Annotated in this window: 109 protein-coding genes, 1 pseudogene and 1 other annotated feature (1 of these 111 running past the window's edge); of the genes and pseudogenes, 54 read left to right on the top strand and 56 right to left on the bottom strand. The window is 38.4% G+C overall.

Going from position 1 to position 115,343, the window contains the following annotated elements:
- Positions 1 to 330, top strand: the 3' portion of a protein-coding gene (locus tag AKG98_RS05085; protein WP_067042344.1) for a DUF882 domain-containing protein. 219 nt of this gene lie to the left of the window's left edge; only the last 330 of its 549 coding nucleotides appear in the window; the start codon falls outside the window, past its left edge; the stop codon is at positions 328 to 330.
- A 63-nt stretch (positions 331 to 393) separates the two neighbouring features.
- Here the strand turns inward: AKG98_RS05085 and AKG98_RS05080 are convergent, their stop codons facing one another.
- Positions 394 to 1,491: a right-handed parallel beta-helix repeat-containing protein gene (locus tag AKG98_RS05080; protein WP_067042341.1), complete on the bottom strand. Its 1,098-nt coding sequence runs from the start codon at positions 1,489 to 1,491 to the stop codon at positions 394 to 396.
- Positions 1,492 to 1,679: 188 nt separating this feature from the next.
- Between AKG98_RS05080 and AKG98_RS05075 the strand changes: the two genes are divergently transcribed.
- Positions 1,680 to 2,939, top strand: coding sequence for an O-antigen ligase (locus AKG98_RS05075; protein WP_067042338.1), 1,260 nt, complete (start codon positions 1,680 to 1,682; stop codon positions 2,937 to 2,939).
- 34 nt (positions 2,940 to 2,973) lie between these two features.
- Positions 2,974 to 4,422 carry an oligosaccharide flippase family protein gene (locus AKG98_RS05070; RefSeq protein ID WP_067042334.1) on the top strand — a complete coding sequence of 483 codons (1,449 nt, stop codon included), beginning with the start codon at positions 2,974 to 2,976 and terminating at the stop codon, positions 4,420 to 4,422.
- A 7-nt stretch (positions 4,423 to 4,429) separates the two neighbouring features.
- On the opposite strand, the gene AKG98_RS05065 is transcribed toward AKG98_RS05070, so the two are convergent.
- On the bottom strand, positions 4,430 to 5,446 hold the full coding sequence (locus tag AKG98_RS05065) for an acyltransferase (protein WP_067042331.1): 1,017 nt from the start codon (positions 5,444 to 5,446) through the stop codon (positions 4,430 to 4,432).
- 348 nt (positions 5,447 to 5,794) lie between these two features.
- Between AKG98_RS05065 and AKG98_RS05060 the strand changes: the two genes are divergently transcribed.
- From AKG98_RS05060 to AKG98_RS05040, 5 genes are all read left to right on the top strand, one after another.
- Positions 5,795 to 7,189, top strand: a complete 1,395-nt coding sequence (locus AKG98_RS05060) for an undecaprenyl-phosphate glucose phosphotransferase (RefSeq protein ID WP_067042328.1) — start codon at positions 5,795 to 5,797, stop codon at positions 7,187 to 7,189.
- Between the two features lie 60 nt (positions 7,190 to 7,249).
- Positions 7,250 to 8,446 (top strand): outer membrane beta-barrel protein, encoded by a 1,197-nt coding sequence (locus AKG98_RS05055; RefSeq protein WP_067042325.1) that lies wholly within the window; start codon positions 7,250 to 7,252, stop codon positions 8,444 to 8,446.
- Between the two features lie 11 nt (positions 8,447 to 8,457).
- Complete coding sequence (locus tag AKG98_RS05050) at positions 8,458 to 8,973, top strand: polysaccharide biosynthesis/export family protein (RefSeq protein ID WP_157534065.1); 516 nt, start codon at positions 8,458 to 8,460, stop codon at positions 8,971 to 8,973.
- Positions 8,973 to 11,270: a polysaccharide biosynthesis tyrosine autokinase gene (locus tag AKG98_RS05045; RefSeq protein ID WP_067042319.1), complete on the top strand. Its 2,298-nt coding sequence runs from the start codon at positions 8,973 to 8,975 to the stop codon at positions 11,268 to 11,270. The genes AKG98_RS05050 and AKG98_RS05045 overlap by 1 nt, the downstream gene beginning before the upstream one ends.
- A gap of 123 nt (positions 11,271 to 11,393) precedes the next feature.
- Positions 11,394 to 11,879 carry a DUF1499 domain-containing protein gene (locus AKG98_RS05040; protein WP_067042316.1) on the top strand — a complete coding sequence of 162 codons (486 nt, stop codon included), beginning with the start codon at positions 11,394 to 11,396 and terminating at the stop codon, positions 11,877 to 11,879.
- A gap of 86 nt (positions 11,880 to 11,965) precedes the next feature.
- Here the strand turns inward: AKG98_RS05040 and cydC are convergent, their stop codons facing one another.
- The 6 genes from cydC to AKG98_RS05010 all read right to left on the bottom strand — a co-directional run bounded on the left by cydC (position 11,966) and on the right by AKG98_RS05010 (position 19,061).
- On the bottom strand, positions 11,966 to 13,729 hold the full coding sequence (gene cydC / locus AKG98_RS05035; RefSeq protein ID WP_067042313.1) for a thiol reductant ABC exporter subunit CydC: 1,764 nt from the start codon (positions 13,727 to 13,729) through the stop codon (positions 11,966 to 11,968).
- Positions 13,726 to 15,477, bottom strand: a complete 1,752-nt coding sequence (cydD, locus tag AKG98_RS05030) for a thiol reductant ABC exporter subunit CydD (protein ID WP_067042309.1) — start codon at positions 15,475 to 15,477, stop codon at positions 13,726 to 13,728. Before cydD ends, cydC begins: the two co-directional genes overlap by 4 nt.
- Positions 15,478 to 15,600: 123 nt before the next feature.
- Positions 15,601 to 15,726: a cytochrome bd-I oxidase subunit CydX gene (gene cydX / locus AKG98_RS05025; RefSeq protein ID WP_067042306.1), complete on the bottom strand. Its 126-nt coding sequence runs from the start codon at positions 15,724 to 15,726 to the stop codon at positions 15,601 to 15,603.
- A gap of 10 nt (positions 15,727 to 15,736) precedes the next feature.
- On the bottom strand, positions 15,737 to 16,876 hold the full coding sequence (cydB, locus tag AKG98_RS05020; RefSeq protein ID WP_067042303.1) for a cytochrome d ubiquinol oxidase subunit II: 1,140 nt from the start codon (positions 16,874 to 16,876) through the stop codon (positions 15,737 to 15,739).
- An 11-nt stretch (positions 16,877 to 16,887) separates the two neighbouring features.
- Positions 16,888 to 18,477 (bottom strand): cytochrome ubiquinol oxidase subunit I, encoded by a 1,590-nt coding sequence (locus tag AKG98_RS05015; RefSeq protein ID WP_067042300.1) that lies wholly within the window; start codon positions 18,475 to 18,477, stop codon positions 16,888 to 16,890.
- 20 nt (positions 18,478 to 18,497) lie between these two features.
- The gene (locus AKG98_RS05010; RefSeq protein ID WP_067042296.1) at positions 18,498 to 19,061 is read right to left on the bottom strand and encodes a GbsR/MarR family transcriptional regulator; all 564 of its coding nucleotides are present in this window, start codon (positions 19,059 to 19,061) and stop codon (positions 18,498 to 18,500) included.
- Between the two features lie 349 nt (positions 19,062 to 19,410).
- Between AKG98_RS05010 and AKG98_RS05005 the strand changes: the two genes are divergently transcribed.
- Positions 19,411 to 20,058, top strand: a complete 648-nt coding sequence (locus AKG98_RS05005) for a lysophospholipid acyltransferase family protein (protein WP_067042293.1) — start codon at positions 19,411 to 19,413, stop codon at positions 20,056 to 20,058.
- A gap of 144 nt (positions 20,059 to 20,202) precedes the next feature.
- Here the strand turns inward: AKG98_RS05005 and hisIE are convergent, their stop codons facing one another.
- From hisIE to hisG, 7 genes are read right to left on the bottom strand one after another with little or no spacing between them, the layout of a single operon-like run.
- Positions 20,203 to 20,817 carry a bifunctional phosphoribosyl-AMP cyclohydrolase/phosphoribosyl-ATP diphosphatase HisIE gene (gene hisIE, locus AKG98_RS05000; protein ID WP_067042290.1) on the bottom strand — a complete coding sequence of 205 codons (615 nt, stop codon included), beginning with the start codon at positions 20,815 to 20,817 and terminating at the stop codon, positions 20,203 to 20,205.
- Positions 20,814 to 21,587 carry an imidazole glycerol phosphate synthase subunit HisF gene (gene hisF / locus AKG98_RS04995; protein ID WP_067042287.1) on the bottom strand — a complete coding sequence of 258 codons (774 nt, stop codon included), beginning with the start codon at positions 21,585 to 21,587 and terminating at the stop codon, positions 20,814 to 20,816. The genes hisIE and hisF overlap by 4 nt, the downstream gene beginning before the upstream one ends.
- A 1-nt stretch (position 21,588) precedes the next feature.
- On the bottom strand, positions 21,589 to 22,209 hold the full coding sequence (hisH, locus tag AKG98_RS04990) for an imidazole glycerol phosphate synthase subunit HisH (protein ID WP_067042284.1): 621 nt from the start codon (positions 22,207 to 22,209) through the stop codon (positions 21,589 to 21,591).
- On the bottom strand, positions 22,209 to 23,282 hold the full coding sequence (gene hisB, locus AKG98_RS04985) for a bifunctional histidinol-phosphatase/imidazoleglycerol-phosphate dehydratase HisB (protein ID WP_067042281.1): 1,074 nt from the start codon (positions 23,280 to 23,282) through the stop codon (positions 22,209 to 22,211). The genes hisH and hisB overlap by 1 nt, the downstream gene beginning before the upstream one ends.
- A 44-nt stretch (positions 23,283 to 23,326) precedes the next feature.
- Entirely contained in the window at positions 23,327 to 24,394 is a 1,068-nt protein-coding gene (gene hisC / locus AKG98_RS04980; protein ID WP_067042279.1) for a histidinol-phosphate transaminase, read from the bottom strand.
- A complete protein-coding gene (gene hisD, locus AKG98_RS04975; protein ID WP_067042276.1) occupies positions 24,391 to 25,686 on the bottom strand; it encodes a histidinol dehydrogenase in 1,296 nt (431 codons plus the stop codon). The genes hisC and hisD overlap by 4 nt, the downstream gene beginning before the upstream one ends.
- Before the next feature lie 39 nt (positions 25,687 to 25,725).
- Positions 25,726 to 26,637 (bottom strand): ATP phosphoribosyltransferase, encoded by a 912-nt coding sequence (hisG, locus tag AKG98_RS04970; RefSeq protein ID WP_067042273.1) that lies wholly within the window; start codon positions 26,635 to 26,637, stop codon positions 25,726 to 25,728.
- Between the two features lie 37 nt (positions 26,638 to 26,674).
- Positions 26,675 to 26,794 (bottom strand) — a sequence feature (His leader region).
- Between the two features lie 504 nt (positions 26,795 to 27,298).
- Here hisG and AKG98_RS04965 point away from each other — a divergent pair.
- The 5 genes from AKG98_RS04965 (at position 27,299) to AKG98_RS04945 (ending at position 30,425) form a co-directional block, all read left to right on the top strand.
- Positions 27,299 to 27,607 (top strand): DUF1272 domain-containing protein, encoded by a 309-nt coding sequence (locus tag AKG98_RS04965; RefSeq protein ID WP_067042270.1) that lies wholly within the window; start codon positions 27,299 to 27,301, stop codon positions 27,605 to 27,607.
- A gap of 65 nt (positions 27,608 to 27,672) precedes the next feature.
- Complete coding sequence (locus tag AKG98_RS04960; RefSeq protein WP_067042268.1) at positions 27,673 to 27,993, top strand: hypothetical protein; 321 nt, start codon at positions 27,673 to 27,675, stop codon at positions 27,991 to 27,993.
- A gap of 361 nt (positions 27,994 to 28,354) precedes the next feature.
- A complete protein-coding gene (locus tag AKG98_RS04955) occupies positions 28,355 to 29,056 on the top strand; it encodes an SDR family oxidoreductase (protein WP_067042265.1) in 702 nt (233 codons plus the stop codon).
- 40 nt (positions 29,057 to 29,096) lie between these two features.
- The gene (locus AKG98_RS04950; protein WP_198155420.1) at positions 29,097 to 29,534 is read left to right on the top strand and encodes an SRPBCC domain-containing protein; all 438 of its coding nucleotides are present in this window, start codon (positions 29,097 to 29,099) and stop codon (positions 29,532 to 29,534) included.
- Positions 29,535 to 29,573: 39 nt separating this feature from the next.
- Positions 29,574 to 30,425 carry a PhzF family phenazine biosynthesis protein gene (locus AKG98_RS04945; protein ID WP_067042262.1) on the top strand — a complete coding sequence of 284 codons (852 nt, stop codon included), beginning with the start codon at positions 29,574 to 29,576 and terminating at the stop codon, positions 30,423 to 30,425.
- A 223-nt stretch (positions 30,426 to 30,648) separates the two neighbouring features.
- Here the strand turns inward: AKG98_RS04945 and AKG98_RS04940 are convergent, their stop codons facing one another.
- Positions 30,649 to 30,879 carry a hypothetical protein gene (locus AKG98_RS04940; protein ID WP_067042258.1) on the bottom strand — a complete coding sequence of 77 codons (231 nt, stop codon included), beginning with the start codon at positions 30,877 to 30,879 and terminating at the stop codon, positions 30,649 to 30,651.
- Positions 30,880 to 31,009: 130 nt separating this feature from the next.
- Between AKG98_RS04940 and AKG98_RS04935 the strand changes: the two genes are divergently transcribed.
- The 9 genes from AKG98_RS04935 to AKG98_RS04895 all read left to right on the top strand — a co-directional run bounded on the left by AKG98_RS04935 (position 31,010) and on the right by AKG98_RS04895 (position 36,670).
- Positions 31,010 to 31,414: a GFA family protein gene (locus AKG98_RS04935; protein ID WP_067042255.1), complete on the top strand. Its 405-nt coding sequence runs from the start codon at positions 31,010 to 31,012 to the stop codon at positions 31,412 to 31,414.
- 104 nt (positions 31,415 to 31,518) lie between these two features.
- Entirely contained in the window at positions 31,519 to 31,740 is a 222-nt protein-coding gene (locus AKG98_RS04930; RefSeq protein WP_067042252.1) for a RidA family protein, read from the top strand.
- Positions 31,741 to 31,911: 171 nt separating this feature from the next.
- Positions 31,912 to 32,427, top strand: coding sequence for a GrpB family protein (locus tag AKG98_RS04925; protein ID WP_067042250.1), 516 nt, complete (start codon positions 31,912 to 31,914; stop codon positions 32,425 to 32,427).
- Positions 32,412 to 32,843: a GNAT family N-acetyltransferase gene (locus AKG98_RS04920; protein WP_067042247.1), complete on the top strand. Its 432-nt coding sequence runs from the start codon at positions 32,412 to 32,414 to the stop codon at positions 32,841 to 32,843. Before AKG98_RS04925 ends, AKG98_RS04920 begins: the two co-directional genes overlap by 16 nt.
- 46 nt (positions 32,844 to 32,889) lie before the next feature.
- Positions 32,890 to 33,330, top strand: a complete 441-nt coding sequence (locus AKG98_RS04915; protein ID WP_067042244.1) for an acetyltransferase — start codon at positions 32,890 to 32,892, stop codon at positions 33,328 to 33,330.
- 106 nt (positions 33,331 to 33,436) lie between these two features.
- Positions 33,437 to 33,967: a GNAT family N-acetyltransferase gene (locus AKG98_RS04910; protein WP_067042241.1), complete on the top strand. Its 531-nt coding sequence runs from the start codon at positions 33,437 to 33,439 to the stop codon at positions 33,965 to 33,967.
- 71 nt (positions 33,968 to 34,038) lie between these two features.
- Positions 34,039 to 35,430, top strand: a complete 1,392-nt coding sequence (locus tag AKG98_RS04905) for an ATP-grasp domain-containing protein (protein WP_067042238.1) — start codon at positions 34,039 to 34,041, stop codon at positions 35,428 to 35,430.
- Complete coding sequence (locus tag AKG98_RS04900) at positions 35,427 to 36,203, top strand: alpha/beta fold hydrolase (RefSeq protein ID WP_067042236.1); 777 nt, start codon at positions 35,427 to 35,429, stop codon at positions 36,201 to 36,203. Before AKG98_RS04905 ends, AKG98_RS04900 begins: the two co-directional genes overlap by 4 nt.
- 53 nt (positions 36,204 to 36,256) lie before the next feature.
- Positions 36,257 to 36,670: a GNAT family N-acetyltransferase gene (locus tag AKG98_RS04895; RefSeq protein ID WP_067042232.1), complete on the top strand. Its 414-nt coding sequence runs from the start codon at positions 36,257 to 36,259 to the stop codon at positions 36,668 to 36,670.
- A gap of 173 nt (positions 36,671 to 36,843) precedes the next feature.
- Here AKG98_RS04895 and fdxA read toward each other — a convergent pair whose 3' ends face one another.
- The gene (fdxA, locus tag AKG98_RS04890; RefSeq protein WP_067042229.1) at positions 36,844 to 37,167 is read right to left on the bottom strand and encodes a ferredoxin FdxA; all 324 of its coding nucleotides are present in this window, start codon (positions 37,165 to 37,167) and stop codon (positions 36,844 to 36,846) included.
- Between the two features lie 223 nt (positions 37,168 to 37,390).
- On the opposite strand from fdxA, the gene AKG98_RS04885 reads away from it, so the two are divergent.
- On the top strand, positions 37,391 to 39,007 hold the full coding sequence (locus AKG98_RS04885) for an NAD(P)/FAD-dependent oxidoreductase (RefSeq protein ID WP_067042226.1): 1,617 nt from the start codon (positions 37,391 to 37,393) through the stop codon (positions 39,005 to 39,007).
- Positions 39,008 to 39,126: 119 nt separating this feature from the next.
- Here AKG98_RS04885 and AKG98_RS04880 read toward each other — a convergent pair whose 3' ends face one another.
- Positions 39,127 to 40,230 carry a phosphoribosylaminoimidazolesuccinocarboxamide synthase gene (locus tag AKG98_RS04880; protein ID WP_067042223.1) on the bottom strand — a complete coding sequence of 368 codons (1,104 nt, stop codon included), beginning with the start codon at positions 40,228 to 40,230 and terminating at the stop codon, positions 39,127 to 39,129.
- 604 nt (positions 40,231 to 40,834) lie between these two features.
- Between AKG98_RS04880 and AKG98_RS04875 the strand changes: the two genes are divergently transcribed.
- From AKG98_RS04875 to rnd, 5 genes are all read left to right on the top strand, one after another.
- The gene (locus AKG98_RS04875; RefSeq protein WP_067042220.1) at positions 40,835 to 42,745 is read left to right on the top strand and encodes an ATP-dependent DNA helicase; all 1,911 of its coding nucleotides are present in this window, start codon (positions 40,835 to 40,837) and stop codon (positions 42,743 to 42,745) included.
- Between the two features lie 12 nt (positions 42,746 to 42,757).
- Positions 42,758 to 43,462 (top strand): tRNA (adenosine(37)-N6)-threonylcarbamoyltransferase complex dimerization subunit type 1 TsaB, encoded by a 705-nt coding sequence (gene tsaB / locus AKG98_RS04870; protein WP_067042217.1) that lies wholly within the window; start codon positions 42,758 to 42,760, stop codon positions 43,460 to 43,462.
- 6 nt (positions 43,463 to 43,468) lie between these two features.
- Positions 43,469 to 44,338 carry an alpha/beta fold hydrolase gene (locus tag AKG98_RS04865; protein WP_067042214.1) on the top strand — a complete coding sequence of 290 codons (870 nt, stop codon included), beginning with the start codon at positions 43,469 to 43,471 and terminating at the stop codon, positions 44,336 to 44,338.
- A 224-nt stretch (positions 44,339 to 44,562) separates the two neighbouring features.
- Positions 44,563 to 46,221: a long-chain-fatty-acid--CoA ligase FadD gene (gene fadD / locus AKG98_RS04860; protein WP_067042211.1), complete on the top strand. Its 1,659-nt coding sequence runs from the start codon at positions 44,563 to 44,565 to the stop codon at positions 46,219 to 46,221.
- Between the two features lie 108 nt (positions 46,222 to 46,329).
- The gene (rnd, locus tag AKG98_RS04855) at positions 46,330 to 47,460 is read left to right on the top strand and encodes a ribonuclease D (protein WP_067042208.1); all 1,131 of its coding nucleotides are present in this window, start codon (positions 46,330 to 46,332) and stop codon (positions 47,458 to 47,460) included.
- 52 nt (positions 47,461 to 47,512) lie between these two features.
- Here the strand turns inward: rnd and minE are convergent, their stop codons facing one another.
- Genes minE through minC form a run of 3 tightly spaced genes read right to left on the bottom strand, consistent with a single transcriptional unit; the run spans position 47,513 to position 49,324 of the window.
- Positions 47,513 to 47,779 (bottom strand): cell division topological specificity factor MinE, encoded by a 267-nt coding sequence (minE, locus tag AKG98_RS04850; protein ID WP_067042206.1) that lies wholly within the window; start codon positions 47,777 to 47,779, stop codon positions 47,513 to 47,515.
- Positions 47,780 to 48,589: a septum site-determining protein MinD gene (minD, locus tag AKG98_RS04845; RefSeq protein WP_067042200.1), complete on the bottom strand. Its 810-nt coding sequence runs from the start codon at positions 48,587 to 48,589 to the stop codon at positions 47,780 to 47,782.
- Positions 48,590 to 48,604: 15 nt separating this feature from the next.
- Positions 48,605 to 49,324, bottom strand: a complete 720-nt coding sequence (minC, locus tag AKG98_RS04840; RefSeq protein ID WP_228140206.1) for a septum site-determining protein MinC — start codon at positions 49,322 to 49,324, stop codon at positions 48,605 to 48,607.
- Between the two features lie 125 nt (positions 49,325 to 49,449).
- Here minC and AKG98_RS04835 point away from each other — a divergent pair, with 125 nt between their 5' ends.
- Genes AKG98_RS04835 through AKG98_RS04815 form a run of 5 tightly spaced genes read left to right on the top strand, consistent with a single transcriptional unit; the run spans position 49,450 to position 52,134 of the window.
- Positions 49,450 to 49,728, top strand: a complete 279-nt coding sequence (locus AKG98_RS04835; protein WP_067042196.1) for a YcgL domain-containing protein — start codon at positions 49,450 to 49,452, stop codon at positions 49,726 to 49,728.
- 33 nt (positions 49,729 to 49,761) lie between these two features.
- Positions 49,762 to 50,757, top strand: coding sequence for a lytic transglycosylase domain-containing protein (locus AKG98_RS04830; protein ID WP_067042190.1), 996 nt, complete (start codon positions 49,762 to 49,764; stop codon positions 50,755 to 50,757).
- Positions 50,758 to 50,759: 2 nt separating this feature from the next.
- Positions 50,760 to 51,431: a fumarylacetoacetate hydrolase family protein gene (locus AKG98_RS04825; RefSeq protein WP_067042186.1), complete on the top strand. Its 672-nt coding sequence runs from the start codon at positions 50,760 to 50,762 to the stop codon at positions 51,429 to 51,431.
- Positions 51,432 to 51,442: 11 nt separating this feature from the next.
- Positions 51,443 to 51,877 carry a YcgN family cysteine cluster protein gene (locus tag AKG98_RS04820; protein ID WP_067042183.1) on the top strand — a complete coding sequence of 145 codons (435 nt, stop codon included), beginning with the start codon at positions 51,443 to 51,445 and terminating at the stop codon, positions 51,875 to 51,877.
- 14 nt (positions 51,878 to 51,891) lie between these two features.
- Positions 51,892 to 52,134, top strand: a complete 243-nt coding sequence (locus tag AKG98_RS04815) for a DUF2492 family protein (RefSeq protein WP_067042180.1) — start codon at positions 51,892 to 51,894, stop codon at positions 52,132 to 52,134.
- A 190-nt stretch (positions 52,135 to 52,324) separates the two neighbouring features.
- On the opposite strand, the gene radA is transcribed toward AKG98_RS04815, so the two are convergent.
- Positions 52,325 to 53,719 carry a DNA repair protein RadA gene (gene radA, locus AKG98_RS04810; RefSeq protein WP_067042176.1) on the bottom strand — a complete coding sequence of 465 codons (1,395 nt, stop codon included), beginning with the start codon at positions 53,717 to 53,719 and terminating at the stop codon, positions 52,325 to 52,327.
- An 82-nt stretch (positions 53,720 to 53,801) separates the two neighbouring features.
- Positions 53,802 to 55,028 carry a threonine/serine exporter ThrE family protein gene (locus AKG98_RS04805; RefSeq protein WP_067042174.1) on the bottom strand — a complete coding sequence of 409 codons (1,227 nt, stop codon included), beginning with the start codon at positions 55,026 to 55,028 and terminating at the stop codon, positions 53,802 to 53,804.
- Between the two features lie 244 nt (positions 55,029 to 55,272).
- On the opposite strand from AKG98_RS04805, the gene AKG98_RS04800 reads away from it, so the two are divergent.
- Positions 55,273 to 56,010 (top strand): phasin family protein, encoded by a 738-nt coding sequence (locus tag AKG98_RS04800; RefSeq protein WP_067042172.1) that lies wholly within the window; start codon positions 55,273 to 55,275, stop codon positions 56,008 to 56,010.
- Between the two features lie 272 nt (positions 56,011 to 56,282).
- On the top strand, positions 56,283 to 57,008 hold the full coding sequence (locus tag AKG98_RS04795; RefSeq protein ID WP_067042170.1) for an NAD-dependent deacylase: 726 nt from the start codon (positions 56,283 to 56,285) through the stop codon (positions 57,006 to 57,008).
- A gap of 80 nt (positions 57,009 to 57,088) precedes the next feature.
- Here the strand turns inward: AKG98_RS04795 and AKG98_RS04790 are convergent, their stop codons facing one another.
- The 4 genes from AKG98_RS04790 to potA form a co-directional block, all read right to left on the bottom strand.
- Entirely contained in the window at positions 57,089 to 58,123 is a 1,035-nt protein-coding gene (locus tag AKG98_RS04790) for an extracellular solute-binding protein (RefSeq protein WP_067042168.1), read from the bottom strand.
- Between the two features lie 83 nt (positions 58,124 to 58,206).
- Positions 58,207 to 58,977 carry a spermidine/putrescine ABC transporter permease PotC gene (potC, locus tag AKG98_RS04785; protein WP_067042165.1) on the bottom strand — a complete coding sequence of 257 codons (771 nt, stop codon included), beginning with the start codon at positions 58,975 to 58,977 and terminating at the stop codon, positions 58,207 to 58,209.
- The gene (gene potB, locus AKG98_RS04780; protein WP_067042162.1) at positions 58,970 to 59,827 is read right to left on the bottom strand and encodes a spermidine/putrescine ABC transporter permease PotB; all 858 of its coding nucleotides are present in this window, start codon (positions 59,825 to 59,827) and stop codon (positions 58,970 to 58,972) included. The genes potC and potB overlap by 8 nt, the downstream gene beginning before the upstream one ends.
- Complete coding sequence (gene potA, locus AKG98_RS04775) at positions 59,820 to 60,923, bottom strand: spermidine/putrescine ABC transporter ATP-binding protein PotA (RefSeq protein WP_067042159.1); 1,104 nt, start codon at positions 60,921 to 60,923, stop codon at positions 59,820 to 59,822. Before potA ends, potB begins: the two co-directional genes overlap by 8 nt.
- Positions 60,924 to 61,187: 264 nt before the next feature.
- Here potA and AKG98_RS04770 point away from each other — a divergent pair, with 264 nt between their 5' ends.
- Positions 61,188 to 61,835, top strand: coding sequence for a DUF2987 domain-containing protein (locus AKG98_RS04770; RefSeq protein ID WP_067042156.1), 648 nt, complete (start codon positions 61,188 to 61,190; stop codon positions 61,833 to 61,835).
- 128 nt (positions 61,836 to 61,963) lie between these two features.
- Here AKG98_RS04770 and ttcA read toward each other — a convergent pair whose 3' ends face one another.
- The 12 genes from ttcA to pgm form a co-directional block, all read right to left on the bottom strand.
- Positions 61,964 to 62,893 (bottom strand): tRNA 2-thiocytidine(32) synthetase TtcA, encoded by a 930-nt coding sequence (ttcA, locus tag AKG98_RS04765; RefSeq protein WP_067042149.1) that lies wholly within the window; start codon positions 62,891 to 62,893, stop codon positions 61,964 to 61,966.
- A 118-nt stretch (positions 62,894 to 63,011) separates the two neighbouring features.
- Positions 63,012 to 63,923, bottom strand: a complete 912-nt coding sequence (gene uspE / locus AKG98_RS04760; RefSeq protein ID WP_067042148.1) for a universal stress protein UspE — start codon at positions 63,921 to 63,923, stop codon at positions 63,012 to 63,014.
- A gap of 163 nt (positions 63,924 to 64,086) precedes the next feature.
- A complete protein-coding gene (locus AKG98_RS04755) occupies positions 64,087 to 64,827 on the bottom strand; it encodes an FNR family transcription factor (protein ID WP_067042146.1) in 741 nt (246 codons plus the stop codon).
- A gap of 44 nt (positions 64,828 to 64,871) precedes the next feature.
- The gene (locus tag AKG98_RS04750; RefSeq protein WP_067042143.1) at positions 64,872 to 65,561 is read right to left on the bottom strand and encodes a sulfite exporter TauE/SafE family protein; all 690 of its coding nucleotides are present in this window, start codon (positions 65,559 to 65,561) and stop codon (positions 64,872 to 64,874) included.
- Positions 65,551 to 65,742 carry a cbb3-type cytochrome oxidase assembly protein CcoS gene (gene ccoS / locus AKG98_RS04745; protein WP_067042141.1) on the bottom strand — a complete coding sequence of 64 codons (192 nt, stop codon included), beginning with the start codon at positions 65,740 to 65,742 and terminating at the stop codon, positions 65,551 to 65,553. The genes AKG98_RS04750 and ccoS overlap by 11 nt, the downstream gene beginning before the upstream one ends.
- Positions 65,742 to 68,135, bottom strand: a complete 2,394-nt coding sequence (locus tag AKG98_RS04740) for a heavy metal translocating P-type ATPase (protein WP_067042138.1) — start codon at positions 68,133 to 68,135, stop codon at positions 65,742 to 65,744. The genes ccoS and AKG98_RS04740 overlap by 1 nt, the downstream gene beginning before the upstream one ends.
- Positions 68,135 to 68,626: a FixH family protein gene (locus AKG98_RS04735; RefSeq protein ID WP_067042135.1), complete on the bottom strand. Its 492-nt coding sequence runs from the start codon at positions 68,624 to 68,626 to the stop codon at positions 68,135 to 68,137. Before AKG98_RS04735 ends, AKG98_RS04740 begins: the two co-directional genes overlap by 1 nt.
- Before the next feature lie 96 nt (positions 68,627 to 68,722).
- The gene (ccoP, locus tag AKG98_RS04730) at positions 68,723 to 69,634 is read right to left on the bottom strand and encodes a cytochrome-c oxidase, cbb3-type subunit III (RefSeq protein ID WP_198155418.1); all 912 of its coding nucleotides are present in this window, start codon (positions 69,632 to 69,634) and stop codon (positions 68,723 to 68,725) included.
- A 12-nt stretch (positions 69,635 to 69,646) separates the two neighbouring features.
- On the bottom strand, positions 69,647 to 69,838 hold the full coding sequence (locus tag AKG98_RS04725) for a CcoQ/FixQ family Cbb3-type cytochrome c oxidase assembly chaperone (protein ID WP_045110443.1): 192 nt from the start codon (positions 69,836 to 69,838) through the stop codon (positions 69,647 to 69,649).
- 11 nt (positions 69,839 to 69,849) lie between these two features.
- Positions 69,850 to 70,452, bottom strand: a complete 603-nt coding sequence (gene ccoO, locus AKG98_RS04720) for a cytochrome-c oxidase, cbb3-type subunit II (protein WP_067042130.1) — start codon at positions 70,450 to 70,452, stop codon at positions 69,850 to 69,852.
- Positions 70,453 to 70,467: 15 nt separating this feature from the next.
- Complete coding sequence (gene ccoN, locus AKG98_RS04715) at positions 70,468 to 71,895, bottom strand: cytochrome-c oxidase, cbb3-type subunit I (protein WP_067042127.1); 1,428 nt, start codon at positions 71,893 to 71,895, stop codon at positions 70,468 to 70,470.
- A gap of 444 nt (positions 71,896 to 72,339) precedes the next feature.
- Positions 72,340 to 73,977, bottom strand: coding sequence for a phosphoglucomutase (alpha-D-glucose-1,6-bisphosphate-dependent) (pgm, locus tag AKG98_RS04710; RefSeq protein WP_067042124.1), 1,638 nt, complete (start codon positions 73,975 to 73,977; stop codon positions 72,340 to 72,342).
- Between the two features lie 239 nt (positions 73,978 to 74,216).
- On the opposite strand from pgm, the gene AKG98_RS04705 reads away from it, so the two are divergent.
- Positions 74,217 to 74,498, top strand: a complete 282-nt coding sequence (locus AKG98_RS04705; RefSeq protein ID WP_067042381.1) for a peptidylprolyl isomerase — start codon at positions 74,217 to 74,219, stop codon at positions 74,496 to 74,498.
- A 61-nt stretch (positions 74,499 to 74,559) separates the two neighbouring features.
- Here AKG98_RS04705 and AKG98_RS04700 read toward each other — a convergent pair whose 3' ends face one another.
- Both AKG98_RS04700 and AKG98_RS04695 read right to left on the bottom strand, forming a co-directional pair.
- Entirely contained in the window at positions 74,560 to 75,231 is a 672-nt protein-coding gene (locus AKG98_RS04700) for a thioredoxin domain-containing protein (protein WP_067042121.1), read from the bottom strand.
- 244 nt (positions 75,232 to 75,475) lie between these two features.
- Positions 75,476 to 76,594 carry a porin gene (locus AKG98_RS04695; protein WP_067042119.1) on the bottom strand — a complete coding sequence of 373 codons (1,119 nt, stop codon included), beginning with the start codon at positions 76,592 to 76,594 and terminating at the stop codon, positions 75,476 to 75,478.
- Between the two features lie 632 nt (positions 76,595 to 77,226).
- On the opposite strand from AKG98_RS04695, the gene AKG98_RS04690 reads away from it, so the two are divergent.
- Together AKG98_RS04690 and AKG98_RS04685 are read left to right on the top strand one after the other, a co-directional pair.
- The gene (locus AKG98_RS04690; protein ID WP_067042116.1) at positions 77,227 to 79,881 is read left to right on the top strand and encodes a beta-N-acetylhexosaminidase; all 2,655 of its coding nucleotides are present in this window, start codon (positions 77,227 to 77,229) and stop codon (positions 79,879 to 79,881) included.
- A 115-nt stretch (positions 79,882 to 79,996) separates the two neighbouring features.
- A complete protein-coding gene (locus AKG98_RS04685; protein WP_228140205.1) occupies positions 79,997 to 80,545 on the top strand; it encodes a hypothetical protein in 549 nt (182 codons plus the stop codon).
- Positions 80,546 to 80,579: 34 nt separating this feature from the next.
- Here AKG98_RS04685 and AKG98_RS04680 read toward each other — a convergent pair whose 3' ends face one another.
- From AKG98_RS04680 to AKG98_RS04670, 3 genes are all read right to left on the bottom strand, one after another.
- Positions 80,580 to 80,759, bottom strand: coding sequence for a hypothetical protein (locus tag AKG98_RS04680; protein ID WP_067042113.1), 180 nt, complete (start codon positions 80,757 to 80,759; stop codon positions 80,580 to 80,582).
- A 118-nt stretch (positions 80,760 to 80,877) separates the two neighbouring features.
- Positions 80,878 to 82,674 carry an ABC transporter transmembrane domain-containing protein gene (locus AKG98_RS04675; RefSeq protein ID WP_067042110.1) on the bottom strand — a complete coding sequence of 599 codons (1,797 nt, stop codon included), beginning with the start codon at positions 82,672 to 82,674 and terminating at the stop codon, positions 80,878 to 80,880.
- A gap of 16 nt (positions 82,675 to 82,690) precedes the next feature.
- Positions 82,691 to 84,472 (bottom strand): sensor domain-containing diguanylate cyclase, encoded by a 1,782-nt coding sequence (locus tag AKG98_RS04670; RefSeq protein WP_067042108.1) that lies wholly within the window; start codon positions 84,470 to 84,472, stop codon positions 82,691 to 82,693.
- A gap of 322 nt (positions 84,473 to 84,794) precedes the next feature.
- Between AKG98_RS04670 and AKG98_RS04665 the strand changes: the two genes are divergently transcribed.
- The 4 genes from AKG98_RS04665 to AKG98_RS04650 all read left to right on the top strand — a co-directional run bounded on the left by AKG98_RS04665 (position 84,795) and on the right by AKG98_RS04650 (position 88,372).
- Positions 84,795 to 85,250, top strand: coding sequence for a TerB family tellurite resistance protein (locus AKG98_RS04665; RefSeq protein WP_067042106.1), 456 nt, complete (start codon positions 84,795 to 84,797; stop codon positions 85,248 to 85,250).
- Between the two features lie 351 nt (positions 85,251 to 85,601).
- A complete protein-coding gene (gene dctP / locus AKG98_RS04660; RefSeq protein WP_067042104.1) occupies positions 85,602 to 86,588 on the top strand; it encodes a TRAP transporter substrate-binding protein DctP in 987 nt (328 codons plus the stop codon).
- A 54-nt stretch (positions 86,589 to 86,642) separates the two neighbouring features.
- Entirely contained in the window at positions 86,643 to 87,098 is a 456-nt protein-coding gene (locus AKG98_RS04655; RefSeq protein ID WP_198155416.1) for a TRAP transporter small permease, read from the top strand.
- Complete coding sequence (locus tag AKG98_RS04650) at positions 87,098 to 88,372, top strand: TRAP transporter large permease (protein ID WP_067042099.1); 1,275 nt, start codon at positions 87,098 to 87,100, stop codon at positions 88,370 to 88,372. The genes AKG98_RS04655 and AKG98_RS04650 overlap by 1 nt, the downstream gene beginning before the upstream one ends.
- On the opposite strand, the gene AKG98_RS04645 is transcribed toward AKG98_RS04650, so the two are convergent.
- Entirely contained in the window at positions 88,347 to 89,285 is a 939-nt protein-coding gene (locus AKG98_RS04645) for a bile acid:sodium symporter family protein (protein WP_067042096.1), read from the bottom strand. The genes AKG98_RS04650 and AKG98_RS04645 overlap by 26 nt on opposite strands.
- Positions 89,286 to 89,622: 337 nt before the next feature.
- On the opposite strand from AKG98_RS04645, the gene AKG98_RS04640 reads away from it, so the two are divergent.
- Positions 89,623 to 90,045 carry a hypothetical protein gene (locus AKG98_RS04640; RefSeq protein ID WP_067042093.1) on the top strand — a complete coding sequence of 141 codons (423 nt, stop codon included), beginning with the start codon at positions 89,623 to 89,625 and terminating at the stop codon, positions 90,043 to 90,045.
- Between the two features lie 385 nt (positions 90,046 to 90,430).
- The gene (locus AKG98_RS04635; protein ID WP_067042090.1) at positions 90,431 to 92,083 is read left to right on the top strand and encodes a chitinase; all 1,653 of its coding nucleotides are present in this window, start codon (positions 90,431 to 90,433) and stop codon (positions 92,081 to 92,083) included.
- A gap of 1,698 nt (positions 92,084 to 93,781) precedes the next feature.
- Here the strand turns inward: AKG98_RS04635 and AKG98_RS22835 are convergent.
- The gene (locus AKG98_RS22835) at positions 93,782 to 93,913 is read right to left on the bottom strand and encodes a hypothetical protein (protein ID WP_255358610.1); all 132 of its coding nucleotides are present in this window, start codon (positions 93,911 to 93,913) and stop codon (positions 93,782 to 93,784) included.
- 229 nt (positions 93,914 to 94,142) lie between these two features.
- On the opposite strand from AKG98_RS22835, the gene AKG98_RS04630 reads away from it, so the two are divergent.
- From AKG98_RS04630 to AKG98_RS04615, 4 genes and pseudogenes are all read left to right on the top strand, one after another.
- The gene (locus tag AKG98_RS04630; RefSeq protein WP_067042087.1) at positions 94,143 to 94,841 is read left to right on the top strand and encodes a hypothetical protein; all 699 of its coding nucleotides are present in this window, start codon (positions 94,143 to 94,145) and stop codon (positions 94,839 to 94,841) included.
- A gap of 337 nt (positions 94,842 to 95,178) precedes the next feature.
- Positions 95,179 to 95,679: a hypothetical protein gene (locus AKG98_RS04625; RefSeq protein WP_067042084.1), complete on the top strand. Its 501-nt coding sequence runs from the start codon at positions 95,179 to 95,181 to the stop codon at positions 95,677 to 95,679.
- A 377-nt stretch (positions 95,680 to 96,056) separates the two neighbouring features.
- Positions 96,057 to 96,194 (top strand): annotated as a pseudogene (locus tag AKG98_RS22970) (XRE family transcriptional regulator); the annotation flags it as partial.
- A 200-nt stretch (positions 96,195 to 96,394) separates the two neighbouring features.
- Positions 96,395 to 97,720, top strand: coding sequence for a type II toxin-antitoxin system HipA family toxin (locus AKG98_RS04615; protein ID WP_067042078.1), 1,326 nt, complete (start codon positions 96,395 to 96,397; stop codon positions 97,718 to 97,720).
- A gap of 49 nt (positions 97,721 to 97,769) precedes the next feature.
- On the opposite strand, the gene AKG98_RS04610 is transcribed toward AKG98_RS04615, so the two are convergent.
- The 5 genes from AKG98_RS04610 to AKG98_RS04595 form a co-directional block, all read right to left on the bottom strand.
- Positions 97,770 to 98,552 carry a phosphotransferase family protein gene (locus AKG98_RS04610; protein ID WP_067042076.1) on the bottom strand — a complete coding sequence of 261 codons (783 nt, stop codon included), beginning with the start codon at positions 98,550 to 98,552 and terminating at the stop codon, positions 97,770 to 97,772.
- A gap of 267 nt (positions 98,553 to 98,819) precedes the next feature.
- Positions 98,820 to 100,478: an ABC transporter ATP-binding protein gene (locus AKG98_RS04605; protein ID WP_067042074.1), complete on the bottom strand. Its 1,659-nt coding sequence runs from the start codon at positions 100,476 to 100,478 to the stop codon at positions 98,820 to 98,822.
- A complete protein-coding gene (locus AKG98_RS04600; RefSeq protein WP_067042072.1) occupies positions 100,475 to 102,085 on the bottom strand; it encodes an ABC transporter ATP-binding protein in 1,611 nt (536 codons plus the stop codon). Before AKG98_RS04600 ends, AKG98_RS04605 begins: the two co-directional genes overlap by 4 nt.
- A gap of 636 nt (positions 102,086 to 102,721) precedes the next feature.
- Positions 102,722 to 102,847, bottom strand: a complete 126-nt coding sequence (locus tag AKG98_RS22830; protein ID WP_255358609.1) for a hypothetical protein — start codon at positions 102,845 to 102,847, stop codon at positions 102,722 to 102,724.
- 169 nt (positions 102,848 to 103,016) lie between these two features.
- Positions 103,017 to 103,907, bottom strand: a complete 891-nt coding sequence (locus AKG98_RS04595; RefSeq protein ID WP_157534064.1) for an NmrA family NAD(P)-binding protein — start codon at positions 103,905 to 103,907, stop codon at positions 103,017 to 103,019.
- Positions 103,908 to 103,993: 86 nt separating this feature from the next.
- On the opposite strand from AKG98_RS04595, the gene AKG98_RS04590 reads away from it, so the two are divergent.
- Positions 103,994 to 104,923 (top strand): LysR family transcriptional regulator, encoded by a 930-nt coding sequence (locus tag AKG98_RS04590; protein ID WP_198155414.1) that lies wholly within the window; start codon positions 103,994 to 103,996, stop codon positions 104,921 to 104,923.
- A gap of 54 nt (positions 104,924 to 104,977) precedes the next feature.
- Here the strand turns inward: AKG98_RS04590 and AKG98_RS04585 are convergent, their stop codons facing one another.
- Positions 104,978 to 105,859, bottom strand: a complete 882-nt coding sequence (locus tag AKG98_RS04585) for a LysR family transcriptional regulator (RefSeq protein ID WP_067042068.1) — start codon at positions 105,857 to 105,859, stop codon at positions 104,978 to 104,980.
- Positions 105,860 to 106,032: 173 nt separating this feature from the next.
- On the opposite strand from AKG98_RS04585, the gene AKG98_RS04580 reads away from it, so the two are divergent.
- Positions 106,033 to 107,238: an MFS transporter gene (locus tag AKG98_RS04580; RefSeq protein ID WP_067042063.1), complete on the top strand. Its 1,206-nt coding sequence runs from the start codon at positions 106,033 to 106,035 to the stop codon at positions 107,236 to 107,238.
- Between the two features lie 341 nt (positions 107,239 to 107,579).
- Positions 107,580 to 109,316, top strand: a complete 1,737-nt coding sequence (locus AKG98_RS04575; protein WP_228140204.1) for a bifunctional UDP-sugar hydrolase/5'-nucleotidase — start codon at positions 107,580 to 107,582, stop codon at positions 109,314 to 109,316.
- A 143-nt stretch (positions 109,317 to 109,459) separates the two neighbouring features.
- Here AKG98_RS04575 and AKG98_RS04570 read toward each other — a convergent pair whose 3' ends face one another.
- The 3 genes from AKG98_RS04570 to AKG98_RS22965 all read right to left on the bottom strand — a co-directional run bounded on the left by AKG98_RS04570 (position 109,460) and on the right by AKG98_RS22965 (position 111,701).
- A complete protein-coding gene (locus AKG98_RS04570; protein ID WP_067042057.1) occupies positions 109,460 to 109,996 on the bottom strand; it encodes a nucleotidyltransferase family protein in 537 nt (178 codons plus the stop codon).
- Between the two features lie 105 nt (positions 109,997 to 110,101).
- A complete protein-coding gene (locus tag AKG98_RS04565; protein WP_067042052.1) occupies positions 110,102 to 110,983 on the bottom strand; it encodes an alpha/beta hydrolase in 882 nt (293 codons plus the stop codon).
- Between the two features lie 454 nt (positions 110,984 to 111,437).
- Entirely contained in the window at positions 111,438 to 111,701 is a 264-nt protein-coding gene (locus tag AKG98_RS22965; RefSeq protein WP_369814912.1) for a reverse transcriptase domain-containing protein, read from the bottom strand.
- Between the two features lie 385 nt (positions 111,702 to 112,086).
- On the opposite strand from AKG98_RS22965, the gene AKG98_RS04555 reads away from it, so the two are divergent.
- Positions 112,087 to 112,320 carry a ubiquitin-like protein gene (locus AKG98_RS04555; RefSeq protein ID WP_083543883.1) on the top strand — a complete coding sequence of 78 codons (234 nt, stop codon included), beginning with the start codon at positions 112,087 to 112,089 and terminating at the stop codon, positions 112,318 to 112,320.
- Positions 112,321 to 112,677: 357 nt separating this feature from the next.
- Here AKG98_RS04555 and AKG98_RS04550 read toward each other — a convergent pair.
- The coding region (locus AKG98_RS04550; RefSeq protein ID WP_067042046.1) for a carboxylesterase family protein at positions 112,678 to 115,343 on the bottom strand (2,666 nt) is incomplete at its 5' end.

Raw genomic sequence — 115,343 nt, 5'->3', positions numbered from 1 at the left:
CGCGATCATAGACAAAACTTGTCTGTACCGATGGACAATCGGCTATACGAGTTACTCTATAAACTAAATAGAACGCTGAACGTTTCAGAAGAATTTCATGTTATTTCTGGTTATCGTTCGCCTAAAACGAATCAGATGTTAGCGGGTAAGAGCAATGAAGTCGCAACCAATAGCTACCATATGCGAGGCATGGCTATTGATATTGCTATCCCGGACGTTAAATTACTTCATTTACGTGAAGCTGCTATCTCATTAAAATTAGGCGGAGTAGGTTATTACCCTAACTCGGGTTTTGTACATGTTGATACTGGCCCTGTTAGACTTTGGTAGTGGTGTTTTACAAATAGGTGTAACCGAATTAATCGTGAAAAGGAGTGTCGATAGGCAGTTGTTTTATTTGAATATGACGACTGCCTTCGCGTTATCATTTGTTCCGCCTCTACACCCTGCAGAGAACGGAGTACCCGCACCAATTAATTGATTATTCTCTAATGTTACTTTATTTAATTTTGGATTTAGAAATGTAGTAAACAGACACGTCGCAAGAAAATTATCATTATCATTATTATCGATAATCAAGTTGTCTTTAATTAGCGTATTACCGTGTCCGACCGCAATACCAATAGGGCGGTAACCAGAACGGTTAACGATATTTGTAATTACATTATCAATTATCTCATAGCCTCCTCGCTCAGCAAAGGATGACTCAGTTGCTATGGTGATCGCAGCGTTGAATTTTAAGTTTATATCGTTGATGGTATTACTGATTATTTTAACATTGTAGGCGTTTGCTTTTACATCAATAGCTTCGTTTCTAGTATGATGAATTATGTTGTTTTTTATTATAACGTCATCAACAGTGTACTGTATTTTCAATCTGCTCTTATCTTTAGTATACGAACCATCGCCAATATATAATCCTTCGCCATAGCGTGGGTTTAGCAGTCCGGTGTTAAAAATTACGTTATCTTTAATCAAATAGTGGCTACCACCATGATGGCGTGGTTTTATCGATATTGCTTGGTTACCCGTGTTAAATACCTTATTTGATAGAAGTGATATATTTGATGAATCTTGTACTAAAATTGCAGTTAAACCTCCTGTTATGATTAATCCTTCAATAATAATCCCTTGTGAGTTCTTTATCGTTATTCCTGTTCCTGTGTATTGCTTGCTTTGTATTATTGTGCCTAAATAATGCCATGGTCGTATAATTAACGGCATACTGCCACTATCAAAATTCTCAATGGTTATCGCCGGTTGGTAGCCATCGGCAAGACATATGACATCACTATCTACATAATTTTCTAAGGCATGATTGATATTTTTATACGTAGGGATAAGAACCGTTATTTTTTCATTTTCATTTAAGATTATTTTTGTGCACTCACGTGTCGCGGGATTTGATTCAGCTTTAGCAGTGTTGATGAATACAGCCATTATAAAAATAATGACGACATCATTTTGCTTATTGATAACGTTATATGTCATACAGAACCTTGTTTATGGGTAATGTAACTGTGTTAATAATAGTGTATTAGCTGCACATTGGCATTTAGTTTGGTGCCAAAATCATACCTAACGTCTAATATCATATTTATGCTGAAATAATTGATATCTGTCTCCTTAAATGTATTTATCTACTCATGCTTTAGATATAACGTCCTAGTTGGTTCTGTATGAATGTGCTTGTTTGGCTTGAAAAATATGGTTTGTTGTTTATGTTGTTGTATTGTCTAGGTGTTTTTACACCTGATTTTACAAGTAAGATTAGTATGATGGATCATGAATTAGATGTGGTTACTGGTAGTCTTGCAGAGAGTAATATATTTAAACAACTTTTTTGGATTTCTCTGTTCTTATTTTTTTCGTTTCGGTTTTTTATAAATAAAGAATTTAATAATCTTAAATTGGTATTGATAAGCAAGCTTTTTATTTTATTCGTCATCTGCTTTATTGCTTTGGTGAGTGCTAGTTGGTCAAATTATCCGTTAATAACAATGAAACGCGCCATATTTCAAATGGTATTTTGTGCGTCTATATCAATTGCATTCTGTTTTTCATTTTATCATAAAAGTATTGAGGTGAATCTTAAAGTAGCGATCGTAATCTGTATGCTAATGATCATTTTTTCTATTGTTCAAGGTGCAGGTTTTAATGAAAGTTTAAATTTGGCAGGCTATTTTAAGTCCAAGAATACGATGGGTGTTAATTTAGCTGTGCTGATTGTTATTAGCTATATGTGGATTAAGTCTTTTGATGTAAATAGTCGTTTGCTCAATATTTTACTTGTCATTTTATTTGTGTTTCTATTAATGACCCAGAGTAAGACGAGTATTGTATTATGTATGACATACTTTATATTAATTCAACTCAGTATTTTTAAAATAAAAGTATTAATGTCTATACTCGCGATTACGTTTTTTTCGGTTTTTATTTTTATACCCGGCGTCAGTTATCACATGAATGATTATCAGCATATTGCATTATATGTTGATGCAGATTTCTTTACTGGTCGTGGTATTATTTGGGACGCATTGTATTATGATCTTGAATTTTTTGACAAAATGACACTTGGTTATGGCTACGGTAGTTATTTTGAAGTAGGTGTGATCCCCTTTGTATTAGATGATAAATATAGCTTTTTACAATATATATCATCGGCTCATAATGGCTATTTGCAATTACTTTTACAGTTTGGCGTTGTTGGCTCATCGCTTATCTTTATATTTTTTGTGTTCTCAATGCTGAAATCGAATAGTGTCTTTATCCATGCGGCATTAATCATCCCAATTTTACAAAATGTAACAGAGTCCAGTATATTTAGGGATGCTAACATGGCGTGGTTTTTGATGGTGATGATTGTTATTTCATCTGGTGTTTATATGATTAGGGATGAAGTTATCAATGAGCATGAAGTAATTCGCGGTGCTGAGTGAACTACTATTTACTTAGTGATAGGTTTATCTCATTATGAGTAAAATAAATAACGAATTAAACAAAGGTATTCTTCATAGTCTGATAGGAAAGTATTCACTTTATGTCCTACAAATCACATCTCTAGCTATTTTAGCAAGATTGTTCACTCCCAATGACTTTGGTACGTTAGCTGCACTACAAGTTATTATTTTATTCTTTCAACTGTTAGCCACATCAGGTCTTGGGCCTGCAATTATACACAGAGATTCGATTAATGATGAAGATCGTGATGGTATCTTCAGTGCGACATTAATTATTGGCCTTATGTTGTCATTATTATTTATTTATATTACGCCTGGTCTAGCGAGCTGGCTTGAATTAATAAATGTCAATTTACTCACATATGTTTTAGCCTTGAGTGTCTTTTTTTCTGCAATTTCAATGCTGCCATTGGCGTCGTTACAAAAGGACACCCAATTTATAATTATTGGGAAAGCAGAGATATTTGCAGAGTTAATTGCACTAATGGTTTGTATTCTACTTTATTTTATGGGGCTAGGGGTTGTAGCCTTGGCGATAAAAATATTAGTCACGCCGATAGGACGTTTCATTTTTTATCATCGATTTTCAAAGAACACTGAAATAGGCAAAGCCAAAATAGGCATCAAAATATCAAGTATTATACCCTTGTTGGCGATAGCTAAATTTCAACTCGGATTTAATATACTTAATTTTTTCTCGCGAAATTTAGATACTTTGTTAGTGGCGAAATATTTTGGTGTCACGACCGTTGGTTTCTATGAAAAAACATACCAAGTTATGCGTTATCCACTCCAATTGTTTACTTTTGCTATCACACCTGCACTGCAACCCGTACTGACTCGGTATAAAAGTCAGCCTGATATAATTTTTACTGCTTACTATCAATTGGCCTATAAATTGGCTGTGTTGGGGATCTTGACGGCTACAATTATGTTTTGGTATGCAGACGATATTATCTTCATTCTCTTTGGTTCGCAGTGGTTAGCAGTGAGTGAATTATTGAAAGTATTAGCATTATCAATCCCTGTGCAAATGGTCTTAAGTTCTACAGGAGGCTTATATCAAGCGATGGGCGCTACAAAACAGATGTTTTATTGTGGCATATTTTCATCGGTGGTTAATGTGTCCGCTATTATATTCGGTGTTTATATGGGGGACATGATCGTATTGTGCATCAGTTTAGTGACTGCTTTTATCATCAATTACATACAATGTTTCTATGTATTACATCGTTTTGTATTTAAGGTTAAAAGATTGAAGTCTTTTATGATTTTATCTTTCTTTGTGTTTATTAGTTTGTTAAATGTTTTTTTTGGTCAGACCGAAAACATTCCGCATGACAGTTTTAGTTACGCTAACAGTTTTTATAATATCGCTTATGTAATAGCTCCGTTGATATTAATATTCATATTTGTTTTTTTTGTAAGTAGGAAATTTAATTTTTTAAAAGATGATTTGTAAATCAAATTTAACTTCCGATGAAATATCGGCTTCGTTTACCTAATATTTTAATAATACTAATAGATAGTAATGAACTTATTACAACCACAAGGCTGAACTTTATAATCATCGCACTAGCTTCATTAAATCCATAATTTAATAATATATCGTTGATAGATAACCGTGCCAACAATATTAATACATAGCCATGAATAAAATAGAGTGAAAAAGATATATTAGCAAAGAAAGAAAGAGGTTTAACGTTTTTATTTTCAAGTGAGTTTAACGAAGTCATCACAAATAACAATAAAGAAACTTTTTGTAAGTACATAATGTCAATACCTGAGAATGTAAACAAGTCTTTATGGCTACTACCAATAACACCCATGAAGCTAACTTGAAAATAAGCGAGCAGTACCGTTGTTATTAAAAATATCACATTATATTTTTTTATTTTTTCAATTAAGTCTCGATTTACAACAGCATAAATACCAAACAAATAGAATGGGATATAATAGAGAAAAGAATGAAATGGATTAAGTCCGCCTATAGGCCTATGAGCATAGATCGCGATAATCGAAAATATAAAGAGTATCGATAATTGAATACTATGTTTTAATAATGAGAACTTAACTATAATTGGTGCGCTCATAAATAGTAATGCAGCAAAGGGTACATACCAATATGCAGTAACATGCCTACCTGTGAGAAGATTGATTACACTGCCTTCGATAGTCGTTACATTCCCGAGGAGTGGGTGAAAATCACCAGTCATTGCTATGTTAATAATAGCAGGGGTTGAGCAGATTAAATATGGCAGAATTACATACTTAAACTTCTTATTTAAATACAAAGGATAATTAAACACACCTTTTTGTAAATGTTGAAACAAATAACCACTAATGAATACAAATAAAGCAGTCGACCCTGAAACTAGGTTGGTGAATGTTGGGAAATCCACTTCGCTATTACCTACGTGTACATGTCCTGCGATGATAATTAATATTGCAAAGCCTCGAAAGTAGTGAAAAGAAGTTATAAACATATTAACTCTTCTTCTTAATGCTACGATTTAAGATTATAGCTTAATCACTGGTTATATAAAGTTTTACACTGGTATTACATGTGTTTTCGATTGTTTATGTTGGATTTTATGTGTTTGTTGAATATATACTCTTCTGAAAAGTAACGTATGTTGCGGCCATAAAAAAAATCACTGCTATATTTAGTGAGATGTTTAATTAGTATTTAAAAATTAATTCCACTATTTTTCATTGAAAAAATAATTAATGGATTATCAATGACATATTCATTGGATGAGCGAGTCATTTATTTAGCTCGGTAGTTCATATTTCAAAATGTGACTACTTTAAATTTGTTAAGGAATCGTATTTTGAAACCTACTAATACATTTAAGGTAAGTTCTGCTAATTATTCTTTTGTTTATCGATTCTTAGATTTAAGTTGTGTTACATTTTCTTTTGTTATTGTAATTCATAGCCATAACCTTCGAATGACACAAGAATATATAATTGTAGCGTTAACGGCAGCCGTCGTTTTTTTATATATAGCAGAAGCCCTTAATTTATATCAATCATGGCGTGTAGGCCGATTTATTGCCGTCCTCATGACTGTCGTTGCTGTGTTTATATCTTCATTTTTAATATTGTTTGGTATTGGTGCATGGCTGGAAACCTCCTTTGTGTTTCCGAGTTATGTCTTAAATGTCTGGTATTTTGTAGCATTTTTGTGTTGTTTTACGTGGCGGGTATTGAAGTATCAATGGTCTGTTGTACGCTGTAAATTGGGCATAAACCTACGAAAAATGGCTATCTTAGGCGCAACGTCAACAGGGGCTAATTTATATCATGAAATCAGTCATTGTGATGAATTAGGGTTTGATTTTGTGGGTTTTTTTGATGATAGAAACGCAGAACGTTTACCTAAAGGCATGACGGTAGTGAGTAATATATCTGCGGGTATTTTTGAAGCTAAAAAGGGTTCAATTGACGTTTTGTTCATTGCGTTACCTATTTCAGCCGAGAAACGTATCGCAGAAATTATCAATTTATTATCAGACACAACAGTCGATGTTTATGTTTTACCCGCATTTATGCTCTCTGATGTTATGCATGGCCGTGTTACACATGTTGGTAAAATTGATGCGCTAAGTATTTTTGAATCCCCTTATTTAGGTGCCAAAGTTTGGTTAAAACGATTTGAAGATATTACAGTAAGTCTAATCGCCATAATACTGCTTTCCCCTGTGTATCTTGCTATCGCAATCACGTTAAAGTTTACATCCCCTGGTCCTGTATTGTTCAAGCAAAGTCGTTATGGACTACACGGAGACAAAATTTCTGTCTACAAATTCAGAAGTATGTCGGTAATGGAATCTGACGGCAAGGTAACACAGGCAACCAGAGATGATAAACGTGTTACCCCTTTTGGTGGTTTTTTACGTCGTAGTTCCCTTGATGAGCTCCCGCAATTCTTTAATGTACTGATGGGTAACATGTCTGTTGTCGGGCCTCGGCCTCATGCTGTATCACACAATGAGGAGTATCGTAAACTCATTCAATTTTACATGTTAAGGCATCATGTTAAACCAGGTATTACCGGCTGGGCACAAGTCAGTGGCTGGCGAGGGGAAACGGATACATTAGATAAAATGCAGAAACGTATTGAGTTTGATCTTTATTATATTTTGCAATGGTCAATTTGGTTTGATTTCAAAATTATGCTGTTAACTGTACTGACCTGCTTAAAAAGCGACAACACATATTAGCTATTTGAGAGATAAGGTATGAACAACACTCGGATATATCAACCTACGAGGCGAGCCAAAATGAAAGCATTCAAAGGTAACTACTATTGCTTAGGCTTAGGCTTAGTTTTGTTGAGTGGAGGGGCTGTTGCATACACACAAGATACATACATTACTGATGGTGGGCTATTCGTAAAACCGTCGTTGGAAGTGAGTATTGTAGATGATGATAACATTTATAAGCAACAAGAAAATGGCACCAGCAGCACTATAGTCACTGTTATTCCGATGGTAAATTTAAAAGTTGATGATGGCATTAATTACTTTAGCCTTGATGCTCGAGCTGAAAAAGGTATCTATGAAGCAAGCTCTGCTGATAATTATATGGACGGATTGCTCGGTTTAAATGTGCATTTAGAACCCAGTGACACGCACCGTATAGACATAAACCTTAAAACTCAATGGTTAGCTGAACAGCGCGGCAGTGGCTTGACAGAGCTGAATTATGAATTAACTGACGAACCAATTACATATGGTGAAAATACGCTGTCTGTAAAATATGAATATGGCGCATTGCAAACAAAAGGACGTCTTGCTTTTAACGCTAAATTTTACGAAAAAGAATATACTAACTTTGAAACCATTACCCGAAGAAGTAATTACGACTCATTGTTATTGGGCTCAATATTTTTCTATTCTACAAGAGCACATACCGATGTCTTTATTGAAATAAATGCTGAAACCATTGGTTATGATTATAACAAACCTGGGGATCTAAATCGCGATTCTGATGTATATACTGCATTGTTAGGTATGCAGTGGAAAGCATCTTCCATCGTCCATGGGTTCATCAAATTGGGTGGACAAGCAAAAGAATTTGATGATAAAGGCCGTGAAGACTTTACGGGTTTTAGCTGGAACATTGGTGGTGTTTGGCGTCCGCTGACTTATTCAAAAATTACGTTTTCCACGTCTCAAAGCACGAAAGACCCTGATGTTGATGGTGACTATGTGCTTGAAACAAAATACAAGCTTGATTGGAAGCATAACTGGACATCGTATTTTTATTCATCTGTAGGGATTTATAAATTCACGGATGATTACAGTGGTATATCTCGAGTTGATGATACGGACGGTTACAAGCTTAAATTTAACTATGATTTTACCGATAATATTGCCATCACCCTATTTGGACTTTGGGATAGAAATACTTCAACAAATACGATATTCGAATATGATAAAAATGTTGTCGGCGCTAGTTTAACATTGACGCTTTAAAGGACAGTATAATGAAAAGTATCTTTTTTTGTATATTATTGCTCTTAATACAAACACCAGTATTAGCAAAGGGATCTTATATTTTAGGGCCTGGTGATAAGGTCGAAATTAAAGTTTTCGGACAAAAAAACCTGACGGTAGAAACGTTACTGAGTAATAGTGGTCAAATTAACTATCCGTTTTTTGGCGAAATAAAGGTAACCGGTCTAACGGTTAAGCAAGTTGAAAAATTGATTTATAACGGTTTGAAAGGAGATTACCTCGTTAATCCAAACGTTTATGTTCATGTCATTGAATACCGACCTTTTTATATACACGGTGAAGTTAAGAAACCTGGGGGTTATTCATATCAGCCTGGTTTAACGGTAAACCAGGCGATAGCGCTGGCTGGCGGACTAACTGAACGCGCATCAAAAGATAAAATATATTTATTTAAAGAAAAGAATAAAAACACGCAAATAAACGCAAGCTTAACGTATAAAGTTAATGCTGGTGATACCATTTTGATTAAGCAAAGGTTTTTCTAATGGATAAACTTGAACAGAGTCTCAATAAATCCTCGGTCAATAAAGACATTGTGTTACCTTCACCGCATTGGCATGTTGTCCAGCGCTATAAATGGCGTATTTTTTTACTGTCTGTCTTTGTCTCTCTCTGTGCCGCGTTGTATTTATCAAAAGAACAACCGCTATACCGCGCTTCTGCTACGTTATTAATCGAAGCAAATCAAGCGCAAGCTGTTTCGTTTGATTCAGTACAAGGGCTTGATTCAAATAGAAAGGAATATTATTTAACTCAGTTTGAGATTCTTAAATCTGGATCAATTGCGGAAACTGTATTTGACCGCTTAAATTTACAACTGCAACCATCATTTCAAAAGCGTGAGAGTTGGCGTGATATAGCCGTCGCGTATATTCTTGATGTTTCACCTCTGATTAAATCATTTATTATGAATGTTGATAGTGAATTTGCGGAGAACATTGGTGCGGGTTATATCAGTGGCGTACCACAATCAGCGACAGATATAAGCAATCAAGCGCTTGAAAGTCAACAAGTGAAAATTTCGCGTTTAAGACAGTTTTCAAAACGTTTAATCGTGACGCCAATTAGAAAAACACAGCTTGTTAAGCTTTCATTTGAGAGTGAAGATCCCGCACTTGCTGCAATGATTGCCAATGCTGTCGGCGAGGCATATATAGCACAAGACCTTGAGGTAAAATCATCTATTAATAGAAATGCAGCTCACTGGTTAACAAAAAGACTTGAGGGTTTACGCCAGAGTCTTGATAAATCTGAAACGCTATTACAAGCATATCGTAAAGAAGAAAATATCATTGATTTACAAGATCGAGGTGGACGAGGATTGACCGGTTTAGTGAGTAATGAACTTGAGCAAACGTCTTATCAATTAGTTGAAGCCAAGAATGAGGTGAATCAGTTACGGAGTATTGTTCGTGCGATTAATGAATTCGGGGTTAAGAACCTGGAGAAATTAGAGTCAATACCAGAGATAACATCACACCCGATCATTCAAAATATCAAAAGTTTAAAGGTAAGAGCTAAATTAAAAGTATCGGAATTATCACAAATTTATGGTCGTAAGCATCCCGATCTTATTGCAGCTAAATCAGAGCTCTATACGGTGAACAAGCATCTGACAATACAAGTTTCTAAATTGGTAACAGGTTTGGAGAGAGAGCTAAAAACCAAGAAAAGTAATGTTTCGGCATTAGAAAGACAATACAGTAATATTCAGAATCAATTTCAAGATGTTATCGGTAAAGATAATGAATATCAAAAGTTAGTGCGAGACGTACAAAGTAACCGGAAATTATATAATACGTTTCTAGAACGCTCTAAAGAAACGGCGCTGACGAGTGATTTTAATGCAGCGGTAGCACGTTTTACTGACCGAGCTAAAACGCCAAATAAACCGATTACGTTAAGCACTAAAATAGCCGTCATTGTTGTATTTATATTAACGATATTGTTACATATCACTTATTTACTCATTAAAGAATATTTTACCGACAATTTTAACTCTGTGGGAGATATAGAAACTAAGCTTGGATTACCTGTGTTAGGTGTATTACCTAAAGTTGCTAGAAAACGAAATCAAGATTTAGATTTACACTATTTTTTTAATGACGATGGTCGCCAGTTTTCTGAATCAGTGCGGACATTACGCACGAGTTTCCTACTTGCACAGGGCCAGCGGGTTAATCAAGTGATTGGGATCATCTCATCGCAACCTAATGAAGGTAAGTCAACAACCGCGACAAATATTGCGTTCTCGTTAGCTCAGATTGAAAAGACAGTACTGATAGATGCTGATATGCGTAAACCAAGTTTGGCAAAGAACTTTCGTATTCCAAAAGATAAACCTGGACTTGCACAAGTGATAACGGGTGATGCTAATTTATCTGATTGTATTACCGTGGATCCGGCTTCGGGTGTTCATGTAATGACGTGCGGCCCAACACCGAAGAATGCGCAAGAATTACTATCCTCAAAACGTTTTAAACTATTATTGGAAAGCCTCAGACAATCCTATGACCGGATAGTTATTGATACGCCACCTATTCAAGCTGTCAGTGATTCATTGATTATATCGTTACATACAGACGCGATTATTTATGTCATTAAAAGCGAAGCGACACGAGTAAGATTAGTGCAAAATGGTATTCGTCGCCTTATTAAAGTGGATGCCAATTTAGTCGGCATTGTGATGAATCACGTCAATACCGACGGTGTTGTAGATTCTGATTACTATTACGGTTATTACAGCGATGATGAATATGCCGAAAAGCCGGCTAAGTCATAACTTGGCTTAGAGTAATCGTTACAAATTAATATTTACAGCAAGCACTAGGGGGAATAAGTGTTTGCTGTTCATTCAATTTATGATTAAATTACTTAAATAGGAAATTCATTTACAAGGTTCTAAATGCATACATCACGTATATTTAAGCGTTCTATACTTATTTTAACTTGTAGTATATTTCTCGCATCTTGCTCTGGTACTCCTCCCGATAATATTGGTATTGTTAATTCGCTGCTCACACCTTGTCCTGAGTCACCAAATTGCGTATCAAGTGATAGTCTAGACGAAAGTCATTATGTACCAGCGTTTAAATTAGAAGTGAGTGCTGAAGTGGTTTGGTCTGAAATTAAAGTCTATTTACAAGCACAACACAATATGGAGATCATGACAGAAACGGCAGATTACCTGTATGTCGAAAGTACGAGTACTTTAATGCGCTTTGTCGATGATTTTGAACTTCACCTTCGTCTCAACGATGGCATCATTGCTGTTCGATCAGCATCGAGGTTAGGTAAGTCAGATTTTGGTGTGAATAAGCAACGCGTTGATGATTTGTATAAAGCATTGAATGATAAAGGGTTAGTGAGTAAAGCCGCTAAGCCAAATTGATTAATGGGTAATACATTTAATTGTATTACCCATTTTTAGTTCTATTAATAACGCGGTTGTTTTAATTATCGATTAATTACAGGTGATTAGAAGTAATTTAACAGTTTCCGGTAATAATCATTGGTTTCCATTAAGGTTTTATGATCCCCTTGTGCAACAATCATCCCTTCATCCATAACGATGATTTTATCCATTTTTTGTAACATTAATGGTTTGTGGGTGATCAACAGTAAACTTTGTTGTGATTGCTCAAGTTGTTTAAATAGACTTGTAATTATTGCTCTTTCACTATGACGATCAAGTCCTTTGGTGGGCTCATCGAGAACGAGCGCTTTTGCATTTCGTAATAACACTTGTGCTAAACACAAACGTTGTTTTTGACCACCGGATAAACCAGAACCTGTTTCTCCTAACCAAGTATTAAATCCATTCTCTAGCTCATCAATAAAATCGATTAATCCCACAACCTGACATACATCACGCATTTGTGATTCTGTTACTTTCGGGTTTGCTAAGCGAAGGTTATCACCAATCGTTGCATGAAAAAGATGGCTGTTTTGGCTCATCAATGCAATGTGTTCACGTAATGATTCTGTATTCAGCTCATTTAAATCAACGTCATTAATGGTGATACCTGGCGTTAACGTATCGACCATATCTGACTGTGACGTATTGTTCGATTGCGGAATAGGCCAGAATCCCATTAATAGATTTACTAAGGTTGATTTACCCGCACCACTGGCACCGATAATCGCAACTTTCTCACCTTGTAGAATGGTAAGGTCGATATCTTTTAAAACACAGTCATGACCATCAGGATAAGTGAAACTTAAATCATTAAACTTAATTGGACCTGTTGTCACTAAAGTATCACCACCAAGGTCGGGGATAGGCTTATCAATAATCTCGAACAAGCGAGCTGCACTATTATGCACTTTAGGTAAGATTTGGCAGGCGAGGGGCATATTAATGACTGTTTCGAAACAAACTAAAATGAGTAGTGCTGCACTGGCAACAAACTCCGGTTTTAAATCGCCGGTTTGTACCAGAGGTACGAGTAGATATAAGCTTGCAAACACGGTTGCGTTAATGGCTAAAAATGTTAAAGCAGTGGCTAATGCATGTAGGCGGTGTAAATGTAATTCAGCGCGGTGATAGCTTTCTGACACACGATTAATCGATTTTTGATATTGATGTGAAATTTGATAAACCAATAATTCACGCATTGACGCCATGCCGTCGACTAATTCAACTTTTAGCTCACTTGAAAGTTTCGCTTGTTGTTGTGCGCGCTTTTTACTTAATAATAAAACAAATATTGGTAACACAAAGCCGATAAGGATTAATGCACCGACAATAACAAACGCGAGGTCGGATGAAATAAAACTCACCCCCCAGCCAACAAGTGGAATACTACAAATAGCAACTAATGTAGGTAGTAACACTCTTAAGTAAAAATTATCAAGTTCATCTATATCTTGTTGCAAACGAGCAAGGATATCTGCTGACTTAAAGTTAACACGGTAGTAGGGCAATAACGGCTCTAAGCGTGTATAAAAATAATAACGTAATGCAGCAAGGGTATTAAATGTTGCACGGTGAGTTAACAAACGTTCAGCATATCGACCAGCTGTACGTACTATGGCTAAAAAACGGATGATTGCGGCAGGCGTGAAATAGTTAACTGTTACACCTGACAGTCCAGCAAGGGCCATGATGGTAATGAACCAACCGGAAATAGCGAGTAACCCAATATTAGCCATCACGGTGATAATAGACAACAAGGTACCGAGTAACATTAAAGGGAGTTGTGGTCTTAGGAGTTTCATCAATCTAACTAATGGATTCATGCGCTCGTCTCCATATCGATGTTAACAGTATTTGCATAGCTGCCATTTAGCTCAAGCAATTCGGTGTGGGTACCTTGTTCGATAATTTGACCTTGCTCTAATACAATGATCTGTTTCGCGTCAACGACTGTATGTAAACGATGGGCAATAACAATAACTAAATGCTGTTTTGCATATTCAGCGATACTATCACTGACAATTTGCTCGGTATCTTTATCCAAATGGCTACTTGGCTCATCAAGAATGAGCACATCCGGCTGGTGGTAAAATGCGCGTGCTAGTGCTAATCGTTGAGATTGGCCACCAGAAATACCAACACCACCTTCACCAACATGAGTATTTAACCCGTCTTTTAATTGCGATACAAAATCAGCAAGACCGACACTGGTTAATACTTGCTGTATCTTAGCGTCGTCATAGTCTTCTGTTAACGCGATATTGAAACCAAGACTGCCGTAGAAAACGTGGCCTTGTTGTGCGATCCAACCACAATGATTTAGCCAAGCATCACGCTCTGCAGATGTGTGTTTAGTACCGTTGATCGTCATTGAACCACTATCAGGGGTGTTAAAACCTAAGATGGTATCGATCAGCGTTGATTTACCAGCGCCACTTTCACCAATAACAGCATATAAACCGTGATTAGATAGCGTTAAGTTAATATTTTTAAGTGTGTTTTTACGACCAGAGTAAGTGAAGTTCACATCTGTTAAGGTGATATCGAACGGTGCCTTGAACTGTGTTTCAGTTTGGCTTTCTTTAATTGGTATCGTGAGAATTTGTAGCATATCTTGAGCTGCGGTAACCCCCGCCATTTTGGCGTGATATTGAGTACCTAATTGTCTAAATGGTAAATAGAATTCTGGGGCAAGTAACAGTACCCACAGCGCTAATAAATAATCAACATCACCATAATAAAGTCTAAACCCTAAGATCACAGCAACAAGTGCAATGGCAATAGAAGCCAAAAACTCTAACATGAATGAAGAAAGAAAGGCGATCTTTAAGATCCCCATGGTTTGATTACCATAGTCTTCACTAATGGTTTTTACTGCGGCCATTTCTTGGCGCGATGCGTTGAATATTTTAAGCTGAGTCAGTCCTTGAATAATATCAAGGAAATGGCTGCTCATGCGCAGCAGTTTGGTCCAATGCTTTTGGTTTAAATCATGTGCTTTATGGCCAATAATGATCATAAACATCGGCACCATAGGCGCAGTTAGCATTAAGACTAAACCAGAAAGCCAATCCATTGGGAATACGGCAAATAAGACCGCGCTTGGGATCACCGAACAGTAAGCGACAACAGGTAAGTAACCTGAGAAGTAATCTTCGAGTGAATCAACACCTTGATGCAGCAGTTGAGCTATTTTAGCGCTGCCGATAGTCTGTGTTTTTGCAGGACCCATTGCGAATAAGTGCTGTAACAATTGTTGTCTTATAGACACTTTGATGAGCATGGCTGCATGACGACTGTATCGCTCACTGATATAACCGAATACAGTACGAGTAATAATGATGGCAACTAAGCCAAATAATAATGGGGTTATTTCTGCAAGGGCTTTGTTTGAGAAAATAATTTCGTTGATGATACCAGCCAAAATGGCCATTTGAATAATCATCAATATGCCATTTACCGAGCCTAATGCAATCGCTCTGCTTAAACGACCTTGGGCATGAGTGCGTTGGCTCTTTAGCCAAGTTAGAAGTTCTTTTTGTGTGTAATCTGTCTTTACCGATTCTGTCATTGGGTAGCCTGAAATTGGAGGAATATTGAAAGAATAGACCCTGAAATTGGAGGTTTAGAAACAGACGCCCGTCCTTGGGCGTAGTGCTTAATCCTTACTTTTCATAAGTTAAATTATGCTAAGTTATTTTTCATTATCCTGATCTTTTGCAATGTTATCTGTGTGTTGTTCCATTTCGTACCACATTACATTGATGATACCGAGCGAAACAGCCAGTAAAACACCTAGAATCCAACTGAAATACCACATGGTTTACTCCTTAATAAGATGAATGGGTGTTATTTTCAATTTCTTCACGGGTTACCGTTCTCCACATTTTGTAATAACACCAAGTGGTATAACAAAGGATGATTGGTAAGAATATTGCTACGACAATGAGCATTATGTTTAATGTCTTCTCACTTGATACCGCATCCCATAACGTTAAGCTGTGATTAGGCATACTGCTTGACGGCATAACAAATGGGAACATAGATACGCCCATCGTGAATATCACACCAGCAATTGATAATGCACTTGCAGTAAATGCTAAACCACCCGGCTTGAAGCGTGCAAGTAAGCCCGCCACAATAGCCATGACAATACCTGTTGTTGGTAATAACCAAAGTACAGGATGTGCATTAAAGTTATTTAACCAAGCGCCGGTTGCTGTTATTACAACTTTGTTTGTTGGCTGTGCAAGGGCAAATGGGTCTATCGTGCTTTGAATGATAAAACCATCAATTGAAGTAGCAATCATTAGACCTGCAAGGCTAAAGCTAACAACAAGTACAGCTGCAAATATCTGCGCTGCTTTTGCTGATCGAGCGGCAACGTGTTCATCTGTACGCATTGATAACCAAGTGCCACCGTGCATCAACACCATAGAAACACTTACTACACCACTAAGTAGCGCAAACGGGTTGAATAAAGCAAAGAATGAACCTGTATACGTAACACGCATAAATTCATCAAAGCTAAATGGTACACCTTGCAATAAATTACCAAATGCAATACCGAACACTAATATCGGGACCATACTGCCAACGAATAAGGCTTTATCCCAGTTGTAACGCCATTTTGGTGAATCAATCTTACTGCGATAATCAAAGCCAAGTGGGCGTAAGAATAAGCAGAAAAGTGTCAGCATCATGGCAAAATAGAAACCACTAAATGCGGTCGCATATACCATTGGCCATGCAGCGAATAATGACGCTCCTGCGGTGATAAACCATACTTGGTTACCGTCCCAGTGAGCCGCAATCGTATTGATCACAACACGGCGTTCAGTATCATCTTTTGCAACGAAAGGCAGTAAGCCACCCACGCCCATATCCATCCCATCGGTGATTGCAAACCCGATAAGTAATATCCCGATGATTAACCACCAGATAAGTTTTAAGCTTTCATAATCAAACATAATCTAAGCCCTTAGTATTTGTCTTGACGTAATTGTGGTGATGCTTGTTGAGTTTCTTGCTCAAAATGGTAACGGCCTGTATGTAATGAGCTTGGACCAATTTTCGTAAACTTGATCATTAACCACATTTCAATAACGAACATAATGCTATAAGCAGAAATGAATGCAAGCATAGTAAAGAGTACTGAGCTTGCGTCATGGCTTGAAGTTGCCATGAACGTCGGTAAAATTTCACTGATAGCCCAAGGTTGGCGACCAAACTCTGCAACAAACCAGCCTGTTTCTATCGCAACCCAAGGTAATGGTAGGGCGAATAGAATTGCTTTTAATAACCAGCGTTTTTGTTCAATCACACGGCGTGCGTTGTAGTAGAAGGCCAAGACAAATAAGCCAAACATAATTACGCCACTAGCGACCATTATCCGGAACGCCCAGAATATAGGTGCTACTTTTGGAATTGAATCGTCAACCGCCATTTGGATTTGTTCTTCAGTCGCATCGACAACATTATCGGTATAGCGTTTAAGTAATAATCCGTAACCTAAATCTTGCTTAGTTTCATTAAAACGTGTGATGTTTTCAGGCGTTTCTTCACCACTACGTAATTTTTGTAAATATTCATAAGCGATCATACCGTTACGAATACGTGGTTCATGTGCTTTTTTCAGATCACGTATGCCAGTTACTTCGCCGTCAAGTGAACGGGTAGCAATAATGCCTAATGCATATGGGATCTTAATCGCGTAATCCGTTTCCATGGTTTCATCATTTGGAAAACCAATGAGGGTGAATGCGGCTGGTGCTGGTTCTGTATGATATTCGGCTTCAATTGCAGCCAGTTTAACGCGCTGAACTTCACCCACTTCATAGCCAGATTCATCACCCAGTAATAATACAGAGCAGATAGAAGCAATACCGAATCCGGCAGCAATAGAAAATGAACGTTTAGCAAACGCTACGTCACGGCCTTTTAATAAGTAATAACTACTGATACTCATAACAAACATCGCGCCTGCCACGTAACCAGCAGAAACAGTATGAATAAATTTAACTTGTGCAACGGGATTGAAAACCAGTTCACTAAAGCTAACCATTTCCATACGCATTGTTTCGTAATTGAATTCACTGCCGACTGGATTTTGCATCCAACCGTTTGCAACTAAAATCCACATCGCTGACAGGTTAGTACCAATTGCCATTAAGAAAGTAGCAGCTAAATGCTGTCGCTTACTTAATCTATCCCAACCGAGTAAGAACATGCCAACGAATGTCGATTCAAGGAAGAATGCCATCAGACCTTCAATGGCGAGTGGGGCACCAAATACATCACCCACATAATGTGAATAATAAGACCAGTTAGTACCGAATTCAAACTCCATGGTTAAACCGGTAGCGACACCAATAGCGAAGTTAATCGCAAAGAGTTTACCCCAGAATTTAGTCATATCACGGTAGATAATACGTCCAGTCATCACGTAAACCGCTTCCATGATAAACAGGATCCAAGTCATACCGATCGTTAATGGCACAAATAGGAAGTGAAATAGAGCTGTGATGGCGAATTGCCAGCGAGATAACTCTACTAAGGTTTCATTAATCATTTTTAGAATACTCCTCTAGACTAATTTGAATCAGAATTTTTTTTATTAGGAAATAATTGATCTTTAACAGATAACATTTTGGATACGCCAGCGCCCAACTTCATTAATCTACTGAGTTGCTCTGGGTTTAGACGTTGTAATTCTGCCGCCCACTCAGTGACCATTTCGAGAAGGTCATGAATTTCTTGCATTTTATTTTGTGCAAACTCATCACTGGCATCAGTTGGTTTTTCAAGTAATGATGCGCGCAACAAAGATAGCGTCGGATCAATTTCACGCTTACGACGTTCTTTAAATACAGTATTGGCCATATCCCAAATGCTGCCAATAGCACTGTAGTACTCTTTACGATCACCTGGGATATGGCTAACTTGAATCAACTGCCATGACTGCAGTTCTTTAATGCCCATACTGACATTGCCACGAGAGATATTTAAGCCACTGGCAAGATCATTTGCGCTGAGTGGTCCTTCTGTAATAACAAGAAGCGCATACATTTGGCCTACTGTACGATTAAAGCCCCAGCGACTGCCCATTTCACCGAAGTGATAAACAAAAGATTGATTTTGTGCGGAGATATTCACATGCTACCTAACGAACTTTCAGAAATTTCTGAAAGTTTAAATCACTAACGGTATTTGATCAAGGTCAAACTCTGTAAGAATACGTCTAAAAGTGTAAAGTTTTGTTGATTTATATCAAAATGCTATATGGCCGGTTAGATTTATCAAAGACTTGTTATAAACAGCATTTAATGACACCCTGTAGCTTGTCAGTAAGTGATTGTAATTTAGATTAACTTAATTTTTCCATAAAGTATTTTAGATTAAGTTAATTTACATAAGGTTAATATTTATCTTATTCATCCAGATATTCAACTGTTCTTATGTGAATCAATCGACTGTTTATAAATTGTGCGTAAAGGATTAAATAATGCCAATGAAAAATGAAAGTACAGCCTCAGTAGAATTTGAGCAAGACAAACACTGTAAAAGTACAGGTAAGGACAGTTCTCAGAATGCATTTTTTAGTGGATGTGCAAACAAAATACTTGATTTGACGGGTTGGTATTGCGAGCCGATCCCACACAAATATAAAAAAGCCGTTATTGCCTATGCACCACATACATCGAATTGGGATTTTCCGTTATTGATGGGGGCGCGCTTTGCCAATAAAGTGAATGTACAGTGGGCGGGTAAATCGGAGATGTTTTGTTGGCCATTTAAAAATATACTGACCTTTTTAGGCGGTGTGCCGATTGAGCGTTCAAAGTCGACCAATATGGTGCAGAGTATTGTTGATATTTTTAATACTCAAGAGCGGTTTCTCTATGCGATGTCGCCAGAAGGCACTCGAAAATATCAAGATTTTTGGCGTTCAGGATTTTATTACATTGCGTTAGAAGCAAATGTGCCGATTATTTTGTACCGTTTAGATTACAAGAATAAAAGAGTAACCATTGGCGATGTAATTACTGTGACAGGCGATATTGAGAAAGACCTCGCGGTAATTGATATGGTATTTAAAGATGTCACACCGAAATTTAAAGAGAAGTATTGCTTAGCTAAATTTAAGCGATAGGAAGAAAGTGACCTTATTTGGTTAGCTTTTTACTGTAACCACAAAAACACTGGTTAAATATACAGTTAAAACTCGGAGCTCGTAAAATCCTGAGTTTTAACTGATTAAGGACAATTAAATACCTATTTAGTGTCAGTCTAAATGTTATTTATGACGATTTTCTAGACATTGAACCACTTCAGTCAGTGGCACATCTTCTTTTTGTAGCAGAACGAGTAGGTGATACAGGAGATCAGCGCTTTCATTCACTAATTCGTCACGATCTTTTGCAACTGCAGCCAAAGCAACTTCAACACCTTCTTCACCCACTTTCTGTGCGCAGCGTTTCGTACCTTGAGCAAATAAGCTTGCCGTATAGCTTTCTTCTGGATCCGCTGTTTTACGCTGTTCTAATACTTTATCCAGTTGTGCGATGAAAGTAAGTGCAGGTTTGTTTTCTGTTACAAAGCAGCTTTCAGTGCCTAGGTGGCAAGTAGGACCGCAAGGTTTAGCGGTAATAAGTAATGCATCATTATCACAATCCTTGGTGATCTCTTGCACTAATAAATAGTTCTCTGAAGATTCACCTTTTGTCCATAAACGTTGTTTAGTACGGCTAAAGAATGTCACTTTACCTAGTTCGCGTGTTGTTGTTAAAGCCTCTTCATTCATATAGCCCAGCATCAATACTTCACCTGATACTGAGTCTTGAATGATTGCCGGCATTAAACCATCTACTTTTTTCCAATCAAGTTGGTTAATTTGTTCGTTTGTTATCATGTTCTGATCTCCACATCTTGATCTCGTAGATATTCTTTTAATTCACCAATATTGATGACTTGCTTATGAAATACACTTGCGGCTAGTGCGCCATCAACGTCTGCGTCTTTGAATACACTGTTAAAATGAGCCATTTCACCAGCACCGCCAGATGCGATTAATGGTATTTTACAGATTTTACGGGCTTTTGATAATTGCACTGTGTCATAACCGCCGCGAACACCGTCTTGGTTCATGACATTAAGCACTATTTCACCAGCACCACGTTTTTGCACTTCTTTAATCCATTCAAAGGTCGTCCACTTGGTTACTTGTGTGCGCGCTTCATCACCAGTGAATTGGTAAACTTTGTATTCTTGGGTATCTTCATCAAAGTAGCTATCGATACCAATAACAATACATTGCACACCGAATTTAGCGGCAAGCCGGTTAATTAAACTCGGATCTGCCAGCGCAGGGGAGTTGATTGATACTTTGTCAGCGCCAAACTCTAGAATACGCGCTGCATCTTCTTCACTTTTAATACCTCCAGCAACACAGAAAGGAATATCAATTACTTCTGCTACGCGGCTAACCCAACTTTTGTCAACGACCCGTTCGTCTGCACTGGCTGTAATATCATAAAATACTAATTCATCAGCGCCTTCTTCAGCGTAACGTTTAGCAAGTGGAACGATGTCACCAATCACTTCATGATTGCGGAATTTAACCCCTTTGACGACCTTACCATCTTTAACATCTAAACACGGTATTATGCGTTTTGCTAACATATTACATCTCCAGGAAATTCTTGATTAATTGTGCACCCGCTTTACTTGAACGCTCTGGGTGGAATTGCACACCGTAGAAATTATCTCGATTCACGGCTGCACTAAACGGTGCGCCGTGCGTACAGGTTGCAATCGTGTCACTGCCAACGGCAAGCGCATAACTGTGTACAAAATAGAAATAACTGCCACTTGGAATATCCTTGAATAACGGATGATCTTGTTGCGGTATTATTTGATTCCAACCCATGTGAGGCAGTCGAACACCTTCATTTGGCATAGGGTCAATAGTGCCACTAATTAAGCCAAGTGTTACAACATCATCTTCAGCTGAGAATTCAGCCAGTAACTGCATACCAAGGCAAATGCCTAACACAGGTTGAGTGAGGCTTTTGACTAACTCAATCAGTTCGCGGTTAGCTAAGTTTTTCATTGCTTCTTGCGCAGTACCTACACCGGGTAAGAATAATTTATCCGCGTTGCGTAATACGTCGGCGTCACGGCTTACCGTTACTGTATAACCAAGACGCTCAACGGCAAATCTTACCGACGAGAGGTTGGCACAACCCGTATCGATAATAACAACCTTGCTATTTAATTTATCATTACTACTTGCTTGGTCCATTAAAGCACTCCTTTCGAGCTCGGCAGTACATCGCCTTCTACTTTTATGCATTGACGTAGTGTCCGGCCAAATACCTTAAATAAACTCTCAACAAGGTGATGGGTATTTTTACCTTCGACCTTAAGGTGCAGGGTTGCTGCCATGCCATCACTTAAAGAGCGGAAGAAGTGCGGTACCATTTCGGTTGCAAATTCGCCAATATGATCGCGAGGGAAGTCACCACTAAACTGCAAGTAAGCGCGGCCTGATAGATCCAGAGAGCAAGATGCTTCGCATTCGTCCATTGGCAATACAAAACCAAAGCGGCCAATACCACGTTTGTCGCCTAATGCTTGATTGATCGCATTACCTAACGCCAGTGCCGTATCTTCAACTGTATGGTGATCATCAATGTGTAGATCGCCTGATACACTCAGTTTTAGTCGAAAGCCGCCGTGTGTGGCAATTTGATCTAACATATGGTCAAAGAACCCCATACCGGTATCAATACTATTACCACCTTGGCTGTCGAGGTCGACATCAACGTGGATATTCGTTTCTTTCGTGGTGCGGGTTACACTCGCCACGCGATTACCTTTATTCAGTATTTTCTGTTCGATCATAGGCCAATTCAAGTTATCTCTGTTATAGAAGATCCCTTCAATGCCCATGTTTTCGGCAAGTTGGATATCAGTGATACGATCACCAATAACATACGAGTTAGCAAAGTCGATACGACCTGACTGTAGGTATTCTTTTACCATGCCTAAGTGTGGCTTACGGCAACTACAGTTATCTTCGGTAAAGTGAGGGCAGAGTAATACTGACTCGAATTTAACCCCTTGTGAAGCAAACAACGCCATCATGGCATTTTGTGGAATATCAAAATCACTTTGTGGGTAGCTATCACTGCCTAGCCCATCTTGATTAGAAACAATGACCAGTGTGTAACCCGCATTTTGTAATTTGAGTAACGCTGGGATCACGAATGGTTCAAACTTTAGTTTTTCTAAACTGTCGACTTGCTTATCGCTAATTGGCTCATCAATTAATGTACCATCGCGATCAATAAATAAGAATTTTTCCTTGTTCACATCGGGCTCCTGCTTGTTTATTTTTATTTTTTAATGCTCTTATATTAAGAGAGTACGGACTTTAAAGCGACTAATGTATTGTTCATTTCAGCCGCGCTGCCTAAGGTGATTCGAATACAGTTTTCTAATCTTACTTTGGAATTAAAATCTCTTAATACAATACCTTGTTCGCCAAGTAAGCTAAACACTTTCTGGCTATCGTTAAATTGTACTAATACATAGTTACCCGTGGCAGGGAATACTTTTTCTATACCCTGCAACTGATTTAACTCGTCTATAAAGGCACTGCGCATACCATTCAGCTGCGCTACGCGGGATTGCATCGCGCTAATACCTGATTCTGTTAACGCTTGAGTGGCAATTTGTGCAACAGGCTCAGGTACTGGATAAGGTGCAATTACTTTTGACAGCAATGTAATAACTGTTTCACTGGCTAAAGCAAAACCACAGCGTAATGATGCTAACGCGAATGCTTTTGATAGTGTTCTTAAAATGACAAGGTTGTCGAAATCTGGCAACAATGATACTTGTGATGCTTCGGGGCAAAATTCGATATAAGCTTCATCGCATACGATAATGGCTTTGTCTTTTGCCGCGTTTAATAAATCAGTTAAGCGATCTGTACTAAGCAGGTTACCCGTTGGATTATTTGGTGCACACAAAAACACCACATTTACTGTGTCTAGTTGTGCTTTAATCGCATTATAATCAGGGTCGAAGTTCGCATCTAGATCTTGTCTTATGATATTTACACCACACGTTTCAGCACTGACTTCATACATACCGTAAGTGGGTGGATTAATGAGAATACTATCTTTACCTGGCTCACAGAAAGTACGAATCAGCAGTTCAATTGCTTCATCAGCACCTCGAGTGGTGATAACTTGTGCTGGTTTTACACCCGCGTATTCGGCATAACCGTTAATTACTGATGCGGGTTGAAACTCGGGATAGCGGTTTAAGCGACTGCAGTCTAATGAATAGTGGCCTGAATCAGGGGCTTCATTGGCATTTAACCAGATATCACCTGTACCACCAATTCTACGAGCTGATAGGTACGGCGTTAGTTCTTGGACACTCTTTCTTGCGAGTTGTGTTAATTTGTTGCTCATAGCATTGCTCCCAAACGATCAATTCTGATTGTGACGGCACGTTTGTGTGCGTCGAGTCCTTCTGCATCAGCCAGACAAGTGACCGTCTTCGCCAAGCTCTTGAGACCATCTTGGGTTAACTCCTGAACAGTGAAGCGTTTAGTAAAATCTGCAAGGCCTAAACTTGAATAGGTTTTAGTGTAACCATAGGTTGGTAATACATGGTTAGTGCCACTTGCATAATCACCGACAGATTCTGGAGACCAAGCACCTAAGAAAATTGAACCTGCATGTTTTAGTTTTGGCAACAGACTACGTGCATTCTCAGTTTGAACAATTAAATGCTCTGGTGCATAGAGGTTACTAATTGCAATTGATGTGTCTATATCATTGGTCACAATAATTAAACTTGATGCAATAGACTGTACAGCTATCTCCTGTCGAGACAAACACGCTAATTGTTGTTGAACTTCTTGAGAAACTTCTGCCGCTAGCTTGCTCGATGATACAACGAGTATGGATTGTGAGTCGGGACCGTGTTCAGCTTGCGAAAGTAAGTCAGCTGCGATAAAACCAGCGTCAGCGTCAGCATCGGCAATCACCAATACCTCTGATGGGCCTGCGGGCATATCAATAGCTGCCCCTTTAATATCCATGCTTACCTGGCGTTTAGCTTCTGTAACAAAGGCATTACCTGGGCCGAAGATCTTATCTACTTTTAGTATAGATTCAGATCCATAGGCAAGGGCTGCGATTGCTTGTGCGCCACCAAGCGTATAAATTTCGCTTACACCGCATAATTGGGCGGCAAATAAAATTTCATCGGCAATCGGTGGTGGTGTGGTTAAAACAATACGTTCACAATTTGCAATGTTAGCCGGTGTAGCAAGCATGAGTACAGTTGATGGTAGTGGGGCTGTGCCGCCTGGGATATATAAACCAACAGCATCAAGCGCAACCGTATGCATTTCACACACAACACCAGGCATAGTTTCTACACGAATCGTATCTTGTACTTGCGCTTCATGAAAAAGATGAATGTGTTGCTGTGCTTGTTTGATAGCTTGTTTAGTTTCATCGTCTACGCGTTGACTTGCAGCTTCAATTTCTGCCGTTGTCACACGTAAACAATCCGTTTCAACTTTATCAAATTTTGCGGTTAATGCTTTTAATGCGTTATCACCTTCATTTCTTACTTGGGCAATAATATCGGTAACAATGTCACCTATTTTTGCCGAGTTTGATATTGCAGGTCGCATTAATAATGCCGATTGTTCTGCTTGACTAAGTTGATCCCATACTACTGTCTTCATGCTTGATCCTCCCTTAACATTGCTTATGCATGTTTGCTACTAACCGAGCATTTTCTCAATTGGTAATACTAAAATTGAACTTGCGCCTAACTGTTTAAGTTCTTCCATTGTTTCCCAGAATAGCTTCTCGGTACTCACCAAGTGTACTGCAACTTTATCGTCAGTCGATGCAAGTGGTAATACTGTTGGGTTTTCTGCACCAGGAAGTAGGGCTATCACCGCATCTAGCTGTGATTTTGGTGCGTGTAGCATGATGTATTTACTTTCTTTCGCTTGCATTACACCTTGAGCTCGAACCATTAGGCGATCAACTAACGCTTGTTTATCTTCAGATAATGGCGCTTTTGCTTGGATTAACACGGCTTTTGAGTGGAAGATATCTTGTACTTCTTTAAGGCCGTTTGCTTCAAGTGTTGCACCTGTTGATACTAGGTCACAAATCGCATCTGCAATACCAGCACGAGGGGCAACTTCAACTGAACCATTCAGCATGACCGATTTAAAATTAACACCTTCTTTATCTAAGTAGCGTTTTAGTAGTTCAGGGTATGATGTTGCAATACGTAACCCCTCTAGTGAATGCGGGCCTTGGTAGTCAAACTCTTCTGTTGCAGCAATAGACAAGCGGCAGGCACCAAATGTCATGCGTTTAAGCAGTTTGTACTCAGCGGGTTCTCCAAGACGTTTACGCTCTAGTTCTTTCTCTTCTAGTTCGTTTTCACCAATGAAACCAAGGTCAGCAACACCGTCCATGATTAAACCGGGAATATCGTCATCACGTACACGTAGTAGGTCAATTGGCATGTTTTCACAGTGTGCGATCAGACGTTGTTCGCGCATGTTAATTTTAAGGCCCATTGCTTTAAGTAGGTTTTGGGATTCAGTGCTAAGACGGCCTGATTTTTGAATTGCGATTCTTAGTCTTGGTTGTTCATTTTTGATTTCTAACATAGTAATCCTTTAACCTTGTCAAAATAATTGTCTATAAACGAAAAAACCCCCGGAAGTTCAATCTTCCGAGGGTTTTTCTAAATGAGTTCCGGAAGTTTGCATGCATACACCTCCAGTCAACAGCCTGAAAGCTAATCAAATATGATGATGGTGATGCACGTTTACTTTCAGATTGTTATTCATAATGTTTTTCCAGTTAGCATATTGTTACTAATAAGTGTGGTTGAGTTCACAATAACAATCTAGGATAAAATTGCAATGCTTTTTGGCGAATTATTTATAAAATATCCTCCATTACTACTATTTAATATCAAAAGTACTTTTTTATTGCGTTATCTTTATAGGCAATATAGGGGCTTAGTCTTTTTAGAGGAAATTGTTGATTTATACTGCCAAATAATCTTTATTTCACATATATGGAAAATATAGTTAATTGAAATATAAGATTTATTATCTAAACATTGTATTTATATGGGTCTATATAAATAGAATTCTTGTTTTTTTCTCAATTTTATTTGATTTAGAGCCATTATTCCCATTATCTATTTGTAATTAATAGTATATTTGGTACTGTTTATAATAATAAAATTAAACTGGAATTCGCGTTATACGGGATTTTGTATACTAAGACGTTATGTGAATCAAAATGGAGTTTTGATATATGCTAGAAATTAGACCTAATTGTGAGTGTTGTGATAAAGACTTAGCTCCAGATTCTACAGAAGCAATGATTTGCACATACGAATGTACTTTTTGCGTGACGTGTGTAAATGACATATTAGAAAACGTATGTCCAAATTGTAGTGGAGGTTTTGTTCCTCGACCTATTAGACCTAAAATAGCGAGGCGTCCTGGTTTAAGTATTAACTATCAGCCTCCCTCTGTTGAAAGAGTGCATACCAAATATAGTATTGAAGAACTTAGAGAGTTTTCTGTAAAAGTTAAACACATAAAACCGGAAGATCGGTGATTAATCAATTCACATAACAAGTTTTATGCCACTTAATGTGGCGTTAGAGCTATCAAGGATGAATAGTGGAAAAATTACATATAGCAATTGCTACCAACTCAATTGAAGAAACAATAAAAGACTATAGTGAACGTCTAGGCTCTGAACCATGTTCTTTCATAGCCAATGAATACGCATTATGGAGAACCGATTTTCTTAACTTTTCAGTTCGCCAAGATCCTACATGTAAGCCTGGCGAATTAAGGCATTTGGGTTGGGAAGACCCAACCGCACCACAATTCAGTCAAACCACTGATGTAAATGGAATAGTCTGGGAAAAGTTTAGTGCACAGCAGCAAGCTGATGAAATAAACGAAATATGGCCAGAGGCTAATTTCAGCCCTTAGTAATTAGTTCTAACAAGGCACTAAACCAGACTCTTCACGCTTGGCAATGTTGCTTGGCAAAGTGTATGCCAAGGTTTCGTGCAGGTTAGCTTAGCGCTAGGCATCACGGAGTACATTCATGAAACTAGTTAAAATATACCGAGTTACAATTTTCGTTCCTCCAGAACATCTAGATGTGCTGAAGGCTGCTATTTGTGCTGTGGCGCAGGAAAAATTATCCTTAAACATCTAGCCAAAATTGCTGTTGATAATGGATGTGGACTAAGATTCACCAAGGCTGTCATGCCATTTGCTGAGCAAATCGCCCGCCAGCAATAGTTCACTTATTAGAGGGGCGTTATAACACTAAAGGGAATTCAGAGTGATCGGAAAACGAATTTTGATAATTGGCGGTAGTTCGGGAATAGGCCTTAGTTTATCCGCTGAATTATTATCCCAAGGGGCTGATGTTGTAATTGCCTCCAGGAGCCAAGAGAAACTCAATGCTGCTGAAAGTAGATTAAAAGGAAATATATCATCATACCAACTTGATGCGAGTGACGAAGACTCTGTAATTCGCTTCTTTGATGATATGGGAAAATTTGATTGCCTTGTTTCAACAATAAAACCTGAGCACCTTATTTGTGATTTTTCCGATTCCAAGCTGGAAGATACTAGAAAAGCATTCGAGGCGAAATTTTGGGGGCAATACCAACTTATACGCCACTGCCTTAAAACCATATCTAAAGAAGGGTGTATTATTTTAACATCAGGCATTGCTGCTAATCGAGGTTATAAGGGGTTTTCTGGCACAGCAGCGATCAATGGTGCTATTGAATCGTTAGTAGGCTCTCTTTCTGTAGAGTTAGCTCCAATAAGAGTCAATGCAGTTTCTCCTGGTTTTATTGAACGTTTTAACGCTGACAAAGAACGATTGTCTGCAATAAATAGTTTAAGCAGCCGAATACCTCTTAAACGGTTAGGAACACATGCTGAAACTTCAGAAGCATATTTATATTTATTGAAAAACAAATACTCGACTGGCACGATATTGAAAATTGATGGCGGTGAGCTATGTGCATGACGTGTGATAACAAAGCCTTAGCAAAAGGAGCTCGGCGATATTGAAAACTTTTAGTGTCACTAAACAAATAATGATTAATGCTACACCTGAAAAAGTGTTTGATGCATTAACAACATCGGATGAAATAGTAAAATATTATCCTCTCAACAAGGTTGTCTCTAACTGGGGGATTGGTGATTCAGTTCATTACAAAGGAGAGGTAAATGGAGAAGCATTTACTGATTACGGTGTTATAACTGAATTTAAACGTCCGCTTACATATTCTTACCGTTACTGGAGCGATAATCATGGCACTGAAAAAACACCTGATAATCACTTAACGATTAATTACACGTTATCGTTAGTTAACGGTACAACTGAATTAATCTTGATTCAAGATAATATAACGTCAGAAGAAATGTTTACCGTTATGAATAATGTTGTTTGGGATATGTTGCTTAACGGTCTCAAAGAACATATGGAATCAGGGATGTGCTGAGCACTATCTTTTCAATTTTAAAGGAATAAGTGATAAATTATGAAGTGTAAACTAGTAGATGTTTTTGCTAAAGAGAAGCTTTCAGGTAATGGATTGACAATATTTTATGATTACGACTCATTAGATGATCATAAAATGCTTTCACTAACACAAGAGATGCGCCAATTTGAATCAATATTTGTGTCAGTAAATGACGGTGATCTATCCGTTAGAGCAAGGATATTTACTGTAGAGGAAGAATTAGATTTTGCTGGTCATCCCATTATCGGTTTAGCTGCCCATTTACATGAAGAGTCTGGCGACTGTAATCCAAGAGAGTGGAAAATAGATTTAAACAAAAAATCTATTAATGTAAAAACTAAAAAGACTGCTAAATATTACTATGCGTCTATGGCGCAAGGAAAGCCTGAATTTATTCGTACACTAAATAATGACGAAAAAGAAAAGGCTCTTTTAGCTTTAAATTTAACACAAAAAAACGTAGCTAATTATCCATTAGAAGTGATTTCAACAGGGCTACCTTATCTAATTGTTCCAATATCTAGTGGTATAGACAATGCAAAAATTTTGGTCTCTGATTTTGAATTGTTATTAGAAAGCTTTGGAGCAAAGTTTGTATATGTTTTTGATATAATCAATTTCGAAGGTAGAACTTGGGATAATGATGGTGCCGTAGAAGATATTGCAACAGGGAGCGCTGCTGGACCAGCTGCCGCATACCTGACTAAACATTTATTATCGCCTTCAGAGCAGCCGATACTCATATCACAAGGTCGCTTTTTAGGAAGGCCTAGTCAAATAGAAGCTTTTGTGGAAACTAAAGAAAATTCAATATCCAACATTTGGATATCAGGTGACGTTATTAAGGTTGCAAACATAAGTTTTGTATAGTTTTAAGGCATAACAAGGTGCTAAAATCGGACAACAAATAATTGGCTTTGTTTGTGTCTCACAAATTTTAGCCATCATTCACTTTCATTAACTGCCATCCTAACGCCGTCGGTGATTGTGCCACACCCGATGTTTGCTGCAAAACGATAGGGCCCCTTCGACCAGCAATTACCACACTTGGTGATAAATAAGCTTTTGTTAGTTATTTACTTTGGTTTATCTTTTAACCACTATTAATTGCCAAATTCCAGAGGCTAAGCACATAAACGAAGTGTAGGGTTGCATGTGGGTATGTTGATTCTAACCGACGCACCAATTTTTTAACTGATTGTTTAGTTGGTGTATTCTTACCTAGGTGGATTTTTTTGATGCCCCGGACATCTTCAATATAAGCGACCTCAATAAATGATTTGTGTGTGTCCATGCCAATAAAAACTATGTTATGTTTACTCATGCTAGTCTCCATTTTATATTTGTGATGAATATATTATGACTCTGGTTTTAAAAATTAACCCACGAAGTTGGAGGCTAGCACCTTGTAGGAGTCATTATGTCTATGTGGAATAAATTATGAGGATTAAAGAATGAAAATGACAGGAAGTTGTTGTTGTGGGAATATACATTTTGAAGTTATAGAGAAACCAAAATATATTGGTTATTGCCATTGCAGTATATGTCAAAAAATTCACGGGTCTCCATTTTCTGCCTTCGCAGCATTCTCAACCAGTTCATTTAATATTATTAAAGGGAGTGAATGTTTAAGCTATTTTCAATCCTCTGAAAATGTACGACGTTCGTTTTGTTCAAACTGTGGTTCTAAAATAATATTTGAACACAAATTAGAAAAAACGATATGGATTTCAGCTGGAAGTTTAGATTTTGATCCAGGGTTTAAAGCTAGGTCGCATATGTTTACAGATTCAAAGGCTCCTTGGCATGAAATAAATGATGATCTTGAGAAGCATAAACAGTTTCCGAACTATACATAACAAGTTTGTGAACGCAGATTTATTTATCGGTGCTCCGTACGACAAAATAAACCGATTACAAAAGAGTTATGAGTCAGTGTTAATCATAATTAAAGGGTATCATTTTGGACGATAGACAATTCATCACAACTGGAGCTGATTTACCTCAGTGGTCAAATCCAGTTAGTCATGCTGTAGTAGTGAATAATATGTGTTTTATAAGCGGACAACTTTCAGTCAATGTTAAAGGTGAATATGTAGCTGGTACTATAAAAGAAGAAATTATACGTGCTTTTTCTGGGATTTTGTATCCCAAGGGATCCTCAACGCTTGCAACATCTGATTGAGAACGCCGTATTTCCTCATCATCACCCATGGGAGGTTCCTGCAGTGTTCATCGATGAATCTATATTCCCTAAACGCGGACACATAACGGCTGTCATCGTTTTTGCAAAAGGAAAAGCGCAAAAATAGCACCTAGTGGAGAGTCATTATGTTTATGTCTTTCAGGACATGCCATGAAGTTTTATTGTGCTGAAGAATATCAGGTATCTTGTGAAGAGCAGTTTCAGCGATACCAGTTGGATATACTGACGTTGCTTCCTGATGCAGTGATTGAGCATATTGGGGCATCTTCTATTCCTATGGCTGTATCTAAAGGTGATCTAGATATATTGGTAGGTGTAGATGGTGCCGAACTAGAAGAGGCAGTTAAACTCCTCACGACTTTAGGCTTCCAAGAGAAAGTCGATACATTAAGAACACCTGAACTCTGCATGTTGGAAGCCACCTCAGGCGAAGATGTCGCATTTCAAGTAGTCGCTAATGATTCAGAGTTTGAGTGTTTTTTAGATTTCCGCGACAAACTACGTGAAAACAGCTCTCTAGTTCAGGAATACAATGAGCTCAAAATATCTTGTACAGGCTGGTCTCAAGATGAGTACAGCCTAAAAAAGTCAGCCTTTGTAGAGCTCGTCTTAGCGCAGGCACAACCAATCAATCCGAGTTTAGGTAGTATATGGAATATAAATTAGATATAGAGCCATCAGATAATGATATCAATGAGATCCGTTGTGGTTTAATCAAGCATAACACTCCATTTTTGAGCGGTATTATCAAGTCAAAGGTTAGCTACTACGCCGTAGAGGGGGACAAAAAAATTGGTGGCATTGTCGCTGACCTTTGGGGGAATTGGTTACTTATTAAATTCCTTTGGGTTGATGATTCCATGAGAGGTAAGCAAGTCGGTAGCGAGCTTCTTCATCTTATTGAAGAGTATGCAAAATCGGAAGGGTGTAAGTCAGCACTTGTTGATACATTAAGCTTCCAAGCCAAACCCTTTTATGAAAAGCATGGGTACAAATGCCAAATGGTGTTGGAGAACTACCCTTTAGATTCATCGCTTTCATTTCTCACAAAATCGCTCAATGATAATAGTGTCTATAGCTAATACCATTGACATAATCAAAGGTGAACAAGTTTCTTAAGGGTTCCGTATGAAAATTGACACAGCGACTAAAGCTGAACATTTAGAATTAATAAAAATTTGGGAGTTATCTGTTCGTGCTACTCATGATTTTTTGAGTGACGAAAATATCTCATCGTTAAAGCCACTAATACTTGAACATTATTTTGATGCTGTCGATTTACGAATAGCTAAAAATGACAGTAACAAAATTGCTGGCTTTATTGGGGTCGCAGATTGTAACGTAGAAATGTTATTTATTTCGCCAGACTACCGAAATAAAGGTGTTGGATCGCTTTTACTGAAAAATGCGATTGAAAATCAATCCGCCAATAAAGTAGATGTAAATGAACAGAATCCAGATGCTGTTGGCTTTTACATACATTTAGGTTTTAGCGTTATCGGTCGTTCGCCATTAGATGGGCAAGGTAATCCTTTCCCACTAATTCATATGGCGTTAACAGACACATAATAAGAAAATAAACTAGGGCACGTAACAGTTGGCTTCGTTTCGCAACATAATTTTAGCCCACCATTATTTAGCCCATTACTTGGGCATTAGGCATCAAAGGATAGACATGAGTAGTCTGAATATAAGAGTTCTAAATAAGGAAGACTGGGCAATTTATAAAGAACTCCGCCTCTTATCCCTACAAGACTCGCCTGATTCGTTTGGCAGTAGTTATGAACATGAGGTTCTGTTTGCTAATGAAGAGTGGGTTTCTCGTCTTGATCCTGATAATCGGGCGAAATATGCACGGCCACTTATTGCAGAGCTAAATGGTGTTGCAATAGGTCTAGCTTGGGGAATGCTTCACAGTCCGTGCGATAAAACAGCCCATCTCTATCAAATGTGGGTTTCTTCTCGTGTTCGTGGTCAAGGTGTTGGTCGTTTATTGCTTAACAAAATAATCGAATGGGCAAAAAACTGTGGTTTGGATTATATTTATTTAGCAGTAACAACTACCAATATGGCCGCTGTTCATCTATATAAAACGATTGGGTTTGAGCCTTGTGGTTCATCAGAAAGGCTCCGAGAAATATCAGTGCTGTCTGTTCAACCAATGAGATTGAAATTGTGTGCTAATGTTGCCTCACAAACGCTTTAATATTGATTTTGTGCGCTGTGGTATATCTATAACGTCAATATATTCCCAAGATGCATGAGGTTACTTTTTTGATGAAAATTTCAAATTTACATGATCTTAAATGTTATTTCTCCTATGAATCAACAGCGATCATTGGCCTTGCGACCCAAGCTATTAACCGACTGGGACTTGAAGGGATTTATCCAGATTATCGTATTGCAGCGACCAATTGGTTTAAAGACCATGCTAAATTCCGCGAAAACGTTGATATTTTTTGTTTAGAAGAATTAGACGGTGATCTACCACTTTCTAGTAGATTAGAATATTTATTTACACATTCTAAATTTATTGATTATATTGCTTCTTTTACTGAAAAACCTTCATTTTTTTCATTCCAAAGTAACTCTATTATTAAGCAAGTCTGTGAAGATCAAGGTTGGCGTTATCTTATGCCAGATCCAAGTTTTACTACTCGATTTGAGCATAAAGTGAATTTCCGTCAACTATTAGAGAAAAATGGATTAAAGGGGCTGTTTCCGGATTACATGCTCGTCAAAAAAGGGCAACTCTCATTTGACGTTATCCAATTGCAATTAGGATTACCTTTTGTATTACAATTGGCTGTTGCTGCTGGTGGCGAGGGGACTTTTATTATTGAAACAGAAGATATATTTCATGAGGTGATTGAAGCCCAAAACCAAAATCAGTTTATTGTGAGTCAATATATATCAGGACACTCGCTTAGTATCTTAAGTGTGATAACGCCATGGGGAAGTGTTTACTGTCCTGCTCAAGTTCAAATTATCAATCCATTTCAGCGAGCTGATAGTATGGGTCAATATAATGGACACGACTGGACATTTAGTAGAACGTTGATTGATTCAGCTGCACAAGCACAGTCTAGAATGCTTGTAGAGCAAGTCGGTGAAATACTGAGAACTGAAGGGTTTAAGGGGATGTTTGGGCTTGATTTACAGCTTGCGCTGGATGGAAGGGTTTATTTGATCGAGTGTAATCCAAGAATTACAGCTGCAATCCCTATGCTGGATTGGATCAACTTGGCACAATCGAGTATTCCCTTGAGCGCTTTGCATGTATTAGCGTTTATTGGTCATGATATTGAATTGGACATAGACGCGATTCAAAAAGAGTTATTGCAGCCGAAGGATGGGAGTCACCTTAAGCTAAGATCTCTACTCGATGTCTCGAGCGATATCTATATAGAGCTGAAGCCGGGCTCTTATCGTTTTAATGGACGATTAAATTATGTGTCTGATAACTACAAGCTAGAACAATTGCAAAAAGGGCAGTTTCTCTTAGTTAATATTCCACAAGAGGGGATGACTTATTCGAAGCGTGCGATTATCACCACCTTAATTTCGCCAACTTCTATCTTAGATAAAAATGGTGGACTCAATAAACAAACTCGAGAAATTGTCGATGCGTTTTATTTGCAATGTAGACAACATCAAGGGAACCCATGAAGGAATTTACGGTTAAAAGTTGTAACGCAACACTTAGATATCATGACCTACCTGGTTCCGGTATCCCGATAGTGTTTATACACGGAATTGGTTGTACCTCGTCATTTGATTATCCTCAAGTCGCGTCTATGAGTGGAGTATCACAGCACAGACGAATAATTTTAGACTTATTAGGTTCAGGCTTTAGTGATAAACCAGATGATTTTGATTACACGATAGCCAGCCATGCAAGCTACATTGAAGAGCTCATCAACACCTTAGGGTTAAATGAATTAGTCATATTTGGTCATAGCATGGGCGGGGCAGTGTCTATCGCTTTAGCAAGTCGTTTAGAGTCAAAATTAAAAGCTTTAATCGTAAGTGAGGGAAACCTTGACTCAGGGGGCGGGTTCTTTAGTCAAAAAATTGCGATGTATAGCGAAGAAGACTACAGAGCTTTTGGTCATAGCGACATCATTCAGGAGAGTTTAGCTACATCCAACACTGAGTGGGCGACATGCTTACGAATGAGTTCGCCCAATGCTGTTCACCGAGAGGCTTTATCGCTAATTAAGGGGCAGAATCCAAGTTGGCGTCAAACTTTCTATTCGTTGAAAACGACTAAAACTTATATTTTTGGTAGTGAAACATTGCCTGACCCAGATTATCAAGAGTTAAAGAATAATAATATCAATATCGGAATTGTTGAGCAGGCTGGCCACTCTATGGCTTGGGAAAACCCTAAAGGACTAGCTGCAGCGATAATGCGAGCAATTCCAGCAAGCTCACGCTAATAAATATTGGAGTAAATTTATGAATCAAACCATTTAAGCGTTAGGGGAAACTATTGGAAATCACAGATAATCCAAAAGAAGAAGATATACGCATAATTAGTTCGAATGTAAGGGAGTATAACCTAGCATTTATGCCAAATGATTTCAGTGAGTTGGCTGTATTTGAACGAAATAGTCAGGGAATATTAATTGCGGGGTTAACTGCAAAGACATATTGGGAAAGGCTTGATATTGATTATTTATGGGTGTCCTCCGAGCATAGGGGTAAAGGTATTGCCCGAGAGTTACTTTTAAAGGCCGAAGAAGAGGCTATTCACCGTGGTTGTAAATACGCTCAACTTGATACCTTCGATTTTCAGGCTAAAGAGTTTTATGAAAAGTTAGGGTATGAAATTTTTGGTGAGCTTGATGGTTATAAAAATGGTCATAAGAGATTTTATTTGAAAAAGTGTTTAAAGCGAACTTAACAAGCAGCTGAATTCAATCCTGAAAATTATAAACTAATTTAGTTTGAGCTTTCTCTACTTCATCGCCGATATACACATAAAACCTCATAAGCTATTGATTATTTCTGTGCATATCTGTGTTAATACTATGTCATATAGGTTAGATAGATATCTTATATATAAGACACCAATTATTATCGTTCGAGTAAAGACAGCTTGTTTTCGACACCATCCCAGTCGTCAGCATCTGCTGGTGGCTCGCATTTATCTGTGATAACAGGCCATTGTTCAGAGAGCTCTTCATTTATTTCGATAAATACCTGTTGATCTTCAGGCACTTCATCTTCTTGGAAAATTGCATCGACAGGACATTCTGGCACGCAAAGTCCACAATCAATACAGGCTATAGGATTTATGACTAGGAAGTTTGGTCCTTCATGAAAGGCATCGGCAGGGCATACAGGGACGCAATCACCGTGTTTACATTTAATACAGTTTTCGGTTACGACAAAAGCCATGATGCTTGTTCCTCAATTTTCAAAGTGCTGGCATTATACGTAAGCACGCCCTAAAAGCAATTAACATCCGATTAAGACGGCAAAAGAGGCATGAAAAACAACCTAGTTTCAAATAATAAAATGCATATTTCTTCATAATAACGTAAAATACCCGCCCTAAGATTTTAGTTTTCTGGCTAGTGCTCTAACAGCGCGATGCACTTTGATATTTGGATAATTTTCTATGTTACGTTTAACCGATGTAAAACTTCCGCTAGATCATAATGATCAAGCTATTAATGAATATATTTTACAGAGATTGTCACTTCAACCTGAACAATTGAGTGAATATACTGTTTTTCGTCGTGGTTATGATGCACGTAAACGTGATGTGATTATCTTAATGTATACATTAGATATTACGTTGGCTGATAGCGTAGATGAGCAAACGCTTCTGGCTAAGTTTGAAAAAGATCAACATGTTCGTATTACTCCTGATATGGAATACAAATTTGTTGCTGAAAAAACAGAAGAACTAGAGCAGCGTCCTGTTGTGATTGGTTTTGGTCCATGTGGTTTATTTACAGCGCTAATCCTTGCTCAAATGGGATTAAAACCGATTGTACTCGAACGTGGTAAAGAAGTACGTGAAAGAACGAAAGATACATTCGGATTTTGGCGTAAACGTGTTTTAAATCCAGAATCAAATGTTCAGTTTGGTGAAGGTGGTGCGGGTACATTCTCAGACGGTAAATTGTATAGCCAAGTAAAAGATCCAAAATTTCATGCTCGTAAGATCTTAACTGAATTTGTTAAAGCGGGTGCACCTGAAGAGATCATGTACTTGAGTAAGCCACATATTGGTACATTTAAGCTGGTTACTATGATTGAGCGTATGCGAAAAGATATCATAGCGCTAGGCGGTGAAATTCGTTTTAGTGCCCGTGTGGATGATATTTTAATTGAAAATGATCAAGTTACCGGTGTTCAACTTGCTGGTGGCGAAATTATTGAAACAAACCATGTCTCTCTGGCAATTGGTCACAGTGCGCGTGATACATTTGAAATGCTACAAAAACGTGGCGTTTACCTCGAAGCGAAGCCTTTCTCAATTGGTTTCCGTATTGAACATAAACAATCAGCCATTGATGACGCACGTTTCGGTAAAAATGCGGGTAACCCACTACTTGGTTCTGCGGATTATAAACTCGTTCATCATTGTAAGAGTGGTCGTTCGGTTTATAGCTTCTGTATGTGTCCTGGCGGTACTGTTGTTGCTGCTGCGTCAGAAGAAGGTTGTCTTGTAACAAATGGCATGAGCCAATACTCGCGTAATGAAATGAATGCGAACAGCGCTATTGTTGTTGGTATTACGCCTGAAGATTTCCCTGGTAACCCATTAGCGGGTATTGATCTACAACGTAAATGGGAACAGAACGCTTTCGTTATTGGTGGTAGTAACTACGATGCACCTGGACAAACAGTAGGCGATTTCCTTACTGGTCGTGGTGACGGTGAATTTGGTGATGTTGTTCCATCATACAAGCCAGGACTTAAGTTTACTGACTTAAGTAAAACGCTTCCTCCTTTTGCTATTGCGGCTATTCGTGAAGCGATACCGGCGTTTGAAAAGAAAATTAAAGGTTTCTCTGCGAAAGATGCAATATTAACGGGTGTTGAAACGCGTACATCATCGCCTGTAAGCATTAAACGTGGTCGTGATTTCCAAAGTATCAGCACGAAAGGTTTATTCCCTGCTGGTGAAGGTGCTGGTTATGCTGGTGGCATTTTATCTGCGGGTATAGATGGTATCAAAGTGGCTGAAGCAATGGCGCTTTCTATGCTTGTAAAAGAAGCTTAATTACTTATTTAGTGAGTTTAAATAAGTTTTAGAAAACCGGTATTAAAAAAGGAGAGCTAATTAGCTCTCCTTTTTCATTTTAACGTTTTAATCAATCTGCGATTTGATACCCGAAGGTATTAGTCGATAAGATTATAATCGTTACGTAATATTTCAATGATTTCAGCTTTCGGATTATCAGATAAAATAATCTTTTCGCCAGTGATCTTCTCTGCAATATTTAAATAAGTTTCAGAAACAGACATTAATACAGATGTCGGTAATACATTATGTTCAGCAAGTGCTAAACGTTCATCCATTCTGTTTTTATTGAGTAAAATATCTGGTTCAGGGAAGTAGTTAAGTAATAACTGACGGAAACCTTCTTTTGAGTTTTCAATCACATGACCTTCACGGAACGCTGCTGCATCCCAAATACGTGATGAATCTGGTGTACCAACTTCATCCATATAGATAAGCTTGTCTTGACCTTTACTGTCTGTTACATAGCCAAATTCGAATTTAGTATCGACAAATACTTGATCAACATCCGCTAATGCATCACTGATTACGTTAAAGCCTTCTTTTAGTAACTTTTCGTAGTAAGTAATATCATCAGGTGATTTGAAGTTAAATGCTTCGTAGTTATCTGAAATATTTTTGCGAGTGATGTTAACATCATCGACAGCTGGAACACCTGGAATGCCTTCTAAAATACCTTTAGTCGACGGTGTAATGAGTAGCTCTGGTAATTTTTGGTCTTTAGTTAAACCTTCTGGTAGTTCAATACCACAGAAATTACGTTCGCCTTGGCTATAAGCACGCCACATAGAACCAGTGATGTATTGGCGGCAAATAGCTTCAATCATGACTGGTCTGGCTTTTTGAACGATCCAAATGAATGGGTGAGGGATATCAAGAATATGGCTATCAGCTAAACCGTTTTCACGGAAAGACTTAAACCAATGGTTTGAAATTGCGTTTAACGCAGCACCTTTCCCAGGTACACCGCGCATGCCGCCTTCACCGTGCCAAATGCATTCAAACGCAGAAATACGGTCACTAATAACCATAATTGCAAGTGGTGCATCCGCCGCTACATCGTAACCTTTTTCTTCGATTAGGCGACGACTGTCAGCTTCAGTTAACCAGTAAACAGAACGTACTTTACCGCTGTGAACAGGTTTATCTGTACGGATCGGTAAATCATTGTTTACAGCTAATACTTTATCAGCAAGACTCATTGTTAACTATCCTTATTGAGTTTAATCGTTTAAATAAAACGTATACCCAAACTACTTCAAGATGCTATATCAGAGACGAGCAGGGATATCAGTATAAGGCGCAATATGCCGATAATGGTTATTCCATTTTCAAATGTTGCAACGCTATGCTGTTATTCCTGCTCGCCTCCCGTAGGGCAAACCGAATGGTGGTATCTTCGGCGTTATGAAGTCTTGATTTAGAATAACTAAATTATCGACATCATGCCTTGAATATCCTCACCTTTCGGTTTGCTGATTGTGCATCTTGAAGTAGCTTGGCTATATACCTAAGTAACTTGGAAGAGTTTCTTTCAATATCCCTGAAGGCTCTTCCAAGTTACTTTGGACTAATTTAGCTAGATTCGAGGTGTTGCTGTCGATTTGACGGCGATTTTACCAGATGTGGAGAGTGATGCCACTATTACTGATTAATTTTGTTAAAAAGAACAAACTATAAAGAGGTGACTTTATCAAATAGGGTCGAAAAACAACCATAAACTCGGTTTTATAAAACATCGATTTGATTATTGAGACCAGTGATGATATTAAATGCTGTCTTATTAAACTATATGGAAACTTGTTTGTGATAGAGCAATATTTTTTATCGGGTGGCGCTTTAGCCAAGGTCATCGATGGCTATACCGCTCGTCAACCACAAATAGATATGGCAAAAGCCATTAATTCAGTGATCACAAACAAGGGGAGTTTAATCGTTGAAGCCGAAACGGGGACGGGTAAAACGTTTGCCTATCTAATACCAGCATTGATTAATGATAAAACAACAATTATCAGTACGGGTAGTAAAAATCTTCAAGAGCAATTATTCAATCGCGATTTACCCTTTATTATTGATGCATTAAACAGTAAAGCCAAAACGGCGTTGCTTAAAGGTCGAAGTAACTACTTGTGTACCGAACGATTAACGCGGTTAGGGCGAGAAACTCAATATCAAAATCAAACCATATTAAGTGATTATGTCAAAGTAAAGGGTTGGTCCAATATCACCATTAGTGGTGATATGAGTTCAGTGCCCGGTCTTAAAGACGATGCAGAGATCTTACCCTTAGTAACATCCACCAATGATAATTGCTTAGGGCGAGATTGTCCTGATTATGACGATTGTTTTTTAGTAAAAGCTCGCCGTAAGGCGCTTGACGCAGATGTAGTGGTTGTTAACCACCATTTATACTTTGCTGATTTGAACGTTAAAGACTCAGGGTTTGGTCGACTATTACCAGACGCTGATGTGATTATTTTTGATGAAGCTCACCAAATACCAGACATTGCTTCAGAATATTTTGGTAAAAGTATCACCAGTAAACAGATACAAGCGCTATGTAAAGACGTGCAGTATTTGGGGCGAACAGATCTTAAGGACTCAATACAAGTAACCAAAGCCGCGAATGGTTTAGCGAATGCGACGCAAGATTTAAGATTGAGTTTTTCGATGGAATCTGGACGTGGAAATTGGCGGCATTTATTCACTCAACAAGCGGTAATGAAAACGATTATACGCTTTCAAGATCAACTCGACTTCATATATGAAGTGATCAAGCTTAACCTTGGTAGAACGGAACTTGTCGATCAATGCTTCGATCGTATTGTGGAAATTAAAGCAACATTTCAACAAATAATGGCGGTTAATAATACCGGCGAGAGCTATTGGTACGAATGCACTAAGCGAAACTTTACTTTAAATATAACGCCACTTAATATTGCAGAACGTTTTAGCGCTGAACAAGAAAAAAGTAAATCAACCTGGATTTTTACTTCTGCGACATTAGCGGTTGATAATTGTTTCTCACATTATCGACAACAAATGGGACTCGCAGATGCGAAAGAGTTAATTCTAGCAAGCCCATTTGATTATCAAAACCAGGCAATGTTGTGTGTACCGCGTAATATACCTGAGCCAAATGATCCAAATATAGCCCGTATACTGGTTGAAAAATTAGCACCTATTATTATAGCCAATAAAGGTCGCTGTTTTTTCTTATGTACAAGTCATTACATGATTAGACAAGTAGCGAGTTTATTACAACAACAGCTGACTATGCCGATCTTTGTTCAAGGACAAGATAATAAACAAGTCTTACTCGACCAATTTATTGAGCACGGTAATGCGTTACTTATTGGGACATACTCGTTCTGGGAAGGTATCGATGTACGCGGGCAAACTTTAAGCTGTGTTATTATTGATAAATTGCCTTTTGCGTCACCAGATGACCCTCTTTTACAAGCGCGTATCGAAGATTGCCAGCGTAAAGGTGAAGATCCTTTCTCTGCATTGCAAATACCAAAGGCTGTCATTAATTTAAAGCAAGGGGTAGGGCGTTTAATCCGTGATGTCAAAGACACTGGATGTGTTATTATTTGTGATACACGTATCGTATCTCGTGGATATGGCGCTACGTTTATCAATAGCTTACCCGATATGCCACGAACCAGAGATATAAATAGCGTTTTATCTTTTATTAAGAAAACTAACAATTAGAAAGTGAATTTTATGAGTAATATTTTAGCACTAGATACATCAACAGAAAATTGTTCTGCCGCATTGAGCATTAACGGTCAGGTATTAGTGAGAGAGCTAGAAAGTCCACGCGAGCACACTAAGCGTATATTGCCTATGGTCGATAGCTTATTGACTGAAGCTGGTATTAAATTAAAAGATTTAGATGCACTCGCATTTGGTCGTGGCCCTGGCAGCTTTACCGGTGTTCGTATTGGTACGGGGATTGCGCAAGGTTTAGCATTTGGTGCTGATTTACCAATGCTACCAATTTCAACCCTGGCAGCGATGGCGCAAGGTGCTTATCGTTTACACAATGTAACTGACGTATTACCGGCAATTGATGCACGTATGGGCGAAATATATTTTGCTCATTACAAGCTCAATGAAGCGGGTGTAATGACATTAGTGGATAAGGAAATTGTAGTCAAGCCTGATCAACTATTGGTTGATTTTAATAAACCAGAAACTGCATTCCATACGCTCGGAACGGGTTGGTCTACCTATGCAGAACAACTTGCTGATTTAAACGTTGCTCAACTAACAGCATGTGAAGGTATACAGTTCCCAAGTGCACTGGATATGCTCGTTATTGCCGCGGCTGAATTTGAACAGGGTCACGCGGTTGCAGTTGAAGATGCTATGCCTGTTTACGTTCGCGATACAGTAACCTGGAAAAAACTACCGGGTAGAGAGTAAATTCTAATGAATAGCTTTAGCATAGAGGTCAATGGTAAAACTATTGCTGGTTTACGCTATGGAGATAAGTCTAAACCTATTTTACTGGCTGTTCACGGGTGGTTAGACAATGCTGCAAGCTTTATCCCTCTTGTTGAAGAATTAAAACGTAATTTAGATGACGGTTCATTACCTTATCAATTCATTGCGATAGATTTACCTGGTCATGGTCATTCTGATCATAAGGGAGGTCATTACAATTTTATTGAATGGGTAGAGGACCTTTATCAAATAATTAAAACACAGCATTGGGGCAGCGTCAGTATAGTCGGGCACTCAATGGGCGCAATGATCAGCTCCATTTTTGCTGCGACATTTCCAGAACTTGTTAATCGTTTGATATTAATCGAAGGGCTGGGCGCAATTTCAGCAGAAGCTGAACAAACAGTAAGCCAATTGCGTAAAGGGATAGAAAGTCGTTATAATTACAACCAAAGTGGTAGTGTTAACGCTAATACTTTGACATTGGAAAAGGTCGTTAAAGCACGTTGTTTTGTTTCTGATTTGACGGAGCAAAATGCGGTATTGATATGTAGAAGAAATTTAATTATTAATGCCGGAAAAATGACATGGCGATCTGATCCTAAGCTAAAATTACGATCTTTGATTAGGTTGACAGAGTCTCAGGTAATTGATATTTTATCATCTATATCAATGAGATGTCTGATTATCGTTGGTGATAAAGGTTATCCTTTAATTGTTGAGAAATTGAAGTCGGACATATTTAATAAAGAAAATTTTGATATTTTGACACTTATTGGTGGGCATCATATTCACATGGATAATGCTGTCGAAACTGCAAGTGTGATCGTTAAATTTGTTGATAAATTAAAATAATAGTTTATTTAATCGATAAAAATAGAGTTTATATTATCTAATTCTAAATAATGAAGATTTAAATAAACGTGTAATATAGATATTTCATTTGTTAATTGAGTGTTAATCAATTAAGATCTATTCACAATAAATAATTTCATCAATAGCGGCTAAATATTATAAACGGATTAATAATATTTAGTCGTTTTGTTAAATTAAGAAGTTAAATAAAAAGGAGTGGTAAGGTGGAAAAGGTTTGGTTAAATAGATACCCGGAAAATGTTCCCGCAGAAATTGACTTTGGTTCATTTCGTTCTTTGAACGATATATTCGATCAAACAGTTCAAAATTTTGGTAGCAACACTGCATATGTAAATATGGGTTGTTCATTAACTTATGGTGAAATCGAAGAAAAATCTCGTGCTTTTGCAGCTTACCTTCAAAACGAGCTTAAATTAAATAAAGGCGACCGTGTCGCGTTAATGATGCCTAACTTACTTCAATACCCAATTGCGCTATTTGGTGTATTACGTGCGGGTATGGTTATTGTTAATGTAAATCCTTTATATACACCGCGTGAATTAAAACATCAGTTAAATGATTCCGGTGCAAAAGCAATTGTTATCATCTCAAACTTTGCAAGCGTTTTAGAAAAGGTGATTAAAGACTCACCTATTGAACATGTAATCTTGACGCAATTGGGCGACCTGTTCTCTCCAATTAAAGGTGCAATCACAAACTTAGTTGTTAAGTACGTGAAGAAAATGGTGCCTAAGTTTAACTTACCAAATGCGATCTCATTCAACCGCGTGTTGAATAAAGGTCGTTCAATGAAGTTTACCAAAGTTGAAACTGGCTTTGATGATATTGCTTTCCTTCAGTATACAGGTGGTACCACTGGTGTATCTAAAGGTGCAATACTAACGCACAAAAATATGCTTGCTAATGTATTACAGGCTGAAGCTGCATACGGTAGTATTATTGACCGTGGTACTGAAACCGTTATTACTGCATTACCCTTGTATCATGTATTTGCATTAACAGTGAATGGCTTGCTGTTCTTCTTGAGCGGTGGTAAGAATATTCTTATTACCAATCCTCGCGATCTTCCTGCGTTAATCAAAGAAATTGACGAGCATAAACCAACTGCAATTACAGGTGTAAACACCTTGTTTAATGCGCTGGTAAATGATGAAACATTCGCGAAAATTGATTTTTCTGGATTGAAACTTTCAGTTGGTGGCGGTATGGCTGTTCAACGTTCTGTAGCGGAAAAATGGAAGAAAATAACGGGTAATCACTTACTTGAAGGTTATGGCTTAACTGAATGTTCACCACTTGTAACTGTAAATCCTTACGATCTACATGAATACAATGGCTCAATCGGTTTACCTGTATCATCGACGGATGTTCGTATCATTGATGAAGACGGTGGCGTTTTAACAAAACCTGGCGCAGTTGGTGAGATGCAAGTTCGGGGTCCTCAAGTTATGCAGGGTTATTGGCAGCGTCCTCAAGACACAGCTGAAGTGATTACTGCTGATGGCTGGTTAAACACTGGTGATATCGCTCGTATGGACGAAGTTGGTTTCTTCTACGTCGTTGACCGTAAAAAAGATATGATCCTTGTTTCAGGCTTTAACGTATTCCCTAACGAAATCGAAGACGTACTAACGCTAAATGAAAATATTCTTGAAGCTGCCGCTATTGGTGTTCCTCATGAATCATCAGGCGAAACAGTTAAGATTTTTGTTGTTAAAAAAGGTGAAATTTCGAAAGAAGAAATTGTGGCGCATTGCCGTGAGCACCTTACTGCGTATAAAATCCCTCGTATCATTGAATTCCGTGATGAATTACCTAAGAGTAATGTAGGTAAGATTTTACGCCGTGAATTACGCGATTAGTATTAGATCTAATTTAAAGTAATAAAACACTTATCATTAGTAACATATTTCGCTAAAATTAAGCCACTTTCTAAATTGTAAGAAAGTGGCTTTCTTTTGAGGTTATAAGTGGAATATATTTTAGTTGAAGATCAAATAACATTGCAGGAAATGATAGCTCAATGTGCGGAAGTTGAAATTTTAGCTATCGACACTGAATTTATCAGACAGCGTACTTATTACCCAATCTTAGGATTGTTTCAGTTATATAATGGTACTGAAACCTATTTAGTCGATCCACTCGCTATTGATGATCTTAGCGCATTATGGCAACTCCTCGACCGTCAACCTGTTGTTCTTCATGCTTGTTCAGAAGACCTCGATGTATTCATGACAGTTGCAAACAAATTTCCTGATTTTTTTCATGATACACAAATAGCAGCAGCATTTTGTGGGCTTGGTTCTTCCCTTGGTTTTGGTGGTTTAGTTTCTGAATTTCAAAATATCACGTTAGATAAAGGTGAATCTCGTTCTAACTGGCTAGCGCGTCCATTAACAACTAAGCAGCTAAGTTATGCCGCAGCTGATGTGTATCATTTACTGCCATGCTGGCATGAATTAAAATCTAAACTTGATGAACTAGGTTATTACGACTTTTATTTGCAAGAGTTAGATAATTTACGTCGTCGTAAGATGGTTAAAAAGAACCCTAAAACAGTCTACAAACAATTCAAAAACGCATCATTCTTATCACCTCGTGAGCTTGCAACCTTACAAGCGCTGGGCGAGTGGCGCGAGAACAACGCGGTAAACCGTGATATGGCAGTTAATTTTGTGGTTAAAGAAGCCCACCTTCTGGAAGTCGCGAAACAGCAGCCTAAATCATTACGCGATTTAAATCAGTTAGGGTTACTTCCTATCGAGATTAAACGTCATGGCAAACAGATCATCGATCTTGTTAAACAAGCTCAAAATCTGTCAGATGAAGAGTTACCTGAACCGTTAACGCGAATTTCTGATTACCCTGGCTATAAAAAAATAGTACAAGGAATACGTAATAAGATTGCTATCGTTGCCGAGAAAACGAATATTCCAGCAGAATTAATTGGTTCAAAGAAAATTATCAATGAGTTATTAAACTGGGTCTGGAAATTGACAGAGGAGGAGCGTGCTGTCGGTAGTAAACCTGTGTTGTTAAGTGATTGGCGTGCGGAACTGATAGGTAATAGCTTATTTGAAGGTTTAATGGCTAATAAGTAATAAGTAATAAGTAATAGCAAGTGTACATGAATGTTGTACACTTGCTTAATGCTTACGGGTCTTCAGAAAGAGTCACGTTCAGTTCTAAAACTGAAAGGTTGTTGTCTCTCTGGTCAAGTTGTACATGAACTTGATCTGATGTTACTGCAACATACTTTTTGATCACTTCTAGTATATCCAGCTTTAACTGTGGTAAATAATCTGGCGTGTTATCACGTATGCTACGTTCATGTGCAACAATTATTTGTAAGCGGTCTTTCGCTAAATTAGCAGACGACGCATCCGGTTTTGATGTACGAAAATAATCAAGTAACGACATTTAACCTCCAAATATTCTGCTTAAAAAGCCTTTCTTTTCTACGTCAAGAAAACGAAATTCGCGCTCTTCACCTAAAATTCTAGCAACAGTATCTGCATATGCTTGTCCAGCATCACTTTCTGTGTCAAGGATCACAGGTTGGCCGCAGTTAGATGCTTTCAATACGGCACCTGATTCAGGTATGACACCTGCAAGCGGTACGGCTAAAATATCAGTGATGTTTTCAACACTTAACATATCACCACGCGCAACGCGTTCTGGTACGTAGCGAGTAATAAGCAAATGTTCTTTAATCGGTTCTAGACCTTGCTCGGCACGACGAGAGCGGCTTTGTAACATACCGATAATGCGGTCTGAATCGCGCACTGACGAGACTTCAGGGTTTGTTGTGATAATTGCTATATCTGCAAAGTATAATGCCATCATAGCGCCTGCTTCGATGCCTGCAGGTGAATCGCAAATGATGTAATCATGATTTTCAGCAAGTTGGTCTAATACTTTACCAACGCCTTCTTTTGTTAGTGCATCTTTGTCACGTGTTTGTGACGCGGGTAGAATATTCAGGTTCGCTACACGTTTATCTTTAATTAAAGCTTGCGATAGGTTTGCTTCCCCATTGATTACATTAACGAAGTCATAAACCACGCGGCGTTCACAGCCCATGATTAAGTCTAAGTTACGTAAACCGATATCGAAATCGATAACAACAGTTCTTTTCCCTCGCATTGCTAATCCAGTTGCAATAGCGGCACTTGTAGTTGTCTTACCAACACCACCTTTACCGGATGTTACGACAATAATCTCAGCCATTTTAATTCCTTGAATTTAATCGAACTTTGTAATTTCTAATTTGTTATTAATGCAATTTATATGTGCTCGGGAATTTAAAAATTCCGGTTGCACTGCATCACTTAAAATATAAGTGCCATTAATTGATAATAATTCGGGGTCTAATTTGTTACAGAAAATCTGTGCGCTATCATCACCTTTAGCGCCTGCTATTGCACGGCCACGTAATGCACCATATATATGGATTGAACCATCTGCAATCACTTCAGCACCTGCGCTAATATTACCCAATACAGTTAAAGAAGCATTTTGAGCATAAATTTGTTGCCCAGATCTTATCTGCCCTTTATGAACTATGGTCTTAGTTACAGATTTTTCAACAATAACTGTTTGAATTTCTGGTTTTATTTGTGAAGCAGATACTAATGAACTTGTATTATTTTTAGCTGTATTGGATATAACAGAAAGGCCTGCCGCTCGTACACCTAGTTTTTGTTCCGCTGTTTTACAACCTTCAATACCAACAAGATTCATCCCATTATTGGTGATAACTTGTTCAATCGCTTGAAAGTCAATATCTTCGGCTAAGTTTGCGATATTAACAACCACCGGTGCAGATTTAAAGAATGCAGGGGCTTGGCATACTTTGTCGGCAATAAAGGAATGAAGATTAGCCATTGCAGCATCATTCTCTATATGAATAACTGAAAGTGTAAAGCTAGTCCCTTTAAATTTTATTGACTGATCTGCCATCATTTTTCCCTGGTTGCTTAGTTTTCATGCCTGTTTTAGCATTTATGGTTATAGCACTTAGATAATTCATTATGCCATGTTATATTTTACTCGCAAAATAGGCAAGTTCATAACTAAAGAGAAACGCAATGCTTTGTTCAATTTATAAAACAAATAAAAAAGAAGGGATGTATTTATTTATATCTCGCCGTGAAGATTTTAGTCAAGTTCCTGAAACTTTATTAAGTATGTTTGGTCAACCTAAGTTAGTTGTTACGATGAATTTGCTCGCAACACGAACGTTGCAATTTGCCGATACTAAAAAAGTATTAGAGAACTTAACAACAGCGGGCTTTTATTTACAGATGCCACCACCGCCTGTAAATCATTTGGATGAATATAAAAAATGGCGTGATGAAAATAAATAACACGTCATTATAGAGAGTATATAAGGAGATATAATGAAATTAGCAGGGTTAGTGTTATTAGCTTTAACTTCAACGGCTGTGTCTGCCAAGCCGACATTCGATGAATATTTATCTACCTTACGCACTGAATCTGAATCGTTAGGATTCAGTGAACAAACGATTAATGATGCATTCAGTAGTATTAACTACAGAAAAAAAACAATCGTACATGACAAAGCGCAACCGGAACGCCAAAAAATAACACTTGATGCGTATATTCCTAGAGCTGTTCCTGAATGGAAAATAGCGAAAGCGCGTAAATTATTCCTAGAAAATAAAGAACTATTAGAAAGAATAGGAAAAGATTTTGGTGTTCAACCAAGATTCATTGTCGCGCTGTGGGGGGTTGAAACAAACTTCATTGTCGCGCTGTGGGGGGTTGAAACAAACTTCGGTAATTATACTGGGAACTTCTCTACATTATCCGCACTTGCGACGCTTGCTTATGATGGAAGACGTGAAACCTTTTTCAAAAAAGAATTCTTTGCAGCATTGAAGATTATTGATGAAGGCCATATTACAGCCACTGACATGAAAGGGTCATGGGCTGGTGCTATGGGGCAGGTTCAATTTATGCCGTCTTCATTTAATGCGTATGCTGTTGACTATAACAAGGATGGTAAAAAGGATATTTGGAACAATACAGCCGATGCTTTGGCCTCTGCTGCCAATTATCTAAAACAAGCCAAATGGGATGATACATATACTTGGGGTCGACAGGTATTGCTACCTGATAATTATGATGCACAAGTATCAGGCCTTAAGTTAACAAAGAAATTAAATGAATGGCAGTCACTCGGTATACGGACTTACGAAGGAAACAGCCTGCCTAAAGTTGATCTTAATGCGTCTCTGATTATGCCTGATGGCGAAAATGGCCGTATCTATTTAGTTTATAACAACTACAAAAGCATTATGCGTTGGAATCGGTCTGATTACTTTGCTACTTCTGTTGCGCATTTGTCTGATGCGATCAAATTCAAGGATTGAACATGAATTATTCCCTTTATCAACATCAGAATATCAATAATGAAACGTTAAGTTTACCGGTAGGTAAGGTTGTTTGTATCGGTCGAAATTACCTCGATCACATTCGTGAACTTGGTAACGAAGTCCCTGAACAAGCATTATTATTCATGAAGCCTGCTACAGCGTTAATTAGTTTTGATGAGCCATTACTATTACCAACTGGACTTGGCGAATGCCATAACGAACTTGAAGTCGCTTTATTAATAAGCGCACCTATTCAACGCGGTGATGATATTAGTATCGCAGAGATGATATGGGGAGTAGGGCTTGGCCTTGATTTAACATTAAGAGATTTACAATCAAAGCTCAAAGAAAAGGGTCAGCCTTGGGAACGGGCAAAAGCGTTTGATTATTCATGTCCTATCTCCAGATTCATTCCAATTAATGAATTTAACGATCTGAATCAACTAGAGTTTAGTCTAAGTGTTAATAATATAACTCGCCAGCAAGGTGATACAGCTAAAATGATGCGCTCAATAGAAGCCTTGCTGACTGAAATTACGACCTGCTTTACATTGTTACCTGGTGATATTGTACTCACGGGAACACCGGCAGGTGTCGGTGTTCTAAATAGTGGAGATAAACTTGCTTTAACGCTAGCAAACCGTTATAAATTCGGCTGCGAGATTATTTAGAGATTAATGAAATGGTAGAAAAATTTTGGCAGACTAAAACACTCGCTAAAATGACTGTTCCAGAGTGGGAATCACTCTGCGATGGTTGCGGAAAATGTTGCTTACATAAGATTATCGAAGATGACACGGATGAAATACATTTCACTAATGTTGCTTGTGAATTATTAAATACCAAATCATGTCGCTGTAAGAAATACGAGAAACGTTTTAAGTATGTTTCGGATTGTTTCAAAGTGACATTAGATGATATAGATGCATTCCATTGGTTACCTGAAACCTGCGCTTATAAGCGGTTACTCGAAGGAAACGATATTCCTGAATGGCACCCGTTAATTACCGGTAGTCAATCTGAGATGCATAAATTAGGTTATTCGATTCGTGGTAAAGCAGTTGCTGAATCACAAGCGGGTGACTTAGAAGACCATATTATAACGTTTAAACTGTAATTGTTGAGGATAAGATGACCGAATCTATTCACGGTAGAGAAATCGTAGCGCTATTAGCTGCGCAGTCACAGGGAATGAAAGAGGCCGAACTGTTAAATCTTATAGGTAAGCAATTTCCTCAAGATTTATTTCACACATGCAAAATAAAAGGCATGGATAAAGCACAAATACTAGCAAACATGATGACGAAAGGTCGCATTGTAGAGAAAAACAGTGTTTTAGTTGCTGAAACGAGTTGTGGGTGTAAAAACAAATAATGATTCAGGGGCTATTTAGCCTCTGAATATCTCAAAGTCAGAGAAAACATTATCGTTTTAAATAATACCGACGAATTATTTAGACCATCATGCATAACTCTTTCTATATTCTAAATAAACGCAGACTTTAATTTAACGCTACAACTTAAGTAATGCTATAACGTTAAATCATTCGAAGCTAGCATGCTAGTTAATTAAGCGCTTCTAAAAGATCACCAATCTTCTCTATTTGTATTATCTTCGCACCATTATTTTCCATTGATTTGTGGTAATTTGCTTTCGGTATATAGATCACCTCAAAACCATGTTTAATCGCCTCATTAACCCGAGGTACACCGCCATTAATAGGTCGAACTTCACCACTAAGAGATATCTCGCCCATAAAACAGTGTTTACGAGACATTGCTTTATCATTTAGGGAACTAATAAGAGAGGCCGCAATGGCTAAATCAGCACTGGTGTCTGTCTCAGGTAGTTTTAAACCACCAACTAGATTGACATAAATATCATGAAATAGTTTTATGCGTCCATGTTTACGCAAAACAGCGGTGATCATTTTCAACCGATTAAAGCTAAGACCAATACTTACACGCTGTTGGTTTTCTGCTTCACATTCAGATACTAAACATTGTACTTCAAGTAATAAATTACGATTACCATCACGAATACAAGTAATAGCAGAGCCTGCTACGTGTTCCTCGGCACCAGATAGGAACAACTTACTTGGATTATCGACAGACAGCATGCCACGGCTATGCATTTGGAAGATACCAACTTGGTCTACATCACCAAAACGGTTTTTACTTGCGCGGATTGTACGAATAATACTGTCGTTAACCTCAATGTGGAGCAGGGTGTCTACAATATGTTCAAGCGTTTTAGGTCCCGCTAAGTCACTACCTTTTGTCACATGGCCAACAATGATCAGGGTGATACCGTGTTGTTTAGCAAATCGACTGAGTTCTTGTGCACAGCCTTTTACTTGGCTAACAGAACCGGCACTACCATTACAGTGTTCACTTTCTAAAGCTTGAATCGAGTCTATAATTAAAAATTTAACTTTAGCCTCTAAAGCCCGCTCCATAATGTTAGACACAATATATTCAGACATCAGTAACAAGTTTTCTTCTACAAAATCAATTTTCAAACGTTCTATGGCGCGACTTTTGAACTGTTCTAAGCTTTCTTCCGCAGTACAGTACATCGAAACCATCTGCTTACTAAGATTTGCAGAGAGCTGTGTCAATATCGTCGTTTTTCCGGCACCTGGATCGCCTGAAATCAACACAATCGAGCCAACGGTTAGACCGTTACCGAGTACACGGTCTAATTCACCTATCTGTGTCTCAATTTTATTCAATGCTACGTGTGATACTTCAGACATCTTTTTAACGGTATTGCCGAGTGTACCGGCATAACCACCTTGAGATGCTATTGCACGTTGTTGACTTGGTAATGTCGCTTCTTTAAATTCAGCTAATGTATTCCATGCTTTACAGGCATTACACTGGCCTTGCCAACGAGGGAAGTTAGCGCCACATTCTGAACAGAGGAAACTTATTTTTGTTTTGGGAGTTTTGGCCATGATTTAACTATAAAAAATACTCATGCCATAATAATAGCATGAGTATCTGGATGTTTATACAGTTGTTTTTCGTTTGATAAAGTTACAAACTCTTTTTAGCAGGTAATACTGCGTTTGCTAAAATCATACCTGCAAGGATCGCAATAAAGATCATGAAAACAAAACCACTGTCATTAATATTATTTAATATTTCATGTCCTGAAATATAAGTATTTAATTCCATATAAGTTCTACTACCAGGAACTAACAATACAATACCTTGGATCAAGACTATTGATGCGGGTCTGTTTTTAATAATCGCATATATATTACTAAATAAACCGACGGTGAAAGAACCGACGAAAGTACCTAAAGTGAAGCCTAAGTATTGGGCGGCAAAGGTACTTACGACATAAGCAATAAGACCTGCTGCAATCCCCCAAAGCATGTCAGATTTATGCACATTAAACGCAACGACAAGGCCTGTTGACAGCGCGGCTACGGCGATGTAGTTTTTCCAATCGGGTAACGAGTAACTCATATCAAGCATTAGTGGGTCAATTGTCCAAATCAGGTTCCCTAACGTGATACCAAGTAAAGCGCCGAAATAGAGTTTAAACAGCAGCATGATGGCATCAACGAGTTTAGAAGTACCAGAAACCAAATCTTTGTTTACGATCTCACTTAGCGCGACGGTAATGGCTAACCCTGGAATGAAAATAATAACGGATGATAATATGACAAATGGAACATTGATATTCACTTCAAGGCTGGCGATAAAACACGCCAACAGCGCGGAAATAAAAGGGGCGAAGAACTCTACAATTGAAGCAAGTCGTGACGAGTGCGCAGATAGTTTATATAAAATAAAAACAAGAAAAGAAAATAAAAATGAGCTTACAATGTCTAAACTTGAATCAGACAGCAGCATTGCAAACGCGCCACCGGTCACACACCAACCAAGCGCTTCAGTTTTTACGCCATAAAAACCAGGTTGTTGCTTTGCTTCAATCAATAAATCGATAGCTTGGTCCAACGTAACTTCTGAATCTACAACTTTTTCGACAATTTCATCAATTGTTGCCAGTTTACCAAGGTCGTTGCCCGCTGGTTTAACGCGTGCAATATGCGTATGCTGATCGTCTGGGTTACTTGAAAATATGAATGTAAACGCTGTCGGAGTGACAAGAAAACTTGCTTCAATATTCCAGAACTTAGCTAAATTTATTAAATGATTTTCAATTCGATAACTTGTTGCACCGCAACGATGTAATGCGAGCCCGAGTTTAATAATAAAATTTATTTGAAGCTTATATGTCTGACTGTGCATAGTTATATTCTGGGAGATGCAAAAAGAGCTATATTTTAGTTCTATTTAAGTTAATTTGTTAGCTTAAATGTTGGTTATTTTCAATTAAATTGAAATTTATTGGTGACTTGTTAAATTAAAAGTTGTTTGTAGTGTGAGAGACAACTTAAGTAACTTAAATTTTGGAATGTAACTTCTAATTTCCCTCGATAATATGTAAATCATAAATTTTATATTGTATTAGCGGCTTCAAAAAGGGTTTCTTATGTCGAAAGTAATTACTGCAGCAAAACAAGTATGGTCTGCAAAAGATCAAATCACACGTAACATCTGGTTAGCAGGTTTAGGTGCCTATGATAAAGGTTATCAATCAGCATCAAATACTGTAACTAAAAGCCAATCAATCTTCGATGAATTAGTTGAACGAGGTCGTAAGTTAGAAGCTGACACGACACAAACTATTACGTCTCAAAAAGATAAATTAACATCAGCAGGTCAATGTGCTACCGATGCGTTACAAGATAAAGTGCATAAGGCCGTCACGACGTTAACACATATTGATGTTAATACATTCGATAACATTATTGATAAAATTGACCAAATCGAAAAGGCACTTTCAGACGCTAAAACGCAGCAAAATAAAGAAGTAATCGTCGAAGTTGAAGCGATTAAAAACGTTGTTGAAAAAGTCGAGATTGCTGTAACGGAAAAAGTGGCAAGTGTGGCAGCCCAAGTAACCGCTGCAGTGGAAACTGTCGCCGAAGTTATTGCGCCAGCAACAACCAATCCAATTGTTGTACAAGCAAGTGACATTGTTTCAAGTGTTGTCTCTCAAGTAACAACGGCGGTTGAAACTGTTGCTGACGTTATTGCGCCGACAACAGTTAATCCAGTTGTAAAAGAAGCGAGCGAAGCAGTTACAACAGTAAAGCAATCGGTTAAGCCAACGTCAAAAAAAGTATCACACAAGCGCGTTAAAAAAGCAGTCGCGAAAAAAAAGTAATCATGTAGTGTAACTTATTGTGGTGGTTGGCAGGACTGCCACAATAAGGTTTTATCATTTCAAGTATGCGCCTCTGTAATCATATAGCTCCCTTATTTATATAAGCCTTCCATATAGTTAACGCCGATTTTATCGTTTAATAACATTCCAATCATCCAACTTTAATACGTATCACATAACACAAATAAATCACCTGAAATAGGTATTTCATCGTGCGACAAAGACACAATAATGATATGGTTAATATAAGATTTATTACAAAGAGAAGTTAAATGTTCGACAACTATAACAACATAGTAATCCTTACAGGTTCAGGTATTTCTGCTGAATCAGGTATTGAAACATTCCGTGCAAGTGATGGATTATGGGCTAAACATCACATTGATGATATTGCCACTCTAGATGGTTATCGTCGAGATCCTGAGTTAGTTTATAGTTTTTATAATCAACGTTTTAACCAATTATCTTTGCCTAGTGTTCAACCTAACGACGCACATATAGCATTAGCGGAGTTACAAAAAAACTATTCTGGTAACGTGAGTATTATCACTCAAAATATAGATAATTTGCACGAGCGTGGTGGTGCGCAGAATGTTATTCATATGCATGGTGAGCTAATTAAAGCACGTTGTGAAAAGACGCATAAATTATTCCCCTACAAGCAATTAAATAAGACATTAAAATGCCCGTGTTGCAAAGAAGCAGGTAACCTTCGCCCACATGTTGTCTGGTTTAATGAAATTCCTTTATTTATGAATGATATTTATAAAACATTAAGCACCGCAGATCTCTTTATTGCTATCGGTACATCAGGCTCGGTTTACCCTGCGGCTGATTTTGTTAATGAAGCACATAAAGTGTGTGCGCATACCATCGAAATAAATTTAGACTCTACGCATATCTCGGATAATTTTCAAGAACACCGAATCGGTAAAGCCACTGATGAAGTGAGGGAATTGGTTGATGAATTAATGGCGAGAGATAAGCAATTTTTTTAAATGATCAATTAGAATTGAACGTGATAAAAAGGTGCATACATGATGCACCTTTTTATTATCACTTCTAAGCTACGGTAACCTTACAGGTTTTGCGCTTTTAGTTTTTCGTAATAACGTTCGTAAATTATATTTGCTTCGCCAACATCTGAGTGAAACTCACCGTTTGCAATTGTTTCTGCATCAGGGAATACAATCTTGTTTTCAGTAAATTCTTTAGGTAGCAATTTTTTAGCTGCCTTGTTAGGCGTTGGGTAACCAATCTCTAAAGCAACTTCAGCAGCCACTTCAGGGCGTAGTAAGAAGTCGATAAGTTTGTGTACGGCATCAACATTCTTCGCATTCTTAGGAATTGCTAAGCTATCCATCCAAAATACAGCGCCTTCTTTTGGATATACCATCGTAATATCGCTATCTTCTTGTTGCGCCATGTACGTGCTGCCGTTCCAAATCATACCAAACTCTACTTCGCCTGCGATATAAGGGTTAGCGGGTGTGTCAGAGTTAAATACAAGCACGTTAGGCATAAGTTTTTTTAATAACTCATATGCTTGTGCTAATTCTTCTTTGTCTTGTGTATTAGCCGAATGACCTTGTATTTTTAATGCCATGTGGAAAATTTCACGAGCATCGTCAGTCAATAGTAACTGACCTTCCCATTTTGGGTCCCACAAGTCTTTCCAGCTTGTTATTGACGATAATTCAATATTTGCAGTGTTAACACCAATACCCGTAGCGCCCCAGATATATGGAATACTATAACGGTTACCTAAATCGTATTCTTTGTTTAACAAAGACGGTTCTAGGTTACCAAAATTAGTTAGCTTCTTATGATCGATTTCTTGAAGCATGCCTTCTTTCTTCATTTTACTAATGAAGTAAGTTGACGGTACAACAAGATCATAACCGTTCTTATCATACGTTTTTAATTTCGCGTACATTGACTCGTTAGATTCATACGTTGAATAAACGACTTTAATGCCTGTTTCTTCAGTGAAACGAGCTAATAAACCTGGCGGGATATATTCAGACCAGTTATAAAAATTAATGGTCGTTGCGTAAGCTGAGCTACTAAAAAGTAGGGCTGCGGCAATACAATTTATGGTTAATTTAAACATAGTAATTTGACATCTTCTTTTATTGAATAGTAAACAACAACAGCACAAGGCTGCATAACAAGTAAAAAGCGATTCTAGTGAATCTACTTTCCACCTTTATTAATAAGGGCTGAGGCAATAACAAACGAAATCGATATTAAAATCATAACAGTCGCTAATGCATTAACCTCTGGCGAAACGCCAACTTTAACCATCGAATATATTTTTAATGGCAGAACTTCAAAACTAGGGCCTGTCACGAATGAACTCACAATTACATCATCAAGGGATAAGGTAAATGACAATAACCAACTCGCAATAATGGCTGGTTTCGCAATGGGTAAAATAATACGTCTAAAAATGGTTGCTTCACTTGCGCCTAAATCTTTCCCAGCTTCTAATATTGCATTATCAAAATTACTTAAGCGACTGTAAACCGTGATGACCACAAACGGGATGCAGAAGGTTATGTGAGCGATAAGTAAGGTAACAAAGCCAAGATCTAAGCCAAGTATAATAAATAAAGATAATAATGAAATAGCCATCACAATATCGGGTGACATCATCACAACAAAGAGTAGTCCAGATATAAACTTTTTACCTTTAAACTTATGCTTAAATAAAGCCACTGCGCCCAGCGTACCGATAACGACGGCAATTGATGAGGCAAAAACAGCAATGGTTATCGAGTTAAATGCAGCTTGGAGTAATGTATCGTTATTCCAGAGTAGTTCGTACCACTTTGTCGTGAACCCCTTCCATTTTAAGCCGTACTTAGAGGCATTAAACGAATTTCCGATTAAAATGAAGATGGGTGTATACAAGTATATATATACAAATAATAACAAGACTTTGGATATATGACGTTTAAGCATTGTTACCTCTGTTTTTAATCGATTTACCTACCTTATAATAGAAAAATAGTAACCCAGCCATGAACACCGTTAAGGTGATACTTGCGGCAGAACCAAACGGCCAATCCCGAATATTCAAAAATTGTGTCTTGATCGTATTACCAATCAATAAGTTTTTTGCACCACCGACCAGGTCTGCAATATAAAACATCCCCATCGCAGGTAAAAAGACTAATAACATACCAGCGATGATACCTGGCATAGTCAAAGGTAATTCAACTTTTAAAAAAGTAGTAAACTTAGATGCTCCAAGATCTTTAGCGGCTTCAATTAAGCTTTTATCTATTTTTTCAATACTCGAATACAAAGGTAAAATCATAAATGGCAGTAATATATAGACCAAAGCAAAAATGACGGCAAATTCCGTGTACATCAGTTTTAACGGTTTATCAATGATATGTAAATTGAGTAATAAACCGTTAAGTAGACCCTTTTTCGCTAATAAAATCTTAATTCCGTATGTTCTAATTAATGAATTTGTCCAAAACGGGACAATAATTAGGAATAACAACACCGGTCGTACTTTTTTAGGTAACTTGACTATCGTATAAGCAAAAGGGTAACCAATAATTAAGCAGACAAACGTTGCTATGCTCGCCATATATACTGAATGACTTAAAACCTTAAAGTACAAGGGATCAAATAAACGCACATAATTGTCTAACGTAAAAGTTAAGCTTATTAAGTTGGCATCATCACGTGTTAAAAAACTGGTGACGATAATCATCAAATTAGGCACTAAAACGAAGACACTTAGCCAAACAAGTAAAAGTCCAATAGAGAAACGCTTAAAAAGCGACGAATTAATCATTTGTTAAGATAACCTCCCAGCTTTCTACCCATGAAACAGCCACTTTTTGTCCGAGGCTATGGTCAAAATCGGGATCATCTTCGTCAAAGAATTCACTGATTTGTACTCTTTCACCTGAATCTAAGCGGATAACCGAATCTAGCGTCATCCCTTTGTAATTTCGTTCGATAATATGCCCAGTAATCTGTGCTGACGTAGCTTTAGCGTCTATTTCTTTAATTCTTAAATCTTCTGGTCGTAATAAAATATTGACTTGTTGATCGAGTTCTAACGATAGCGCTGTTGAAATCGTATACTGACAGCCATGCACATTGGCAATGTATTTACCTTCACCTAGGCATGATTCAATAACACCAGGGAAGATATTAATTTCACCAATAAACTTAGCCACGAATAAGTTAATCGGCGTTTCATAAATTTCTCGTGGTGTACCTATCTGTTCAACCTTCCCGTTGTTCATTACAATAATACGATCAGACATTGTTAATGCTTCTTCTTGATCGTGCGTAACGAATATAAAGGTAATGTTTAACTTTCGTTGCAACATTTTAAGCTCGTTCTGCATTTCTTTACGTAGCTTATAATCTAATGCGCTTAACGATTCATCCAATAGCAGTACTTTTGGCTGGTTAATCACAGCGCGTGCAATTGCCACACGTTGCTGTTGACCACCTGAAAGTTGAGTTGGCTTGCGATCTTTAAAATCGGTTAGCTTTACGATGGCGAGAATATCTTCAACACGTTGTTTGATTTTTGATTCCGCAAATTTTTTCATACGTAAACCAAAGGCTATATTTTCGAACACCGTCATGTGAGGAAACAGTGCATAGCCTTGGAAAACGGTATTGGTATTACGCTTTTCTGCCGGAACATTTGTGATACATTTATTTTCAAGGTATACATCACCGCTATCAAGCGTTTCTAATCCAGCAAGCACACGCAATGCAGTTGTTTTGCCACAGCCAGAAGGGCCTAAAATTGTGACAAATTCACCATCATAAATATCTAATGTTAAGTCATTAATAATAAGTTTGTTATCAAATGACTTTTTTGCGTTAGCAAGTCTAATGATTGAGTTTTGATTTTTATTAAGCATCAATAAACCTAAATGATAAGAGGTCCATCTAATCGAATAAGATGAACAATTTGCGTGAATTCTAATGCTATAGTTCACATAAATGAAGCATAAATTTGCACTTCAATAAAAATAATGCATTTAAAACATATTCAGGTCATTTTTAAAACTTTAAAAGTAATAAAGTCGTAATATGTGCTCTAATTTATGACTTATTTTAGGTATAATCAGCGAGACAATAATACCCCCCTTACTTTTACTTACTTATTTATTAAGGAACAGATCATGTTTAATAACCATTTCATCAAAGTGGTGCTTCTTTCAAGTCTCCTTGTCCCTTCTTTAAGCGCCCAAGAATTAGTCGTTGGTTATGATGGTTTTTATAACAGAATAAAAAATAGTAAAAAAGAACAGTACGTTAATACAAAAATTGGTGTTTTCCTTAATAATAGTCAGACAGGTAAACATTGCCAGATCGAAAATGCATTTATTAATTTCGAAGGCGCGATCACTGATGTTGAAATTGGTGCTGACTCTGAGCTGCTGCTCCCTTTTGATAAAGACTTACGTGACAATAAAGCAAAACTGCACGTGAACGTGACTGATACTGCGTCATGTGACCTTGCGTTCCAAATTATGGCAGCAGAAAATAACAGTGCTGAATATTCAACTTTATCCTTAGTGAAGCAAATTGAAGAGTTTGATCTGTTTTTAGGAAATATGGCTGGTTACTTTGGTCGGATGAATTTACCTGCAACTGTGGGCGTACAATTTATTTTTGATGAACCTGTCGACGCTTATACAGCCAGCGGAAATTTATTTAAGAGTGGTCAACAAATTTCGTTATCTCAGGATGAAATTATTCGCGATAAAATTGCTGGAATCAGATTCAGTAAGCAACCATTACGTATCGTACCGCTAACTGAAATTTGATTGACTCTGAATTAGAGAATAAAATTAAATAAAAAAAGCACTGCAGTGATGCAGTGCTTTTTTATTTCTAAAATTGGACGATTTTATAATTCAGCTATTTATAATTCAGCTATTTATAATTCAGCTATTTATAATTCAATAACAGTAATCGCGTCGTTTGGATCAAATTTTTCTACACCTGTTTTAGATTTTTCAACAGGCAGCATTTCAATTTCATTATCAAACGCTGTATCTAATTCAGTTAATTCATCAGCGCGCTCTAAATCCATATTTACAAAATCAAACGCGTTGGTATCTGCAAGGTGACTTGGCACTATGTTGCGAATGGCATTAAAGCAATTGTTCACACGACCTGGGGTTGCTTCATCCCATTGTGCTAGCATTGCTTTAACAGCTTGGCGTTGTAAATTTTCTTGTGAACCACACAGGTTACAAGGAATAATAGGGAATGCTTTAAAGGCCGAGTAAGCTTTGATATCTGCCTCGCGGCAATATGCAAGTGGGCGGATAACAATGTTACGCTTATCATCAGAAATTAGTTTTGGTGGCATTGTTTTCATTTTAGCGCCATGGAACATATTTAAGAATAATGTTTCAACGATATCATCAGCATGATGGCCAAGTGCAAGTTTAGTCGCACGAAGCTCTACCGCTGCGTTATACAGAATACCGCGACGTAAACGAGAACAAAGACTACACGTTGTTTTGCCTTCTGGGATTTTGTCTTTAACGATACTGTATGTATCTTTCTGAACAATTTTGTATTCAATTCCAAGATTTTCAAGGTAGCGGGGTAGAATATCTTCAGGGAACCCCGGCTGTTTTTGATCTAAGTTAACCGCAATAATATCAAAACTAATCGGTGCAGCTGCTTGTAATTGAATTAAAATGTCAAGCATTGTAAAACTATCAGCACCACCAGACAAACAAACCATGACTCTGTCACCATCTTCAATCATATTATAATCTACGATTGCTTTACCTGTTTCATGGCGCAGTTTTTTTTGCAGTTTAGCAAATTGCTTTTTTTCTAAAGCGGTAAGGTTTTCAGGATTCATTGGGACACTCAGGATAAATATTGCTGTAAGCAGCGCAGTATACCCAAGCAAGCTGGAAAAGCAAGTTCCAGAGCAAGGGCAGAGTGTTACCGTCATATTTCACATTCGAAATTGATAATTATTTTAACGCGAGAAGGTCACAGTTAATTGAATCAATCACCATTTCAGCTGTATTGCCGATTAAAAATGCAGAAAACCCGTTACGCGTTGGTGCGCCTAGTATGACTAATTCGGCATCTACTGCTTGAACAACATCAGCAATAACGTCTTCCGGAGCTCCCGGTTGAATATGAACATTTTCTTTAGCGACATTAAATTTAGCGGCATGACTATACATGGTGCTTTTATGATGGTCTTCAATCTCTTGATTATATGCGACGGCATCAAAATTAGGGATTTCTATCGATATATGTTCAGGTGTACTTGGATAAGCATTCGCTAAATGTACATTTGCATTAAGTAATTCTTTTAGCTGAAGCGCTTCTTGCGTAATACGTTCATTAATAGAGTCGTCATCTTCTGAACTGAGGCTTGTTGTTTCAAGCACTTGAATAGCGGCAACAATATTACCACCAATAGGCCAGTCATGATCTTTAACAAGCAATACTGGACATTGGCTTTTACGCAATAAATGCCAATCAGTTGGCGTAAACATAACGGCACTTAGCTTATTATGATCGTGCGTACTTTTTACAATCAAATCGTGATTATTGAGTTTAGCTTCTTCTAAGATTGATTCGAAAGGACGCTTATGCCAAATCAGCTTTAACTTTATATTTATACCTGAATAATCTTGTTCTAATTGCTGTGTAAATGATTTTTGTTCTTCGGCAACAATAGCATCTTGCATTGACTGACGTTCGTCACTCGAAAATAGAGACGTTAGTTCATAAGAAAGGTCATAGATAACAAGAAGAAGGGTAATTGACACGTTATCTTGTTGAGATGCGAGATACAATGCACGGGATAATGCGACTTGTGGTGTATTAACTGGATCTGCAACCACTAGAATATTTTTATATTTATTCATAAGGCACCTTCATCACAAATTGAATATAGAGTAAGTATATGTTTCTTATGTTGATTATACACAATCAATAATTTCACTTATTTAACTATATCTCAATTTGTGATAGATGCCATAAATGTACTACATTTTATGGGCTATAAGTTAAGCCTTGTGAACTAAGACTCTATTTCTTACCAGCAAGTGAAGCTAAACCTTCACGATTTAAAATAGTGATATATTTACCTTTAACTTCAATCATTTCACTTATTTGGAAACGACCAAGTAAACGACTGATTGTTTCAACCGTAAGCCCTAAATAGTTACCTATATCACCACGGGTCATGGTTAAACGGAATTCTTTAGGTGAAAAACCACGCTCAGAGAAACGTACCGAGAGATTATTTAAAAAAGCAGCAAGACGTTGTTCAGCATTCTTTTTACTTAATAACAGAATCATTTCTTGATCAGCCGCAATTTCGCCACTCATTAAGCGCATCACTTGGCGACGTAACATCGGCATTTTACCAATTAAGTCATCAAGAGTGTCATAAGGTATTTCACAAACCATCGACGTTTCTAATGCTTGAGAAAAACTCGGATGAATACCAGAACTCAATGCATCAAAGCCGATTAAGTCACCGGCTAAATGGAAACCTGTGATTTGCTCATCACCTTGTTCTGTAATCGTGTATGACTTCACTGAACCTGAGCGAATAGCATAAAGTGCTTTAACTTTATCACCGGCTTTAAAAATTTCATCGTGCTTTTGAAAAGGCTTTTTGCGTTCAATAATTTGGTCGAGAGAATCTAGCTCTGAATCATTCAAAGAATATGGTATGCAAAGTTGGCTAATACTGCAGTTTTGACAGTGTATTTCACACTTTGGAGCAGTAGTTCGTGTTGGTATCTTTTTATCTAAGGCCATAATTCCAATAAACTCTTTTGATATATGTCAATATTGTAACAAATTTAAATGCCAGAAGCACTCAATTGTACTACCGCTATATAAATAACATGCAAACCGAATAAAACAAGTAATAAACCACTCACTTTCTTGAATCTGGTGTTTTGTATTAAACGATTGAACTTGTTGGATAAACTTCCAACTAAGAACATGATAGGAAAGGTTCCTAACCCGAAAGCAAACATCGTTAATGCCGATTCTAATGCTGACCCACTTGATAAAGCGAGAGTTAATGCTGAATAAACTAAGCCACACGGTAACCAGCCCCATAAAAACCCGAGCGGGAAGGCGTGATAAGGTGTTTTTAATGGCAAAAACTGGCGAGCCAGAGGTTGAATATATCGCCAGACTAAACGACCCACTTTTTCAAGTTGGAGAATCGCTGAATTGAGTTGCGCAATATATAAACCAATCAATATTAATGTAATACCGGACACAAAGCGTAAGATCACTAATAAGTCATAGCCGGCACCAAAGTTTAAACCTATTTGTGCTGTATAACCGACAATGGCACCAATTAGCGTGTAGCTAGTAATGCGTCCTAGATTATAAAATAATGGGGCGAGTGATGTTGTCTGAGGTGATGATTGCGTGTTTGCATGTGCTATTGCACCAGAAATACCGCCACACATTGCAATACAATGACCAGCACCTAAGATACCAATCATAAAGGCAGCGACAACACTAGTTATCATGTTTGACTACAGGTTTAACAACCTGTGATTCGTTGTTATTGTCATCGTCGTCAAACAAAATATTACTGCCTTCGCGTTCTAAATCTTCAAATTGGTCTGACTTAACAGCCCAAAAAAAGATACCCACAGCGATTGCAACAAAAATCATCGCAATCGGGATTAACATAAAAATAATTTCCATTACTTTAACAACCTTAATGAATTACCAATAACGAGCAGTGAGCTGAGTGACATTCCAATTACCGCAATATACGGAGGTACGCTTCCTGACATTGCCAAGGGTAAAATTAATGAATTATAACCAAGCGCCCACATTAAGTTTTGTTTTATTATTTTATATGTTTTTGTCGCAGTAGCCAGCATATATTTCATCGCAATGAAATCAGTCGTTAATAACACCACATCCGCACTGTTTTTCGCAAGGTCAGAGCCTTCGCCCATTGCAACAGATACCGTCGCAGCACTGAGCACTGGCGCATCGTTAACCCCATCGCCAACCATCAGCATTAATTTACCTTGTGCTTGTCGATGATTGATGTAAGCAAGCTTACTCTCTGGTGATTGACTGGTCTTTTTATTTGTTATAGGCAAACCGTCGATCACTTTATTGGTGTTGTTTTCTGTATCGCCAGTCAGTAAAGTTACGTCTAAGCCAATAGACGCAATATAATCTAATGTCGTTGAAACGTTCTCACGCATTTCATCTTGAATATAAAAACGTGCCATTAAATGACCATTTTTAATTAAATAAACAACGATTTCTTTGCCATCAGATGGTGAACTAGTCTGCTTTGTGAAAGTAGATGAACCTATGTTGTAAGTATCATCGCCAAGCGTACCCGTAATACCTAAACCAATATGATTTTCAGTTGTATTAAATTGAATTTTTTCTATATTTGATTTAAAGGCTGACGCTATCGGGTGTGTAGAATGTTGTTCTAAAGACGTGGCTATGCGTAATAATTCATTCTCAGGTAATTCACTGTCCGATTTAATACGCGTGAGTGTGAATGTCCCTTTGGTTAATGTCCCTGTTTTATCGAATGCGATTTCATCCACTTTGGTCAGCGATTCAAGTACGTGCTCTTTACGAATTAAAATACCGCGTTGAGATAGGAAGCTGGTTGCACAGGTAAGGGCCGTTGGCGTTGCCAGTGATAATGCGCAAGGGCAGGTTGCGACAAGGACAGATAGGGTGATCCAAAACGCTTTATCTGGATCATGACCTAACCAGAACAAGTAAGTACCAGCTGATATGATTAATAACGCGAGAACAAAATAACGTGATATTTTATCGGCCAAAATAGAAATCTGAGGCTTTGATGACTGCGCTGTATTTTGTAAGCGAATAATTTCTGAAATCAAATTGTGCTTGTGTGTTTTAGTCACGCACACCGTAATTGTCTGTTCAACATTAAGACTACCTGTGTATACACCACTATCAACCGATTTTGGAATGGGTAAGAACTCACCGGTTAGCATTGATTCATCTACACTTGTTTCACCGGTTACAATGGTGCCATCACAAGGGATCACTTCGCCGATTTTGACAATGACGTGATCGTTGATTTCAAGCTGTTTTGTGGGAATTAGTTTTTCGGTTTTATCTTTATCTACACGCAATGCCATGTTAGGAATAAGCTTTGCCATGTTCGCACTCAGTTCAGACGTTTTCTTTCGGGCTCTCAGCTCTAAATATCGACCAAATAATAAGAAGAAAGTAAACATTGAAACCGATTCAAAATAAACTTCACCTGTGCCTGTCATGGTTGCATAAGCTGAAGCTGTATAAGCGCCAAGTAATGCGATTGAAACAGGGACGTCCATACCTAGGGTTCTGGTGCGTAAATTACGTAAGGCATTAGAATAAAAAGGCTGTGCGGAATAAAGTAATACCGGTGTTGCGACAATCAAACTTACCCAGCGGAAAAGCTGGCGATACATCTCTTCCATATCACCAAACCAAGTAGAGTAGAGTGCAACAGCAAACATCATTACTTGCATTGTCGCTAATCCAGCTAAACCTAATCGTCTGAAATAAGATTTAAGTTGCTTGTTGTACATCAATTCATGCTGGTCAGCTTGAAAAGGCGATGCACTGTAACCTAAATTACTGATCCGTTTTAAGATATCACTTAACTTTATTTGAGCATCAATCCACTTGATCGTAATACGATTACTTGTTGCATTGACGTTGATGAAGTGAATACCTTGGGTGTTACGTAAACTTTTTTCGATTAACCAAGCACAGGCGGCACAGGTTAGTCCTTCAACGGTGAGGGTGATTTCTTTTATTTCACCGTCTTGATAAACAAACTCGTTTTGAATTTCATTATCGTCATATATTTCTAATCGTAATAATTCATCCGGTACTAATTGCTTTGCTGTGGGTGATAAATCTGTTCTGTGTTCATAATACGAACTTAAACCCGAACCGACAATCATTTCAGCGACTGACATACAACCTGGACAACACATGTCACGTTCTTCAGGTGCGATATACACTTTATATTTATTTTTATCTGCAGCTAAAACACCTTCGCCACAGTGATAACAATTAGTACCGTTTGACATTAATCTTGCTCGCCGTCTAACTTAATTACTGAAGTATTTGGATATTGAACGTATTCTTGAATGCGCCATTTATGATCAAAAGACTCGGCACGTACACGCCATTTACCTTGTAGCATATCTGCTGGAATTTCTACGCGATAACTCCCGTCTGCCGATGCTGTTGCTAACACTGAAATATCATGTTTTGCCAACGTTGCGTGGAAAAATGAAATGTTAAGCGCTTCGTTCTCTGTCATATCACCTGTTGCTGGTGTGAACACCGCAAAGCCGTTGTCGAATTTTAAATTGAATGTAATATTTCGAGCTAAAGCTTCATGGTATTTAGTTAAGTCTTGGTTAATTTTTTTACCATCTTTATAGTAATCTTCAGATACCATATCTGGCTGATTATTTTGAAAGATAATAAAAGTCGAAGTACCAGCAACCACAGATATAAAAGGAAAGAAAAAGACGAACCAGAACCAAGGTTCTTTATACCAATAAGATTTCATTGTGAACTCCAAAAAGGGAAAAGCGAAATTTAACAAAATTACAGCTAAAAAAAAAGCTCCATTCAGTAAATGGAGCTTTAAATTACCACTATTACGTTACTTTACACTTAAACTGTAAACATAACCGCTTAATAGCGTTATCTTGTCTTCACCAAGGATTTTACCCCATGTAGGCATTGCCCCATTACGACCGTATTTGATTGTTTGTTCGATAGTTTTTCTTGAACCACCGTACAACCAAGTTTTGTCCGTTAGGTTAGGCGCACCCACCATAGTCATGCCTTTAGCATCAGCACCATGACAAGCAGCACAAGTTTGAAGGAATACCTCTTTACCTGCAGCTTCGTCACGAGCGTTAACTTTACGACCAGATAGGCCAACAACATAAGTTGTTACTAGATCTATTTTTTTATCGCCAAGAACCGGTAACCAAGCAGGCATTGCACCATTTCGTCCGTTCGTGATCGAATTTTTGATATCAGCAGTGGTACCACCGTATAACCAATTGCCATCCGTTAGGTTAGGGAAGCCTTTAGCCCCACGTGCATCAGAACCATGACACTGTGAACAGTTTTGTAAGAACAGGCGTTGACCTACTTTTACTGCTTCAGGGTCTTTCGCGATGTCAGCAATTTCACGGTATTCAGTAAAGTTACTTTCTTCTGTTTTAACTAACTTGTTAAATACAGCTGCATATTTGTCATCTGCAGACGATATTTCGCGCTGGTATTCATTCGCACTTGTCCAACCTAATAGGCCTTTATAAGCACCTAAACCAGGGTAAAGTGCGAAATAGATGAAACCACCAATACAAGTGAAAATAAACAGGTATTTCCACCATGTTGGCAATGGGTTGTTTAACTCTTCGATACCATCGAAAGAGTGACCCATTGATTCGCCTTCTTTAACACCGGTATCGTTTTTGTTACACATCCAAAGCAGGCCTAGGCAAGCAAAAATACTACCTAGTGTGATCACTGTGATCCAAATACTCCAAAAAGTACTCATAATCATAAACTCCTAAATACGAGCAGATTTATTTTTCTGCTCTCCATTAAGTGAATCACTGTGGACTGTTTCATCAGCAAATACTAAATTAGCAGCTTCATTAAACGAACGTTTTTGACGTTTGCTGTAAGCCCAAACAATAATACCGATAAAAATGGCCATTAATATTAGGGTATACACCCCTTGAAATGTACCGTAATCCATAAGTTATCCCCTTATTTTAATGCATGGCCTAATGATTGCAGGTAAGCAACCAAAGCGTCTAGTTCAGTTTTACCTTTCACTGCGGCTTCTGCACCAGCAATATCGGCATCTGTGTAAGGAACATCAAAGTAGTTTTTGAAGATACTTAGTTTCTTAGCAGACTCTGAACCATCTAATACATTTTCAGCTAACCAAGGGAAAGCAGGCATATTTGATTCAGGAACAACACTACGTGGATCAAGTAAATGAGCACGATGCCAATCATCAGAATAACGACCGCCAACACGCGCTAGATCTGGACCAGTACGTTTAGAACCCCATAGGAATGGATGCTCCCAAACAGACTCACCAGCAACAGAATATACACCGTAGCGTTCTGTTTCTGCACGGAAAGGACGGATCATTTGGCTATGACAAACTACACAGTTCTCGCGCATGTAGATATCACGACCTTCCATCTCTAGTGCCGTATACGGACGTAGAGTGTCTAAAGGCTCAGTAGTATCTTTTTGCCAGAACAATGGTGTGATCTCAACCATTGCACCAAAACTGATAGCAATAACGATGAATATCGCCAATAAACCAATGTTCTTTTCAATTAATTCATGTTTCATAACATATCTCCTGGATTATGCAGCTTCAGCATCAGCTTTGATTGAGTGATCTGCAGCAGAGATTGTCTTAAAGACGTTATATGCCATGAGTAGCATACCTGTCACAAAGAACACACCACCAAGGAAGCGTACAAAGTAGAATGGGTATGAAGCTTGAAGTGATTCAACGAAGCTATACGTTAAAGTACCGTCAGCATTTACCGCTCTCCACATCAACCCTTGCATAACACCAGAGATCCACATTGCAACAATGTAAAGAACTGTACCAACAGTTGCTAACCAGAAGTGAACATTGATAAGCTTAACGCTATACATACGACCTTGGTTAAATAACACTGGGATTAAGTGATAGATAGCACCGATAGATACCATTGCAACCCAACCTAGCGCACCTGAGTGTACGTGACCAATAGTCCAGTCAGTGTAATGCGATAATGCGTTGACACTCTTAATTGCCATCATTGGACCTTCGAACGTAGACATACCGTAGAAAGACAAAGATACAATTAGAAAACGTAGGATAGGGTCATAACGTAGTTTATGCCATGCACCTGAAAGCGTCATAATACCATTAATCATACCGCCCCAGGATGGCGCAAATAGAATTAATGACATTACCATACCAACTGATTGAGTCCAATCAGGTAGTGCAGTGTAATGAAGGTGATGAGGACCGGCCCAGATGTACAACGATATTAATGCCCAGAAGTGAACAATAGATAAACGATATGAGTAAACAGGACGATTAGCTTGTTTCGGAACGAAGTAATACATCATGCCTAGGAAACCAGCAGTTAGAAGGAAACCAACGGCATTATGTCCATACCACCACTGAACCATTGCATCGATAGCACCACCGTAAATAGAATACGATTTCATCGCATTTAATGGGATCGCGGCACTGTTTACAATATGTAAAATAGCAACGGTTAAGATGAATGCACCAAAGAACCAGTTCGCAACATAAATATGTGACGTACGGCGTTTAACAATGGTACCAAAGAATACAATGGCATAAATAACCCAAACAAAGGTGATTAAAATATCAATCGGCCATTCAAGTTCTGCATATTCTTTCGTTGTGTTATAACCAAGTGGTAATGATATAACGGCAGAAATAATAACAAGTTGCCAACCCCAAAATACAACTGCAGGTAAAACGCCACCAAATAAGCGCGCTTGGCATGTACGTTGAACAACATAAAAGGATGTTGCCATTAGGGCCGAAGTACCAAATGCAAAAATTACTGCATTGGTATGTAGGGGACGAAGACGGCTATAAGTTAACCAAGGTGTATCGAAATTTAGTGCAGGCCAAATTAGCTGTGCTGCAATTAGCACACCTACTGACATACCAACAATACCCCAGATAACAGCCATCACAGTAAACTGTCGTACAACTTTATAGTTATAGTCAGTTTTTATAGGTGAATGAGAGCTCATATTTTGCTTCCGGTGCTACGAATAATTAAACATCTTACGATGCGTGAATACCCCAAAAAAGTATGTGTAAATATAGGTAATCTAAATTGACAATCATACTCAGATGGGGATATTACGCGATTTTACGTAACATTAACAGCGGTATTTGTGTGTTATATTGTTAAAAAGATACTATAAACAGGTGTATTTGACTTGGTTGATTTAGATCAATAAATTTGGAATTAAAAATAGATTTTTCAATGTTGAATTGATAATGATCAAGCAAAAATAGCGCTAAAAACATAACAGAGTGTAAAATAATCCGTGGTTTTTTTTAGTCTAGTGCAATATGAGGTTATTAGCTTGTTAATAAAAAAGGTTGCTTAATTCTGCTGTATTAAGAGAGTTAGGCAACCTTTTGGTTATACTGGGTAAAGTATAAGGTTAAACTTGAGCGTTATTCGCTTAAGCTTTTAATGCTGCTGATACAATTTCTTGTGCTTCGCTTAAAATTAACGCTAAATGCGCTTCATCTTTAAAGCTTTCTGCATAAATTTTGTAAATAGCTTCTGTGCCTGATGGGCGCGCAGCAAACCAACCATTTTCAGTCGTTACTTTTAAACCACCAATTTTACCATTGTTGCCTGGAGCGTTAGTTAATTTAGCCGTGATTGTTTCACCGGCTAATGTTTTAGCCTGAACCGACTCTGGTGATAAATTAGAAAGAATCGCTTTTTCTTCAAATGAAGCTGGCGCATCGATACGGCTGTAAACGGGAGAGCCAAACTCTTCAGTCAGTGCTGCATAAAGTTGTGCAGGATCTTTACCTGTTACCGCAAGAATCTCTGCAGAAAGTAATGCTAGAATGATGCCGTCTTTATCCGTCGTCCAAACTGTACCGTCTTTACGTAGGAATGATGCACCCGCACTTTCTTCGCCACCAAAGGCAAAATCGGCAGTATGTAAACCGTCAACAAACCATTTAAAACCTACAGGGACTTCACATAATGGGCGTTCAATCTTAGCTGCGACACGATCAATCATAGAACTTGATACAAGTGTTTTACCTACTTTCGCATTCACTGGCCAATCTTTGCGATGACTAAATAAGTATTGAATTGCGACAGCAAGGTAATGGTTAGGATTCATCAAGCCACTTTTAGTCACAATGCCATGGCGGTCATAATCGGGATCATTACCAATGGCAATATCAAAGTCGTCTTTTAAGCTGATCAAACTTGCCATAGCATAGGGTGATGAACAATCCATGCGGATCTTGCCATCTTTATCTAGACACATAAATGAAAAACTTGGGTCAACACGATCGTTTACTACTTCAATATCTAAATTATATTTTGCAGCAATCACTTTCCAGTATGCAAAACCAGAACCGCCCAACGTATCTACACCGATTTTAATGCCAGCATCTGAAATTGCTTTAAGGTTGAGCACGTTTTCTAAATCAGCCACATAACCTGCTACATAATCAATTTCTTGATAATGAGCAGACTCAATAGCAATAGCAAAGCTAATACGTTTAACAGCAGTTAAGCCTTCAGCAATAATATCGTTGGCACGGTTTTCAATTATTTTCGTTACATCACCATCGGCTGGACCACCATGTGGCGGGTTATATTTAATGCCGCCATCTTGTGGTGGGTTGTGTGATGGTGTGATAACAATACCGTCAGCTTGAATTTTGTTGTTACTGTTATGCGTTAAGATTGCATGTGAGATAACCGGCGTCGGTGTAAAACCATCATCCGCTTGAATGCGTACATCAACACCATTTGCAACTAATACTTCGATAACTGAAATATTTGCAGGTTCAGATAATGCGTGTGTATCTTTACCGATAAATAAAGGGCCCGTAATGCCTTGTTCATGGCGATATTCAGCAATTGCTTGGCTAATAGCGAGGATATGGTCTTCATTAAAAGAAGACGAAAAAGCGTTACCGCGATGACCCGATGTACCAAATGCAACACGCTCAGCAATTTTAGTTACATCGGGTTTGTTGATGTAATAATGAGAGACGAGTGCTGGGATATTACAAAGATCAGAATTTAATGCCTTCTGTCCGGCTCTTGGGTGAACTGCCATGTGCAATTTTGTCCTTAATTATGAAAGCGATTATTTATTTTAATTGTTACCATTATACCTCTTATAAGTTAATAGTGGCACACTGTTTCATTTGAAATGACTAAAAACTGGTCTTAGCTGTTGTTTCTGCGCTTTCTATAACCAGTGACTAGCACCTGCGTATTAAGACTATAGGCATTGGTGTATCGATTGTGTTAAAATGTGCGATTGTAAATTATTTATTTAGAGTTAATTTAGTTATGGCGCGTACAGCTGCAGCATTACATATCTTAGTAAAGCACCAAGATAAAGCATATGAAATTTTAGAACAGCTAGAAAAAGGTGGCAACTTCCAAAAGCTAGCTAAATCACATTCTATTTGCCCATCAGGCAAGAAGGATGGTGGTAACTTAGGTGAGTTCAGAAAAGGTGCGATGGTTCCCGCCTTCGATAAGGTTTGTTTCAATGCTGAAATTCTTACTCCACATCTTGTGAAGACCAAGCATGGTTGGCACATCGTTAAGATATTGTATAGAACGTAATTAGCTTGTAATAAAAAAGCCCTCAATCAATTTGAGGGCTTTTTTATGCTTTGTTATTAAATTATTTGTCTGAATATGCTTTTTTTACTTCACTTGCAATAAGCGCTTTTAATGGTGCGTCACCGAAAGTTGTCAGTTTCACGCCGTTAACATAGAAGGTCGGTGTCTTTAATACTTTTAGCGTTTTAGCATCTTGTGTATCTTGAGCCAATTTGTCAGTAATAACTGTTTTCTTCATATCAATTTTAAGCTTTTCAATATCAATACCAGCGTCCTGCAGATATGGATATAATAACTCTACATTGGCAGTATGATTGATTGCCCAACGACTTTGATTATATAGCGTCGTACTCAGTGCATCCCAGTATTTACCTTGCATTTTAGTTGCTTCTAATGCGGTAACAACAGGTCCAACATTTTTATGAAATGCCACTGGTCGAACAATTAAATTCACTTTACCTTTATATTTCTTTATTTGGCTTTTAACGAGAGGGTAAAAGGCACGACAAGACTCACATGCAGGGTCAAAGAATTCAACAATAGTCACTTTGGCATTTTTATTACCAAAAATAAGAGCACTCTCACTGTAGAGGTATTGATCTATATTCTTATTTGTATCTTGAGTCATAAATGTAAAGGCACTGATAACAACAGCTATACATAATATGGCCATTGATATTATTTTATTTTTCTTTTTTGTTTCTAAACTTTTTTTTGTCACTAATTTTTTCATGAATAAACCTAAATAGAAAATGAAATACACTGCGTATTCTAGATTTAAAAACCAATAACGTCTTGATCAAACGCCAATTTACGGATAAAAAGTACAGATAATTACTCTATCGGTTCATGAAATCAACACCAAGCTAAGTAATGAGTAACATTTACACGTAGAATTAAAAAAACCAGCTGCAAATTTTAGTATCTGCAGCTGGTTTTTTGTTACCTATATTTTTTGCTATATAAGGGTCAAATTGTTAGAAACCGTATTCAAGACCTACACGAGCAAATACTTCTTGGTCATCAAGTGGTGATGCGCCCCAACCAAGTTGGTCTGTCATACCAAGACGCACGTAAGGAACAAACCCGTTCACTACACCCATTACTTGTAGTGAGGTTACTGAAGAACCTTTTTCTGTATTTGAATTATCATCTGAATCAACATCTTCAGTTGCAGCATAACCTAGCTTAATACCCAGTGGGCCATTCCAATATTGTGCAACAACAGAATATGAACCTTGTGAGTCAACATTTTTATTCGCTATATTCTCAGCTTGGCCGTATTTATACGCGGCAGCAATGCTGATGCCAGTATCTAAAATTGGCGCTTCAAAACCAACGAGATAGGTAAAAGTGTCCGTTACAACTGCGTCTATTGGATCTACAGCTGCAACAGGTACAATTACACCATTCTCATCAATTTTATGTCCTGCTGCGACACCATCTACAGCTGCTTTTGATTGTCTACTATTACCATACTCAAACGTCGCATGTAATGTGATAGTATCAAACGCTTTATACTTAGCTGCGCCACCGAACCAATGGCCATTTTCATCACTGCCAGCACGACCCGTTGCAACATTAATATTCAGATTTCCCATCGCAGGGGCAAAATAACGAATAGACTCCGTGCGATCGTACATGTAAGCAATATCACCTGTGGCGGCAGGGTCAAATACGCGACCTAAACCAGGGTTAGTAAAAGGCCAATCCACAACTTCGTACATAGGCGTTAACTGTCGACCAACAGTTACTTTACCGTAATCACCTTCAACACCCACGAACGTATCGCGGAAACCTAAACCGCCACCAGCCCAGTCGTCTACATCTGTATATCCTGATTCAACTTGAAATATGACATTTATTCCATCCGTCATTTGCTTGCTTCCGCGGAAACCTACACGTGTTTCATTATCAATGCTGTAATCTGTCACATTCGTATCATCACCCGTGTGCCCATACGCAGATACTGCGACGACACCGTAGACTTCTACATTGCCTGTATTTTCGGTGCCTAATACGTATGCACTCGCGCCAGTTGAAAACAAAACAGTTGATACCGCTAGAGATACTGCCGATAGACTTAACTTATTCATTCTAAATTCCTTTTAGTAGATGTAAATGCTGTCTGTTATTTGTAGTAAATTAATAATGAACTTTATAACTAGTTGATTCGGAGTCTACTCAATTAAATTCGCGTTACAAATTAAGTTGTTTTCATACGTGATAAAAATCACAATAAAATCAATATAAAGTTATAAATAATGATTAAGATCTCATTAATGACCATGGCCACCCATTAATTTACTGCAATAATTTACATGGAGAACTATCTAGCCTCGATTATTTTATAGAAATGATCTTTCATTACGCCTATAAAAACAGGACTAAAATAATAGGGTTTGAACATAGGTAATTGATTAATAATTAAATTAAGTCTGGCCCATTAAGAATAGATCAACGAGAACTATGTTAATAGTGCTTATGCTTCATTTAATCAGAGGTGATTTTTATGTTCGTTATTTCTCACTCTGTGATTATTTAATTTATTTCTCACGCTTAGTGATTAATTAATAATGACTTTAATCACGTAATATCCATAAAATTCATTATAAAAGTGATTATTGTCACAGCAAGTAGAAATCCGGCTGGTAAATACAGCTAATTATTTTATAGTCCAAATTAAGTTTAAGGTTAAAACAGATTTCATGCAAAGGAAGGGGTGGATATGAAAAAAACAGCAATAGCACTTGGATTAAGCGTTGCACTGGCAGGTTGTACTACAACTTCAGATACGTTATCGACACAAACGGTGGTTGATGCAATATCTTCATCTGTACAAGTTACTTATCAGGTAAATCAAAAGCTTGAAGGTGATTCAGCTGCAATATGTAAAGCACTTGGCGCTGAATGGGCAGCATGTCAAGATGCGACAATTCAACTGACCAATAACGGCGATGCGATTAATTCCAATGAGTGGGAGATATACTTTCATAGTATTCGTCGTATCTTAGATGTGAAATCACCTGAATTTACGATTGAACATATCAATGGTGATTTGCATAAAATCACACCAACTGCCGAATTTAAAGGATTTGAAGCTAACTCAACAGTAGAGATAAACTTCATTGCAGAATATTGGTCTCTATTTGAAACAGATGTGATCCCACGTTATTACGTAACAGCCGAAAATGCAGAACCAAAAGTCATCGCAAGTACTGATACTGAAGATATGTCAAAGATCATCACCCCTTTAACGGGCGAAAACTTAAAGCGTAATGCCGGTGATAACAATATAGTAATGAATGCAAATACGCGGTTTGATAAAAACAAAGCGACTGCACAAGTGTCAGTATCTACAATTGCAAACAAGATTTTACCAACCCCTGTTTGGCAAGATACCGCTATCACAGGCAGCGCAGACCTTAGTAAAGGTATTAACATTCATGCTCCAGCCATGAATACTGCGTCACTTGCTGCTGTTACAAGCCGATTTAATAACCTTGGTGTGAATGTTTCAGGGGAATACCCAGTAAACGTGATTATTGCACCTCTACAATTAGACACTGCTTATGCTAAATCGGGTGGCTACAGCCTCGATATTTCAGATAGCAGTGCCGAGATTATTGCGTTTGATAATGCTGGCGCACTCTACGCTTTACAATCTATCGCATCTTTAATTCCATCCGATTTTTCGTCTAATAAAACCATTTCACAAGTAAGCGTTAAAGATGCGCCAAACTTTGAGTACCGTGGAATGGAAGTTGATATCGCACGTAATTTCCACAGTAAAGCATCGCTTTTACGTTTGCTCGATCAAATGAGTGCGTATAAACTGAATAAATTCCATATCCACCTAACTGATGACGAAGGTTGGCGCTTGGCCATCCCTGGATTACCAGAATTAACAGATGTTGGTTCACAGCGTTGCCACGATTTAGACGAGAACAACTGTTTATTGCCTCAACTTGGGTCTGGCCCAACATCAGATAACCCCGGTTCAGGTTATTTATCCAAAGACGATTACATCGAGTTAGTCCAATATGCTGATGCGCGTAATATTGAAGTGATTCCAGAAATTGATATGCCAGCGCACGCGCGTGCTGGTGTGGTTTCAATGGAAGCTCGTTATAATAAATACAAAGATTCCGATATTACAAAAGCAAATGAATACCGCTTAGCAGATCCTGATGATGAATCCGTTTATACAACCATTCAATTCTACAATGACGGTATTTTAAATCCTTGTATGGATTCAACTTATAAGTTCATTAGTAAAGTTATTTCGGAAGTACAATTAATGCACCAAGAAGCCGGCCAACCATTAAAAACATGGCACATGGGCGGTGATGAAGCTAAAAATATTCATTTAGGTAATGGTTATGAGCAGACGGGCGGGTCAACGGCTTGGAAAGGTGATAAAGACTTAACGAAAGAATCAATGCCGTGGGCTAAATCACCACAATGTATCGCGCAAGTCGCCGCAGATGATAGCTTAGAAACAGCGCATGATCTTGGCCCTATGTTTGTTAAAAAAGTGGCAAATATCATTTCCGCTGCAGGCATTGAAAAAACACAACTCTGGCAAGATGGGCTTAAAGATGTTGACCCCAAAGATCTGCCATTGGTCGCCGTTGCTAACGTTTGGGAGACCTTATATTGGGGTGGTGCGAATACATCAAATCACATGGTAGAACAAGGGTTTGAAGTCGTTCAATCACATCCGGATTATCTGTATTTCGATTTCCCTCAGGAAGTTAATCCGAAAGAACGTGGTTACTATTGGGCTACACGTTATACAGACAGTAAAAAGGTATTTAAATTCTCACCTAACAATTTACCTCAGAATGCTGAAACATCTAAAGACCGTGATGGTAATAACTTTAATATAAAAGGTGACACGGAAAAACGTGGTTACAATGGTATTTCGGGTCAACTTTGGAGTGAGGTAGTACGTACAGATGAACAGTTTGAGTACATGGTGTTCCCACGGATCTTACCATTAGCAGAACGTGCATGGCATAAAGCATCATGGGAACTTGATTATGTTAAAGATCGCGAATTCAAAGGTGGCGAGACAACATTTGTCGACACGAACAAGCAGCAGACTGAGTGGATTCAGTTTGCGAACATCATTGGACAACGTGAACTGGCTAAAATAGATTCAACCGGTATTCAATATCGTTTACCAGTACCAGGCGGGAAAATAGAGTCAGGTAAACTGGTTACGAACGTTGCATTCCCAGGTCTAGAGGTACAATACAGCACAGACTCAGGTTCATCATGGGTAACTTGGACTAAACCTGTTGCGGTCACATCAGCAGAACTAAGAACGGTATCCCCCGATGGTAAACGTTTTAGTCGTATCACAAGCGTAAAATAATTAACCATCGCTACAAATAGTAAATAAAGGTGATTGTATTCAATCACCTTTATCATTATGCAATGAATTAAAGCGTATTATTAGACATGGCTTAAGGTAATAACAAGAGATAACAATGATGAAACTTAAATTTTTAGCGCCACTATTACTACCACTTACAATGGCAGCCTGTACAAATACTTACCAAGATGCGAACGCAGAGCAATTTCAAGATATGGTCTTAATTAAACAAACGTGGGAAGGTAAAAGGTTAACAGGACCAGCAATAACATTAGAGCCACAAACAGGAACCAGCCAGGCATTATTCAGAGCAGATGCCTATATGTATGGCAGAGAAAATAAGAACGACAAACATCAAATAAATACGCGCGTTAACCTACTTGTTAAGCATACCGATTTTGGTTTTGAATATGGATTTGTGTCTTTAAACGGACAGCAATCTGTCGCGATTAAACAAGAGCGAGCAACATTTAGAACATGTGATGAGTTATGTGTTTACGACCAAATGTTCTCATTTTCGTTACCAAAGGACCTAGGTAATCATGATCTGACCATTAGACTGCAAGAAAAAGCGGGGAGTAAACACGGCCCACTTATCACGCTGCCTACAGAGTACCTGAAAGGTTATCAACATGTGCAGGCCGAAATTAAAGCCAGTAATTAGTACAAGGTTGTAAGCTTGTACTAATATGCCCTAATTATAATGAGCTGCCTTTGTGTGCTGTACATATTTGAGCGAATGTTTGAATAACAGAACCGTTTTGTAATTTACATTGCACTTCCGGTCCTAATACTCCAGAGCCTTGTCCTTCGGTTGCACTCACTGAAAATGTAACTGAAGGTATCACTAACACCATCAATAAAATTAATTGTTTCATAGTATTCCTACTGTTTTATTTAAGTAGATACATAGATGAATTATTATCTACTTTGTAATAGTAGACAGTAGGTAATTAACTTCAAGTTTGATAAATTAATTTATACTAAAAATTAAGACTACCCCAATTTATACTTATACATAGCCTTATCAAACTGCAGTTCGCAAAGACGTTTATATAAAGTCGATTCATTAATCAATTGAGAGTGCGTTCCTTGAGCAACAATTTCCCCTTTATCCATCAGTAAAATAAGGTCTGCATTTACAACCGTCGATAACCGATGGGCAATGATAAGTGTCGTCCTATTTTCCATTAGTTTTTCAAGTGCGGCTTGAACATGATGTTCGCTTTCTGCATCGAGGGCACTGGTTGCTTCATCAAGTAATAATACCTCTGGGTCTTTTAAAATCGCACGGGCGAGGGCGATACGTTGTTTTTGACCACCGGACAAACGCACACCTTGCTCCCCCAGAAAACTGTTGTAACCTTCTGGTAGTTGATCAATAAATTCATTCGCATGGGCTAGTTCAGCCGCTTTAATCACATCTTCATCTGAAGCGGTTGGATCACCATAGCGAATGTTATGCCAAACATCAGCGCTAAATAAGACGGGATGTTGCGGTACCATGCCCATTCGTTTGCGTACATCATTCAGTTCTAATTCATTAATATTGATATTATTAAACAATACATGACCAATTTGAGGGTCATAAAATCGCTGTAACAGTTCAAACAGCGTCGTTTTACCTGCGCCTGATGGTCCAACCAATGCGACGATTTTACCTTTCGGGATTTTAAGATTTATTGATTTTAAAGCTGCGGTATTGGGGCGTGATGGATAATAAAAATCCAAGTTTTTAAATTCAATAATATTGTCATGTTGCTTAGTGATTTCTTTCGGTGTATCAGGTGATTGTATCTTGCTTGTGACTTCAAGTAATTCTAACAACCGTGTGGCAGAACCGGCTGCCCGCTGCAATTCCCCATAGACCTCGGAAATAGTAGCGACAGACATAGCGACCATAATGGCATAAAACACAAACGCACCTAATTCACCGGCTGTCATTTTTCCTTCGAGTACATCCATGCCGCCAATCCAAAGCATGATACTGATGGCACTAAATGTCAGGAAGATAACAATTGCGATTAATAGTGAACGTTGTTTGATTCTATCTTTTGCCACTGTAAATGCATTTTCTACTTCATTAGCAAACGATGATTGTTCTTTTTCTTCATGCGTATAGCTTTGCACGACTTTAATGTTTTGAATTATTTCACCAGCATATGTACCAATGTCTGCAATCGCATCTTGGCTACTTGCAGCCAAGACTCTTACTTTTCTACCATAGATAAGTATTGGGATAAGGATAAAAGGGACACAAGCAACAACCCATAAAGTCAGTCCTAAATTAGTGACTAATAACATAATCAAACCACCAAATAACATGAGCACACTACGTAATGCCATTGAAAACGAAGAGCCAATGATAGATTGAAGTAGTGTGGTGTCAGTTGTTAGTCTTGACATTATTTCACCACTTCGATTTTCTTCAAAGTAACTTGGGTGAAGCTTAATAACCTGATTAAAAACTGCTTTTCGTATGTCTGCACTCACACGTTCACCTAACCATGACATTAAGTAAAATCGGCTAAATGTACCGACAGCAAGTAATGTGATGAGTACAATAAGCACAAGTATCGCGTTTTTTAATTGTGTTTCGGACCCTGCAATAAAGCCATTATCAATCACAAATCTAACCCCTTGGCCTATTGATAAGTTAACCCCCGCGGTCACCAAAAGAGCAAGTAGGGCGTACATTACCATCAGTTTGTAAGGCTTAATGAAAGCGAATATGGGCAATAAACTTGTAAATGCCTGAGTCTTATTTATTTTCCCCGAAAATCTTGAACTCATTATATTTACCTTTGCTTTAGATTGATTGATAGACCCTATTTTTACTATTTGTCTTTGCACGATATAGCGCTTTATCAGCGTCATAAATCGTTTTATCAACGCTATTTCGAAGCGCTGTAAAACCGATACTTACGGTCAAATGACAATTATATGGTTCAGATGATATCACCATGGTTTCAATACCATAACGAAATTCATTTAATTCCTGCTGTGCCTGTTTGTCATTTTTAGCATGAAACAGCACCGCAAATTCTTCACCGCCATAACGTGATGTCACTGATTGATGGTTGAAATAATGTTTTAGCATATCAGCTGTTTTGATAATGACACGGTCGCCAAAAAGATGGCCATAAGTATCATTAATCGCTTTAAAATCATCAATGTCAATCATAGCAAGGTATGTGTTTTCCGTTTTACAACGTATCTGAAAGGCCATTTGTTGTCTCAAATAGAGCTTGTTCATTAAATTCGTCATTGAATCTTCGCTACGTATTTTTTGCGTTAGTAGCATATTGATTAATGCGCTCTGTGCATAATTACGAAATATACGAATAAAATGTAGATGTTTTAAATTAGCATTTGTTAAGTAGATTACACCTAATAGCTCTCCTTTATTATAAAGAGGAATACGAGCACAACGGTGATTCGATGATACCTTTGGTGTTAACGGTTTTTCTACTTTTAACACTTGGATTTTATTCGTGCTAACCTCTTGAAAAACATCATCTTCATTCAAGGCTATATTATATATAGGCTCCTCGAACTTCTGGTTATATGGATTGTGAATGAAAAATAAAATGTTATCAAAACGAAACAGTTCGGACGCCATTTGTGATAAAGCAAGGTAGATGTCTTCAAGCCTTGCTGATTCAGATAACAGCTGTCCTTTAGTATGAATACGATGAGAGATGTAAATAGCAAGCGTAATGACAATGATTACTGCAAGTAATGCTAATGATACAGCGCCAATATTAAAGGCCTTATATTTTATATCGCCATTATTTGAATTAGACAGCAATATCCACCCAAGTTGATTATTCACTTCATATATACTAAATTTATCTTGGCCGTTGTACGTATAGTTAATCGTATTCAGCGCATTTTTATTATTGATAATCTCATCGAGAACAGTAGAGGAAACACTAATAGATTTAGTACTAATCCTGCTTTTATCTGGATGCATTACAATGTCCCCAGTCGTACTATCTACTGCATATACATAACCATTCATGAGTGTCTTAAGGAGTGATAATTTTTCATATAAACCTAAAATATCCAACTCAAGTACAATTCTTGCTGTTTCACCATTACTGAGGGGTAGTAAACAAACGATAGCCACTGTCCATTTTTTAGTTTGTTCACTCTTATAAAGCTTTGATACGAACGGCTTGTCGTTGCTCATATTTTCTTTAAACCAAGGCCGTGATTTATTATCATCGGGGTCAGAATTGTAGACATGATTTGTCGCATAGTATTCATTATTAGAGGTGAGTAAACCAATCTCTAAGTATTTGTTTTCATTATTAAGTAAATGTTGAGCACTCAACAAAAAATCAGTTATATCATAATTATACTTGTAGATTTCACTAAGAAGATATAGCTGATTGTTAACCGCATTCGCGTGTTGATTTAGATATTCGTTTGCAATATCAAGATTGTTTTTAGCTTGCTGATAAGTATTATTTTGTATGTATTTATAATCAGAATAGCCGACGTGTATCAAGCTAATTAAGATTATAGCGATGAGTGGATAGAGCATCGCGATGAAGAACTTTGGTTGTAATTTTAGAGTTAGCATATACACCTAAGAAATTTGTATCCGCGTTCAAGTTTTATTGATAAATATGACTTATTGTTTAGATATGAATAAACCATGTATTAAGAATGGATAATAACAAATATCGAGAGGTATTAATTAATTAGATATAAAAAACAACGATTTAGTCTCATAAATAACGCTTTAGTATTAATGCTAATAAATTGTGTTGTTAATATGTATGCTATCAATAAAAGAAAGGGGCATAGAGTAGGGAGTTGATACCAACTTTTTACAATAATTGTTGTCTCAACTTAATACCTAAGATAACTATTTATCCTTATCAATAAGAGCGAAGCATTTTATGTTTAAAACATTACAAAATTTATTTAAACAACTCACTAATGAAACCGCTTCAATAGGCACTGCTGATACTAACGAATTTGAGTTATCAATGGCTGCACTGTTATGTGAAGTCGCCAGTGCTGATAATGTCACAAGTGAAAAAGAAACAGATGCAAAGTCACACCAACTTGCAGTGTTACTCGATATCAATATTGAAAGAGCGAATGAATTGTTAACTGTTGCTCAGAAAAATAGTGACGAATCGGTATCAATTTATGAGTTCACCTCTAAATTACGCAACATCGATTATGCACAACGCTATGTACTAACAGAAGCTATGTGGCATGTCGCTTATGCCGATGGCGCTATTGACCCATATGAGGAGGCTTTGATCAGACAAGTATCAGAGCTTATCTACATTACACATTCAGATTTCATTAAAGCAAAATTAGCCGCATATCCAGAGCCTTTATAATAGTTAATACAGCATTATGACCTTCAATGCCGTTTATCATATGCATAAAAATGTGATGACCATGAGCTAAAATCAACTTAGTAAGGATGTTAATCACATTTTAAACAATGACTTAGATGTGATCTAGGTCAAGGTTTCAAATCCCCTTTAAAATTATCAACTGTCCTATTCCCATCGTTCAATATTAACAATGGTTATTTTTTTAAAAACAAAATAATCATTGTTATTTTATATTTTATATTTATAGGTGAAAGAATTAAGGCTTCAAGATACGTATAACTTACAAATGCTTACACACGATAACGCGAATCGCTGTTAACATAATTAACACGCACACAACATGGTTAACGTATGAGACCCAGTAAATTAATAGCATTGTTATTCTCAACAATGGTCGTAACATTTCCTGCCGCGGCAGTCACAGAACTAAAAATTAGCCTTCAGCTTCCTATTACTCACCCCCTTGGTCAGAACCTGATACATTTTAAAGACAAGGTTGAAAAAGAAAGTCAGGGGAATTTTAAAGTTAAAATCTATCCTTCAGCCCAATTATATAAAGATAAAGATGTACCAGCCGCAGTCAGTTCTGGTGCTATTAATATGGGGGTTGCCTCTCTAACTCGATTCGCAGGCACGATCCCAGCTGTTGATTTATTTTTTGTCCCTTTTATGTTCCCAACGTATGACTCAGTCGTAAAAGCAACAGCCCCTAATAGCAAAATTAGACAAAAGCTAGATGCCGAAATGACTAAAACAGGCGCTAGACCACTTTGGTGGCAAGCTTACGGTAGCACGGTCATCCTATCCAAAGGCAAACCCATTAAACATCCACAAGATATGACAGGAAAAAAAGTTCGCGTATTTGGTAAGATTGTTGGTGAATTAGTTACAGCCGTCAATGGTTCTCCAACCATGATCTCAGGTAGTGAACAGTTCATGGCTTATCAACGAGGTACCGTCGACGCAGGAATGACAGGGTTAACAGCCATTGCTTCGCGAAAACTTTATGACGTTATGGATTATGTCACCCTGACCAATCATGCCGACATTGAATTTGTTGTACTTATTAATGATAAATTCTGGCTCAGCCTTACACCTAAACAGCAACAAATATTAACGGTTGCTGCACATCAGGTAGAAAAAGAGCTACGTGGTAATATTGTGGAAAAAGAACATGCAGCTTTAGACAAGATCAAGAAAACGTCTATGCAAGTGATTACGCTAAATGATGCAGAGATTAGGCAGTGGAAAGCGGCGTCATCTCCAGTCGTGGAGACGTATATTACATCTGCTGGCGAACTCGGTAATGAGCTTGTCAAACTCGCTAACGCATTATAAGGATATAAAGGGATGAAATATATAGATGCCATATCATCCCTTTTAGGGCAAATAATGGGTTGGTTATTTGTTGTTATCGCAGGGATGATTACCTATGAAGTCATCGCCAGATATCTTTTTAATAGTCCCACAATTTGGGCCGCAGAATTATCAATGTGTTGTATGATATGGGCTATCTACCTTGGTGCAGCGTATACCATACAACAAAAAGGGATGATCCGTATTGATATTCTAGGGCCATGGTTAGGGCCTAATTTCATCCTTTTTTCCGATATATTATCCCTTATTATTATCGCTATTTTTAGTACTATAGCCTGCTATTACGGCATCCAAGTCGTCACAGATTCCATCAGACTTAGCAGGGCTGCTTCCAGTATGCTTGCCTTGCCTATGTGGATAACAGAAATAGCGATACCAATAGGCTTTGCTACGTTGGTACTGCAATGCATATCAGAAATAATACGCACACTTAAGTATGCATCATCCACACAGCAAGGTGATAATCGATAATGACCGTTATTACTCTCACTATCTTAGTCATACTACTTGCAATAGGAATACCCGTTGCTTTTGTATTTGCTACGGTAGGACTCGGCTTGTTTATCTATGATGACATATCATTAATGAACATCCCCATAACCCTTTACAGTACAGCGGATAACTTTATCTTACTTTCTATCCCTCTGTTTTTATTAATGTCTAATATTTTGATCCGAGGTGAGCTTGGTGCCGATCTATACCGTGCAGTGCAAAGTTGGATAGGGCATTGGCCTGGAGGACTAGCCATGGCGACTATCCTATCCTGTGGTATTTTTTCTGCAATCTCAGGGTCTTCCGTTGCAACATCTGCCACCATCGGCAATATCGCCTTTCAGGAAATGATCGCACGTGGTTATGAACGTCGTTTTGTGCTTGGATTACTTGCTGCAGGCGGAACGCTCGGTATATTGATCCCGCCTTCAATTCCCCTCATTATTTACGGTATTATTACAGAATCTTCCATATTAGATCTATTTCTTGCTGGTATTGGGCCTGGTATTTTACTGATGACTCTGTTTATGTTGTATTGTTTTTGTTGGGCTAAATTCAATCATCAATATACGCCATCTTCAAAAGCAAGCTGGCATGAAAGAATGATCTGCAGTGTTAAAGCATTACCAACATTACTGCTCATATTTGTCATTATTGGTGGTATTTACACAGGTGTGTGTACCCCAACAGAATCAGCGGCCGTCGGTGTGACAACATCTCTGCTGATCGTATTATTAAAGCGAACTCTTAGTTGGGATGCGATGAAATACGCTGTCATGGATACACTGAAAACAACTGTTTCTGTATTTTTGGTCATTGCTGGCGCAAAAATATTTAGTAAAGCGATAACCTTCTATGACATTCCACAAAGTATCTCATTAACATTAACCGAATCATTCAGTACTCCTCCAGCACTTATCTTGTCAATTTGTCTTAGCCTGCTTATTATCGGTTTTTTTCTAGAATCTATATCCATGTTGCTGCTGATGATGCCTGTATTACTGCCCACTATTCAGCTAATGGGGATTGATATTATCTGGTTCGCGATATTATTCGTGATGATGATTGAATGCGCTCTGGTTACTCCACCTGTCGGCTTAAACCTATTTACGATACAAGCAGTAACAGGTAGCCCAATAATAGACATAACTAAAGGTGTTACTCCTTTTTTCATACTCATCTTACTGGCGGTTTTGATTATTTACCTGTTACCAGAGATCGCGTTATTTATTCCTTATCACTACACGGGGTAGAAGGTGCCTCCTCACGCTGCGACCAGTATCCAGCCAATAATGCACCGGATAAATTATGCCACACAGAAAATATAGCCGCAGGTAAAGCAGACAGCGGAGTAAAGAATTTCATCGCCAGCGCGGTCGCTAACCCCGAATTTTGTAATCCGACCTCTAATGAAATGGTTCGACAAATCGTTTTATTGAATCCCATTAAACGGCAACAGATATATCCAAGCAACAATCCAGTGCTGTTATGCAAAACAACAGCAAGTGCAATCAAGGGACCAAGCTGTGCAAATTGTTTTGCATTAAGTGCGACAATAATCATAATTGCGGTGACAATCGATAGCATAGAGATAAGAGGTAATACAGGAGCAATACGAGTAATTTTACTTCCTATCAATTGATTTATTAGCAAACCGATACTCACCGGTAATAATACAATTTTAACTAGGCTCCATATCATCACAGCCATTGGAATATCTACTTTTTGGCCAATCAATAACTCTGCCAATAAGGGCGTGAATACGACGCCAAGCAGCGTTGACGTAGCCGTCATGGTGATAGATAAAGCAACATCGCCTTTAGCCAAATAGCACACTACATTCGACGCAGTTCCACCCGCCACAGTTCCAACTAATACCATACCTATCATCAGAGATTCATCCAAGCCCAGAAATAAGCTAATCATTAACGCGACTAAAGGCATAATAGTAAATTGTAGTAATACTCCAGCACCAACCGCATATTTATACGTAAGCACATTAGTAAAATCACGAAAACTGAGTGTTAACCCCATGGATAGCATAATGATAATCAATAATGGAACAATATAACCTTTGAAAGGAATCAAAAGATCGGGCTGAATATAGGCGAAAATAGCCCCCAAAAGTGCCCATAGCGGGAACAGAGCTGTAATTCTATTTAACATGTATTATCCTTTTTAAATTAGTGCGCATTCATTTGCAACAAAAGTATATTTAATTAATTGTTCAGTTATTGGTTCCGTATTAAACGTCGATTGATTATAACCCTTTTAAAACATTAGCTATTTTGTAACTAAGCATTATAGTCAAAAGGGGTAGTGTGTAAACACATCTTCTATAGCCTGATATTTTTACCATAATATGGCGAGACAGCTGTTTGGCATCTTTACCCTTATCTATTTTTCCTAAACCTTGAACTCTCACAATAAATCGCGCTAGACCGAGTACCCATTATTGGGTGCTATTGACGCTCTATTTTTAACACAACAATTAGGAACGTTAATGTTTAAGAAAATTATATTATGTCTCCCCGTCATGTTTTCAGGGTTTACTTATGCAAGCTGTAACGTGCCCAATAGTTTGGATAATATGACGTTGATTAATCATGTTGATTCCCAATACAGTGAAACGAATCCGAATGCTGGTGCTATATCGAAAGTTACCTATACGACAGATCGTTATCTTAACGAATTTCTTAATAAAGAAATTGGTCCTTTCACTGGATCTTATACTTATAAAGTACTCGACGATGAAAATGGTGTCGGTATCTATTTGGGTGACGAAACAAAACCACTGAACAAACCTTCACATACAGTTATCTTCAAATGCTTAACGAATAAATATGGTATGGCGATCTTTACTCAAATAGCTGGCGCTAATGAGCCTGTAGGCAGACAAAATGCTCTTACCTATACGATAATGTAAAAATGATAGATGTCTGTAATGACATCGCCAACTTAGGCACAAGCTAAGTTGGCTCATCTTACATAGCGCATGTTATGTAAGGCAGCAAAATAGAATTCAAACATGAGAACGTTAGGTTAATAAAGAGAATAGGGCAGTTACATCAAGTTACCACCTCTAACAGATCGGACCTTGTTGTGATAACCCCTCACGTGCAAGGTATTGATAACACAATCGTTGACATGATATTTAGTTGTGATAATTATGCATCATCCAGAAAATATTGAGTTGATTATTTCGCTTAATTCAAATAATTAGATATTTTCTGGAATGGATTTTTGGTTTTTTCAATGAACCAAAAAATGATGGATATATGCCTAGGATTGGCATTCTTTAAGGATAAATCATGTTTAAACGTACATTTCTATCTACTTTGATAGGCTATGGTATTGTACTCAACAGTTATGCAATGAACCCACAAGAAGACCCACTTAATCCAACCGGATTTATCGTTTCTCAATCAGAAGTTAAAGCTGCAGAAGATGCTAAAACATTAGACCCAATGTATGATATTTGGGCTCAAGCATTACGCACACAACCTAACGCTGTGGTCGACGCTATTGAACCTAGGTTAGTTTCAAATCCAGACAATGTTAAACGCTTAGAACGTGTTTTCCCACAAACTGAATGGGACTTCTTAACGCAGATGGCAGCTCCTGAATATACCTATACACGTTTATTACGTGCTGTTGGTAAGTTTCCTGCATTCTGTGGTGAATACACAGATGGCCGTAACTCAGATGCAATTTGTAAAAAATCAATCATTACTGCATTTGCTCATTTTTCACAAGAAACGGGTGGGCATATTACTAAAGACAATACCTCAGACAACCCGCAAGCATTAGAAGAGTGGCAGCAAGCGCTTGTACACGTTAGAGAGATGGGTTGGTCTGAAGGTCAAGAAGGGTACACGACAGGTTGTGGTCAGAACGATTGGCAAAATGCCCGTTGGCCATGTTCTGCAGGACAAGGTTATTTTGGTCGTGGTGCGAAACAACTTTCTTACCACTTTAACTATGGCATGTTCTCTGAAGTCATGTACGACGGTGATGCGACTGTATTGTTAAATAATCCAAGTATAGTTGCTGATTCTTGGTTAAATTTGGCGTCTGCTATTTGGTTCTTTTTAACTCCACAAGCACCAAAACCAGCAATGTTGCATGTTATTGACCGAACATGGTCTCCGTCACAGCGTGAAGCAGATGCCGGAATTACCTATGGTTTTGGTACTACAATCAACGTTATCAATGGCGGGATTGAGTGTGGAGAGCAAAACAAAACTAAAGGACAGCCAGTTAACAGAATTCGTTACTGGGAAGGGTTATCAGCACACTACCAAATCCTTCTAGAGTCTGATGAAAAAAATACATGTTTTCAACAAACACCCTACGGCAGTATTAATCTGAATGGCGCAACTGATGTGCTTTACACAAATTGGGATGGTAACTGGAAATATTACGCTGACCGTCCAGGTGGCGCTTCGTTTGAGTGTGAATTAGTTGGCTTTCAAACCGCTTATTCAGCTCTGGTCCCAGGTGATTATGGAAAATGTGTCACAAACTTCTTTGGTTCTCATGCAGGTTGGCCTGAAGTACGTATAGTACCTGACAGTGAAATGCCAACTATACCGACTGAACCAACAGATCCCGGTGCAGGTGGCGTACCAGCTTGGGATGCCAGTAAAGTTTATGCTTCAGGTGGTGAGCAAGTGAGTTATAAAAAGTCTATCTATGAAAGTAAGTGGTGGACACAAAACGATTTACCTGACGCAGGTGGACCATGGTTATTCATTAAGGCTGTAACAGTCACTCCAGTAACTGCAACGTCAGTTGATTCATCACCAACTAATTTCATTATTTGGGAAGACGGTGTGTCTCAAGTAGCCAACGGTGACAAGGTAACAAATATAGGTAAGTGTTTTATTGCTACAAATGCGCCTGGCGTTTGGGATACTCCAACGATTTCTAGCAACCTATGGGACGAAATATCCTGCCAATAAGTTAGTATTTTTTTAGTCTAAATCTAAAATCCTCGTTAGTTAACGGGGATTTTTTATGTTCTGGTGTTTTAATATGTGTGAATATATTTGATTTCATCATATTTTGGATAAAATATGATGAAATCATTTAGATGCATATCATATACTTTATGGTAAATAACCCCAGTGTTAAATTGACAACATCTCAAATCATCGCTGTCTATCAAATAATACAACCGGTCATCAAATAGGGCCTGATTTCAGATGACCACAAACCCTATTTAACATAATATACATTATGCGCAGTGATGTGTTAAACCCAAATAGAGGTGTCAGGATTGTCACCGTTAGAAATGTCATGTTCATTAGCAATAATTCTGTTTAAACCATTCTATTTACTACAAAATTACCGTGCGCTACGTGAAATCTGAAATGTTATACCACTATAGTTACAGCAGATTTTACACAGCGCACATGTTATTTGGTCCTTTGATTATTAAAATTACCTATCTGACTTCAAATGTTCGAGTTCTTTTAAGCACGTGAATATTTTTGCATATCCATCAAGTTTCGTTCATCACCGTTATCAATATCTTGTGATAACAATTCTTCGTGTAAAATTTCATTTTAGTATTCGCTGCAATATATTTTATTTTGTTCAATCATCATCAGTTTCTTTGGCCAATATTTTTTAACGCACGCTACGTAAAATCTAAGTTAGCTTTCCTTGTGATTACCAACGTGATTTACACAGCGCTCATTATGGATTTGTATTATCAATAAATAGATTCTGTGATCACTTATCTGTTTTTGATTTAGGATTCGATTAGCTAAATTTAGATTTACAGTTCTTAACCTGATAATAATTTTTGCTTTAATCTAGCTGACCATTAAATATGATTTTGTTTATCAGGCATCATTCAATGCGAATTCCTATTAGATCAATATGACTGAACCAATCTAATTCTAAATATATTAATTGGAATTTAAGATGCTATTTTGAATCGATCCTACGTTAATTTTACTAACTAGGATGTTACTTACTGATTCAGATTTCACGTAGCGTCACGTAAAATAGCTATGCTATTGATTAAACTGTTAATAATAACGCTAAAGTCTCGATTTTGCGGAACGTCAATTAATGCTGTGTTTATATACAGTTAAATATCTACCCCCGTAAAACCATGACTTTTAATTATAGTTTAGAAATATTTGGTACAAGCTCCCTATCCTTTTTTTATGCTGATAAGACGTTTAAATGTTAAGGTCGGACATAAGAATGATTGTGTATAATGATTCGTTTTTGGTGCATTATTAGCATTAAGCATGCCTAATGGTTGGTTTATGACTCATTAAACAAGATTGTATCTAATGCGCCATTTTAGGTTCATTATAACCACTTTGCGGTATAATGAGTATGTGGAACACATAAGTAAGCCGAATCAAATTTAGAACCTTATGGCGTAATTTAGGGCTTTGATATTACTGTATAAGAACAAAGACACTCTTTAGATTCTAATTTTAATAAGAGTCGATTATTAAAAATAGTTAACCTTGAGAAATCCAGCGATCTTGGCAAAACCGTATTGTTGCAGAGAGTTAACCCCCGTAAGACAGTACGGGGGGCTTCGCCTGATATTTCAGTTTTCGCTATAAAAAGGCCAAAAAAAACCACTGTATAAGACAGTGGTCATAGTGCAGTTACTTATAAAACTGAGTTTATGAGCAATAACCACCCTTATGGTGTGAACCAGTGCCGCCATGCGGGTGTTGCCCTTTTGGGCATGCCATTGCTGACATTGACGAAACACCAAGTAAAACGACAATTGTTGCGGCTATTAATTTTTTCATGTTAAACCTTTTAAGAACTTGAAATTAATCAGCACATTACATGATTAAACCTCATTTTAAAAGGTTTAATAAAAATGAGTGATTTCTGTTATACGTAAGGTGCAGCTCAAGATTTAATAAGTGAAGAGAATAATAAAACCACTGTATAAAGTTTCAAAATGAAACAAGAGTACACAATTAAAGATAGTGTACTCTCTCATCACGCCCATTTTCATGAAGGACAAAGAAAATGTCACCAGAAATCACATCAATAATTCAATCGACAGGCATTGCAATACTAATTATATACGCTGGTCGTTTGGCATGGAAATTTAAAACATATGGAGCAATAGATGGAAAAGTACAAAAAAAACATGAACTAGAAGAAATAGCTAAAGCAGAAGCAAATGGTAAGAACACTATTGAATTTGGATATAAAAAGAGAATCGATGACTCCGAACGATTAATATCATTTGGCGAAGACATGTTTGAATGTGTTGGTATATATATGGAGGAATCAGCAGCTATGTGCAAAGGATTATCTACATTTTGTTACGATTCCATAGAAGATCCTGAAAAATTTAAACCTAGATACTTTGAGCTGAAAGTCATTAAACAACCATATGATAAATACACTCTTTTAGATAAAGTGGAATTAAAATATGGATTGTATTTTAGCGAATACCATGATGATTTCAATCAAGCATATAGAAACTGGAAAGAATCCATAGAGCAGTTTGATAACTTCATAGTAACCACTATGATTCAAAGTCAGAATGAGGTTTTACAAGGACAAAAAAATTACAATGAAGGCATTAAAAATATATTGTCATTAAGGGATAATCATCAGCAAAATCATGCGGACACTACAAAATTAAATTCAACGATAAGAAAAGAATTAATGAAAGAATTATCCAATTTAAGTTCAATGATTCGGGATCAAAAATAGATAATCGTGACGTTCGGAATGTTTAACATGATCAATAGGATTGAAGAAGCGAATGCCTGGGTTACACACTATATTTCACTCCATAATACACGCTTTGCGTGCTTACCACAAAGCGTTATACTATTGATTTAATTGTTAATAATTACACTAAAGTCTCTATTTTTCGGAACGCCAATTAGTACTGTGCTTATACGCAGTGAAATGTAAAACCATGACTTTTAACTGTAGTTTAGAAACGTTTGTTACAAGCCCCCTATCCTTTTTTACTGCTAGCAAGATGTTTCAGGCTAGCTATAATGTAATATTAAATTATGACAGTGTATTGGAGTTAATATTAATGGACGTTCAAGAATTCATATCTAATGTAGGTGGACAAACCGCCATTATTATAAGCTTGCTAGCTGCGCTCTGGGCTATATGTTCCAATATAATAACCAATAAAAGAATAAAGACTCACAAAAGTAAGTTACAAGAGTTAACTCGTATTAAAAAAGACAGTGATTACCGAAAACTGGAACTATATAAAACAGTCTTAAAACCATTAACAGACCTAACGGCCAAAATTTCTGAAGAAGGAAAATTAAGTCTTGATGATATAAGCCAATTTGATAAAGAACGACTAGAGATGTCAGCACAGTTAGCTTTATTTGCTTCAAGTGATGTATTTGATAAGTTCACAGAATTAGTCGATTACATGTATAACTCACAAGAGCTATTTAGTAGTATCGATGAATTCGAATTTGAAGTGTTCCGCGTAAAAATGCTTAAATTACTTAGTGAAATGAGACGTGACATAGGTTTTCACAAGGATGAAATTACTTACAAAGGCTATAGATAAATAGGTGTCAGCTGGCACCGTCTGAAATGTCGTGTTTATTGGCCATGATTCTATTAAAACCCTTCTATTTACTATTTAAATATTCTTCATCTCTATATTTTGATGCAAGTGCCCTATTCCTTTTTACTCCTACCTGGATGTTAAATCTAATACCGGAATTGAAGTGGTTATAGGGTTAGTTATTGAATTTAATTATATTGACGGCATCGATTACCATTTATTAATAATGATTCATATATGGAACATTACTTGTATTTTAAGTCATTAATGGATGATTTACGGGACATTAAAGTAAATAAAACTAATGTTCCTTTTTAGGAGCATTAAGGTTATTTTTAACCTATAATAGTCATATTATAGGACATTAAAGGGTTGGTATGAATTATTCAAACATGACAGCACCTGCAATCGCCACGGTGATTGGTGAAAGACTAAAAACCTACCGCCTTAACGCGAACAAAACCCAAGCATCAATCGCAAAAGACGTAGGATTAACCCGTAAAAAGATAGCCAATGCTGAGAACGGGCAATGCTCACTCGAAACCATGATCATTATTATGCAGGCGTTAGACGTTATTGATCAAATAGATATTTTTCTTCCGGCAACTCAGGTGTCACCGGTTCAGCTTGCCCAACTCCATGGGAATGAACGAAAAAGAGCATCTAGCCCAAGAGATCAACAAAAACAAGAACCCGAAAACGAGGATAACCTAGGATGGTAAAAGAAGTTATTGAGGTCAGTTACAACGACCTTGCTGTCGGCGCAGCCAGTTACGACCCAGTGACAAAGCAAAGCGCGTTTGAGTACGATCCTAGCTTTATTTCTAGTGGAATTGAATTATCTCCGCTAATGATGCCACTCTCTAAGAAAATTTATTCGTTTCCATCAATCGATCATGCCACCTTTAAAGGTCTTTCGGGGCTTTTAGCCGACTCTTTACCAGATGATTTCGGTAATACAGTCCTCAATGCTTGGGTAGCTCGAAACGGACGGTTACCCAGTGAGATAACCCCGCTTGAACGTTTAAAGTACACGGGAGCGAGAGGAATGGGTGCATTGTCTTATTCTCCGCCAAAAAAATACGGTAACTCTTTCAATAAGTCACAAGAGATAGAAATCAAGTCTCTGGTTTCTGTCGCTCAAAACATTCTCTCTGAAAGACAAGACTTTGGAGTTGAACTTGATCATGCTGGCCGTGAAAACAAAGACGCCATGTTAGAACTTATGTCTGTTGGTATGAGCGCCGGTGGTGCCAGACCTAAAGCGGTTTTAGCATTTAACCACGATTTTAGCGAAGTGCGATCCGGGCAAGTTGAAGTTCCTGAAGGATTTACTCATTACTTAATGAAGTTTGATGGTGTCAGTGAGCACAACAAGAACAAAGAGACATTTGGTGATCCGTTAGGTTACGGCGCGATGGAATATACGTATTATCTCATGGCAAATAAGCTTTGCGGTATTGATATGATGCCAACTCAACTCCTGAACGAAGGTGATCGTCGCCACTTTATCACCCAACGTTTCGATAGAATCGGAAACAAACGCGTACATGTACAGACCCTGAATGCAATGGCACATGTTAGCTATAAGCAAGCTGGATCATTCTCGTATGAGGAATTATTTGGGGTAGTCCGTCAACTAAGGTTGAAAGCGCCAGAGGCTATGCAGCTATTGAGACGCTTAATCTTTAATATCATATCGCGCAACCATGACGACCACTCAAAGAACTTTGGATTCATGATGAACGATGCCGGAGTCTGGTCTCTTTCTCCCGCTTACGACATTGCATACTCATACAAGCCAGATAGTCATTGGGTAAGTTGTCACTGGATGACACTCAACGGTAAGCGTGACCATTTTGAGCGTAGTGATTTCTATAGCCTGAGTACACTAAGTCCCCTATTTACTAAGAAACTTATAGATGAAACCATCGACGAAATCACACAGCATGTATCTACGTGGCGTGTGCTAGCTACCGAACAAGCTGTCCCGCTCTCGTTAATTGATGAAGTTGAGTCAAACCTAAGGCTTAATATTTAACAATAAAAAAGGTGCTATCAGGGTATTTGGTTGCACCTATTCTTATATGCTATAAGGCATGTTCCATCTCACTTAACCAAGAAGGAATATTTTTGTTATACCAATCAATACATTTACTTGTTTCTGGGTGACTTCTTTCTATCAATAAATTAACGACCTCAATAACAATCCAAGCTTTAGCAATAATTAGCTGTTTAAATAACTCAGAACCATCGTGGTTGCTGTTATTCTTTAGATAACACTCTACAATTTTTGAATATTCGGTATGATTCCCCATACCTTGTACTAATGGGGCTAAATCAATAGCAGGGCTACCTTTACCGAATCTTTCCCAATCAAACAATACAATGCTGCCATCATTACGCCTCCCCCAATTACCACTGTTCGTATCGCCTGAAATATAATTTTCTGATTCGAATAATATAGAGCTTTTCTTTTGCATATAATGGAATAGATTCTCGCAGCTTTTAGGGATATTTAAAGCAAGCAGAGCTGAATCAGTCTGACTTATCTCCCATTTATGTTGCTTTATCGGCATTTGGTAAGGTTCATTACAATTATGGACAAGCAATAGCTGTTCATACATTTCAGAAGTTTGAATTAATTCCGTAAGAGTAAATGGGTTAGGAATATATTCAATGAACAAGTCACGCCCTTGGTTATCAAATAGTTCAGGAATACCAACACCAATAGCGCGTAATTTTGGAGCTACTAATTTATAAAAATCCACCTCAATAGAAGTCGCATTTATTTTTTGAATACACTGAACACCTTGATATTCAGTTAAATACACCTGTGCTTCCCCCATTTGGGATAATTCTTTCTGTTTCATAGCATCACTCTTAGCATACGGGACTCCGTATAATGTGAATCCCACTTTAATTAAAGTACCATCAACAATATCAAATTTATCATGTATTACAAATGGATATAGAATAATATATCAAATAAAACCAAAACAAGAGTTGTATTTATAATGCTTGCACAAGTGGTACTCGAACGGACTGGCAGCACATTCACTGCCTTTACTTGTTCTAGCTCCAATCCTAAAACAAGTGTCAGGGTTTAGCTCAAGCGCCATCGGTTTTATCATTCTGGTCTAGTTCGGTGCTGGTTCCGCTGCCATCGTCTTGCTCGGGTTGGGCTTCGTACTGTGTAACTGATGGCTGACAGTTTGGTTTTGTATATTAAATTCCATTGTCGGTTGCCAGATACTTGGTTCCCTGTGTGTTACCACAATGACCGTCGCTTTTAGCGAATGAATATGTTCTGCGATAAGTCTCTCGGTAGCATCATCAAGTGCCGAAGTGGCTTCGTCAAAAATCAGTATAGGTGCTTGCTTGATTAGAGCGCGTGCAATGGCCAATCTTTGTCTCTCACCACCGGATAACGCCTCACCTTTTTGCCCGACAAGTTGATGAATGCCTAATTCAGTGCGATCTATCACCTCACTTAATTGAGCATGCATTGCACATCGCTCGATTTCTTCATCGCTCGCATCCGGTTTACCTAAGCGGATGTTGTCAGCCAAAGTCCCAGTGAAAACAATGGGATCTTGTGCCACGTAAGAAAAATATTGAGTGAGCACGTCGTAACTGATTTGTTTTATATCGACACCACCTAGGGTAATTCGACCTTGCGTAGGGTCATCAAATCGCATCAGCAAACCTAACAGGGTACTCTTACCACCGCCACTTGGTCCATTAATCACAACTTTCGCGCCTTCTATAATTTCTGCGTTTGCACCAATAAAAATGTCTGAGCAGCCAACATTATGCAACTGAAATTGGTGATAATTGGGCTGCTGAGCATTTTCTGGTTTAGGCTCTGGCAAGCTAGGTACAGTGGTTAAATGGATATAGTCCTTAATCGCCGCGCGCACATCATTAATCGCAAACCCAGCCAATGCTAACTCGCCCAAAGGTGCTGCAGCTCTAGTGATAAGTATCAAAAGCGATAAAATCAATAGTGGCTCTGTTGTGCCGGAGACAACCAAGTAACTCGCCATACCAGCCAGCGGTAAAATTGTCGCGAGCGTCGATACAAATGTTGTTTTAGATGCCGCACGGTTGATACTTTTGTGAATTTTTTCTTGCTTAGTCCAACTTGCTTCAATTCGTTCAATCGCCCGCTTTGGACCCGCGGTCGCGCGCAGTAGATCCAGGTGATCGATTAGTTCGAGTGTGTACTTGGTGGTATTCACATCTGCGCTGTGTCGATCGCGATCGGTATGGATAAGAGCCAATTGCGATTTATATTGAATAAATAACGCGCCTGCGAGTAATGCTGAACTCAGCGCCGCTATGGTTACACCACCAACTAGACCAATACCAACCACCAGAAATAAAGGTAGGAGTGGCGCATGCAGGAAGGTTTGCAGTTGGTGAGCTGGTATGCTCATAAAACCAGGAATGCCACGCTCAGCCAGGTGAGTTGTTTGCGTTCTGTGCTGGTCGGTAAACCAAGCTAGCTTTGCTTGGTTAAGTGCTTTACCAAGCGCTGAATAGAGATCACCAGTAAGTTTTGCTCCGGACAAAAAGCCAGATCGTGTGACCATCACTGTCGCCAAGATTGCGGCCCCCGCAGCTGCCAAAACATACATAGGTGTTTGCTGTTCAACGATGGCTAGGGCCAAAACAGTATAGGCAGCAGCTTCCAGTACGGCAACCAACACCCAGCCAGTACCAACAAGGTACAGACGACGTTTTGCCTGTTCTGGCAGTGCTTTACTAACGGAATTAGTGTTGTTGCTCGTCATACTTTTTCGTCCTTTTTTTCAGCGTTTCGAGTTAACGTCAGCGTAAAATCTGTTTGCTGAGCGAGGTCTGTATCATGAGTCACCACAATAATGGTTTTACCTTGTTGATGAGCCAGTGCACGCAGGTTTTGCATCACAACTAACGCGGTCTCCTTATCAAGAGCGCTAGTAGGCTCGTCAAGTAAGATGATATTGGCGTTACTTAAGAACACGTTAGCAAGAGATATACGTTGTTGTTGCCCGCCTGAAAGGGAGGCTGCGTCCGCTGTAAGATCAATAATAAACTGGGCTTGGCTCAGTGCATCGCGGAGCGTATCGTCGGTGGCATCAGGTGTTGCCAATTGCAGATTCTCTCGCACCGTAGTTTTCAAAACGCCAGTGTTTTGGGGGACGTAGCGTATTGCGTTATGTCGCGACACTTCATCAAGGTCTGATATATTGTCATCTCCGAGGGTAACGGTCCCTGATGAAGGCCGTTCGTAACCGGATAAGATACGTAACAATGTACTTTTTCCAACGCCACTCGGACCCATAATGGCTGTAAAAGAGCCCGGAATAAAAGAGTAAGAAAGACCGTTGATGATCGTTTTTTGATCGGTGACGACCTTGATGTGTTCGGCATGTAACGAGTCTGGTTTTCTCTGTCGGTTGACTTGGCCTGAAGCGATGGTACTTTCTTGTAAAAAGTCGCTGATGTGTTTGGCGGCGTTTTTACCTGCCGTTACATAGTCTAAGCCGTGACCCAACTTTAGCACGGGTGTCACGATGGCAAGGCCAAAAAAGAAAACCGAAGCCATGGCAGCAGGACTTAACTGATAGGAAATCGTGTAAGCGATAGCTAAAGTGGCGACCGCTTGTAGCAGCGCTACAGAAACCGCAGCAGCAAGTGCAACATTGCTCACCCACTTTACGATGCCGTCGGTAAAACGTTGCGTGGCATGTCGATAATTGGCAATGGCGCCCGATTGAGTACCATAAATACGATTGACTCGGATGCCCCTTGTGTAATCGTTCACTGCAGTGACAATCTCACCCATAATGTTCATGCGTTCAGCGCCATGTTTCGCAGCATACTTGGGTAGAAACACCAGATAGTAAAGTGAGGCGATAAGACCAGGGACAAGGGCGAAAAGCGCAATTGGCCCTGCCAAGCTCAACATGATGAGGATGGACGCCAATGGCACCAACATGAACGTGACAAATTCAGACGGTAAGTGAGCAATCATATGATGCAGCGTATTAATGTCCTCCGAAGCCAAGCGGCGAAGTTGATTTTCACCATATCGAGAGACTGTTTTACTTGGCAACCTAGCGAGATGCTGAGCCACTTGACGGCGCACCTGAAAGGAAAATTGGGCTTCAGCTTCATGAACCCACCAGGATGCTAATGAAGAGACGGCGGCACTAACGATCCAAAGGCCGATTGCACTGAAAACCCATTTACTCGAGAGGTCGTCAATTAATTGTATTAAGCACAATAGTGCGCCTATTTTTGCGAGTGCAGCAACCACTTCAGCAAAGGTGCCCAGCATAAGTTTGGCGATGGATGGTTGCAACGCAGGCATGAGCGTAGGTGTGAGATAGTGTTGGCTGATTTTATTTATCATACTCTTCCCAACTTATTGAGGTAGTGAAAAAAGGTGTGGGATTGATATGTTGAGCGTATAAGGCTCTCACCACTGGTGCTTTGGATGCCGTAATCAGGTTTTAAGTCGTAAATAATATGTTCGATAAGCGAGCCTACGTTTTAATCTTATAGTAATGCTCATAATATGAGCAACTTAATTAGAATTAGCAATTAATTTCTCGGTTATATCTAAAAGTTAGCGATATAAATCAAGGTGTTGATAATTTACTAGGCATGACAACATGGGCATCAATATATCAGGGCAACACTATCCGCTAGGGGTTATCTCACCTATAAACTCAGTTATCATGAAATAGAAGAAATGGGTCATGCGACGTAAAATGCTTACACAAGTGGTACTTGAACGGACTGGCTGCACATTCACTGCCTCATACCTTTACTTTATCTTGTCTCTCATCAGATCTCTTGGAATACCCGGCATGGCATAAAATGATACCTAATTGCGATCAAGGCTTTGAGGAAGATTTAAAGCAAGCAGAGCTGAATTACTTTGATTTATCATTTTGAGCGTAGTGATTTCTATAGCCTGAGTACACTAAGTCCTCTATTTACAAACTGATAAATGTAACCATCGACGAGAGCACACTTCATGTATCTACGTGGCGTGCGCTAGCTGACGAACAAGCTGTCCCTCTATCGTTAATTGATGACGTTGAGTCAAACCTAAGGCTTCGTATTTAGCAATAAACCAGAAAGGTGCAAGCAGAATACTTGGTTGCACCTTTATCAAGCCCTACACACTAAATGTAAAGATGCAAATAGAGTCATTAATTTGCTCTTTTACACGCATTATACACGGAGCCTAAAAACTTCGTTAGATGTTATGAGTAGGTAACTGCTCTAACTCATTTTGGGCAGAATCGGCTTGATTAATGAATATAATGTAGCAGTTATGATGACCTAAGTATGTGTCCGATTATGTTTTCTAAGGTGATATCCCCTTTTCTACGATCAACCATCACGTCATCAGAAAAAGCGAGATGACCAGAGTTTAGACCTCGCGTCATTTCGACAAACCCATCGAAAGCAGGCGCTGAGAAACCAGCATTTGATAGCGCATCAGTCCAATTCGGTTCAGGTATTGCAATCGCGCCTACCGTTATGCCGAGTGCTTGAGTTAAAGCGATTGCAACACAATCTGGTGAGTATGCAGTTGGGCCTTCTAATTCGATTACTCTGTTATTACTCCAGCTTTCACATAATGCTTCAGCTGCGATACGCCCCACATCTTGGGTCGAGATCATAGGAATCTTGCGTCCCGCAGGTGTAAGAAAACTGTTCAACTTGCCTTGCGTAATAGACTTAATCATCGGCGTCCAGTTCTCCATAAAATAAGCGGGGCGAAGAAATGTAACAGGTATTTCAGTCTGACTTAAATATTGCTCGAGAACTCTATTCATTGCTATCCATCCAGTACCGCTTGATTTATCAGCACCAATAGAAGATAGAGCCACTATTTTTGGTAACTTCGCCTTCATTGCAGCTTCGGAAAAGGAGGTCGCAATTATTTCGGCTTGCGTAAATAGGTCATCTAAGGCGTATTTCGGAGGACTAATTATATAGGCTCCATCGGCACCGGATAAGGCTTTAGTTAATGCTGGTATATCTGTGAAATCGGCAATAGCTACCTCTGCTCCTAGACCGGCCCAAATATTCCCTTTGGCTGCATCGCGTATTACAACCCTTACGCGCTTTCCTGCCTTAAGTAATGTATTAGCCACAACAGAACCAGTATTCCCAGTAACACCAGTAACAACATACAATTCATTGTTATTCATCATTTGTTCCTTTTGTAAAAGCCATAATAGATTTGGTGTAGGTAATCTTATAGACTGCCTAAACATAACACCAATGCATGAGGGTTATAATGAATATCCAGAAAGTGGATTTTAGTAGTGTTGATCTTAATCTTCTTAAACTGTTCGATGCTTTATTAAAAGAGCGAAGCGTTACTCGAGCAGGACAAAGGATCGGCCTCAGCCAACCAGCGGCCAGCCGTGGTTTAGCTCGGCTTCGAAAATTATTTAACGATCGACTTGTGGTAAGAACATCGCAAGGACTAGAGTTGACGCCACGAGCGACAGCACTGTCTGGAGCTGTGACTAAATTACTCGATGACGCCCAAAAAATTGTGGCACCATCAACATTTAAACCTAGTGAAGCATCAGGTAAATTTACTATCGCTACAACGGATCATATGACTTTGTTATTGATACCGGAACTGTTATCTAAATTGGCGGAATTGGCTCCGAGGCTAGATTTGGAAATATCAGCATCGTCAGGCGACAATATCGATTTAGTAGTTCAGGGGGATGTAGATTTAGCGATTGGAGTTTATGATAAGCTGCCAACACGATTTTATCAGCGAGTACTTTACGATGAAGATCTCGTTTGTCTTATTCGTAGTGACCACCCTATATTAGCAGAGCCATGGACGTTGGAGAGTTTTGCCTCACTGTCCCATATATCAGTGATCATTACAGGCAAGGGTAAAAGCACTGTTGATAATGCTTTAGCAGAAGAAGGGTTGAGTCGGAGGACCGCAGTACGCTTACCTCACTTCCTTGCTGCACCAATGTTAGTCGCTGAAAGCGATATGATTTTATCGATCCCACGTCGGCTTGCTCATAAAGTTGTAATGACGGCACCGTTAAAAATACTTGAAATTCCACTCACGATAAAGAGCTTTAATCCGTCAATTATATGGCATGAAAGATGGCATGAGGATCCCGCCCACATATGGTTGCGTAATCTACTTTTCGAAATAGGCTCTAAAAATAAAACCGTTATCGCATAAATACCATGTGAAAATGCTTGATTCGAGAAAGAGTGATAATCATAAAAACTAAAATTACAACGATAGTTTAGGCTGGATAAAGTCGATAAACGCAGAAATACGTTTTGCTACTGAAGAAGACCTATAGAACACCGCGTTGATCTGTTCTCTGCCCGTATGAGACAATTTTTCAGGTTCCAATAATACGACTAAACGCCCTTCTTCAATATCTTTTTTCACCATAAAGCCCGACAAACAGGCAATACCGTTCCCCGCTAACGTTAGTTTCCGAACGGTTTCACCATTACTTGCAGTAAAGGTGGGATCTAATGTTTTAAAACCTTTTAGCGGCCAATGGTTTAGTATTTTGGGGCCAGAAAAACCAATCGTTGCATGAGTAGAAAGGTCGCTTGTCTGCTTGGGAATACCTCGCCGAGATAAATAATCAGGCGATGCCACAATATACAGCAAACTTTTCCCTAATGGTCGCGCATGAAGAGTTGAATCAGTTAACTGACCAATACGAATAGCAAGATCTGTTTTCTTCTCTAATAGATCAACAAAACCTTCATTCGAGGTCAGTTCCAACTGGATATCTGGATACATCTTATTAAATGCTTGCACAAGTGGTACTAGCTGATGAAATACGAACGGACTGGCAGCATCGACACGCAAGCGCCCTTTCGGTAGTTCTCCGCGTGAGATTAGTTCTTCTTCCGCTTGCTGAATGTGCTGTAAACCAACACGTATGGTGTCGACAAATTGGCGGCCTTCATCAGTTAATTCAACACGCCGCGTCGTGCGATTAAGTATCGATACGCCAAGCTGCTTTTCTACCTTACTCACCGCCCGTGATACACGTGCGACTTGAATATCTAAAGCCTCCGCCGCCGCAGAAAAACCGCCACTATCTACCACTGTCAATAAGATCTCTAAATCATCAGAACGGGTCAGCATTCACTTCTCTCCAGCACAGTTACTTATTAACCCCATTTATAACAAAAGTCATTTGTAAAAGACACTGTTTTTCACAATGTAATAATTATGCATAATGCTTCCATTAAAACGAAACGCGATTTATTGATTATCGCGTTTATCATCATCCAGACCAAAAAATAGAGATAATTATTATGCCTTTAGCACTACTTGCATTGACGCTCAGCGCCTTTGCTATCGGAACCACCGAGTTCGTCATCGTAGGGCTTATTCCTACTATGGCGGCCGACTTAAATGTATCCTTACCTTCAGCCGGACTTTTAGTTAGCCTTTACGCCCTTGGCGTTGCGGTCGGCGCGCCAGTTTTAACTGCACTGACTGGCAAATGGAATCGAAAGCACGTCTTACTTGCTGTGATGTCTTTGTTTGTTACGGGTAACTTACTCGCTTGGCAAGCACCAGGCTACGATACGTTAATTATTGCACGTATTATTACTGGCCTTGCTCATGGTGTATTTTTTTCCATTGGTTCGACTATCGCTACCGGTTTAGTCGCTAAAGAGAAAGCCGCCAGTGCGATTGCGATCATGTTCACTGGTTTAACCGTCGCTTTAGTAACGGGTGTACCTATAGGGACTTACATCGGGCAATCCTTTGGCTGGCAAGCAACCTTTTTAATTGTTGCAGCTCTTGGTCTTATTGCCCTTATTGGTAGCGCGTTATTAGTACCAAACAACCTAAAACAGCCTCCAGCAACAAAACTATCAGCACAGCTTAAGGTTCTCACGCAACCGCGTTTACTATTGGTGTATGCGATCACAGCTCTGGGTTATGGCGGCACATTCACAGCCTTTACTTTTCTAGCACCAATCCTAGAACAAGTATCAGGGTTTAACTCAAGCGCCATCGGTTTAATCATGCTGGTCTACGGGGTATCGGTTGCAATCGGTAATATCTGGGGCGGAAAAATGGCTGACAAAATGGGGCCAATTAAAGCGCTGACGGTGATTTTCTCAGGTCTTGCTGCAGTCTTGGTTGTGTTTAACTTTACCGCTGTGAATCCAGTAGCAGCTGTGGCAACCATCTTAGTTTGGGGTGCATTTGCCTTCGGTAATGTTCCTGGACTGCAAGTGTACGTGGTAAAACTTGCAGAAAAACACACTCCAGACGCTGTCGATGTCGCATCTGGTTTAAACATCGCAGCCTTTAACGTGGGCATTGCACTTGGCTCTTGGGGTGGTGGTCTTATCGTTGCCGAAGCTGGCCTAATGCACACTCCTTGGGTAGGCGCAGTCATTGTGCTCGTTGCTCTTGCATTAACCCGTTTGAGTGGCAAGCTAGATAAGAAAGCACTACGTGATGAAAACATCGAACACAACCGCGCTAAACAAACTGTTTAGTTGCCACATGCCAAACGTAAGTCTCAGGTATATCAACCTCGCTATCGCCGTGATTGCAATTCACTATGGAAATCGAACGTTAAAATATCAAATATTTGACAAGCTCAAAAACGAGCAATAGCGCAACTGAGGGCTATAAATCCAGTGCTGGTTAACCCCGGTGAGTTAGTCACCGCTCTAACTCACCGGCTCAGAATCGAGTTAGAGTTATTATAATGTGCTTTAAAATTTTTGCTGTGCAGTTTTTACAGAAAAAATCATAATCGAATATGTTAAACTTATCTGAACAGGCTTTCCATTCAGTGAAAACGAACGATTAGAATATAGATGAAAATTGAAACATGATGATAAAGAATAATAAGCCCGTTAGGATAACTCTCGCACATATAAACGATACGCACTCCTACTTTGAACCTCAGTCACTGCAATTACAGCTTAACATTGAGGGCAAAAGTATATCGCCTTATGTGAGTAATGGCGGGTTTTCCCGTATAGCGACCAGAGCTAAACAACTTAAAGCGACAGCCCTGCAAAATAATCGAGATTTTATATTTGTTCATGCTGGAGATTGCTTTCAGGGGACGCTCTATTTCTCGCTCTTTAAAGGTAAGGCCAACTCAGATATGCTCAATGCACTGGGCATTGATATGATGACTATTGGTAATCATGAGCTAGATATGGGTAATGAACCTGTGGCTGCATTTTTAGATCGTATTCAGTTTCCACTGTTAGCGGGTAACTGGGACCTTTCTAACGAAATAAAAACGAAGTCTCATCATTTAAGCGGTCGTTCAAACTTATTCTCTTATCAGCCTGATGAGCAGACTGCACGCTGGATGACTCGTGTTGTAGATGGCGAGCCTGTAGCAATATTCGGGGTGTCATTGGATAAGATGGCCGATATAGCGAATGTAGATCCGGACACGCCATTTATTAATGCCTTTGAAACAGCCAAAAATACTGTTCGAGCTATCCGAAAGTCAGGTATTAATAAGATAATATTAGTGAGTCATCTAGGTTTTGATGGTGATTGTGAATTAGCTAAAGAAGTGGATGATATCAGCTTGATTGTTGGCGGTCATAGCCACACGCTTCTCGGCGATTTCAGTGACTTAGGACTGAAAAAAGAATCTGAATACGGACATCAGGTTAATGGTACTTATATTGTTCAAGCGGGATTTCACTCACAGGCACTTGGTCACTGTGAGATTGATTTCGCAGCCGATGGTTCGGTTAGCACTTTTAAGGGCAAAAATGAGCTGCTTATTGGTCGCCGACTTTGTATTGATGCAAGCTTGTTAACAACCAATGATGATGAAATCCATGCAAAGGCGAGTCTCTACCTCGCTCAACATGAAAACGTGGTTGTATGTAAAAAAGATCCGATACTACAAAGTTTGCTACAAGATAAATATATACCGAGAGTACGTAAGCTACAAAATACCGTGATTGCTAAGTTAGCCAAGGATATGCGACATATCCGTATTCCTGATCTGAAGGGAGGCAGTGATATTGCCCCGCTAGTAGCCGAATCTTTTGCGCATATGATGAATAAAAATGGTCATCGAGTCGACTTTGCAATTCATAATGCTGGCGGTGTGAGAACGTCTTTACACCGGGGTAATATTTCAATTGGTGATATTGCAGGTAAGCTACTTCCCTTTGCCGTTCCCATTGGTGTTTATCACATCAAAGGCAAATATATCGCACAGGCACTAGAGGGTGCAATCAACAACGCCACCAATAATGGGGTTCTAGGCTCTGGCTCGGGAAGCTACCCTTATACCTATAACTTGAATTTTAGCTATTACGCCGAACGCCCCCTTGGTAAGCGAATTGCTAAACTTACTATCTATACGGAAGAAGATGGTTGGAACGATATCGATCATGAAATGATTTATTACGGAACCTCTTCCGCTTATACCATGAAAGGTAAAGAAGGTTATGAAGCATTAACCATGATGGAAGCTGATGGGATTGTTACCCAATATTCGATGGCAGATTGCTTCATTGATTTTATCCAAACAGACTATAAATCGTCTTCACGTGAACAGTTGGAGTATAGCGAACCGGTGTGAACATAAAGTATAATGACATTGAGATTAACGCCGCCATAATACGTTTTTTACAATGACGACCAAATTGAATTTAACCACTTAATACGATGAAATTAAAGGTAGACCGACAATACCGAATGTAAAAAATCGTATTGATGGTCTTGTTATAACGCAGCTCTCAAATTAGACCAATGAGCCAACCAACCTTTTGACGTTACACGTTCACTGAAAATTTCCAAAGGACGCTTAGGATTACGCGTAACTTGTAGATTAAACAACGATTCGAAACCAAAAGCAGAAATACATTCATAATTACCATTATCTAACTTTCGAATAGCAACAGCTGTTTCCTTTTCTGGCCAATAACTCATCGCGTCAATGATATTTAAATACGGTTTATCACCATTTCGTTTATGCATAAGAGCTTGATTACGCACTTCCCAGTTTAATTCTGGCATCAGCACAGAAAGCTGAGATTCTATGAGCTTGTAGTTTTCAGAGTTAGATTCAGTTACATCGAAATAGATCACGTCAGCGTCATTCAAAGGCGTTGATATTGATTTTTGGTGCAAGTGATCCCACACCAAATTTCGGACGAAAGCAGCCGCTAGATAACAATGAGGTAAATCAAGTTGCTGAACACAATCAAGAGCTTTAACTCTCAATTCATCTTTCTCAATTAATGTGATTACCCTATCCATATCCACCCTGCGTTATAACGCCTCACTAAGAGGCAAATAATGGTTGGTTAAATAAGCGACGAAGGAGCAAAAACCAACTGTATTTTGTCCTTGTTTAACAGCTTGTTAAGTGCCAACTGCACCACTGTCATTTAATTTTATAAACCTTTCGATATTGCTACACAACTCACTATCGCTTTGATATAAGTCTTGGACAACTGAAAAGTGGTTTTTTCCCGTCGAAAAATACAATTGAACATCATTACCGCTATCCCTTAATTTATCTGCATAGTCGGATGATTGTCGCTTAAATTCGATTGACTCATATTCACCAACAATCAACATTGTTGAGGGAGAGTTCAAAGATGCTTCTAAAAGTGGGCTTTGCTCTAAAATTATTTTTTCTGTTAAATTAATTTCCGTTTGTAACCATGAAAATTTAAGTGGTGATAAATCAAATAAGCCACTGATTGCAATACAACCTTTAATAACATCATTAGGCAAATCAAGATCATTCCAATCGCATAATGCCAACATAGCTGCTTGATGGCCACCTGCGGAATGCCCACAAACAAAAATTTTCTGGTTATTCCCATTAAACTTATGTGAATTGTTATACGTCCATTCTATGGCTGAACAATTTTGTTTGGTTATCTCAGGAATAGATACCTTGGGACAGAGTGAATAATTAGTCAAGACTACGGTAAATCCCTTTTCTACAAGTCCTTTTGCAACAAAACTAAAGTCTTTACTCGATAAGCTCTTCCAATATCCACCATGTATAAAAACAACCACTGGCGAGTTCATATGACTTGAAGGATAAACATCTAAGATTTCATCTTCAGATGAGCCGTAGGGAATATCCTCGAAGCACTTTAATTCATCGCGAGTTTCTTTGCTACGCGTCAAGTCTTGTTCAATATACATACCCAAATTATCGACACTTAAAACAGCATTATATTCTTCATTAATATCTTTTGATGTTTTGAAACCACGAAACAAATTCATAATTACTTAAGTCCATTGATGATGCTTACAGAGTTCGAGTTCGACTTTGGCATTTAACGCCGCAATAAGCGGAGAGTAATAGTTTGCTAAAATGTGAAGCTAAGCGGAACCGGGCAAACTGTTACTCTCCGACTTGATTGCCTTGTTAGTTGCTGGTTATTAAAAGCATAACAGAAGCAATAAGTTACCATGTTTACGTGATAGACGAAAGAATCAAACAACACCAGCCGCACAGTTCCGGACGTGCGCTACTAACGCATCCGGCTCCTACCTCAGGTGTTTGGCGTCAAAACGCTGTTCTGGATAAGGATGAACAATTTTAGGCTTCGGTAACCAATATTCGATGTAGTACTTGAAGCGTTCCCATGTCGTACGGTGTCGTTGACTACGTCGCCTTAAACTCTTTAGCCAGAGCCTCTTTATTTCTTTCACAAACTGGCCAATACGGTATGAGTTAAAAGGGACACCATAATCGTTGATATGCCCTTGAACTACTCGCCTTAACCAGCGCCGCTAGGCATTTTTTAGCATCTTGATGCTTCTGAAACCCCAGCACGGCTGGGTCAGCGTAGCGGATTATGGTGACCTCTCCACGTGTACTCTTACGATATTGATTTAGCCACAGATCGAAGCTGTAGTGCAGGTAGACATTTGCCAAAAGTGGCGAAATAACCGAACCTTGAGGTGTGCCTATTGTCGACGCTTGTCTCCTTTTCATTATCGCTATGTGTAAAGCATCCAGCGCATCATGCTGGCCTTTACCCGGCCTAAAACCATATGAGAAGCCCATAAAATCGACCTCGTATATTTGGTTTAGCACTTGCACTGTGGCTTGCTGGACAATTTTATCCTCTAAACATAAGATACTTAGCCCATGTTACGCCATCACAGCCAGGCGCTGAGTTGCGTTTAAACTTTAGGAAATTGTCTTTTAACAGGCTTTCGGTTATATGATGATACAGGTTGGTAAATTGTTGTTTCCTATCCTTTATTGCTGCATATTTGACTTGACAATATAATGTTAATGATAAAGTATTAATACGGTTTTATGGCTTAGAGTCCACGTAATCGTATATATTTCAACTTTCAACAGGGAATTGTTCATGAGTATACAAATTAACGTAAAAAAGATCGCAGGATCTAACCGAGTTTCAACTTATGGTGTAGAGCTAACGGATACTATTAAAGTCCTTAAATTAAAGATAAAAGATAAAGAAGGAGGGATGCCACCTGAAGCGTTTCGTCTTATATATTTAGGGCAGCAAGTTGAGGACAGTAAGACGGTTGCAGACTATTCTGTTGAAGAAGGATCAACTTTGTATCTCGTGCTTCGATAGAAAGCGGCGCATAAGTGGCTATGCTCCCGTAAGTTCGAGATAGGAGGAGCTGGCGACGAAAATCCCGATAATCGCCCACCGGTCCTTTATAATTTTGATTTTTACGCCTCTTTTTTGAATAAGAAGAGATGGGACAGGCATAACTTTATAAACAATACAAAAAAACCTTCCACATTAGCTTTTCTAAATCAAAAACCTTATTCATCTTGCTTGCCTTTTAATCAATAAATGATCACAATAAATGATTAGTAGCTCTAAATTGAATTGGGGCAGTTTCGGCTTAGAGCTATCACTCTAAGCCATTGATGGACAAAATTGTCTTAGGGTCAAACTTCATAGATAAGGGTTAACCAGGTGTTATGCACACGGCCCGACTAATACCCAACCTGAATACTGTGCATCTGCTGCTCTGCCAGTATCTGTCCAACGTTCTGCACGGTAAACATTACCTTGGTAAGAGACTTCGTTACCTGGTTTATATTGCTTGCTGATATCAACTGCTGGAATATCTTGGCACTTATTAACACTCACATCACCAGTATGTTCTCGTACTTCAAGCATAATGTAAGCGTCTACGCGTGCGCTGGGAGAATATGTTTGGTAGTCAGGTCCTGTATGTAAACAATCATTTATTATCGTGTGATACGCGCTATTTCCAGGGTCGCTCATAGTTATATATTCTATGGATGATTCCCTCGCCATTACATCCCGGCATGTATAGTCGAAGAATTGCTTCTCCGCTGCTTGACTAATAATTGAGAGCGTATAGTCACCCGCCTTAAAGTCACGTTCATGATTGTCATACATATAAGCAGAAGGTATGCCGTTCTCCACTTGTATTGTGTCTTCTTCAGTAATAAAGCCATCTTCATTTTGGTCTATAACGTAAAAAGCATTTTCATTCGACACTGAACTTACTTTCCTAATAAGATGAATAGTCTCTCCTACATTAAGTAGAGTCGATGTCGAATCATTTACCGGAAGATCAAGGTTGTCTGGGAAAGAAGTAAAATAACTGTTTTCCGCAACATCAGAATACATGATCGCGTTAATTTTTTGACAAAGCCCATTATTTAACCTGTTATCCCAATCGGATTCATTAACAAAATCGCCATAAACGTTTAATATTGTGATGTTATCATCGTCGTCGTCTTGGTAAAGGGCGAATGTAGCTGGATCCAGCCATTTTGTCATTAAGCTATTTTTTACTTCACGATCTTTTTCTGAGAATTCAGCAGGCCCAGATACTAGATTTAGTTCATTGCCAAACACGAATGGTAATTCGGCACCGTGGCATGAGTTTTCTGATGGCTTACATGTATCCGTAAAACTTGGTACATAGTAATCTGGCCACACGGTGAACTCAGGCTTATATTCAAATTTATACAGAGATACATTCCCATGTTTCTCACTGACCTGTTGAGCAAATTTTTGAGATGGACAATAAAATAGAGTTTGGTTCAGTAGATTACGCGTAGTGGCTTTACGTTTTTCTTTTGAAGTAAAAAGGCCAAGCTTAAATTCAGGTAATTTTCTTAATGCAGTTCCTTTCTTTATCCCAAAAAATGCATCCACTAAGATGTTATAGCTCTGAGGAATATCGAGTGCTGCATCGAAGGGAGCAACAAAAATATTAGATTCATCAGTATTAAATCCAAGTGTCACATCAACATTATCGATAGTTGCTAATTCATTTGGTTGGCTCTTGATTACTTGTTCATCAATATAAGGTGCCCATGAAAGTAAGCCTGATGTTGCTGGTTTGCTACTTAGTAGACTCCACATCTGAGCTCGTGGAGCGGCCATTTTCGTTTGTAGATCTATTATTTCTTTAAACTGCATTGTATCGATATGTTGGCCCTTATGTAATTTTTTAATTGTCCTTTGTGCAAGCCTTTTAGCTGATTTCTTATTTTTGTATTTGATGCCATAAGGGTTACTTTCCATAATCGCCCGCTGGTATAAATCACCGTTCTGTTCTTCATCCATTAGTTGGATACCGATAGACATTGCACCAGCACTTTCACCAAATATTGTTACATCACTGGTATTACCACCGAACTGCTCTATATTTTCATTAACCCATTTTAGTGCTGATTTTTGGTCTAAGATACCGTAGTTGCCAGAGGTTTCGTCATTTTTATAGAAACTACCTAGTATCCCTAAACGGTAGTTGATACTAACCAAAATGAAAGGGTTGCCTTCTTCGGCATTTTTAGACACTATATTCTCGCCATTAAATAAAGCCTGAGTTCCGGAGCCTAGCTCAAATGCACCACCGTGTATGAACACATACACAGGTAAATTGTCCCCATTATTTGTTCCCGATGGTCGCCATACATTAGCATTAAGACAGTCTTCACCCATTGTTTCTACTGCAACGCCATTTTCTTCCATAGTGTGAAGAACTTGAGGGCAGATATTACCCGGCTTTGTAACATCAATAATACTGTTCTCAAGGTAATGATATCTGACTGGGGCTGAAAATCGTTTAGCTTCCGCGTATTGTATCCCTAAGAAGGCATCAACTGGGGTCTCATAATCTTTTGGGATAACTTGTTGACCTTGTAGGGTTGCACCGTCAAGGATGTCAACTAAGACGTCCGAAGTTGTACCTACGTTATAGTCTTGATCAATTTGTATGTGAGTATAACAATTTGGAAAGTTATTATAGCTGTCTAACTTTCCACAAAGTTTTATTGCTTCACCATTGCTATTTACAGGATATCCACTCTTATCCGTATCGCAAGAGTTTTTTCCAGGGTGGTTCCATGGATCTAAATGGATTGCTTTTGAATCCTGGTATTCACTTCGGAAAGTTTTGTTCTCGGCTTTTTCATAATAAAACAACTTAGTTGCAGCTCCGCGTTCACCACCAAGCACACACTCTCCTAAATATTTAGTTCCATACTGAATAGAACTTTCATTCTCTTTCCCAATTTTGTATGCATCTATATCGCACGACTCTCTAAAGCAAACATGGCCATCTCTACTTTTATCGCCCCTTGCTTCAGCATAAGTTC

It is taken from the genome of Moritella sp. JT01, assembly GCF_001574435.1.
Classification (GTDB): domain Bacteria; phylum Pseudomonadota; class Gammaproteobacteria; order Enterobacterales; family Moritellaceae; genus Moritella.
Note: the sequence above shows the minus strand (reverse complement) of the source record. Positions and strands in the feature narration are given on the sequence as shown.

Coding starts and splice junctions, on each gene's coding strand:
- AKG98_RS04725 (WP_045110443.1), bottom strand. CDS start 69,838: ATGGATTACGGTACATTTCAAGGGGTGTATACCCTAATATTAATGGCC.
- AKG98_RS04555 (WP_083543883.1), top strand. CDS start 112,087: ATGAGTATACAAATTAACGTAAAAAAGATCGCAGGATCTAACCGAGTT.
- AKG98_RS04625 (WP_067042084.1), top strand. CDS start 95,179: ATGGACGTTCAAGAATTCATATCTAATGTAGGTGGACAAACCGCCATT.
- AKG98_RS04915 (WP_067042244.1), top strand. CDS start 32,890: ATGAAAATTGACACAGCGACTAAAGCTGAACATTTAGAATTAATAAAA.
- AKG98_RS04565 (WP_067042052.1), bottom strand. CDS start 110,983: ATGAATTTGTTTCGTGGTTTCAAAACATCAAAAGATATTAATGAAGAA.
- AKG98_RS04665 (WP_067042106.1), top strand. CDS start 84,795: ATGTTTAAAACATTACAAAATTTATTTAAACAACTCACTAATGAAACC.
- AKG98_RS05065 (WP_067042331.1), bottom strand. CDS start 5,446: ATGTTTATAACTTCTTTTCACTACTTTCGAGGCTTTGCAATATTAATT.
- minD (WP_067042200.1), bottom strand. CDS start 48,589: ATGGCTGAGATTATTGTCGTAACATCCGGTAAAGGTGGTGTTGGTAAG.
- AKG98_RS04755 (WP_067042146.1), bottom strand. CDS start 64,827: ATGGCCTTAGATAAAAAGATACCAACACGAACTACTGCTCCAAAGTGT.
- AKG98_RS04815 (WP_067042180.1), top strand. CDS start 51,892: ATGACCGAATCTATTCACGGTAGAGAAATCGTAGCGCTATTAGCTGCG.
- ccoS (WP_067042141.1), bottom strand. CDS start 65,742: ATGGAAATTATTTTTATGTTAATCCCGATTGCGATGATTTTTGTTGCA.
- cydD (WP_067042309.1), bottom strand. CDS start 15,477: ATGACAGAATCGGTAAAGACAGATTACACACAAAAAGAACTTCTAACT.
- AKG98_RS04685 (WP_228140205.1), top strand. CDS start 79,997: ATGATGAAACTTAAATTTTTAGCGCCACTATTACTACCACTTACAATG.
- hisG (WP_067042273.1), bottom strand. CDS start 26,637: ATGTTAGAAATCAAAAATGAACAACCAAGACTAAGAATCGCAATTCAA.
- AKG98_RS05050 (WP_157534065.1), top strand. CDS start 8,458: ATGAAAAGTATCTTTTTTTGTATATTATTGCTCTTAATACAAACACCA.
- AKG98_RS04675 (WP_067042110.1), bottom strand. CDS start 82,674: ATGAGTTCAAGATTTTCGGGGAAAATAAATAAGACTCAGGCATTTACA.
- AKG98_RS04940 (WP_067042258.1), bottom strand. CDS start 30,879: ATGAGTAAACATAACATAGTTTTTATTGGCATGGACACACACAAATCA.
- radA (WP_067042176.1), bottom strand. CDS start 53,719: ATGGCCAAAACTCCCAAAACAAAAATAAGTTTCCTCTGTTCAGAATGT.
- AKG98_RS04805 (WP_067042174.1), bottom strand. CDS start 55,028: ATGCACAGTCAGACATATAAGCTTCAAATAAATTTTATTATTAAACTC.
- pgm (WP_067042124.1), bottom strand. CDS start 73,977: ATGGCAGTTCACCCAAGAGCCGGACAGAAGGCATTAAATTCTGATCTT.
- AKG98_RS05040 (WP_067042316.1), top strand. CDS start 11,394: ATGCATACATCACGTATATTTAAGCGTTCTATACTTATTTTAACTTGT.
- AKG98_RS04615 (WP_067042078.1), top strand. CDS start 96,395: ATGGTAAAAGAAGTTATTGAGGTCAGTTACAACGACCTTGCTGTCGGC.
- AKG98_RS04740 (WP_067042138.1), bottom strand. CDS start 68,135: ATGTCAAACGGTACTAATTGTTATCACTGTGGCGAAGGTGTTTTAGCT.
- AKG98_RS04920 (WP_067042247.1), top strand. CDS start 32,412: ATGGAATATAAATTAGATATAGAGCCATCAGATAATGATATCAATGAG.
- AKG98_RS04585 (WP_067042068.1), bottom strand. CDS start 105,859: ATGCTGACCCGTTCTGATGATTTAGAGATCTTATTGACAGTGGTAGAT.
- ttcA (WP_067042149.1), bottom strand. CDS start 62,893: ATGAATCCTGAAAACCTTACCGCTTTAGAAAAAAAGCAATTTGCTAAA.
- AKG98_RS04580 (WP_067042063.1), top strand. CDS start 106,033: ATGCCTTTAGCACTACTTGCATTGACGCTCAGCGCCTTTGCTATCGGA.
- AKG98_RS04800 (WP_067042172.1), top strand. CDS start 55,273: ATGTCGAAAGTAATTACTGCAGCAAAACAAGTATGGTCTGCAAAAGAT.
- AKG98_RS04570 (WP_067042057.1), bottom strand. CDS start 109,996: ATGGATAGGGTAATCACATTAATTGAGAAAGATGAATTGAGAGTTAAA.
- ccoP (WP_198155418.1), bottom strand. CDS start 69,634: ATGAGTACTTTTTGGAGTATTTGGATCACAGTGATCACACTAGGTAGT.
- tsaB (WP_067042217.1), top strand. CDS start 42,758: ATGAGTAATATTTTAGCACTAGATACATCAACAGAAAATTGTTCTGCC.
- minC (WP_228140206.1), bottom strand. CDS start 49,324: ATGATGGCAGATCAGTCAATAAAATTTAAAGGGACTAGCTTTACACTT.
- AKG98_RS04650 (WP_067042099.1), top strand. CDS start 87,098: ATGACCGTTATTACTCTCACTATCTTAGTCATACTACTTGCAATAGGA.
- AKG98_RS04790 (WP_067042168.1), bottom strand. CDS start 58,123: ATGTTTAAATTAACCATAAATTGTATTGCCGCAGCCCTACTTTTTAGT.
- AKG98_RS05045 (WP_067042319.1), top strand. CDS start 8,973: ATGGATAAACTTGAACAGAGTCTCAATAAATCCTCGGTCAATAAAGAC.
- cydB (WP_067042303.1), bottom strand. CDS start 16,876: ATGTTTGATTATGAAAGCTTAAAACTTATCTGGTGGTTAATCATCGGG.
- AKG98_RS04605 (WP_067042074.1), bottom strand. CDS start 100,478: ATGACGAGCAACAACACTAATTCCGTTAGTAAAGCACTGCCAGAACAG.
- potC (WP_067042165.1), bottom strand. CDS start 58,977: ATGCTTAAACGTCATATATCCAAAGTCTTGTTATTATTTGTATATATA.
- hisF (WP_067042287.1), bottom strand. CDS start 21,587: ATGTTAGCAAAACGCATAATACCGTGTTTAGATGTTAAAGATGGTAAG.
- uspE (WP_067042148.1), bottom strand. CDS start 63,923: ATGAATAAATATAAAAATATTCTAGTGGTTGCAGATCCAGTTAATACA.
- AKG98_RS04770 (WP_067042156.1), top strand. CDS start 61,188: ATGTTTAATAACCATTTCATCAAAGTGGTGCTTCTTTCAAGTCTCCTT.
- AKG98_RS04590 (WP_198155414.1), top strand. CDS start 103,994: ATGAATATCCAGAAAGTGGATTTTAGTAGTGTTGATCTTAATCTTCTT.
- AKG98_RS04900 (WP_067042236.1), top strand. CDS start 35,427: ATGAAGGAATTTACGGTTAAAAGTTGTAACGCAACACTTAGATATCAT.
- AKG98_RS04910 (WP_067042241.1), top strand. CDS start 33,437: ATGAGTAGTCTGAATATAAGAGTTCTAAATAAGGAAGACTGGGCAATT.
- AKG98_RS04610 (WP_067042076.1), bottom strand. CDS start 98,552: ATGAAACAGAAAGAATTATCCCAAATGGGGGAAGCACAGGTGTATTTA.
- minE (WP_067042206.1), bottom strand. CDS start 47,779: ATGTCGTTACTTGATTATTTTCGTACATCAAAACCGGATGCGTCGTCT.
- AKG98_RS04595 (WP_157534064.1), bottom strand. CDS start 103,907: ATGATGAATAACAATGAATTGTATGTTGTTACTGGTGTTACTGGGAAT.
- AKG98_RS04750 (WP_067042143.1), bottom strand. CDS start 65,561: ATGATAACTAGTGTTGTCGCTGCCTTTATGATTGGTATCTTAGGTGCT.
- AKG98_RS04935 (WP_067042255.1), top strand. CDS start 31,010: ATGAAAATGACAGGAAGTTGTTGTTGTGGGAATATACATTTTGAAGTT.
- AKG98_RS04865 (WP_067042214.1), top strand. CDS start 43,469: ATGAATAGCTTTAGCATAGAGGTCAATGGTAAAACTATTGCTGGTTTA.
- AKG98_RS04690 (WP_067042116.1), top strand. CDS start 77,227: ATGAAAAAAACAGCAATAGCACTTGGATTAAGCGTTGCACTGGCAGGT.
- AKG98_RS04680 (WP_067042113.1), bottom strand. CDS start 80,759: ATGAAACAATTAATTTTATTGATGGTGTTAGTGATACCTTCAGTTACA.
- AKG98_RS04575 (WP_228140204.1), top strand. CDS start 107,580: ATGATGATAAAGAATAATAAGCCCGTTAGGATAACTCTCGCACATATA.
- hisH (WP_067042284.1), bottom strand. CDS start 22,209: ATGGACCAAGCAAGTAGTAATGATAAATTAAATAGCAAGGTTGTTATT.
- AKG98_RS05070 (WP_067042334.1), top strand. CDS start 2,974: ATGAGTAAAATAAATAACGAATTAAACAAAGGTATTCTTCATAGTCTG.
- AKG98_RS04695 (WP_067042119.1), bottom strand. CDS start 76,594: ATGAATAAGTTAAGTCTATCGGCAGTATCTCTAGCGGTATCAACTGTT.
- ccoN (WP_067042127.1), bottom strand. CDS start 71,895: ATGAGCTCTCATTCACCTATAAAAACTGACTATAACTATAAAGTTGTA.
- AKG98_RS04630 (WP_067042087.1), top strand. CDS start 94,143: ATGTCACCAGAAATCACATCAATAATTCAATCGACAGGCATTGCAATA.
- hisC (WP_067042279.1), bottom strand. CDS start 24,394: ATGAGCAACAAATTAACACAACTCGCAAGAAAGAGTGTCCAAGAACTA.
- ccoO (WP_067042130.1), bottom strand. CDS start 70,452: ATGAAACATGAATTAATTGAAAAGAACATTGGTTTATTGGCGATATTC.
- AKG98_RS04645 (WP_067042096.1), bottom strand. CDS start 89,285: ATGTTAAATAGAATTACAGCTCTGTTCCCGCTATGGGCACTTTTGGGG.
- AKG98_RS04880 (WP_067042223.1), bottom strand. CDS start 40,230: ATGAGTCTTGCTGATAAAGTATTAGCTGTAAACAATGATTTACCGATC.
- AKG98_RS04700 (WP_067042121.1), bottom strand. CDS start 75,231: ATGAAAAAATTAGTGACAAAAAAAAGTTTAGAAACAAAAAAGAAAAAT.
- dctP (WP_067042104.1), top strand. CDS start 85,602: ATGAGACCCAGTAAATTAATAGCATTGTTATTCTCAACAATGGTCGTA.
- fdxA (WP_067042229.1), bottom strand. CDS start 37,167: ATGGCTTTTGTCGTAACCGAAAACTGTATTAAATGTAAACACGGTGAT.
- cydX (WP_067042306.1), bottom strand. CDS start 15,726: ATGTGGTATTTCAGTTGGATTCTAGGTGTTTTACTGGCTGTTTCGCTC.
- AKG98_RS04925 (WP_067042250.1), top strand. CDS start 31,912: ATGAAGTTTTATTGTGCTGAAGAATATCAGGTATCTTGTGAAGAGCAG.
- AKG98_RS05015 (WP_067042300.1), bottom strand. CDS start 18,477: ATGATTAATGAAACCTTAGTAGAGTTATCTCGCTGGCAATTCGCCATC.
- cydC (WP_067042313.1), bottom strand. CDS start 13,729: ATGAATCCATTAGTTAGATTGATGAAACTCCTAAGACCACAACTCCCT.
- AKG98_RS22965 (WP_369814912.1), bottom strand. CDS start 111,701: ATGAAAAGGAGACAAGCGTCGACAATAGGCACACCTCAAGGTTCGGTT.
- AKG98_RS04965 (WP_067042270.1), top strand. CDS start 27,299: ATGCTAGAAATTAGACCTAATTGTGAGTGTTGTGATAAAGACTTAGCT.
- AKG98_RS04705 (WP_067042381.1), top strand. CDS start 74,217: ATGGCGCGTACAGCTGCAGCATTACATATCTTAGTAAAGCACCAAGAT.
- AKG98_RS04735 (WP_067042135.1), bottom strand. CDS start 68,626: ATGAAATCTTATTGGTATAAAGAACCTTGGTTCTGGTTCGTCTTTTTC.
- AKG98_RS04795 (WP_067042170.1), top strand. CDS start 56,283: ATGTTCGACAACTATAACAACATAGTAATCCTTACAGGTTCAGGTATT.
- AKG98_RS04885 (WP_067042226.1), top strand. CDS start 37,391: ATGTTACGTTTAACCGATGTAAAACTTCCGCTAGATCATAATGATCAA.
- AKG98_RS04905 (WP_067042238.1), top strand. CDS start 34,039: ATGAAAATTTCAAATTTACATGATCTTAAATGTTATTTCTCCTATGAA.
- AKG98_RS05005 (WP_067042293.1), top strand. CDS start 19,411: ATGCCAATGAAAAATGAAAGTACAGCCTCAGTAGAATTTGAGCAAGAC.
- AKG98_RS05055 (WP_067042325.1), top strand. CDS start 7,250: ATGAAAGCATTCAAAGGTAACTACTATTGCTTAGGCTTAGGCTTAGTT.
- AKG98_RS05080 (WP_067042341.1), bottom strand. CDS start 1,491: ATGACATATAACGTTATCAATAAGCAAAATGATGTCGTCATTATTTTT.
- potA (WP_067042159.1), bottom strand. CDS start 60,923: ATGCTTAATAAAAATCAAAACTCAATCATTAGACTTGCTAACGCAAAA.
- AKG98_RS05075 (WP_067042338.1), top strand. CDS start 1,680: ATGAATGTGCTTGTTTGGCTTGAAAAATATGGTTTGTTGTTTATGTTG.
- potB (WP_067042162.1), bottom strand. CDS start 59,827: ATGATTAATTCGTCGCTTTTTAAGCGTTTCTCTATTGGACTTTTACTT.
- AKG98_RS04945 (WP_067042262.1), top strand. CDS start 29,574: ATGAAGTGTAAACTAGTAGATGTTTTTGCTAAAGAGAAGCTTTCAGGT.
- hisD (WP_067042276.1), bottom strand. CDS start 25,686: ATGAAGACAGTAGTATGGGATCAACTTAGTCAAGCAGAACAATCGGCA.
- AKG98_RS04635 (WP_067042090.1), top strand. CDS start 90,431: ATGTTTAAACGTACATTTCTATCTACTTTGATAGGCTATGGTATTGTA.
- AKG98_RS04820 (WP_067042183.1), top strand. CDS start 51,443: ATGGTAGAAAAATTTTGGCAGACTAAAACACTCGCTAAAATGACTGTT.
- AKG98_RS22835 (WP_255358610.1), bottom strand. CDS start 93,913: ATGAAAAAATTAATAGCCGCAACAATTGTCGTTTTACTTGGTGTTTCG.
- AKG98_RS04670 (WP_067042108.1), bottom strand. CDS start 84,472: ATGCTAACTCTAAAATTACAACCAAAGTTCTTCATCGCGATGCTCTAT.
- AKG98_RS04640 (WP_067042093.1), top strand. CDS start 89,623: ATGTTTAAGAAAATTATATTATGTCTCCCCGTCATGTTTTCAGGGTTT.
- AKG98_RS04655 (WP_198155416.1), top strand. CDS start 86,643: ATGGGTTGGTTATTTGTTGTTATCGCAGGGATGATTACCTATGAAGTC.
- AKG98_RS04825 (WP_067042186.1), top strand. CDS start 50,760: ATGAATTATTCCCTTTATCAACATCAGAATATCAATAATGAAACGTTA.
- AKG98_RS04835 (WP_067042196.1), top strand. CDS start 49,450: ATGCTTTGTTCAATTTATAAAACAAATAAAAAAGAAGGGATGTATTTA.
- AKG98_RS04830 (WP_067042190.1), top strand. CDS start 49,762: ATGAAATTAGCAGGGTTAGTGTTATTAGCTTTAACTTCAACGGCTGTG.
- AKG98_RS04600 (WP_067042072.1), bottom strand. CDS start 102,085: ATGATAAATAAAATCAGCCAACACTATCTCACACCTACGCTCATGCCT.
- hisIE (WP_067042290.1), bottom strand. CDS start 20,817: ATGATAACAAACGAACAAATTAACCAACTTGATTGGAAAAAAGTAGAT.